Annotated in this window: 71 protein-coding genes, 1 tRNA gene and 13 pseudogenes; 45 read left to right on the forward strand and 40 right to left on the reverse strand. The window is 60.3% G+C overall.

Annotated elements, in window-relative coordinates; all coding sequences use genetic code 11:
* Window positions 1-39: 39 nt before the first annotated feature.
* The 4 genes from JWR98_RS12855 to JWR98_RS12870 form a co-directional block, all read right to left on the reverse strand.
* Window positions 40-1,080, reverse strand: coding sequence for an ABC transporter substrate-binding protein (locus JWR98_RS12855; protein WP_003176464.1), 1,041 nt, complete (start codon window positions 1,078-1,080; stop codon window positions 40-42).
* A gap of 44 nt (window positions 1,081-1,124) precedes the next feature.
* Complete coding sequence (locus tag JWR98_RS12860; RefSeq protein WP_003176465.1) at window positions 1,125-2,237, reverse strand: ABC transporter ATP-binding protein; 1,113 nt, start codon at window positions 2,235-2,237, stop codon at window positions 1,125-1,127.
* Window positions 2,238-2,462: 225 nt separating this feature from the next.
* On the reverse strand, window positions 2,463-3,092 hold the full coding sequence (locus JWR98_RS12865; protein ID WP_003176466.1) for a response regulator: 630 nt from the start codon (window positions 3,090-3,092) through the stop codon (window positions 2,463-2,465).
* A 12-nt stretch (window positions 3,093-3,104) separates the two neighbouring features.
* Window positions 3,105-5,105, reverse strand: a complete 2,001-nt coding sequence (locus JWR98_RS12870; RefSeq protein ID WP_205490212.1) for a PAS domain-containing sensor histidine kinase — start codon at window positions 5,103-5,105, stop codon at window positions 3,105-3,107.
* Window positions 5,106-5,182: 77 nt separating this feature from the next.
* On the opposite strand from JWR98_RS12870, the gene JWR98_RS12875 reads away from it, so the two are divergent.
* Window positions 5,183-6,157 carry an alpha/beta hydrolase family protein gene (locus JWR98_RS12875; protein ID WP_205490213.1) on the forward strand — a complete coding sequence of 325 codons (975 nt, stop codon included), beginning with the start codon at window positions 5,183-5,185 and terminating at the stop codon, window positions 6,155-6,157.
* Window positions 6,158-6,291: 134 nt separating this feature from the next.
* Here JWR98_RS12875 and JWR98_RS12880 read toward each other — a convergent pair whose 3' ends face one another.
* From JWR98_RS12880 to JWR98_RS12890, 3 genes are read right to left on the reverse strand one after another with little or no spacing between them, the layout of a single operon-like run.
* Complete coding sequence (locus JWR98_RS12880; RefSeq protein ID WP_078734906.1) at window positions 6,292-7,059, reverse strand: TerB family tellurite resistance protein; 768 nt, start codon at window positions 7,057-7,059, stop codon at window positions 6,292-6,294.
* A gap of 1 nt (window position 7,060) precedes the next feature.
* Window positions 7,061-7,735, reverse strand: a complete 675-nt coding sequence (murU, locus tag JWR98_RS12885; protein WP_205490214.1) for an N-acetylmuramate alpha-1-phosphate uridylyltransferase MurU — start codon at window positions 7,733-7,735, stop codon at window positions 7,061-7,063.
* Window positions 7,732-8,766, reverse strand: a complete 1,035-nt coding sequence (locus JWR98_RS12890; RefSeq protein WP_078734908.1) for an aminoglycoside phosphotransferase family protein — start codon at window positions 8,764-8,766, stop codon at window positions 7,732-7,734. The genes murU and JWR98_RS12890 overlap by 4 nt, the downstream gene beginning before the upstream one ends.
* A 130-nt stretch (window positions 8,767-8,896) precedes the next feature.
* Here JWR98_RS12890 and JWR98_RS12895 point away from each other — a divergent pair, with 130 nt between their 5' ends.
* The 11 genes from JWR98_RS12895 (at window position 8,897) to JWR98_RS12945 (ending at window position 22,933) form a co-directional block, all read left to right on the forward strand.
* Window positions 8,897-11,698, forward strand: coding sequence for an LPS-assembly protein LptD (locus JWR98_RS12895; RefSeq protein WP_205490215.1), 2,802 nt, complete (start codon window positions 8,897-8,899; stop codon window positions 11,696-11,698).
* Window positions 11,673-13,013, forward strand: a complete 1,341-nt coding sequence (locus tag JWR98_RS12900) for a peptidylprolyl isomerase (protein WP_078734910.1) — start codon at window positions 11,673-11,675, stop codon at window positions 13,011-13,013. The genes JWR98_RS12895 and JWR98_RS12900 overlap by 26 nt, the downstream gene beginning before the upstream one ends.
* Window positions 13,010-13,999, forward strand: a complete 990-nt coding sequence (gene pdxA / locus JWR98_RS12905) for a 4-hydroxythreonine-4-phosphate dehydrogenase PdxA (protein ID WP_003176474.1) — start codon at window positions 13,010-13,012, stop codon at window positions 13,997-13,999. Before JWR98_RS12900 ends, pdxA begins: the two co-directional genes overlap by 4 nt.
* A complete protein-coding gene (gene rsmA / locus JWR98_RS12910; RefSeq protein WP_078734911.1) occupies window positions 13,996-14,808 on the forward strand; it encodes a 16S rRNA (adenine(1518)-N(6)/adenine(1519)-N(6))-dimethyltransferase RsmA in 813 nt (270 codons plus the stop codon). The genes pdxA and rsmA overlap by 4 nt, the downstream gene beginning before the upstream one ends.
* A 104-nt stretch (window positions 14,809-14,912) precedes the next feature.
* On the forward strand, window positions 14,913-15,293 hold the full coding sequence (gene apaG, locus JWR98_RS12915) for a Co2+/Mg2+ efflux protein ApaG (protein WP_078734912.1): 381 nt from the start codon (window positions 14,913-14,915) through the stop codon (window positions 15,291-15,293).
* Window positions 15,293-16,144: a symmetrical bis(5'-nucleosyl)-tetraphosphatase gene (locus JWR98_RS12920; protein WP_205490216.1), complete on the forward strand. Its 852-nt coding sequence runs from the start codon at window positions 15,293-15,295 to the stop codon at window positions 16,142-16,144. The genes apaG and JWR98_RS12920 overlap by 1 nt, the downstream gene beginning before the upstream one ends.
* A 9-nt stretch (window positions 16,145-16,153) precedes the next feature.
* Window positions 16,154-16,483: a thiosulfate sulfurtransferase GlpE gene (glpE, locus tag JWR98_RS12925; RefSeq protein WP_078734914.1), complete on the forward strand. Its 330-nt coding sequence runs from the start codon at window positions 16,154-16,156 to the stop codon at window positions 16,481-16,483.
* 283 nt (window positions 16,484-16,766) lie between these two features.
* Window positions 16,767-18,689 carry a PrkA family serine protein kinase gene (locus JWR98_RS12930; protein ID WP_003176479.1) on the forward strand — a complete coding sequence of 641 codons (1,923 nt, stop codon included), beginning with the start codon at window positions 16,767-16,769 and terminating at the stop codon, window positions 18,687-18,689.
* Between the two features lie 117 nt (window positions 18,690-18,806).
* Window positions 18,807-20,078, forward strand: a complete 1,272-nt coding sequence (locus JWR98_RS12935; RefSeq protein WP_078734915.1) for a YeaH/YhbH family protein — start codon at window positions 18,807-18,809, stop codon at window positions 20,076-20,078.
* Window positions 20,075-21,640 carry a SpoVR family protein gene (locus JWR98_RS12940; RefSeq protein WP_078734916.1) on the forward strand — a complete coding sequence of 522 codons (1,566 nt, stop codon included), beginning with the start codon at window positions 20,075-20,077 and terminating at the stop codon, window positions 21,638-21,640. Before JWR98_RS12935 ends, JWR98_RS12940 begins: the two co-directional genes overlap by 4 nt.
* A gap of 63 nt (window positions 21,641-21,703) precedes the next feature.
* On the forward strand, window positions 21,704-22,933 hold the full coding sequence (locus tag JWR98_RS12945; RefSeq protein ID WP_078734917.1) for a multifunctional CCA addition/repair protein: 1,230 nt from the start codon (window positions 21,704-21,706) through the stop codon (window positions 22,931-22,933).
* Between the two features lie 53 nt (window positions 22,934-22,986).
* Here the strand turns inward: JWR98_RS12945 and folK are convergent, their stop codons facing one another.
* Window positions 22,987-23,505 carry a 2-amino-4-hydroxy-6-hydroxymethyldihydropteridine diphosphokinase gene (folK, locus tag JWR98_RS12950; protein WP_205490217.1) on the reverse strand — a complete coding sequence of 173 codons (519 nt, stop codon included), beginning with the start codon at window positions 23,503-23,505 and terminating at the stop codon, window positions 22,987-22,989.
* Window positions 23,496-23,849, reverse strand: coding sequence for a dihydroneopterin aldolase (gene folB, locus JWR98_RS12955; protein WP_078734919.1), 354 nt, complete (start codon window positions 23,847-23,849; stop codon window positions 23,496-23,498). Before folB ends, folK begins: the two co-directional genes overlap by 10 nt.
* Before the next feature lie 72 nt (window positions 23,850-23,921).
* Between folB and plsY the strand changes: the two genes are divergently transcribed.
* The gene (gene plsY / locus JWR98_RS12960) at window positions 23,922-24,491 is read left to right on the forward strand and encodes a glycerol-3-phosphate 1-O-acyltransferase PlsY (protein ID WP_003176486.1); all 570 of its coding nucleotides are present in this window, start codon (window positions 23,922-23,924) and stop codon (window positions 24,489-24,491) included.
* A gap of 33 nt (window positions 24,492-24,524) precedes the next feature.
* Here plsY and tsaD read toward each other — a convergent pair whose 3' ends face one another.
* Complete coding sequence (gene tsaD / locus JWR98_RS12965) at window positions 24,525-25,550, reverse strand: tRNA (adenosine(37)-N6)-threonylcarbamoyltransferase complex transferase subunit TsaD (protein ID WP_078734920.1); 1,026 nt, start codon at window positions 25,548-25,550, stop codon at window positions 24,525-24,527.
* 202 nt (window positions 25,551-25,752) lie between these two features.
* Here tsaD and rpsU point away from each other — a divergent pair, with 202 nt between their 5' ends.
* From rpsU to JWR98_RS12995, 6 genes and pseudogenes are all read left to right on the forward strand, one after another.
* Entirely contained in the window at window positions 25,753-25,968 is a 216-nt protein-coding gene (rpsU, locus tag JWR98_RS12970; protein ID WP_002551877.1) for a 30S ribosomal protein S21, read from the forward strand.
* A 444-nt stretch (window positions 25,969-26,412) separates the two neighbouring features.
* Window positions 26,413-28,382, forward strand: a pseudogene (gene dnaG / locus JWR98_RS12975) (DNA primase).
* Window positions 28,383-28,449: 67 nt separating this feature from the next.
* On the forward strand, window positions 28,450-30,300 hold the full coding sequence (gene rpoD / locus JWR98_RS12980; protein ID WP_205490219.1) for an RNA polymerase sigma factor RpoD: 1,851 nt from the start codon (window positions 28,450-28,452) through the stop codon (window positions 30,298-30,300).
* A gap of 123 nt (window positions 30,301-30,423) precedes the next feature.
* Window positions 30,424-34,167: an EAL domain-containing protein gene (locus tag JWR98_RS12985; protein WP_078734922.1), complete on the forward strand. Its 3,744-nt coding sequence runs from the start codon at window positions 30,424-30,426 to the stop codon at window positions 34,165-34,167.
* A gap of 15 nt (window positions 34,168-34,182) precedes the next feature.
* Window positions 34,183-34,259: transfer RNA gene (locus tag JWR98_RS12990), tRNA-Ile, on the forward strand.
* A gap of 105 nt (window positions 34,260-34,364) precedes the next feature.
* A pseudogene (locus tag JWR98_RS12995) lies at window positions 34,365-34,841 on the forward strand (site-specific integrase); the annotation flags it as partial.
* Between the two features lie 851 nt (window positions 34,842-35,692).
* Here the strand turns inward: JWR98_RS12995 and JWR98_RS13000 are convergent.
* The 4 genes from JWR98_RS13000 to JWR98_RS13015 all read right to left on the reverse strand — a co-directional run bounded on the left by JWR98_RS13000 (window position 35,693) and on the right by JWR98_RS13015 (window position 38,818).
* Window positions 35,693-36,361, reverse strand: coding sequence for a hypothetical protein (locus JWR98_RS13000; RefSeq protein ID WP_225908692.1), 669 nt, complete (start codon window positions 36,359-36,361; stop codon window positions 35,693-35,695).
* 357 nt (window positions 36,362-36,718) lie between these two features.
* On the reverse strand, window positions 36,719-37,672 hold the full coding sequence (locus JWR98_RS13005) for a tyrosine-type recombinase/integrase (protein ID WP_205490221.1): 954 nt from the start codon (window positions 37,670-37,672) through the stop codon (window positions 36,719-36,721).
* A gap of 1 nt (window position 37,673) precedes the next feature.
* Window positions 37,674-38,339, reverse strand: coding sequence for a hypothetical protein (locus JWR98_RS13010; protein WP_341869758.1), 666 nt, complete (start codon window positions 38,337-38,339; stop codon window positions 37,674-37,676).
* Between the two features lie 110 nt (window positions 38,340-38,449).
* Window positions 38,450-38,818: a hypothetical protein gene (locus JWR98_RS13015; protein ID WP_122455295.1), complete on the reverse strand. Its 369-nt coding sequence runs from the start codon at window positions 38,816-38,818 to the stop codon at window positions 38,450-38,452.
* A 355-nt stretch (window positions 38,819-39,173) separates the two neighbouring features.
* Between JWR98_RS13015 and JWR98_RS13020 the strand changes: the two genes are divergently transcribed.
* Entirely contained in the window at window positions 39,174-39,584 is a 411-nt protein-coding gene (locus tag JWR98_RS13020) for a type II toxin-antitoxin system RelE/ParE family toxin (RefSeq protein ID WP_122413347.1), read from the forward strand.
* A gap of 22 nt (window positions 39,585-39,606) precedes the next feature.
* On the opposite strand, the gene JWR98_RS13025 is transcribed toward JWR98_RS13020, so the two are convergent.
* The 6 genes from JWR98_RS13025 to JWR98_RS29415 form a co-directional block, all read right to left on the reverse strand.
* Window positions 39,607-39,918, reverse strand: coding sequence for a helix-turn-helix domain-containing protein (locus JWR98_RS13025; protein ID WP_205490223.1), 312 nt, complete (start codon window positions 39,916-39,918; stop codon window positions 39,607-39,609).
* Between the two features lie 498 nt (window positions 39,919-40,416).
* Window positions 40,417-41,427 (reverse strand): PIN domain-containing protein, encoded by a 1,011-nt coding sequence (locus tag JWR98_RS13030; protein WP_122455294.1) that lies wholly within the window; start codon window positions 41,425-41,427, stop codon window positions 40,417-40,419.
* Between the two features lie 27 nt (window positions 41,428-41,454).
* Window positions 41,455-42,573, reverse strand: a complete 1,119-nt coding sequence (locus JWR98_RS13035) for an HNH endonuclease (protein ID WP_163001777.1) — start codon at window positions 42,571-42,573, stop codon at window positions 41,455-41,457.
* Between the two features lie 97 nt (window positions 42,574-42,670).
* A complete protein-coding gene (locus JWR98_RS13040; protein ID WP_205490224.1) occupies window positions 42,671-43,300 on the reverse strand; it encodes a hypothetical protein in 630 nt (209 codons plus the stop codon).
* Between the two features lie 357 nt (window positions 43,301-43,657).
* Complete coding sequence (locus tag JWR98_RS13045) at window positions 43,658-43,894, reverse strand: hypothetical protein (RefSeq protein ID WP_205490226.1); 237 nt, start codon at window positions 43,892-43,894, stop codon at window positions 43,658-43,660.
* Window positions 43,866-44,177: a hypothetical protein gene (locus JWR98_RS29415; protein WP_122455339.1), complete on the reverse strand. Its 312-nt coding sequence runs from the start codon at window positions 44,175-44,177 to the stop codon at window positions 43,866-43,868. The genes JWR98_RS13045 and JWR98_RS29415 overlap by 29 nt, the downstream gene beginning before the upstream one ends.
* A gap of 1,118 nt (window positions 44,178-45,295) precedes the next feature.
* Between JWR98_RS29415 and JWR98_RS13050 the strand changes: the two genes are divergently transcribed.
* The 9 genes and pseudogenes from JWR98_RS13050 (at window position 45,296) to pqqE (ending at window position 54,200) form a co-directional block, all read left to right on the forward strand.
* A complete protein-coding gene (locus JWR98_RS13050) occupies window positions 45,296-45,742 on the forward strand; it encodes an Lrp/AsnC family transcriptional regulator (protein ID WP_078734923.1) in 447 nt (148 codons plus the stop codon).
* A gap of 145 nt (window positions 45,743-45,887) precedes the next feature.
* Window positions 45,888-47,591 (forward strand): flavin monoamine oxidase family protein, encoded by a 1,704-nt coding sequence (locus JWR98_RS13055; protein ID WP_078734924.1) that lies wholly within the window; start codon window positions 45,888-45,890, stop codon window positions 47,589-47,591.
* A gap of 11 nt (window positions 47,592-47,602) precedes the next feature.
* On the forward strand, window positions 47,603-48,397 hold the full coding sequence (locus JWR98_RS13060; RefSeq protein ID WP_078734925.1) for a carbon-nitrogen hydrolase family protein: 795 nt from the start codon (window positions 47,603-47,605) through the stop codon (window positions 48,395-48,397).
* Window positions 48,398-48,456: 59 nt separating this feature from the next.
* Complete coding sequence (pqqF, locus tag JWR98_RS13065) at window positions 48,457-50,826, forward strand: pyrroloquinoline quinone biosynthesis protein PqqF (protein WP_205490227.1); 2,370 nt, start codon at window positions 48,457-48,459, stop codon at window positions 50,824-50,826.
* Between the two features lie 159 nt (window positions 50,827-50,985).
* Complete coding sequence (gene pqqA, locus JWR98_RS13070) at window positions 50,986-51,060, forward strand: pyrroloquinoline quinone precursor peptide PqqA (RefSeq protein WP_003194766.1); 75 nt, start codon at window positions 50,986-50,988, stop codon at window positions 51,058-51,060.
* Between the two features lie 71 nt (window positions 51,061-51,131).
* The gene (gene pqqB / locus JWR98_RS13075) at window positions 51,132-52,043 is read left to right on the forward strand and encodes a pyrroloquinoline quinone biosynthesis protein PqqB (protein WP_078734927.1); all 912 of its coding nucleotides are present in this window, start codon (window positions 51,132-51,134) and stop codon (window positions 52,041-52,043) included.
* A gap of 11 nt (window positions 52,044-52,054) precedes the next feature.
* Window positions 52,055-52,806 (forward strand): annotated as a pseudogene (pqqC, locus tag JWR98_RS13080) (pyrroloquinoline-quinone synthase PqqC).
* Window positions 52,803-53,078: a pyrroloquinoline quinone biosynthesis peptide chaperone PqqD gene (pqqD, locus tag JWR98_RS13085; RefSeq protein ID WP_078734928.1), complete on the forward strand. Its 276-nt coding sequence runs from the start codon at window positions 52,803-52,805 to the stop codon at window positions 53,076-53,078. The pseudogene pqqC and the gene pqqD overlap by 4 nt, the downstream one beginning before the upstream one ends.
* Window positions 53,071-54,200, forward strand: a pseudogene (gene pqqE, locus JWR98_RS13090) (pyrroloquinoline quinone biosynthesis protein PqqE). The gene pqqD and the pseudogene pqqE overlap by 8 nt, the downstream one beginning before the upstream one ends.
* 5 nt (window positions 54,201-54,205) lie before the next feature.
* Here pqqE and JWR98_RS13095 read toward each other — a convergent pair.
* Both JWR98_RS13095 and JWR98_RS13100 read right to left on the reverse strand, forming a co-directional pair.
* Window positions 54,206-54,364 (reverse strand): YqaE/Pmp3 family membrane protein, encoded by a 159-nt coding sequence (locus JWR98_RS13095; RefSeq protein WP_003176503.1) that lies wholly within the window; start codon window positions 54,362-54,364, stop codon window positions 54,206-54,208.
* 182 nt (window positions 54,365-54,546) lie between these two features.
* Window positions 54,547-55,809 carry an aspartate aminotransferase family protein gene (locus tag JWR98_RS13100; protein ID WP_078734930.1) on the reverse strand — a complete coding sequence of 421 codons (1,263 nt, stop codon included), beginning with the start codon at window positions 55,807-55,809 and terminating at the stop codon, window positions 54,547-54,549.
* Between the two features lie 197 nt (window positions 55,810-56,006).
* Between JWR98_RS13100 and JWR98_RS13105 the strand changes: the two genes are divergently transcribed.
* Window positions 56,007-56,906: a LysR family transcriptional regulator gene (locus JWR98_RS13105; protein ID WP_078734931.1), complete on the forward strand. Its 900-nt coding sequence runs from the start codon at window positions 56,007-56,009 to the stop codon at window positions 56,904-56,906.
* A gap of 226 nt (window positions 56,907-57,132) precedes the next feature.
* On the opposite strand, the pseudogene JWR98_RS13110 reads toward JWR98_RS13105, so the two are convergent.
* The 10 genes and pseudogenes from JWR98_RS13110 to bioB form a co-directional block, all read right to left on the reverse strand.
* Window positions 57,133-58,910, reverse strand: a pseudogene (locus JWR98_RS13110) (acyl-CoA dehydrogenase C-terminal domain-containing protein).
* 122 nt (window positions 58,911-59,032) lie between these two features.
* Window positions 59,033-60,802: an acyl-CoA dehydrogenase C-terminal domain-containing protein gene (locus JWR98_RS13115; protein WP_078734963.1), complete on the reverse strand. Its 1,770-nt coding sequence runs from the start codon at window positions 60,800-60,802 to the stop codon at window positions 59,033-59,035.
* A 90-nt stretch (window positions 60,803-60,892) separates the two neighbouring features.
* Window positions 60,893-62,185 carry a GGDEF domain-containing protein gene (locus tag JWR98_RS13120; protein ID WP_205490229.1) on the reverse strand — a complete coding sequence of 431 codons (1,293 nt, stop codon included), beginning with the start codon at window positions 62,183-62,185 and terminating at the stop codon, window positions 60,893-60,895.
* Between the two features lie 204 nt (window positions 62,186-62,389).
* A pseudogene (locus JWR98_RS13125) lies at window positions 62,390-64,194 on the reverse strand (phenylacyl-CoA dehydrogenase).
* A gap of 340 nt (window positions 64,195-64,534) precedes the next feature.
* Window positions 64,535-64,816, reverse strand: coding sequence for a hypothetical protein (locus JWR98_RS13130; protein WP_003176510.1), 282 nt, complete (start codon window positions 64,814-64,816; stop codon window positions 64,535-64,537).
* Window positions 64,817-64,921: 105 nt separating this feature from the next.
* Window positions 64,922-65,602, reverse strand: a complete 681-nt coding sequence (bioD, locus tag JWR98_RS13135; protein WP_078734934.1) for a dethiobiotin synthase — start codon at window positions 65,600-65,602, stop codon at window positions 64,922-64,924.
* Window positions 65,599-66,411, reverse strand: a complete 813-nt coding sequence (bioC, locus tag JWR98_RS13140) for a malonyl-ACP O-methyltransferase BioC (RefSeq protein ID WP_078734935.1) — start codon at window positions 66,409-66,411, stop codon at window positions 65,599-65,601. The genes bioD and bioC overlap by 4 nt, the downstream gene beginning before the upstream one ends.
* Window positions 66,404-67,133: pseudogene (locus JWR98_RS13145) on the reverse strand (alpha/beta fold hydrolase). The gene bioC and the pseudogene JWR98_RS13145 overlap by 8 nt, the downstream one beginning before the upstream one ends.
* Window positions 67,126-68,295, reverse strand: a complete 1,170-nt coding sequence (bioF, locus tag JWR98_RS13150; protein ID WP_078734937.1) for an 8-amino-7-oxononanoate synthase — start codon at window positions 68,293-68,295, stop codon at window positions 67,126-67,128. The pseudogene JWR98_RS13145 and the gene bioF overlap by 8 nt, the downstream one beginning before the upstream one ends.
* A 56-nt stretch (window positions 68,296-68,351) precedes the next feature.
* Window positions 68,352-69,406, reverse strand: a pseudogene (gene bioB / locus JWR98_RS13155) (biotin synthase BioB).
* Window positions 69,407-69,498: 92 nt separating this feature from the next.
* Here bioB and JWR98_RS13160 point away from each other — a divergent pair.
* The 5 genes and pseudogenes from JWR98_RS13160 to rarD all read left to right on the forward strand — a co-directional run bounded on the left by JWR98_RS13160 (window position 69,499) and on the right by rarD (window position 75,189).
* Window positions 69,499-70,236 carry a ComF family protein gene (locus tag JWR98_RS13160; RefSeq protein WP_205490231.1) on the forward strand — a complete coding sequence of 246 codons (738 nt, stop codon included), beginning with the start codon at window positions 69,499-69,501 and terminating at the stop codon, window positions 70,234-70,236.
* 52 nt (window positions 70,237-70,288) lie between these two features.
* Window positions 70,289-71,053, forward strand: coding sequence for a TOBE domain-containing protein (locus tag JWR98_RS13165; protein ID WP_078734940.1), 765 nt, complete (start codon window positions 70,289-70,291; stop codon window positions 71,051-71,053).
* Window positions 71,054-71,133: 80 nt separating this feature from the next.
* Entirely contained in the window at window positions 71,134-73,032 is a 1,899-nt protein-coding gene (locus JWR98_RS13170; protein ID WP_078734941.1) for a PhoX family protein, read from the forward strand.
* Between the two features lie 179 nt (window positions 73,033-73,211).
* Window positions 73,212-74,184, forward strand: a pseudogene (locus JWR98_RS13175) (serine/threonine protein kinase).
* A 120-nt stretch (window positions 74,185-74,304) separates the two neighbouring features.
* Window positions 74,305-75,189, forward strand: a complete 885-nt coding sequence (gene rarD / locus JWR98_RS13180) for an EamA family transporter RarD (protein WP_003176520.1) — start codon at window positions 74,305-74,307, stop codon at window positions 75,187-75,189.
* Between the two features lie 111 nt (window positions 75,190-75,300).
* Here rarD and JWR98_RS13185 read toward each other — a convergent pair whose 3' ends face one another.
* A complete protein-coding gene (locus JWR98_RS13185; protein WP_078734942.1) occupies window positions 75,301-75,813 on the reverse strand; it encodes a glycine cleavage system transcriptional repressor in 513 nt (170 codons plus the stop codon).
* Window positions 75,814-76,080: 267 nt separating this feature from the next.
* Here JWR98_RS13185 and JWR98_RS13190 point away from each other — a divergent pair, with 267 nt between their 5' ends.
* Window positions 76,081-78,258, forward strand: coding sequence for a malate synthase G (locus tag JWR98_RS13190; protein ID WP_205490232.1), 2,178 nt, complete (start codon window positions 76,081-76,083; stop codon window positions 78,256-78,258).
* A 163-nt stretch (window positions 78,259-78,421) separates the two neighbouring features.
* Here JWR98_RS13190 and JWR98_RS13195 read toward each other — a convergent pair whose 3' ends face one another.
* A complete protein-coding gene (locus JWR98_RS13195; RefSeq protein WP_078734944.1) occupies window positions 78,422-78,868 on the reverse strand; it encodes a response regulator in 447 nt (148 codons plus the stop codon).
* 243 nt (window positions 78,869-79,111) lie between these two features.
* Between JWR98_RS13195 and JWR98_RS13200 the strand changes: the two genes are divergently transcribed.
* The 8 genes and pseudogenes from JWR98_RS13200 (at window position 79,112) to JWR98_RS13235 (ending at window position 88,025) form a co-directional block, all read left to right on the forward strand.
* Complete coding sequence (locus JWR98_RS13200; RefSeq protein WP_205490233.1) at window positions 79,112-81,034, forward strand: putative nucleotidyltransferase substrate binding domain-containing protein; 1,923 nt, start codon at window positions 79,112-79,114, stop codon at window positions 81,032-81,034.
* Complete coding sequence (locus JWR98_RS13205; RefSeq protein ID WP_205490234.1) at window positions 81,031-81,738, forward strand: exonuclease domain-containing protein; 708 nt, start codon at window positions 81,031-81,033, stop codon at window positions 81,736-81,738. Before JWR98_RS13200 ends, JWR98_RS13205 begins: the two co-directional genes overlap by 4 nt.
* A 100-nt stretch (window positions 81,739-81,838) precedes the next feature.
* Entirely contained in the window at window positions 81,839-82,357 is a 519-nt protein-coding gene (locus tag JWR98_RS13210; protein ID WP_205490235.1) for an RNA polymerase sigma factor, read from the forward strand.
* A pseudogene (locus tag JWR98_RS13215) lies at window positions 82,354-83,321 on the forward strand (FecR domain-containing protein). Before JWR98_RS13210 ends, JWR98_RS13215 begins: the two are co-directional and overlap by 4 nt.
* A 195-nt stretch (window positions 83,322-83,516) precedes the next feature.
* Window positions 83,517-85,946: a TonB-dependent siderophore receptor gene (locus tag JWR98_RS13220; RefSeq protein WP_205490236.1), complete on the forward strand. Its 2,430-nt coding sequence runs from the start codon at window positions 83,517-83,519 to the stop codon at window positions 85,944-85,946.
* 17 nt (window positions 85,947-85,963) lie between these two features.
* Window positions 85,964-87,066, forward strand: a pseudogene (locus tag JWR98_RS13225) (PepSY-associated TM helix domain-containing protein).
* Window positions 87,063-87,245, forward strand: a complete 183-nt coding sequence (locus JWR98_RS13230) for a hypothetical protein (protein ID WP_205490237.1) — start codon at window positions 87,063-87,065, stop codon at window positions 87,243-87,245. The pseudogene JWR98_RS13225 and the gene JWR98_RS13230 overlap by 4 nt, the downstream one beginning before the upstream one ends.
* Window positions 87,246-87,396: 151 nt before the next feature.
* Window positions 87,397-88,025: pseudogene (locus tag JWR98_RS13235) on the forward strand (glutathione S-transferase).
* A gap of 185 nt (window positions 88,026-88,210) precedes the next feature.
* On the opposite strand, the gene creD reads toward JWR98_RS13235, so the two are convergent.
* From creD to rloA2, 4 genes are read right to left on the reverse strand one after another with little or no spacing between them, the layout of a single operon-like run.
* A complete protein-coding gene (gene creD, locus JWR98_RS13240) occupies window positions 88,211-89,584 on the reverse strand; it encodes a cell envelope integrity protein CreD (RefSeq protein WP_205490238.1) in 1,374 nt (457 codons plus the stop codon).
* 51 nt (window positions 89,585-89,635) lie between these two features.
* On the reverse strand, window positions 89,636-91,075 hold the full coding sequence (gene creC / locus JWR98_RS13245; RefSeq protein WP_205490239.1) for a two-component system sensor histidine kinase CreC: 1,440 nt from the start codon (window positions 91,073-91,075) through the stop codon (window positions 89,636-89,638).
* Window positions 91,075-91,743, reverse strand: coding sequence for a two-component system response regulator CreB (creB, locus tag JWR98_RS13250; protein ID WP_078734955.1), 669 nt, complete (start codon window positions 91,741-91,743; stop codon window positions 91,075-91,077). The genes creC and creB overlap by 1 nt, the downstream gene beginning before the upstream one ends.
* Window positions 91,744-91,752: 9 nt before the next feature.
* Complete coding sequence (gene rloA2, locus JWR98_RS13255) at window positions 91,753-92,253, reverse strand: retropepsin-like aspartic peptidase RloA2 (protein WP_078734956.1); 501 nt, start codon at window positions 92,251-92,253, stop codon at window positions 91,753-91,755.
* A 140-nt stretch (window positions 92,254-92,393) separates the two neighbouring features.
* Between rloA2 and JWR98_RS13260 the strand changes: the two genes are divergently transcribed.
* Window positions 92,394-93,302 carry an acyltransferase gene (locus JWR98_RS13260; protein ID WP_205490240.1) on the forward strand — a complete coding sequence of 303 codons (909 nt, stop codon included), beginning with the start codon at window positions 92,394-92,396 and terminating at the stop codon, window positions 93,300-93,302.
* On the opposite strand, the gene JWR98_RS13265 is transcribed toward JWR98_RS13260, so the two are convergent.
* A complete protein-coding gene (locus JWR98_RS13265) occupies window positions 93,278-93,850 on the reverse strand; it encodes a DUF2780 domain-containing protein (protein ID WP_078734958.1) in 573 nt (190 codons plus the stop codon). The genes JWR98_RS13260 and JWR98_RS13265 overlap by 25 nt on opposite strands.
* Window positions 93,851-94,053: 203 nt before the next feature.
* Window positions 94,054-95,252, reverse strand: a pseudogene (fdhA, locus tag JWR98_RS13270) (formaldehyde dehydrogenase, glutathione-independent).
* Between the last annotated feature and the right edge of the window lie 168 nt (window positions 95,253-95,420).

Here is a 95,420-nt window from a genome sequence, read left to right on the forward strand (position 1 = left end):
CGCACCGCCCCTCCCACAGGGGTTCAGCGGTGCTGCTGGTTACTTGGCAGCCCAGGAGTTGAAGCGCTGCTCGAGCTGTTCGCCGTTATCCGCCCAGAAGCTCACATCGATCTGCACCTGGTTGGCGATGTTTTCCGGCGTGGTCGGCATGTCCTTGAGGATCTCCTTGGCCAGCAACGGAACGGCTTGGGTGTTGGCCGGGCCGTAGGCGATGTTTTCCGAGTAGGTCTTCTGCTGCTGCGGCGCGACCGAGAAGGCGATGAATTTCTTCGCCGCTTCCGCACGGTCCTTGGCCAGGCCTTTAGGGATGGCCCAGGCATCGAAGTCGTAGATGCCGCCGTTCCACACCACTTTCAGGTTGCTTTCTTTCTGCACAGCGGCGATACGGCCGTTGTAGGCAGAGCTCATCACCACGTCGCCCGAGGCCAGGTATTGCGGCGGTTGTGCGCCGGCTTCCCACCATTGGATCGACGGCTTGAGTTCGTCGAGCTTCTTGAACGCACGGTCCTGGCCATCCTTGCCGGCCAGTACTTTGTAGACGTCTTTCGGCGCTACGCCGTCGGCCATCAGAGCGAATTCCAGGGTGTACTTGGCGCCTTTACGCAGGCCGCGCTTGCCCGGAAATTTCTTGGTGTCCCAGAAATCCGCCCAGCTGGTGGGTGCGGAAGCCAGTTTGTCGGCGTTGTACGCCAGCACGGTCGACCACACGAAGAAGCCCACGCCACAGGGCTGGATCGCGCCCTTCACGTAGTTGGCGCTGTCGCCGAACAGTTTCGGGTCGAGCGGTTCGAACATGTCTTCGTCGCAACCACGGGACAGTTCCGGAGACTCCACTTCCACCAGGTCCCAGGACACGCTCTTGGTGTCGACCATGGCTTTGACCTTGGCCATCTCACCGTTGTACTCGCCGGCGACGATCTTGCCGTTGCCCGCGCTTTCCCACGGCGCGTAGAACGCCTTGACCTGGGCCGCCTTGTTCGCGCCACCAAAGGACACCACTGTCAGGTCCGGGCCGGCCATGGCCTGTGTCGCACCCATCAAACCGAGGGCGAGCGCTGAATACTTAAGGGATTTCAACATTGTTGTTCTCTCCACGTGCAGGGTTGGTGAAGCCATGGGGGCGATCAATTCGCCTCTAGAAGTGGGTCGAGTGCGCGAACGTGCTCGACTTGCCAGCCAATCGGTACCACGTCGCCGACCGCCAGGGCCGGGTCCAGCTCGGCAATCGGTTGTTTCACAAAAAAATCGGTCTTGCCGCAGACTTCCAGGCGCACACGCACGTGGTCGCCCAGGTAGATGAATTCCGCCACCCTCCCGGAGAAGCGGTTGACGCAGCTTTCGCTGGAGCCGTTGAGGCTGACGCGCTCCGGACGCACCGACAGCGTCACCGGGCCGCCGAGCTGGCCGACATTCACCGCCAGCGCTTCAACCTTCTCGCCACGCGCCAACTCCACCACGCAGCGCTCACCGCTGTGGCTGTGCAGGCGGCCGTTGAGGCGGTTGTTCTCGCCGATGAAGTTGGCCACGAAGGTGTTCCTGGGTTCTTCGTACAAGGTGCGCGGCGGGGCGATCTGCTGGATCTCGCCCTGGTGAAACACCGCCACGCGGTCGGACATGGTCAAGGCTTCGCCCTGGTCGTGGGTCACGTACACCACCGTCACGCCGAGGCGCTGGTGCAGGTGCTTGATCTCCATCTGCATGTGCTCGCGCAGTTGCTTGTCGAGAGCGCCGAGGGGTTCATCCATAAGCACAAGCTGCGGTTCGAACACCAGCGCACGGGCCAGGGCCACACGCTGTTGCTGGCCGCCGGACAGTTGCGCCGGGTAGCGCTGGGCGAAGGCGTCAAGCTGGACCATGCTGAGCACGCGCTTGACCCGCTCGCTGATATCGGTCTTGCTCAACCCACGCACCGACAGCGGGAACGCCAGGTTCTCGGAAACGGTCATGTGCGGGAACAACGCGTAGTTCTGGAACACCATGCCGATGTCGCGCTTGTGCGGCGGCACGTTGTTGATCGAGCGCCCCGCCAGCTGGATCTCACCAGCGGTCGGCGTTTCAAAGCCGGCGAGCATCATCAGGCTGGTGGTCTTGCCGGAACCTGAAGGCCCGAGCAAGGTGAGGAACTCGCCCTTGCGAATCTCCAGGTTGAGGTCTTTGACGATCAGGTTCTCGCCGTCGTAGCTTTTCTGCACGCCACGAAAGCTGACCAGCACATCATTTGAATCCACCTCGCTCATACCCGCACCTTTGTGTTTTGGACTGCTGTGGCACAAGCGTAGTCCACGCCAGAGCCCCCGGAAATCGGGGGCCAGGAGAGATTTGCATCAGCCGGATGGAAGGCTGGGGGTAGGGATTGCCCTACACGGATGACGGGCACGGGACAGTGCAGCCGCAAGGGCGATCTGCAAGCGCCAAGAATGGGGCCGGCGGTGTTCTGCGGGGTGTCGTTTTTGGATATGCCGCTATAAAAGCCTGTGCTCCATGGCGTACTTCACCAACTCAGCCAACGAGGTGATATTGAGCTTTTGCATCAGTCGCGCCTTGTGGGTGCTGATGGTCTTGCTGCTCAGCGCCAGTTGCTGGGCGATGTCGTTGACGTTGGCGCCCTGCGCCAGGCGCTCGAACACCGAGAACTCGCGCTCCGAAAGCAGCGAATGCAGCGGCCGGGCATCGGTGAGACCGACTTCAAATACCATGCGGTCAGCCAGGTCCGGGTCGATATAGCGCCCGCCCGCCGCGACCTTGCGAATAGCGGTGAGCAGCAATGCCGGGTCGCTGTCCTTGGTCGCGTAACCGGCGGCGCCCACCTTCAACGCGCGGGCGGCCATCTGCGCTTCATCGTGCATCGACAGCACCAGGATTGCCGGCGGGTGACTCAGCGCGCGAATCCGTGCAATCGCTTCCAGGCCGTTGACGCCAGGCATCGAGATATCCAGCAACACCACCTCGCACGGCACGTGGCGCAAGGTCTCCAGCAACTGTTCGCCATTGCTCGCCTCGCCCACCACAAGCAGGTCTTTGGCCAGGCCGATCAATTGCTTGATGCCTTCACGAACGATGGTGTGGTCTTCGGCTACCAGTACGCGGATCACAGGGCTTTCCTCTTATTGTTTGGCATCCAGCGGCACCGTGACACTCAGGGTGGTGCCCTCCCCCAACTCGCTGTGCAGGCTCAACTGTCCGCCCATGATCAGTACCCGCTCGCGCATACCGACCAGGCCAAACGAAACCGCGCGGCCTTCAGCCTGGACGAAACCCACGCCGTCGTCGCTGACGGTCAAGCGCAAATCGCTGCCCTCCAGGGCCAACGTCAGTTCCACAGTATGCGCCTGGGCATGGCGCATCACATTGGTCAGCGCCTCCTGCAGGATACGAAACAGGCCGATGGCCTTGGCGTCGCTCAGGGCCGGCAGGTTCTCCGGCACCTGCACCAGGCAAGGAATATGCGTGCGCGCTTCAAAGCGCCGGGCTTGCCATTCGATGGCCGAGGCAATGCCGGCGTCGAGAATCGGCGGGCGCAGCGCGGTGGCCACGTCACGCACCAGTTGGAACAGTTGAGCGATCAGGCGCTTCATGCTGTTCAGGCGTTCGTGCAGGCCGGGGTCCAACTGCGCATAGGCCAGTTCGCACATGGACGTTTCCAGCTTGAGCACTGTGAGCATTTGCCCGAGTTCGTCGTGCACTTCGCGGGCGATGCGGGCCTTTTCTTCTTCACGCACGGTTTCCAGGTGCGCGGAAAGCTCGCGCAGTTGCGCCTCACTTTGCAACAGGGCGGCCAGGGTGCGGCGCAGTTCAGTGACATCGTTGAGGTAGACCACCAGGTATTCGGCCTCGGCAAACCGCAGGAAGCTCAACGACACGTTGGCCGGCAGCACGCTGCCGTCGGCGCGCAGGCAATCGGTGGCGAAGTTCTGCGGCCCCTCTTCGCTCGCCCGTGCGCGCTTCCACAGGTTGAGCCAGCGGTCCATATCCAGCGTGGGGTCGAGGTCGACCAAGGGTCGCTCGATCAGCGCGCCGTGGCCGTAGCCGAGCATGCTCTCGGCGGCACGGTTGGCGTAGCGCACATGGCTGTCCCAGTTGACCCACAGGATGCCGACGGTGCTTTGATCGATGGAGAACTGCGTCAGCCGCAACGCCTCGGCACCGGCGGCACGGGCGGCACTTTCTTCGCGGGCGGCCAACAGGTCGTGTTCCAGCACGCGTTGCTGGCGACGTTGCCAGAACACCGTTGCCAGGCTGGCGAGCAACAACAGCCCCAGCAGCAGGCTGAGGTTTTGCCAAAAGCCTTTGGATTCGGATAAGCGTGAGTACTTGGGCTGCAGCCAGCGACTGTGCAGTTGGTCGAGGTCGCGGGCAGGAATGGCGCGCAGCGCGCTTTCCATAATGCCGGCCAGTTCCGGCCAATCCCGCCGCGTGGCCACCCGCAGCAATTGCGGCAGGCCGATATCCCCCACCACCGCCAAGCCGGCAAACTCCGCTTCGCCAGACAAGCGGCTCAGTTGCGCTTCATCGACGATGGCATAGCGCGCCTGCTCGCTGACCAGCAATTGCAGGGCCTGGCGCTCCATGGGCACGCCTTGCAGGTTGAGGCTGGGGTAAGTGCTGCGCAAGTAATCGGCTACCGCGCTGGGCATGCGCACGGCGACGCGGGATTGGTCGTCGAGCTTTTCCAGCTCCACGGCGGCGGCGCCTTCGCGGATGCCGACGATATGCTGGGGCACACGCATATACGGATCGCTGAACAACCACAGGCGCAGACCGGCCGGGGTTTGTTGCAGACCCGGGGCAATGTCGACTTCATCGTCGCGCACAGCGGCTTCCAACTGCTCCTGGCTGGGAAAATTACGCCAGGTCAGCTCGATATTCAGCGCCTTGGCCAGCCATTGCATCAATTCCACATTGGCCCCGGACAAGCGCTGCAGCCGGCGATCGTATTGCGCATAAGGCGCCTGCAACACCACGCCCACCCGCAGTTCCGGGTGCCGGCCCAGCCAGTCACGCTGCTGCGCATTGAGCTGCGCCTGCGGTGCCGCAGACGTGGGGGCGGCGTTGGCCATCAAGGCAACGCACAAACAGCCGATAACCAGCAGACAGCGAAAACCCATGATCCACGTCTCACATCACTGACAAATACTGAGCAACCCATTAGGCTGCTGGAATCATTTCTGGCCGGGAATTAACGATGCCCTTTTTTCACCGTTCGGCACTGCCAGCATTGTGCCTGTCGCTGCTATTTACCAGCGCCTTTTCTGTACAGGCCGCCGATACCCCTGAGCCGGTCGCCGAAAAACCCGTCGAACGCCAGCCTTTGCCGCCGCGCAGCCAGGAAGAGGCCAGCGCCCTGGAGCGCAGCATTCCACAACAGGAACAACAACAGTTGCAGGCGGGCAGTGATTCATTCCTCGCGCTGTGGAAACCGGCGAACAGCGCCGAACCCGAAGGTGTGGTGATTATCGTACCGGGCGCCGGCGAAAATGCTGACTGGCCGCAAGCAATCGGCCCTTTGCGGCACAAATTGCCGGACGCCCACTGGGGCACCCTCAGCCTGTCGCTGCCGGATGTCAGCGTCGACACCCTGCCGCCACGCGTCATGGAAGCGCCGAAAGCTGCCGTCGACACCAGCAGCAAGGACGCGAGCACCGCCGACAAGCCGATCGAACAGGCCGCCGGCGCTGAAGCCGAAGGCACCGACCCGGCCGTGGTGCCGGGCGCCGAGGAGCAAGACAAGACTGACGCCTCGCGCATTTTCGATCGTATCGATGCCGCCGTGGCGTTCGCCCAGACCCAGGGCGCACGCAGCGTGGTGCTGCTCGGCCACGGCACTGGCGCCTGGTGGGCGGCGCGCTATCTGAGCGAGAAACAACCGTCCCAGGTACAGAAATTCGTCATGGTCGCAGCGCAGACACCCACCGGCCGGCATCCGGATGTGCAACAACTGGCCCCCGGCCTGAAGCTGCCGACCGCCGACGTGTTCTACCAGGACACCGCTCAATCACGCAAAAACGCGCGCGAGCGCGCCCAGGCTGCCAAGCGCTTGAAGAATGACGGGTATAAGCAGGTGACCTTGAAAACCCTGCCCGGCGACAGCGCTGCCGAGCAAGAGCAGTTGTATCGAAGGGTGCGCGGGTGGTTGAGTCCGCAGGCCAACGCCAACTGAACAACAACACAAAACCCATGTGGGGGCTTGCTCCCGATAGCGGTGTGTCAGTCAACAGATAGGTAGCTGACCCACCATAATCGGGGGCAAGCCCCCTCCCACATGGGATTGTGGTTATCCGTGAAATAGTGGGGCTATCGAAAATCCCGCCGTTCGCGAATCAACGCATAGGCATTGTGCAACTCGCGGGTACGCTCGGTGGCTTCACGCACCTGCGCGGCGCTGGCGCCACTGCCGGCCACCTTGTCCGGGTGGTGACGACTGAGCAGGCGGCGATAGGCACGCTTGATCGCCGAAGGCTCCGTCGTGGCCGTCACGCCGAGCAGGCGCAAGGCGTCCTGATAAGTACCGGCGCGGTTGACCAGCGGCTTGCGCTCCGGCGTGTAGTCAGCGGCCAGCGCCTTGAGCTGTTGTGGCGTCCAGCCCAACCACTTGCCCCACAGGTTGATCAGGTCGCGCTCAGCGTCATCTGCCCTGCCGTCCGCCCAGACCATCCGCCAGCAGGCGCGCAATACCCCTTCGGCTGCATGGGGCTGGGCCTTGAGCACACGCAAATAACTGCGTATGCGGTCGGAGCCGGCCTTGCCACGGTTGAACGCTGCGATCGCACGACGCTGGGCCGACTCGGTCATGTCCAGCGAGCGCATCTCCTGGCGCGCCTGCTGGATATGGCCATCCACCACCCGTCCGTTGCTTTTGGCCAAGCGCCCGAGCAACACAAACAACAATTCATCATTGCGCAGCGCCGCACGCCCGCCCAGGCGCTCGCGCAACTGCGCCCAACTGTGCAATTGCAGGCGACGATCCAGCGCCTGCCCCAACAGCGCACCCAACAAAGCCCCCGGGATACTGGCAATGGCAAAGCCAGCCCCGGCGCCGATCAGCGTCCCTGGCCACAACATGCTACTGCCCCGCTGCGAGCAGGGTTTCGACTTGCGCCAGGCGCTCCAGCGTGCCGACATCGATCCAGCGTCCCGCCATGTGTTCCCCCGTTACCAAACCTTTCGCCATGGCATCGCGCAAGAGCGGCGCCAGCTTGAAGGCACCCGCGCCGCACCCCGCGAACAACTCGGGGTCCAGCACGGAAATGCCGCTGAAGGTCAGGTTATCGGCACCGGGCGCGGCATCATGAAGCAAACCCTGATCGAGGTAGAAATCCCCGCCCGAAGGGTGATGCGCCGGGTTGTCGACCATCACCAGGTGCGCCAGGCCCTGCAGCGGTTGCTGGAGTTGGGTGAAGTCGTAGTCGGTCCAGATATCGCCATTGACCACCAGGAACGGCGCATCCCCCAATAGCGGCAAGGCCTGGAAAATTCCGCCGCCGGTCTCCAGCGGTTCACCTTCCGCGGAATAACGGATGCGCACGCCAAACTGCGCGCCATCCCCCAGGTAGCTTTCGATCTGCTGGCCGAGCCAGGCGTGGTTGATCACGATATCGGTGAAGCCTGCCTTGGCCAGCGCCTCCAGGTGATACTCGATCAGGCGCTTGCCACCGGCCTGCACCAGCGGCTTGGGCGTGTGCAAGGTCAACGGACGCATCCGCTCACCTTTGCCGGCGGCCAGGATCATGGCCTTCATACAATGGCCTCAACTGCCTTGGCGGGTTGGCGCAGGCTGCTCAGCAGCTCGGCCAATTCACTCAACTCCGGGCGATCGGCCAACACCGCTTCTATATAAGCAAAGAAGCGCGGCACATCGGCCAGGTAGCGGGGCTTGCCATCGCGATGGCAAATGCGCGCGAAAATGCCGATGACCTTGAGGTGACGCTGCACGCCCATCAGGTCGCTGGCGCGCAGGAAGTCTTCGAAGTCTGGCTGCACCGGGATGCCCAGTTTCGCCGCACGCTCCCAATAACCGCGCTGCCACTCACGCACACGGGCCTGGGGCCAACTGAGGAAGGCGTCCTTGAACAGGCAGGTGATGTCATAAGTGACCGGGCCGTAGACCGCATCCTGGAAGTCCAGCACACCGGGGTTCGGTTCGCTGATCATCAGGTTGCGCGGCATGAAGTCGCGGTGCACCAACACCTTCGGTTGTGCCAGGGCACTGTCGATCAGCCGCTCGCTGGCGCGCTGCCACAGGGCCTGCTGTTGTGTATCCAACTCGATACCCAGGTGGCGACGCACGTACCACTCGGGGAACAGCTCCAGTTCGCGGCGCAGCAGCGCCACGTCGTAGCTTGGCAACGGCGCCTCCATCGCCAGTTGCTGAAAGGCGAGCAACGCATCGATGGCGTCGGCAAACAATTGATCGGCGTTTTGCTCGTCGATCACGTCCAGATAGGTTTTTTTGCCCAGGTCATTGAGCAAAAGAAAGCCGCGTGGCAGATCTTGCGCATAAATTTTTGGAACATTTATGCCCGACGTCGCCAGTAAATAGGCGATATCGACGAAAGGTTTGCAGTTTTCCTGGGGGGGTGGGGCGTCCATCACCACGAAGGTGCGGCCTCCCCCTTCCCAACGGAAGTAACGCCTGAAACTCGCGTCGCTGCTGGCCGCGGTCAATGTGGCCGGGGGTACGGGGCCCCAGTCCTGAGCGTTGAAAAGGATCGGCAACTGCTCATCCAGCCAGACTTCCAGCTGTTGTAAACGTAGATCTTGCTCGGGCATTACAAGGGTCTCCGACGGCGCTAGCCGTCAAGCGGGGCATGCTTTATTATCACGCATCTTTTTCAGACCATCGAGAGGCGTGCGGCCCAAACCGCGGGCAGATGGCACGCAGGAAGCCCGGACTAATAAGATGGCATTGAAATCCCCCGCGTTTCGTAGAAAATTTCCGTTGCTGGTAACCGGCAGTCTGCTGGCCTTGCAACCCTTCGCCACCTCATTCGTGGTCGCCGCGGAACAGTATGACTGCTCAGTCTCTGCTTCGGGTGCCTGGGATTGCGCGCCAAAAACCGCCGCAGCCCCATTGCCACCGCGCCCGGTGCATGACGGCGCTGCCGTCAGCTCGGCCAACAGCGCGGCGCAGGCCGAGGCTGGTGGCAGTGCCGCGGCCGAGCCCAAGACCGCACTGGTCACCGACGCCAAGGGCCGTGGCCTGCGTTCGCGCAGCGCCGACTACAGCCACTTGGACTGGGTGCCCCGCGAAAAGTTGACCGCGGCCCAGCTGGCCGAAACCGGTCCTTATTGCAGCGGTGCGTACATCGAGCCGACGCGTCCTGGCATGAACGACAAGACGAACAAGAGCGATGCGCCCACCTTCATCGGTGCCAAGGCCTCTCGTTACGAGCAGGAGCAGCAAGTCGCAACCCTGGCCGGTGACGTGGTCATGCGTCAGGGCAGCATGCAGCTTGAAGCCGAGGAGGCGAGCCTGTACCAGGCCGAGAGCCGCGGCGAGCTCAACGGCAACGTGCGCTTGCGCGACAACGGTGCCCTGATCGTCGGCGACCACGCCGAGGTTCAGTTGGACACCGGTGCGGCACAGATCGACAACGCCGAATACGTGCTGCACAAATCGCGTATCCGCGGTAATGCGCTGTACGCCAAGCGCGCCGAAAACGCGATCATCCGTCTCAAGGACGGTACGTACACCACCTGCGAGCCAGACAGCAATGCCTGGCAGCTCAAGGGCAACAACATCACGTTGAACCCGGCCACCGGTTTCGGTACGGCCACCAACGCGACGTTGCGGATCAAGAACATCCCGATCCTGTACACCCCTTACATCTATTTCCCGATCGACGACCGTCGTCAGTCCGGCTTCCTGCCGCCGAGCTTCAGCACCGGCAGCGAAACCGGCTTCACGCTGACCACACCGTACTACTTCAACCTGGCGCCGAACTACGACGCCACGTTGTACCCGCAATACATGACCAAGCGCGGCCTGTTGATGGAAGGCGAATTCCGCTACCTCACCAAGTCCAGCGAAGGCCAGTTCGGCGGCGCGTATCTGAACGACGACAGCGACGAGCGCAAGAAGCAGACCGATTATGAAAAGACTCGGTACATGCTCAACTGGCAGCATAAGGGTGGGTTGGATTCGCGGCTGTCGACTCAGGTCGACTACACCAAAATCAGCGATCCCTATTACTTCCAAGATCTGAAGAGCAATCAGATCGGGGTCGAATCTCGGGACTTCGTCAATCAGCAGGGTTCCGTGACTTATCGCGGCGACTCCTACCAAGCGCGCCTGAATCTCCAGTCCTACCAACTGGCGACCGTATCGCAAATCACGCCGTATGACCGTTTGCCGCAGATCACTTTCAATGGTGCCCTGCCCTATCATCCGGCTGGACTGGACTTTGCATATGAGACCGAGGCGGTAAGGTTTGACCGTGACCTCAGGACAGGTGACTACACCGATAAGGATGGCGGACAACCAACACCCCGTCTGGACACTTTCGTATTGGGCTTGAACCGTGCCACAGGCACCCGTCTGAATCTGGCCCCAAGTGTTTCCTTGCCGATGACTGCGTCCTACGGCTTTATCACGCCGAAACTCAAATACGTGTACACCAAGTACGATCTTGACTTGGACAGCACCGGCAAAAATGACTTGCTAATCAATCGCAACGGCGCCTCGCAACTGGGTGAGAGCTTTAACAGCTCCCAGGATCGTGCAGTACCGATCGCCAGCATCGACAGCGGCTTGTATTTCGACCGCAACACGCAATGGTTCGGCGAAAACTATCGCCAGACCCTTGAGCCGCGCATGTTCTATCTGTACGTGCCGGAAAAAGACCAGAGAGACATCCCTGTATTCGATACCAGCGAAAACACGTTCAACTACGCATCGTTGTTCCGTGATAACCGCTTCTCCGGCTCCGACCGTATCGGCGATGAAAACAAGCTGTCGTTCGGCCTGACCAGCCGCTGGATTCAAGAAGATGGTTTCGAACGTCAGCGGGCATCCATTGGCCAGGCGGTCTACTTCAAGGACCGTGAAGTTCAATTGCCCGGTGTCGATGCCAAGACGCGCGATGATGCTCATTCGAATGTCTCGCCCATCGCCATGGAATATGAATACCGCTTCAACCGCGACTGGCGTGCCACCGCAGACTATAACTGGGACACCGACAGCCACAGCCCACGCTCCGGCAGCGCGATGTTCCATTACCAGCCGGAAGACAATCCCAACAAGGTCGTCAACCTCGGTTACCGCTATCGCAACGATCAGGTGGTCTACAACCAGTTGACCGGCAAATGGCAGTTCGGTGGTGACTTCGGTCAACCGGGAGATCCGAACTACGTGAAGGATTATTACAAAATCCAACAACACGACTTCTCGATGATGTGGCCGATCATCCCGCAGTGGAACCTGATCACCCGCTGGCAGTATGACTACGCCCGCAACCGTACCCTGGAAGCCTTCGGTGGTTTCGAGTACGACAACTGCTGCTGGAAATTGCGCGTCATCAATCGCTACTGGGTTGCCAATGACGAATACACGCAGATCGCCCCGCTTAACGAAAAGGGTGACCACGGGCTCTTCTTCCAAATCGTCCTCAAAGGACTCGGCGGCCTGACCGGCGCCAAGGTAGAGAGCTTCCTCGACAAAGGCATTGAAGGTTATCGTGAACGTGAAAACCAAGCTTTCTGATTGTCTGCGCCCGCTCGTGCTGGGCGCGCTGTTCCTGGGGGCCGCATCGGCACACGCTGCGGTTCAACAGCTGGATAAAGTGGTGGCCATCGTCGATAACGACGTGATCATGCAGAGCCAACTGGACCAGCGGGTCAAGGAAGTTCAGCAAACCATCGCCAAGCGTGGCGGTGGTGTGCCGCCTACCAGCGTGCTGGACCAACAGGTGCTCGAACGCCTGATCGTCGAAAACCTGCAACTGCAGATCGGTGAGCGTTCCGGTATTCGTATCTCGGACGAAGAACTGAACCAGGCTGTCGGCACCATCGCCCAGCGCAACAACATGAGCATCGATCAATTCCGCGCCGCCCTGGCCCACGACGGTCTTTCCTATGAAGACGCCCGCGACCAGATCCGCCGCGAGATGATCATCAGCCGTGTGCGCCAGCGTCGTGTGGCCGAGCGGGTTCAGGTGTCCGAGCAGGAAGTGAAGAACTTCCTGGCATCGGACCTGGGCAAGATGCAGCTTTCCGAAGAACTGCACCTGGCCAATATCCTGATTCCAACCCCGGACAGCGCCAACTCCGAGCAGCTCAATGCCGCCGCCGCCAAAACCCAGGCTATCTATGAGCGCCTGAAGGCCGGTGCTGATTTCGCCCAGATGGCAATCGCCCAATCCGGCAGCGACAACGCCCTTGAAGGCGGTGACATGGGCTGGCGTAAAGCCGCTCAACTGCCTCCTCCGTTCGACCGCGAACTGAGCGCCATGGAAGTCGGTGGCATCACCCAACCGGCGCGCACCCCAGGTGGTTTCATCATCCTGAAGCTGCTCGAACGTCGTGGTGGCGAGACCTCGCTGAAAGACGAAGTGCATGTGCGCCATATCCTGGTCAAACCAAGCGAAATCCGCAGCGAAGCGCAAACCAAGGAACTGGCCCAGAAGATCTACGATCGCATTCAAAGCGGTGAAGACTTCGCCACCCTGGCCAAGAGCTTCTCGGAAGACCCAGGCTCGGCCCTCAACGGCGGCGATCTGAACTGGATCGACCCGAAAGCCCTGGTGCCGGAATTCCAGCAGGTGATGGCTGATACTCCGCAAGGCGTACTGTCCAAGCCGTTCAAGACTCAATACGGCTGGCATGTCCTGGAAGTCCTTGGCCGTCGCGCCACCGACAACACCAGTCAGGCCCGCGAGCAACAAGCACTGAGCGTACTGCGCAACCGCAAATACGACGAAGAGCTGCAGACCTGGTTGCGTCAGATCCGCGACGAAGCCTACGTCGAGAACAAGCTGCCAGGCGCCGAGCAAACAGGCACCGGCCAGGCAGCACAGTGAAACCCCAGCGTTTCGCGGTAACACCCGGCGAGCCGGCCGGCATTGGTCCAGACCTGTGCCTGCTGCTCGCCTCGCAACCCCAGCCACACCCCCTGATCGCCATTACCAGCCGCGACCTGCTCCTTGAGCGGGCCGCGCAGTTGGGCGTGGCTGTCAACCTGCTGGACGCCGCGCCAGGTAACTGGCCCGATCTGCCGGCACCGGCGGGCAGCCTGTATGTGTGGGATACCCCGCTGCAGGCCAAGGTGGTTGCCGGTCAACTGGACAAGGCCAATGCTGCGTTTGTGCTGGAAACCCTGACCCGCGCCGGGCAAGGCTGCCTCGACGGCGACTTCGCCGGCATGATCACCGCCCCGGTCCACAAGGGCGTGATCAACGAATCCGGGATCGCCTTTTCCGGCCACACCGAATTCCTTGCCGAACTGACCCACACCGCTCAAGTGGTCATGATGCTGGCCACGCGCGGCCTGCGCGTCGCCCTGGTGACAACGCACCTGCCACTGCGCGACATTGCGGATGCCATTACCGTCGAGCGCCTGGAGCGTGTGACGCGCATCCTGCATGCCGACCTGCAACACAAATTCGGCATCGCCCAACCGCGCATCCTGGTCTGTGGGCTTAACCCCCACGCCGGTGAAGGCGGCCACTTGGGTCATGAAGAAATCGACATTATCGAACCCACCCTGGAGCGTCTGCGCCAAGAAGGCATGGACCTGCGTGGCCCACTGCCTGCGGACACTCTGTTTACCCCCAAATATCTGGAGCACTGCGACGCAGTGCTGGCGATGTACCACGACCAGGGGCTGCCGGTGCTGAAATACAAAGGCTTCGGCGCCGCCGTCAACGTGACATTGGGCCTGCCGATCATCCGCACCTCCGTCGACCATGGCACCGCCCTGGACCTGGCGGGCAGCGGTAAGATCGACACCGGCAGCCTGCTCGTGGCACTGGAAACCGCCTATCAGATGGCCGAGACCCGTATATGACCGAACATTACCAACACCGGGCGCGCAAGCGTTTTGGGCAAAACTTCCTGCACGACGCTGGCGTGATCGACCGTATCCTGCGCTCTATCCATGCCAAGCCTGAAGATCGCCTGCTGGAAATCGGCCCGGGCCAGGGTGCACTGACCCAAGGCCTGCTGGCCAGCGGTGGTCAGTTGGACGTGGTTGAACTGGACAAGGACCTGATCCCGATCCTCAACCAGCAGTTCGCCGGCAAAGCCAACTTCAACCTGCACCAGGGCGACGCACTGAAGTTCGACTTCAATACCCTCAACGCCGCGCCCAACAGCCTGCGCGTGGTGGGCAACCTGCCATACAACATCTCGACGCCGCTGATTTTCCACCTGCTGAACAACGCCGGGATCATCCGCGACATGCACTTCATGCTGCAAAAGGAAGTGGTGGAACGCCTGGCCGCCGGCCCTGGCGGTGGTGATTGGGGGCGTTTGTCGATCATGGTCCAGTACCACTGCCGCGTCGAACACCTGTTCAACGTCGGCCCGGGCGCGTTCAACCCGCCGCCGAAGGTCGACTCGGCCATTGTGCGCCTGGTGCCCCACGCCGTGCTGCCGCACCCGGCCAAGGATCACAAATTGCTGGAACGTGTGGTGCGCGAGGCATTCAACCAGCGCCGCAAAACCCTGCGCAACACGCTCAAGGCCCTGCTCAGCAACGCTGAAATCGAAGCCGCCGGCGTCGACGGCAGCCTGCGCCCCGAGCAACTGGACCTGGCCGCGTTCGTGCGCCTGGCTGACCAGTTGGCCATCCAGCCTGCTCCAGTCGTCGACTGATCACCTTGTGGACAGGCCAGACACATGTCTGGCTTAGCGCCCACCTCTTGGCCTAGACTGATCCGCACCTGCTGTCCTCCGCTTTTGCTTTTAAGGCCTCTTGCATGTCCGATCCTCGCTACCAGATCGACGTCAGCGTCGTCACCCGCTTCCTGGCGGACCAATCGCAACCTGAACACGACCGCTTCGCCTTTGCCTACACCATCACGGTGAAGAACAACGGGCAGGTGCCGGCCAAGCTGCTGTCACGCCATTGGGTGATCACCGACGGTGATGGCCAGGTCGAGGAAGTGCGCGGCGCGGGTGTTGTCGGCCAGCAACCGTTGATCGACGTTGGCGCCAGCCACACCTACAGCAGCGGCACGGTCATGACCTCCAAGGTTGGCACCATGCAGGGCTCGTATCAAATGAAAGCCACCGATGGCCAACTATTCGACGCCATCATCAAGCCCTTCCGCCTTGCCGTGCCCGGAGCCCTGCACTGATGGCGACGTACGCAGTCGGCGACCTGCAAGGCTGCCTGGAGCCGCTCAAGTGTCTGCTTGAACGCGTGGCCTTCGACCCGGCGCATGATCGCCTGTGGTTGGTCGGTGACCTGGTCAATCGCGGCCCCGAGTCCCTGCAGACCCTGCGTTACCTCTATAACCTGCGTGATTCATTGGTGTGCGTGCTGGGCAACCACGACCTGCACCTGCTGGCGGCCGGTAATAACATCGAGCGCCTGAAAAAGGGCGACACCCTGCGCGAAATCCTCGAAGCACCCGATCGCGCCGACTTGCTCGACTGGCTGCGCCGACAAAAGATCATGCATTACGACGAAGCCCGCAACATGGCCCTGGTCCATGCCGGCATCCCACCGCAGTGGACGTTGAAGAAAGCCCTCAAGTGCGCCGCCGAAGTTGAACATGCGCTTGCCGAAGACAGCCTGTACACCGCCTACCTCGACGGCATGTACGGCAACGAGCCGGTCAAATGGGACAACGACCTGACTGGCGTTGCCCGCCTGCGGGTCATCACCAATTACTTCACGCGCATGCGCTTCTGCACGGCCGAAGGCAAGCTGGACCTCAAAAGCAAGGAAGGTGCCGACACCGCCCTGCCCGGCTACAAGCCCTGGTTCGCCCACAAGGAGCGCAAGACCCGTGACACGAAGATCATCTTCGGCCACTGGGCGGCCCTGGAAGGCAAATGCGACGAACCCGGCGTGTTCGCCCTCGACACCGGCTGCGTGTGGGGTGGCGCCATGACCCTGATGAACATCGACACGGGCGAGCGCCACAGCTGCCAATGCCAGTCCTCCCCTCCCACTACACAGCCGGCCGCCATAAAGCCATAGGAGCCCGCCATGAGCGAATTCAAACGTATCCCTCCCGAACAAGCCCAGGCCTTGCGCGAGCAAGGTGCGGTAGTCGTCGACATTCGTGACCAGCCGACCTACGCGGCTGCTCACATCGCCGGTGCCCGGCACCTGGACAACGTCAACATCGCCGATTTCATCCGCGCCGCCGACCTCGACGCGCCGGTGATCGTGGCCTGCTACCACGGCAACTCCAGCCAGAGCGCCGCCGCCTACCTGATCAGCCAGGGCTTCTCTGATGTCTATAGCCTGGACGGCGGTTTTGAGTTGTGGCGTACGACCTATCCCGCGGAAATTTCTTCCGGCGATTCGCAATAATTTTTTTCACACCCCGCTACCCCGCGTGACGCTTGGGCTCGCGCCGTTTCTGACGAACGGCGCAGCCAAACTAATTGCTCATCGTCCCTTGCCCTCTCCGATTCCGACTATCCTTAAGCGCAGGCCATCCAAATCAGGGGAGAGCCGGTACACCGGCGTGCGGGTCATCGGTAGCGTTTAGGGTGTTCTGGGGGGAAAACAGTCATTGGCGATCGTCAATGACTGCCAGCATCGACTGATTGATCCGGCGTCGGCTCCACGTATCGAGCGAGGTGACGACGTCATGAGTATTTTTAGCCACTTCCAGCAACGCTTCGCGTCCACACAGCAGGAGGAACTCACGCTTCAAGAGTATCTCGAACTGTGCAAACAGGACCGCAGCACCTACGCATCCGCCGCCGAACGCCTGCTGCTGGCGATAGGCGAGCCGCAGCTGATAGACACCTCGAACAATTCGCGCCTGTCGCGAATCTTTTCCAACAAGGTGATCCGCCGCTACCCGGCCTTTGAAGACTTCCACGGAATGGAAGAATGCATCGACCAGATCGTCTCCTATTTCCGCCACGCCGCCCAAGGCCTGGAAGAGAAGAAACAGATCCTCTACCTGCTCGGCCCCGTCGGCGGCGGCAAATCGTCCCTGGCCGAAAAACTCAAACAACTGATCGAGAAAGTGCCGTTCTATGCGATCAAGGGCTCGCCGGTGTTCGAGTCGCCCCTGGGCCTGTTCAACGCCACGGAAGATGGCGCGATCCTCGAAGAAGACTTCGGCATCCCACGGCGCTACCTCAACACCATCATGTCGCCTTGGGCCACAAAACGCCTGGCCGAGTTCGGCGGTGATATCAGCCAGTTCCGCGTGGTGAAACTCTATCCATCGATCCTCAACCAGATCGGCGTGGCCAAGACCGAGCCGGGGGACGAGAACAACCAGGATATTTCGGCGCTGGTGGGCAAGGTCGATATCCGCAAACTCGAAGAATTCCCACAGAACGACGCCGACGCCTACAGCTACTCGGGCGCACTGTGCCGGGCCAACCAGGGCCTGATGGAGTTCGTGGAAATGTTCAAGGCACCGATCAAGGTGCTGCACCCATTGCTCACCGCGACGCAGGAAGGCAACTACAACAGCACCGAAGGGCTGGGCGCGATTCCGTTCACCGGGATTCTGCTGGCTCACTCCAACGAATCGGAGTGGCACACCTTCCGCAACAACAAGAACAACGAAGCCTTCATCGACCGGATCTATATCGTCAAGGTACCGTACTGCCTGCGGGTCAGCGATGAGATCAAGATCTACGACAAACTGTTGTTCAACAGCTCCCTGGCCAAGGCCCATTGCGCACCCGACACCCTGAAGATGCTCGCGCAGTTCACCGTACTGTCGCGCCTCAAAGAGCCGGAAAACTCGAATATCTATTCGAAGATGCGCGTATACGACGGCGAAAACCTCAAGGACACCGACCCCAAGGCCAAGTCGATACAGGAATACCGCGACACGGCAGGCGTTGATGAAGGCATGAACGGTCTGTCGACGCGCTTTGCGTTCAAGATTCTGTCCAAAGTCTTCAACTTCGACCCCCACGAAATCGCCGCCAACCCGGTGCACCTGCTCTATGTGCTGGAACAGCAGATCGAACAGGAGCAATTCCAGGCCGAAACCCGCGAGCGCTACCTGCGCTTCCTCAAGGAATACCTGGCGCCGCGCTACATCGAGTTCATCGGCAAGGAAATCCAGACCGCATACCTGGAGTCCTACAGCGAATACGGCCAGAACATCTTCGACCGCTACGTGCTGTATGCGGACTTCTGGATCCAGGACCAGGAATACCGCGACCCGGAAACCGGCGAAATCCTCAATCGCGTGGCCCTCAACGAGGAGCTGGAAAAAATCGAAAAACCGGCCGGCATCAGCAATCCGAAGGATTTCCGCAACGAGATCGTCAACTTCGTGCTGCGCGCCCGTGCCAACAACAACGGCAAAAACCCTACCTGGCTCAGCTACGAGAAGCTGCGGGTGGTCATCGAGAAGAAAATGTTCTCCAACACCGAGGATCTGCTGCCGGTCATCAGCTTCAACGCCAAGGCCAGCAAGGAGGATCAGCAAAAACACAACGACTTCGTTACACGAATGGTCGAGCGTGGCTACACCGACAAACAGGTACGGCTTCTGTCGGAATGGTACCTACGGGTCCGGAAATCGCAGTGAGAGAAGCAGCTGCAAGCTTCCAGCGACAAGCTGCAAGAGAAAAGCCACTGATTCGAACATCAGCGGGCTCTCTCTTGCAGCTTGAAGCTTACGACTTGAAGCTCCCCGGAGGGGCCTATGAGCTATGTGATCGACCGACGCCTCAATGGCAAGAACAAGAGCACGGTAAACCGCCAGCGTTTCCTGCGGCGTTACCGTGACCACATCAAAAAGGCGGTTGAAGAGGCCGTCAGCCGTCGCTCCATCACCGATATGGAGCATGGCGAACAAATCAGTATTCCCGGAAGAGACATCGACGAACCGGTGCTGCACCACGGCCGAGGCGGGAAACAGACCGTCGTGCACCCAGGCAACAAAGAGTTCACCACCGGCGAACATATCCAGCGCCCCCAGGGCGGTGGCGGTGGCAAAGGCCCAGGCAAAGCCGGTAACTCCGGCGAAGGCATGGATGAGTTCGTGTTCCAGATCACCCAGGAAGAATTTCTCGAATTCATGTTCGAGGACCTGGAATTGCCCAATCTGGTCAAACGCAACCTGACCGGCACCGACACCTTCAAGACCGTGCGCGCCGGTATCAGCAACGAGGGCAACCCCTCGCGCATCAACATCATCCGTACCCTGCGTTCGGCCCATGCGCGACGTATCGCACTGTCGGGCAGCAGTCGCGCCAAATTGAAGGATGCCAAGGAAGAGTTGGCGCGCCTGAAACGCGAAGAACCGGACAACTTCGGCGATATCCAGGAAATAGAGGCGGAAATCGAGAAACTCAGCGCGCGCATTCACCGCGTACCGTTCCTCGACACCTTCGACCTTAAGTACAACCTGCTGGTCAAACAGCCCAATCCCAGCTCGAAGGCCGTGATGTTTTGCCTGATGGATGTGTCCGGCTCCATGACCCAGGCCACCAAGGATATTGCCAAGCGTTTCTTTATCCTGTTGTACCTGTTCCTCAAGCGCAACTACGACAAGATCGACGTGGTGTTCATTCGCCATCACACCAGCGCGCGAGAAGTGGATGAAGAGGAATTCTTCTACTCGCGAGAAACCGGTGGCACCATCGTGTCCAGCGCACTGAAGCTCATGCAAGAGATCATGGCCGAGCGCTATCCGGCCAACGAGTGGAACATCTACGCCGCCCAGGCCTCCGACGGCGACAACTGGAACGACGATTCGCCGATCTGCCGCGACATCCTGATCAACCACATCATGCCGTTTGTGCAGTACTACACTTACGTCGAAATCACCCCCCGTGAGCACCAGGCCCTGTGGTTCGAATACGAGCGCATCGGCGAAGCCTTCGCCGATACATTCGCCCAGCAGCAACTGGTCTCGGCCGGCGATATCTATCCGGTCTTCCGTGAACTCTTCCAGCGCAGGTTAGTGACATGACCGCCAAAAAAGAGACTAAGCGCCAACCCATTTCCACCGGGTCCGAGTGGACCTTTGAACTGATCCAGGCCTATGACCGGGAAATCAGCCGCATCGCGGCGGGTTATGCGCTGGATACTTACCCCAACCAGATCGAAGTGATTACCGCCGAACAGATGATGGATGCGTACGCCTCGGTGGGCATGCCCCTGGGCTACCACCACTGGTCCTACGGCAAACACTTCCTCAGCACCGAGAAGTCCTACAGTCGCGGCCAGATGGGCCTGGCCTACGAGATCGTGATCAATTCCGACCCGTGCATCGCATACCTGATGGAAGAAAACACGATCTGCATGCAGGCACTGGTGGTGGCGCACGCCTGCTATGGGCACAACAGCTTTTTCAAGGGTAACTACCTGTTCCGCACCTGGACCGATGCCAGTTCGATCATCGATTACCTGGTATTCGCCAAGCAGTACATCATGCAGTGCGAAGAGCGCCACGGCATTGATGCGGTGGAAGACCTGCTCGATTCCTGCCATGCCCTGATGAACTACGGTGTCGACCGCTACAAGCGTCCATATCCGATCTCAGCCGAGGAAGAACGCCTGCGCCAGAAGGAACGCGAAGAGCACCTGCAGAAGCAGATCAACGACCTGTGGCGCACCATTCCCAAGCGCGCCGGCAAGAACAGCGACAAGGACAATGCACGCTTCCCCGCCGAACCTCAGGAAAACATCCTGTACTTTCTGGAAAAACACGCACCGCTGCTGGAACCGTGGCAGCGGGAAATCGTGCGTATCGTGCGCAAGATCGCGCAATACTTCTATCCACAACGCCAGACCCAGGTGATGAACGAAGGCTGGGCGACGTTCTGGCACTACACCCTGATGAACGATTTGTATGACGAGGGCCTGGTCACCGACGGCTTCATGATGGAATTCCTCACCTCTCACACCAGCGTGGTGTTCCAGCCCGGCTTCGACAGCCCGTATTACAACGGCATCAACCCCTACGCCCTGGGCTTTGCCATGTACCGGGATATTCGGCGCATGTGCGAACACCCCACCGAGGAAGACCGCCGCTGGTTCCCGGAAATCGCCGGCAGCGACTGGTTGTCCACCATCAAGTTCGCCATGAGCAGTTTCAAGGATGAGAGTTTTATCCTGCAGTACCTGTCGCCCCAGGTGATACGCGACCTCAAGCTGTTCAGCATTCTGGACGATGACCTCAAGGATGACCTGGTGGTGCCGGCCATCCACGATGAGCCCGGCTACCGCACCATCCGCGAAACCCTGGCGGCGCAGTACAACCTGGGCAACCGCGAGCCCAACGTGCAGATCTACAGCATCGATGTACGCGGCGACCGTTCGCTGACCCTGCGTCACCAGCAACATGACCGCAAACCCCTGGGCGAATCCACCGAGGAAGTACTCAAGCACCTGCACCGACTGTGGGGCTTCGACATTCACCTGGAAACCCTGCAAGGCGACCAAGTGATGAAGACACACCACGTACCGCCGCGCAGCGATCATAACGACAACGACTACGGCCGCCTGGACCTGGCCGTCGTTCACCTCTGAAGCGGCAAAGCCTCCATTGACCGGAAACAGGCGTTATCCTGTGGGGCTAATGGAGGCTTTTTCATGAAAATCTACAAAGTCGGCGGCGCCGTGCGTGACCGCTTGCTGGGCATCACGGTCACCGACATCGATCGTGTGGTCGTCGGCGCCACCACCGAAGAAATGCTGGCCAAGGGTTTTAAGCCGGTCGGTGCGGACTTCCCGGTATTCCTGGACCCGAAAAACGGTGACGAATACGCCTTGGCCCGCACCGAACGCAAGAGTGGCCGGGGTTACGGCGGCTTTGTGTTTCATGCCAGCCCCGAAGTCACCCTGGAAGAAGACCTGATTCGTCGCGACCTGACCATCAACGCCATGGCGCAGGACGATGACGGCAACCTGACCGACCCCTACCACGGCCAGCGCGATCTTGAAGCGCGCATACTGCGGCACGTCTCCCCCGCGTTCGCCGAAGATCCCTTACGAGTGCTGCGTGTTGCGCGCTTTTGCGCACGCTATGCACACCTGGGTTTTACGGTAGCCCCCGAAACCCTGGAACTGATGCGTCAACTCAGCGAGTCCGGCGAACTGGAAACCCTGACGCCGGAGCGTAGCTGGAAGGAAATCTCCCGAGCATTGATGGAGAATCAACCCCAGGTATTTATTCAGGTCCTGCGCGATTGCCATGCGCTGAAAACCTTGATGCCCGAAGTGGATGCACTGTTCGGCGTGCCACAACCCGAAGCTCATCACCCCGAAATCGATACCGGCGTACACACCTTGAGCGTGCTGGAGCAGGCCGCCTTGCACAACCAGCCGCTGACCGTTCGCTGGGCCTGCCTGTTGCACGATGTGGGCAAAGGCCTGACACCTGTGGATAAGTTACCGCAGCACATTGCCCACGAGCACACGGGGTTGAAACTGATCAAAGCGATCAATGAACGCTTCAAGGTGCCGAGAGATTGTCAGGAGTTGGCCTTGCTGGTTGGCCAATATCACACCCATGGCCATCGCGCTCTGGAGCTCAGGGCCTCGACACTGCTGGAGTTGCTGCAGAGCTTTGACGTGTACCGCAGGCCGCAGCGTTTTGAAGAGTTTGTGGCCGCCTGCGAAATGGACGCCCGGGGCCGCAAGGGCTTCGAACAGCGCAGTTATCCACAGGCGGATTATTTGCGCGGCGCGGCAACGGTAGCCCGCACGGTCGCGGTGGCACCCTTGCTGGAGAAAGGCTTCAAAGGCCCGGAGTTGGGCGAGGCGCTCAAGCGCGAACGGCTCAAAGCGCTGAAAGCCTACAAGGAACACTCTTCACCGTAGGAGGCAGTTTTTGTGGCGAGGGAGCTTGCTCCCTCGCCACAACACGCTCGCCTCTACAGGAGTGAGCTTGGCGTCAGCTGTCGGCCTTGCCATTCGAACGCGACAGGCGCCAGCACTTGATCGATCTGCGCGTCACGCCACAGCTCAGCCATGGTCTTGCCTGCCTCAGGATGCACGCGATCAGGCACCATCATCGACAGCGGCCACAGCACAAAAGCGTTCTTCAGGATCTCCGCCCTGGGCAGGATCAAGCCGTCGAAATTACCCACCAGCTCGCCGTACAGCAGCACATCGATATCCAGCGGCAAGCCTTTGCGATCTGGCGCGTAGCGGCCATTGTCGGCCTCGATGAACTTGAGACGACGATCCAGCTCCATCAACGGCAGGTCAGTATAGGCCGCCACCACCAGATTGAAGAACGGCCCGCTCTTGATGCCCACCGGCTGGCTTTCGAACACCGCCGAACAGCGCATATCCGTCAAGAAGCCCGCCAACGCATCAAGGCCGGCACGCAGATGGGGCTCGCGCTCGATATTGCTACCGAGACCAAGGTAAACCTGAGTCAGCGACATCCGCGCTCGATCTCCACACCCACACCCTTGGCGGCCGGCACGGCGCCGGGCTTGGTCAGCTTGAGGTGCAGCCAGGGAATCTGGAACTCACTCATCAGGACCTCGGCCAGGCGCTCGGCGAAGGTTTCCACCAATTGGTACTGGGACTGCTCGGCAAAGGCCTGGATACGCGCAGATACGCTGGCGTAATCCAGCGCCAGGGTCAGGTCGTCACCGGCCGCGGCCGGGCGATTGTTCCAGGCGAAACTCAGGTCCAGGCGCAGGCATTGGCGGATCCCGCGCTCCCAGTCGTAGGCCCCGATCACGGTGTCGACTTCCAGGCCTTCGATAAACACTCTGTCCAAGCTCTTCTCCGCAGCACGACAAGGGCGCAATGCCCCGTTAGAATCAGGGCGTCCTCGCCCGGAATAGTTAGCATGTTTTGGTCACTGGCGATTTTCGCCTACCTGCTCGGCTCGCTGTCCTTCGCCATTTTGCTCAGCCGCCTGACGGGAAACCCCGACCCGCGAATGAGTGGCTCCGGCAATGCCGGCGCCACCAACATGTTGCGCCTGGCCGGCAAGAAGCTCGCCGTGCTGACGCTGCTGGGCGACCTGTGCAAAGGCCTGCTGCCCGTGCTGATCGCCAGCCTCGCCGGCCTCACCCTGCAACAGCAGGCCTGGGTAGGCGTATGCGCCGTCCTGGGCCATCTGTTTCCCCTGTACTTCCGCTTTCGCGGTGGCAAAGGCGTCGCCACGGCGGCCGGCATGCTGCTGGGGATCTACCCACCGGCGGCATTGCTGGCCGTGCTCGCCTGGCTGCTGACGTTCTACCTGACCCGCACCAGCTCGCTGGCGGCGCTGATCGCCACGCCGCTTACCCTGCCATTGCTGGCCTGGCAAGAACCGGCGGCGCTGTTGCCGATGAGCGTGCTGACACTGCTGATCGTCTGGCGCCACCGCGGCAATCTACGCGACCTGTTTGCCGGGCGCGAACGGCATTTTTAAATACCCCTGATGAGCCCGGCTCAGGCTAACGCCTTACAACGGCGGCAACTGCTCCATCGGCCAGCGTGCCTGCACGCTGATCGCCAGGCTTTCGTGCTGCCCGGCCTGCAAGCGCTGGCATCCGGCATAGGCGATCATCGCGCCATTGTCGGTACAGAACTCCGGGCGCGCATAGAACACATCGCCCTTCATGTCGCCGAGCATCTTTTCCAATGAAGCACGCAGTGCCTTGTTGGCGCTGACCCCGCCGGCAATCACCAGGCGCTTCATGCCCGCCTGTTTCAGCGCACGCTTGCACTTGATGGTCAAAGTCTCCACCACGGCTTGCTGGAACGCCAGTGCGATGTCGCAACGGGCTTTCTCGCTGTCGTCCCCGGCGCTGACGCAGTGCTGCCAGGTATTGAGTGCGGAGGTTTTCAGGCCGCTGAAGCTGAACATCAGGCCAGGGCGATCGCACATCGGACGCGGGAAGGTGTAACGACCGGCAACGCCTCGTTCAGCGAGACGCGCGATTTCCGGGCCACCGGGATAATTGAGGCCCATCATCTTCGCGGTCTTGTCAAAGGCTTCACCGGCAGCATCGTCCAGGGATTCGCCCAGGAGCGTGTATTGGCCGATCCCATCGACCTGAACCAGCTGCGTATGACCGCCCGAAACCAACAAAGCGACGAACGGGAACTGCGGCGGTGTTTTTTCCAGCATGGGCGCCAGTAAATGCCCCTCCATGTGGTGCACGCCGAGTGCCGGAACCCCCCAGGCAAACGCCAGCGCCTGAGCGCAAGAGGCCCCAACCAGAAGGGCTCCGACCAGTCCAGGGCCGGCAGTGTAGGCAATGGCGTCGATCTCGGTCGCAACGCAACCGGCATCGTCCAGCACCTGGCGAATCAACGGCAGCATGCGCTTGACGTGATCACGGCTGGCCAGCTCCGGCACGACGCCGCCATAGGCGCGGTGCAGGTCGATCTGACTGAACAGTGCATCGGCCAAAAGCCCGCGTTCACTGTCGTAAAGTGCGACACCGGTTTCGTCGCAGGAGGTTTCAAGTCCCAGTACTAGCATGGGTTTGCGCCTTGTAGAGGCTGAATTCGAAGGCGCGCATAATAGTCGCCACTCCCCCTCCCGACTAGCGGTTTTCGATCAGAGGCTTTGCATTCCGGGCAATGAGGGGTTAACATCCGCAACCCTTAAAAACCGACGACCTCAGCCGCGAATTTTTTGCGACGAGAACGTTGATCCCGGTAATGAAAGAAGGTAGCTCTGGATGCCAGCCGTCAAAGTAAAAGAGAACGAACCCTTCGACGTAGCTCTGCGTCGTTTCAAGCGCTCCTGCGAAAAAGCCGGTGTTCTGGCTGAAGTTCGTAGCCGCGAATTTTATGAGAAGCCAACTTCCGAGCGTAAGCGTAAAGCAGCAGCCGCTGTTAAGCGTCACGCGAAGAAAGTTCAGCGCGAACAGCGCCGCGCCGTTCGTCTGTACTAATACACAGACGTTCGTAGCAAGCTTCTGCCAAGCCCGGCCCTCAGCCGGGCTGTTGGCATTTGCGGATATCGCTTGATGCTTTATCGTCGACGCCGCACATGCGACCGAGACAACTGCTTCACACGTCAGGACTGGCTCTTCTGCCAGCGGTGCGCGTCTCTTCTGACGAGCCTAACAAGGCTACTGACGAGCACACTTATTCTGTAAGCAGGCGATCAACAGGTCGGCTGTGCCCATCGATGAGCTTCCGAGGCCGCCCATAGGCCAAGACCGGACTCCCGGGCAAATTTTCTTCGCCGAATGCTGACGAGCACTAACGTCAGCGATTATTCGGCAGATACACTTCCTGGCAGCTCAAGCGAACAATTGATGGTCAAGCCACTCGATACGTGCGCCTGAGCACTTCACGGGCCCTCATTTACACGCAGTGATGACGAGAACGCCATGGCCGGGCTAATTCCCCAGAGCTTTATTGACGACCTTCTGAACCGCACCGACATCGTCGATGTTGTCAGCTCACGCGTGCAAATGAAGAAAGCGGGCAAGAACTACACCGCCTGCTGCCCGTTCCACAAGGAAAAGACCCCGTCGTTCAGCGTCAGCCCCGACAAGCAGTTCTACTACTGTTTCGGCTGCGGCGCGGGTGGCAATGCCCTCGGCTTCATCATGGACCACGACAACCTGGACTTTCCCCAGGCGGTCGAGGAACTGGCCAAAGCCGCCGGCATGGAAATCCCTCGCGAAGAAAGTGGTCGCCCGCATAAACCCCGGCAACCCACCGACTCGCCGCTGTACCCGCTGCTGACTGCGCCGCCGACTTCTACCGCCAGGCGCTCAAAAGCCATCCACAGCGCAAAGCCGCCGTCGACTACCTCAAAGGCCGCGGCCTGACCGGTGAAATCGCCCGTGACTTCGGCCTGGGTTTCGCCCCGCCGGGCTGGGACAATCTGTACAAACACCTGAGCAGCGACACCCTCCAGCAAAAAGCCATGATCGACGCCGGCCTGCTGGTGGAAAACGCTGAAACCGGCAAGCGCTATGACCGCTTCCGCGACCGCGTGATGTTCCCGATCCGCGACAGCCGTGGCCGCATCATCGCCTTTGGCGGCAGGGTATTGGGGGACGACAAGCCCAAGTACCTGAACTCCCCGGAAACCCCGGTATTCCACAAAGGCCAGGAACTCTACGGCCTGTTCGAAGCCCGCAAAAACAACCGCAACCTCGATGAAATCATCGTGGTTGAAGGCTATATGGACGTGATCGCCCTCGCCCAGCAAGGCTTGCGCAACGCGGTCGCCACCCTCGGCACGGCGACCAGCGAAGAACACATGAAGCGCCTGTTCCGCGTAGTGCCCAGCGTGCTGTTCTGCTTCGACGGCGACCAGGCCGGCCGCAACGCCGCCTGGCGCGCCCTCGAAGCGACGCTGCCGAGCCTGCAGGACGGTCGTCGTGCACGCTTTTTGTTCCTGCCCGAAGGCGAAGACCCGGATACCCTGGTGCGCGCCGAAGGCACCGATGCATTCCGCGCGCGCATCAACCAACATGCTCAGCCGCTGGCAGACTACTTCTTCCAGCAACTGACCGAAGAGGCCGACCCGCGCTCGCTCGAAGGCAAGGCCCATATGGCCACCCTCGCCGCGCCGCTGATCGACAAGGTACCAGGGGCCAACCTGCGCACTCTGATGCGCCAGCGCCTGCTGGAAATTACCGGTTTAAGCGGCGAAGCGGTCAGCCAGCTGGTGCACAGCGCCCCCCAGGACGCGCCGCCAGCCTACGACCCCGGCATGGATTACGACGCCATGCCGGACTATGCCGATTTCCACCAACCGCACGAGGCCTATGCGCCTCAGCAGGACTGGACACCGAAGAAACCCGGCGCCGGCGGCAAGAAATGGGATAAGAAACCCTGGAGCAAGAACGGTAAGCGCGGTGATCGCGACGAGGCCTACGCCCCGCGCACCCCGGTTGCTGTAGAAGCGCCCATGCTGATTGCGCTGCGCACGCTTATTCATCACCCGCAACTGGCGGGCAAGGTCGAGAGCGCCGATCATTTTGCGAACGAAAGCAACAGTTATGCTCAAGTGCTGATCGCCCTGATCGAGGCCGTGCAGAAAAATCCTAAGCTAAACTCTATTCAGCTGATGGCTCGCTGGCACGGCACAGAGCAAGGCCGCTTGTTGAAAGCCCTCGCGGAAAAGGAGTGGCTAATTGACGGCGACAACCTTGAACAACAGTTTTTAGACACCATTACTAGGTTATCCGCGGGTCAGCATACGCAGACTCTCGATGAACTGATCAAGAGAGCGCGGCAGCCGGGATTATCGGCTGACGAGCAAATTCAGATAGCAAAACAGATGCGCGACCTCTTAAAACAGAACGTTTGCACATCAAACCCGACCTCAGCTGGCGTGTGAGGTCATAGCTCGGGTATAATCCTCGGCTTGTTTTTTGCCCGCCAAGACCTTCAGTGGATAGGGTGTTATGTCCGGAAAAGCGCAACAGCAGTCTCGTATCAAAGAGTTGATCACCCTTGGTCGTGAGCAGAAGTATCTGACTTACGCAGAGGTCAACGATCACCTGCCTGAGGATATTTCAGATCCAGAGCAGGTGGAAGACATCATCCGCATGATTAATGACATGGGGATCCCCGTACACGAGAGTGCTCCGGATGCGGACGCCCTTATGTTGGCCGACGCCGATACCGACGAGGCAGCCGCTGAAGAAGCCGCTGCAGCGCTGGCCGCGGTGGAGACCGACATCGGTCGCACGACTGACCCTGTGCGCATGTATATGCGTGAAATGGGTACCGTCGAGTTGCTGACGCGCGAAGGCGAGATCGAAATCGCCAAGCGTATTGAAGAGGGTATCCGTGAAGTGATGGGCGCCATCGCGCACTTCCCTGGCACGGTTGACCACATTCTCTCCGAGTACACTCGCGTCACCACCGAAGGTGGCCGCCTGTCCGACGTCCTGAGCGGTTATATCGACCCGGACGACGGCATCGCGCCGCCTGCTGCCGAAGTACCGCCGCCTGTCGATGCCAAAGCCGCGAAAGCGGAAGACGACTCCGACGACGACGAGGCTGAAGCCAGCACCGATGACGAAGAAGAAGCCGAAAGCGGTCCAGACCCGATCATTGCTGCCCAGCGTTTCGGTGCGGTTTCCGATCAAATGGAAATCACCCGCAAGGCACTGAAAAAGCATGGCCGCTCCAACAAGCAGGCAATCGCCGAACTGTTGGCCCTGGCTGAGCTGTTCATGCCAATCAAGCTGGTCCCGAAGCAATTCGAAGGCCTGGTTGAGCGCGTTCGCAGTGCCCTTGAGCGCCTGCGTGCACAAGAGCGGGCGATCATGCAGCTGTGTGTGCGTGATGCACGCATGCCGCGCACCGACTTCCTGCGCCAGTTCCCGGGCAACGAAGTTGACGAAAGCTGGAGCGATGCGCTGGCCAAGGGCAAGTCGAAGTACGCCGAAGCCATTGGTCGCCTGCAGCCGGACATCATCCGTTGCCAGCAGAAGCTGACCGCGCTTGAGAACGAAACCGGTCTGACGATTGCCGAGATCAAGGACATCAACCGCCGCATGTCGATCGGTGAGGCCAAGGCCCGCCGCGCGAAGAAGGAGATGGTTGAAGCGAACTTGCGTCTGGTGATCTCCATCGCCAAGAAGTACACCAACCGTGGCTTGCAGTTCCTCGACCTGATCCAGGAAGGCAACATCGGCCTGATGAAGGCGGTGGACAAGTTCGAATACCGTCGCGGCTACAAGTTCTCGACTTATGCCACCTGGTGGATCCGTCAGGCGATCACTCGCTCGATTGCCGACCAGGCCCGCACCATCCGTATTCCGGTGCACATGATCGAGACCATCAACAAGCTCAACCGTATTTCCCGGCAGATGCTGCAGGAAATGGGTCGTGAACCGACCCCGGAAGAGCTGGGCGAACGCATGGAAATGCCTGAGGATAAGATCCGCAAGGTATTGAAGATCGCTAAAGAGCCGATCTCCATGGAAACCCCGATCGGTGATGACGAAGACTCCCATCTGGGTGACTTCATCGAAGACTCGACCATGCAGTCGCCAATCGATGTCGCCACTGTTGAGAGCCTTAAGGAAGCGACTCGCGACGTACTGTCCGGCCTCACTGCCCGTGAAGCCAAGGTACTGCGCATGCGTTTCGGCATCGACATGAATACCGACCACACCCTTGAGGAAGTCGGTAAGCAGTTTGACGTGACCCGCGAGCGGATCCGTCAGATCGAAGCCAAGGCGTTGCGCAAGTTGCGCCACCCGACGCGAAGCGAGCATCTGCGCTCCTTCCTCGACGAGTGATCCCAGAACCCCCGGCCCAGGCCGGGGGTTTTGCTATCCATTAGATAAAAACTCCCCGCAATACCCCTCCCCTGAAATGCCCGTCTACACTCGAACAATTCCCCGTGCCATAACGAGACCGTTATGCCCAGATTGCCGACCGTGATACTGCTGTCGCTGCTGACCTGGACCGCAACGGCTGGCGCGTTGACTCTTACTGATGATGAGCGTAGCTGGCTGACGGACCATCAGGAGCTGAGTCTTGGGGTGGATGCCTCATGGCCCCCCTTTGAATACCGCGATGAAGATGGCCGCTACCACGGCTTGTCGGCGGACTACGTGCGCCTGATCCAGGACCGCCTGGGCGTGCGGATAAAGCTGGTCGAGTCACCGAGTTGGAGTGCGGTCCTGGAAATGGCTCGAAGCAATCAGCTCAACCTTATCCCCAGCATCATGTCGACCCCGGAACGCCAGAATTACCTGGCCTTCACCCGGCCTTATATCGACTTCCCGATGGTGATTCTTGCCCACGAAGGCGGTGCACGGCCGCGCAACCTCAAGGACCTTTACGGGCTGAAAGTTGCCGTGGTGGAAAACTACGCGCCCCACGAGTTGCTGCGCACCCATCACCCCGATCTCAATCTGGTGGCGCTGCCTAATGTCAGCTCGACGCTGCAAGCCCTGGCAACCGGTGAAGTCGACGCGGTGGTCAGCGACCTGGCGTCCAGTGTCTGGAGTCTGCGTGAACTCAAGCTAGACGGCCTGTACGTAAGTGGCGAAACGCCTTATCGCTACCAGCTGGCGATGGGTGTCCCACGGGACGACAAGATGCTGGTGGGCATCCTGGACAAAGTCCTCGCCGACCTGAGCCCAACCGAAACTGACGCCATCCAGCAACATTGGGTAGGCAGTGCCACCGATAACCGTACCTTCTGGAACGATCTGTTGATGTACGGCCTGCCCGCCGTGCTGTTGTTGAGCACCGTATTGGCCATCGTGATTCGGATCAATCGCCGGCTCAGCTCGGAAATTTCCCGCCGGGTCGCCCTTGAACAGGAACTGCGTAGCAGTGAATACCACTACCGCGGCCTGGTGGAGAGCTTGTCGGCCATTGCCTGGGAAGCCAGCATCAGCGACTTCACTTACAGCTACGTGTCGCCCCACGCCGAGGACCTTCTCGGCTATCCACGCGCTCACTGGCTGATTCCGGGCTTCTGGCGCAACATCATTCACCCCGCCGACCTGACCCGCACCGAAACCTACTGTTATCGCGAAACCCGCGCCAACCGCGATCACAGCGTCGATTACCGGGTGATCACCGCCGATGGCCGCTGCCTGTGGGTGCGTGACATTGTCAGCCTGATCGAACACGGTCATGAACCGGTACTGCGCGGCCTCATGATTGACATCAGCGAAGCCAAGCGCACCGAAGAAGCCTTGCAGCTTTCCGAGCAGAAGTTTGCTTCAGTGTTCCAGCAGTGTCCGGACATCCTGGTCATTGCTCGGCTGTCCGATGGCTGCCTGCTGGAGGTCAATAAAGCCTTTGAAGATCAAATTGGCTTAACGGCCGCCCAGGTGATTGGTCGCAAAGGCACGGAGCTGGATATATGGGGTATACCGGGCATCGGCCCTGAATTGCTGAAGCGAGTCCAGAACACCAGTATCCACAACCTGGAAATGCCCTTCCTGCGCAGCAACGGTCAAGCCTTTACCGGGCTCATTTCTGCAGCGCCGTTCCAACTCGATACGGTCGAAGCCATTGTGGTCGTGGTACGCGATATCACCCAGCTCAAGGAAACCCAGCAACAGTTGCAGACCTCCGAAGAGAAGTTTGCCAAAGCCTTCCATGCATCACCCGATGGCCTGCTGCTCAGCCGCCAGCACGATGGCCTGCTGATTGAAGTCAACGAGGGGTTCAGCCGCATTACCGGCTTTGCCGCTGCGACTTCTCTTGACCAATCGACCCTGGAATTGGGTATCTGGGTCGACCTTAACGAGCGTAAACACATGCTGGAGCTGATGCACCGTGACGGGTTTGTCCGCGACTTCATTTGCCATATACGTCGCGCCGACGGGCAGATCCGCCTCTGCGAAGTCTCCAGCCGACCGTTGCCCATCGGCGATGACGACTGCATGCTGACCATTGCCCGCGATATTACCGAACGTCAGCTGATGCAGGAAAAACTGCAACAAGCCGCCACCGTCTTCGAGAGCACCGCCGAAGGCGTATTGATCACCGACATCCGGCAAAACATCAGCGCCGTCAACCGCGCCTTCAGCGAGATCACCGGTTACAGCGAAGCCGAGGCCCTCGGCCAAACCCCGCGCCTGCTCGCCTCCGGCCTGCACGACAGCGCGTTCTACGCGGCGATGTGGCACCAATTGACAGCCCAGGGTCATTGGCAGGGCGAGATCTCCAACCGTCGCAAGAACGGCGCGCTGTACCCCAGCTGGCTGACCATCAGTGCCGTGCGCAACCCCGATCAATTGATCACCCACTTTGTCGCCGTGTTTGCCGACATCTCCAGCCTCAAGCTGGCCCAGGCGCGCCTCGACTATCAGGCACACCACGATCCGCTGACCGGCCTGCCCAACCGCACGCTGTTTGAAAACCGGCTGCAGGCCGCCCTCAACGGTCATCAGGAAACCGGTAAACAGGGCGCGGTGCTGTTTCTTGACCTGGACCGCTTCAAGCACATCAACGACAGCCTCGGCCACCCTGTCGGCGACCTGCTGCTCAAAGACATCGCCGTGCGCCTCAAGGAACAACTGCGTGACATCGACACCGTCGCCCGCCTGGGCGGCGACGAATTCATCATCCTGCTGCCCGGCCTGCAACACGCCAATGATGCCGCGTACCTGGCCAATAAACTGCTGGCCTGCTTCACCCTGCCGTTCCAGGCCGGTGAACACGAGTTCTTTATCAGCGCCAGCATCGGCACCAGCCTGTACCCGCAGGACGGCACCGACGTCGCCACGCTGGTCAAAAATGCCGATGCCGCGATGTACCGTTCCAAGGCCAAGGGCCGTAACCGGGTCGAACACTACACCCGTGATCTCACCGCCCAGGCCAAGGAGCGCGTCGCCCTGGAGCACGAACTGCGTCGCGCCATCGAGCGTGACGAGTTGAGCCTCTACTACCAACCCAAACGAAGCCTCAAGACCCAGGCACTGATTGGCGCCGAAGCCTTGATCCGCTGGCATCACCCGACTTTTGGCGACGTACCGCCTGAACACTTCATCGCCCTGGCCGAAGAGAACGGCATGATCCTGCAGATTGGCGATTGGGTCCTGGAGCAGGCCTGTCGACAACTGCACGCGTGGCAAGGCACGTACCATGACTTCGGCTCGCTGTCGGTCAACCTTGCCGGGGCGCAACTGCGCCATCCCAACCTGCTGAGTCGCATCGAACAGCTGTTGCGCGACTACCACCTGGCCCCCGGCTGCCTGCAACTGGAGATCACCGAAAACTTCATCATGAGCCAGGCCGAAGAAGCCCTGGAAGTGCTGCACCAGCTCAAACATCTGGGTGTACAACTGGCAATCGATGACTTCGGCACTGGCTACTCGTCCCTCAGCTACCTCAAACGCCTGCCGCTGGATTTCCTGAAGATCGACCAATCCTTCGTCCGCGGCCTGCCCGATGACCCCCACGACGCCGCCATCGTGCGCGCCATCATCGCCCTGGGCCACAGCATGCAATTCACCATCATCGCCGAAGGCGTGGAAAACACCGCGCAACAAGCTTTCCTGGCCGCAGAAGGGTGCGAGCAAATGCAAGGCTACATCGTCAGCCTGCCCCTGCCACCCGAGCTTTTTGCAGCTTCCTTTCTTCGTAGACGCATTGAGGATTTTTCGGATAGCACACTAGAGAAACCATCGCTATAATCCGCGACCTGTTAAGGGCCTATAGCTCAGTTGGTCAGAGCAGAGGACTCATAATCCTTTGGTCCACGGTTCAAGTCCGTGTGGGCCCACCATATAAACCAAGGGCTGCAGCAATGCTGCAGTTTCGAGAGGGTGTTTTGGAATGCCTCCGAGGTACAGTTTCGGTACAGTCCGTGCCGATGTCTTCGGAGAACAGCATGGCAACTCTCGTAAAAACCCCATCAGGAACCTGGAAAGCGGTCATCCGAAAAGTCGGATGGCCGACAGCATCCAAAACGTTTCGCACCAAACGCGATGCAGAGGATTGGTCACGTCGAACCGAAGACGAGATGGTCAGAGGTGTCTACATCCAGCGCAGCGGATCAGAGCGGATGACCCTAGAAGCGGCGCTGAAGCGTTATCTGTCTGAGGTCACTCCTACCAAAAAGCCTTCTACTCAGAATGGCGAAGCAAGCAAGGCAAAAAAGCTCACTACCGAGCTGGGTAAATACTCCCTTGCAGCCCTCTCCAGCGAAATCATCGCAGCCTACCGTGACAAGCGACTGTCTCAGCCCGCAGCCCGCAAGCGCACATTGACCAGCAACAACACCGTTCGGCTTGAGTTGGCGCTCTTGGGACATCTTTACTCAACGGCAATCAAAGAATGGGGGCTCGGCCTCACATTCAATCCAGTTGCTTTTCAAAAAAAGATCCTGAGTGAGCAAACTTGGGAAGCAAAAAGCAAAGGCGAAAAGCTTCTACTGACAGACCTTAAAGGCAAGACATTTGCTTTCAATCGATCAGTTGATGAGAAAGGGCTGGATTGCCTGAATTGTGGCTTCGGCACAGGCATGCCTGAGTCTTGGCAGCAATTCGATCCAAACAAGTAAATTCAGACTCAAGGAGAGGTAATGACGAAAAGTTTCGCTTGGCCGCTCCTATGGAAAAGCCAGGTATTCCTTCATCGGACCGACGCGATCAAGTTTTCGCATCTTAAAAAGGTGCGCAACGTAGCGGGGCTCTGATTGCCTGCCGCTGCTTTTCGCTTAGATAGAGGGGTGCTAGACTTCTTGTCGATGTCTAGCACCCCTAGCGTTGCACCACCACAGCCCTGACCAGTCAAGACTCGACCCTCAGCTGGTCTAGGGCTTTACTTTTGCGGGCATCGAGGTGGGTGGATTGGCACTCGATGCCCGTAGCTCTTCTCCTCAGTAACTGCATTTTCGGCCTCCTCTAGGTCGTATCGGTTGTCAGCTAAACGTTGCACCACCACAGCCCTGACCAGTCAAGACTCGACCCTCAGCCGGTCCAGGGCTTTATTTTTGAGGGCATCGAGGTGGTGGATTGGCACTCGATGCCCGTAGCTCTTCTCTTCAGTAACTGCATTTTCGCTCTCCTCTAGATCGTATCGGTTGTCAGCTAAACGTTGCACCACCACAGCCCTGCCCTGTCCTGCCCAGTCAAGACTCGACCCTCAGCTGGTCCAGGGCTTTATTTTTTGAGGGCATCGAGGTGCGCGGATTGGCACTCGATGCCCGTAGCTCTCTTAAGCACTTGCCTTAGCCTTCGCTGTCCGTTTGGGCTTGCTGGATGAAGCCGGTGCCGGCGGAGATGGCGATGCTTTTTTGCTTCCTTTTGCGGCCTTGGCTGCGACTGCCTTCTCTGCTTTTTGGAGTTCTGCCCAATGGGCCTGGAATGCCTCGATATCGCCATAGGCACCAATCTCCGGGAGTCGCTCGATGAAGCGGCTATACAGGCCATCCTGAACCTTGCTGTGCTTACGCATCCACTCGACCGCAGCGTTAGGATTGGTGAGCATCACATAGTGAAATTCGCCGGATGCACCTGGCTTGGTCATGATGAAGTTCAGCTCCCGGAGCTTCTTCATCCGACGACGCCAGGTGTCCACGGCACGCTCCCCGAGAAAACCCGCTTCGGCAGCAAACGTGCTTGGATTCTCGATCGTTATGACCGGATGATCGGGCATACGCGCCCATAGACAAAACAGCACGTGCCCAGCAGGTTGTCCCTTCGAATCGGCGTCAATAATCTGCATGGCAATGGGTAGGGTCCGAGGGATCGTGCTGAAGCCATCGTGGGTTTTGCGCGTCCATTTCAACGCCTCGGAAATGTCAGGGAAGTGGACTAGCATCAGTTGCTGAGCACGTTCCGCCATCGTTAAGCGGCGTTTTGCTGACTGTTTTGCGTTGGCCATTGTGTAGCCCTTATCCGTTTTCTGTTGGGTCCAGTTTCCCGGCATTCGCTGACGATGGCAAACCGTCATTACACGCGTATATCACGCATTACTATGCACGCGAATTGACGATACAGCTTACTCAATTGCATGAAATAGCCTAACTCACTCCTTCGTATTGCGCGATATCGCGCAAATTCAGCTGAAAAAACTCATTAATTTCATAATGTTATGGCGAACCTGCGGTGCTCGTTGTGCTGAATGTACTCAGCGTGCTGTATGTGCTCGGTGTGCTGATGGGTGTAGGGTGTGGGAAGAGGGGCGTGAAATCCATTAACCCCTCCTGAAATTTTCAGAGAAGACTGTGCTGGGGTGACCTCAGTAGCGGACTTTGAAGGTCGGTGAATCCTCCGCCCGCAGCTGTCGGCGATCGTAGATCCGGGTGGTGCTGATATTCGCGTGGCCCAGCCAAGCCTGAACCTTGGCAATATCCGCCTCGTTTTCCAGGGCATTGGTCGCTGCGGTTGCCCGCAGACCATGCACTCCCAAGCCGGCCACCTCAATGCCGACTGCTTTCGCATAGCCTCCGACCATCACGTAAATACCATTCGCGGTAACGCCGGCGCCGGTCTGGCGGCCACGTAGGGGTTTGAAGAGCGGCACTTTGCTTTCTTCCTGGTGATACCCAGAAACCTGCAGATAGGCATGAATACGCTCGGCCGCGACAGGGTGCAGCGGCAGATAGCGCATCTTGCCGCCTTTACCGTGGATCTGCAGGTACTTGATGCCGCGTCGCTCCTGGATATCAGCCACCATCAATTGGGCCGCTTCCTCGCGCCGCAGGCCGTGATAGAGGAGTACCGCAAGAATTGCCCGGTCACGCAGTCCCTTGAGCGTTTCAGTATCTGGAGCATCGAGCAGCTGCTTGGCCTGGTGATCACCGAGGGCCGGTGTCTTGCCCTCGTTGCTTTCAACTCGGGGCCGTTTCACGCCATGCACGGGATTGCCTCCAGTGACCGCATTGTTCTCCAGGAGGTGATCGAACAGGCTGGCAAGCGCCGCCAGTTTGCGGCGTATGGTGGCCCCAGCCAGGCCTCGGCCTTCCAGCTGCGCGCGCCAAGCTAAAACATGGGAGCGCGTCACGGCGCGAAACTCCTCGGTGCCGACCAGACCGACAAAGCTGCAGAAGTCCTGCAGGTCATTCTGGTAAGCACGACGCGTGCGGTGGTTATCGATATTGGCGAACCACTCGACTGCGGCCGGCACGCTGGCCAACTGCTGGAACTCGACGGCTGTCAGTCGGCGTTCGCTGGAAAGGATGAGATCTGACACCTCAAACTCCCTTCAGATGTTTTTTATGGATCTCTTGGCAACGGTCAATGACTTTCTTTACGCGAGCATTAAGCAAGTAGTCGTTACGGAAACCCGGTGGGCAGATGCTTCTATCGCGCCAAAGAAAGCCGCCAAAAATGCCGCAGGGCGACGCTTCCAGTTCGAGTGAGAGTAGCACCAGGGTCATGTAGGCGTTGGGCACCTGATCTTCTTCAAATTGAACCCATTCGGTCCTCATGGTCTCCCTGACCGTTCCCGTAACGTTTTCCGGCACTGACTTGTAATGCACTAGTTTATTTCGCGCTTGCACGAGCTTAGCGAGGTGTTGGATTGCCAGACCTTTGTTGTCGAGCGATTGGCCACAAATCTGGCGGGTCAGCTTCTTCCATTTAGGTACCAAGCTCACCCTGTCCAGAGAAGGCTTGCTGGCTTCCAGATCACCCAGGGCTGTGGCCGCAAACTCAAATGCCGCCGCCTCGATGGCCATCGCAGCAAATACGATGGTCTTGATGCCGCTGACACGTGGTCCCTCATACCGGCCCAACCCACCCGTTGCGGCCTCATTCAGAAAATCCCCGAATGCTTGCTCGGCGATGTCGACATAGGTCTGCACCATCGAGCCTGCGCGGACCGGATGGATGTACCTGTGCGGTTCTAAAACATCCACCGACAGCTCCTTTTTAAAAGTGGTGATAACGTATTTTATCACCACTTATAGGCAGGCTATTTCGTGTAGCTGAGTGAGCCGGGATTAGCCCCCGACCCTTTGGTGGGACGTCACACTAATAGACCGTCTTGGGCGTCTGCGCCATCTGCGTCTGCAGCACGCTGATTTTTGATCAGTTGAGTGTTTTGAGCTTTGGTCAGCGATGCTCTGCGCTTGTTCGCACGATGAAATTTGGCGATGACAGGCATATCGCTGCCTACAAACGTCACAGGGTCTGACGGGTTGTTACGCAGATCGTTCTTGGTCATCTGCAGAGCCAGTACATCCGGATCGACGCCTTCTGCCAGAGACTGGCTGATGCGAGCCGCCACAACACCAGTACGCTCCTCCTGGTCGTGCGTTACCACCTCGAATGCATCGACGGCCTTGTCCGCGACCTTCCTGGCTTTGTTTTTAATTTCTTCAATCAAATCGGTCATGTGCTGGCTTCTCTTAGCGAGTAGTGGGTAACCAAGCCCTTAGGCTTGGAGCTTAAGACTATCTGCCGAGCGAGCTGCCGACCAGCAACGGCTGCCGACCTTAAAACCTTGAGATTTGCTTGAGAACGGCAGCGCATGCAACCCGCCCCAGGTATGCGCAAGGTATCGCCAACTGTAATATTACCTTGACATTACTTATAAATTCTTGTAATAATAGAACTACCAGACAAACGTCTGTTTTTTAGAGCGCCGCCATAAGGCGGCAATTAGGCTGTGCTTGTAAAGGCAGTCACTAAATGAGGCAATAAAATGAATAGCTTACTAAATCCATCTATGCCAGGAGCATATAAAAACCATGAAAAAGAAAAACGATACAACCGCCATCGAACGTAAACCTGATCTGCTAATAGAGTTCTACCCACACAAGGCTGTACTCAAGGAGATGGGTAAACTCCCAGATCAGGTGCGGGAAAGCTTCATCGTCAGCTTGCATCTGATGGCTAAACATCAACTGCCTGCTTGCGAGACCGATCAGTTGATCAGCATCCATAAGGATGTCTATGAACTGATAGAAAATGGATCCCCAGCTTACCGCTGTGTCTATACGATAGAAGTAACAGGTAAAATCATCGTACTGCACGCGTGCAAGAAAACCACGAATGGACCCGATCCACAAATCAAGTCCACCGTGACGCTACGCCGGAAAGCCCTGATTTCAGAGCTCAAGGCGGACGCAAAAGCGTCGAAGAAAGAGAAAAAGAAGTAAGGCTATAAATCAAGCGACGCTATCACAGCGTCGCTTTTTTTACGCTCATCACGAAAGGTTTCGCTTTGTTTTCTGGATTGAAGTCTGCGTCTACTTTGTAACCTATTCGGATTAGCATCTCCAAGAGAGTATCGATAGAAAATTTCTCTAGATAGCCTTTGAATAGATTGCTCATTCGAGGTGCGCTGACGTTCAATTTTTTTGCAGCTACAGCTTGTGACCATTCATTATCGCGAATCAATGTGATCAGAGTCATGAATAGCTGTGTTTTTAAATGCTTCATGTTGTACTCAACGGGATCCGTTGTGAACAGCTCGAATAGGTTCTGACTCATAATAAGTCCTCCCTAGGTGGAGGTCGCCTCTAGAATGAAAAGTAACAGGATTGCTCGACCTCTGAGCATGAGCGTTACCAGCCCACTGACGACAATATTATTATCTTTTCTTGTAACATTGCAAGCGTTTTCTTCTGCTTTCTTCATTTGCCACGACCTTCATGCAGACGAGAAGGTCATGTCCATCGAGCTGATTCTCGGTAGACTCCGGTCAGTGCTTACCTAGGGCGGGAAAATACGGCCTTTCTGGAGCCGAATACTGGCCAGCAAAAAATGCTACCCAGCCCTCATCGGCTATAGCTGTGAGCACACGTCCCTATCCTACTGTCAATCCGCGGCGTGAGGCTGCCGGCGCTCGCTTGAGCGTTTCACCTAACCGTTGGTCGATATCGTTAGTATGCGATACAGCTCACCTTACGAGTTCACGATGTCGGACAACGGTGATCGACTTTCAACCGAGCTGGCATGATGGATGGACAGGAACCCCACCTATTCGACTCAGGTGTCGAGCATGTCCCACTCATCACCAAGAATCCATCGAAGGGCTGATAGCTTCCCATTAATCATGCCCCACTCGAAATCGCTCCAAGGGCCGGTATCCTCGTACTTTTGACGAACCTTTTCAGCGGCGGCAAGTGCTCCTTGCAAAATCGAAGGGTGGATTTGAAATGCCGATGTCTCGTTCTCGGCACCGTTTTCACCAACGGTAATCTCACCCAACTCAATACGATGCATCATGTTCATGTGCCGGTTGTACCAAACCTTGTCGACTAACTCGTCCATGGCTCCCAGAATTTCCTGAAGGCCACGCGTCTGGTCTTCCCAGGTCCACTCGTTTTCATAGTGGAATTCCTCAAGATCTAACAGATCTTCGATAGCTGGTTTCGTGGTATTGAAATAAAGGGAGGTTTTGCCGTCGAAGATCTCTGAAAAATCATCATGGGGCTGCCTGTGATCTTTACCTGAGAAGTCGGTAACGTTGTGAGTCACGAACCTGAAACTTTCGAAATTAGCTGCCTGATCGATTCGGAACTCTTGGAAGGCCTCGGCCAGCACCGCGTCGGCAACGCTATTCTTTTGTTTGTGGAATGGAGCTCTCTTATCGATTGCTCGTTCGGCAGCCTTGATCTTGGCTGCATCTGTGATGGGTGTCTGGAAAGCCAGGTCAAACAGTTTAATCACGCGGTTGACGCTGCCTTGGGTCGCCTCCGAAAGGATTGGCAGCCGATGGTTCACATCATCAATGGTCTCCAGTGCGGCGTTTTTTCCTTCACCGCCGAATGACTGGATGATCCCTTTGACGACACGGATCTCGCTGGCAATTCGCTTGCGCGTGGACTCAATGACCTTGTCCTTGTTTCGCTCGAATTCTATACGCACAAGCTCGGGCACCAGGAGCTTAATGACTCCTTCTTCGACCAGATGCTCTATGGCAGTCAGCATTGGCAGCTCTGCTTTCTGTGTAGAAATATCCAACCAAACGCAGGTATCGAGCATTATTAAATGCATTGAAGCTCCATTTCACTTTGCTGATCGCTAGACTTTGGCGCAGCCATCCCCAGATAACGGCTCATTACCATACCTGCCACTCAGTTCACGATGTACAACCCGGTGGCAACTCGCGCAGAGACATTCCAAATCCTCCAGGCTTGTCAGATGCCCTACCGCCATTTGCGCAACCTGCACGGTTCGATGGTGTACCTCGATGCAGGCCTCTCCGTTTTCTGCGCCGTAAGTTTCAACCGGATCCATTTTGCAGCGCTCGCAATAGAGTCGCCCGTGCTTCCTCTTGAATTCAGCTTTCTTGGCAATCGACAACCCTGGGGCGCGCTCCTTCCGTAAATGAGCCACGAGCCTGGGCTGCCCCTCAGTCCACACACGATCTTCATGCAGCGGAGGCAGTGCGGGATCAGCCACCAAGGCACCTTTGGGCACTATATGAAAGCCGGCATCCTCAAGTAGTTGGAAACAGACGCTGTTAACGCCGGCGGTGAAGTGTTTTGGCAGTATCTGAAATCCCAGAGCGCGTGTAGCAGCTAAGCCAAATACTGCCTTCGGTGGCAGTCGGAGGTGTTCATCAACGATCATGTCGTAATCGGTTGACTCAGCAAAGCCAGGTGAATCAATCCCGCTGATCAGATCCTGAACAGCACGCCATATATGCTCGGCGGTGACTCCCCGAAGCACCTCAGCGGGAAGCCGATCGAGGCTCCGTAGATTTTTATCTATTGGGGTACCGCCAAGCGCAAGACTCAACGCCTGCGCATCGCCCCCAGATATCTTCATCCGAATGCGTCGAGTGGAGTTGCCTCCCGAGGACTCAGAGGACGATCGGCCGACGGTCTTCATTCGAGTGGAAAGGACTTTCACAATCTGATCAACAGGCGCCTGACTCTCCTCCGAGGTCAGTATCGTTCGCTGAGAAATGGGAATGCCCTGAACGCGGCTGCTATCAACCCAGACGCCTTCTACTGCAAACGAGACCCGCTTCAGCCTGGCCAGCAAAACAGAAAGCCCCAGAGTATATTCGGAGTTGATCGCGCCCTTACCTTTGGTACCGCCACGGCTGTGGAATACAACCTCGTCCGACTCGATTCCGAAGTGAGCATCAATTGGACTGCCATCGTCGGAAATGACCTGAAAAAACCGCGCCATGTCTGCGGCTGCTCCTTATAGTTTCAAGCGACTGGTGGTACTGCACGCGCAAGGCACATACCCTGACAAGAGGGGGCCCGTGCTCTCTGCAATCAGCTTATTCGTCTTCGCTGGTAGCCGTTTTACGCATGAGGCTTTTTCTTTCCAGCTCATCCAAATGAGCTATCACCTCCCCCATACTCTTATCTCTGCTCCACTCACCTATCACCGGTTCCTCAGGAGGCAAACCTGCATGTGAACGGAGCTTTCGGACTAACCCAGATACCTGAAGCCCTAATACGGCATAGCTCCGCCTTCTAACCCAAAAATACTCAGGATGATCCGGCGGGTCGTAATTAAATTCCTGGATTCCTTGAAGCTTGCCATGGATTTTATCTTGTTGGTCAGGAATCCGAAGAATTGAATACATCAACTCCCTGGGTAAAAGCTTCCAATCAACGTCAAGTTCCAACGGTCTAAATACGGGAACGATGGTGGTAGTTTCCCACTGACCGTCATGACCAGCTGGCCGACCGCGCGACGTACCATCGTCCATGCAAACGTCATAGCATTGGCTTGCGAACCGGTCCAAGTGCGAAACGACAATAATGCCAAGGTACGTCGTGTTCTGGCTAACCGTACTACGCTTGACCCACCACTCCTTAATCAGAACGAAAAGGTTGCCGAGCAAGACGCCGCTGATACCTGCCGCTGCTGAGATGATCGCTGAAACGTTCCCTGAGTCCATAAATGCCCCTGCGTGACCCGCATGACTGTAGCGACGTAACTGCTGATTGTAGGCGCAGAAGCCACCGACGCGTGGGAAAGAGATCGAGCCAAAAATTGACGTTCCGCTCCGATTCTAAGCATCACCTGCGGCGGGTTCCTGCCAGTCACCTGAGGGCTCTTCGAGTGATGTTTCTATTAAACCTAATGCCGCTATGTCGAGGCTTTCAGGGCAATTATAGTCAGCGAGATAATTTAGGATATTTGGGAGCTGCTAAGCGCCCACTTATAGTCGAAAGCAACCGCTTCGGGAATGGATGGCGGGGACGAGAGACAGATCACTGCCGGATACCTTTCCTTGGACTCAGTTCCGATTCACTTATGAATCCGACGGTGTGTCCGCTTGCGCACCGCGGCTCCCTGCCAACATTCCAACAGGCTCTTCAAGCGTGCTCTGAGCTGCAATATTTAAAAAACGTCCGCCTGTCACAGATCGGGTGGCAAGGATTGCCCCCGCTTCCTTGATGACCTGTTCCATAATCTGCCACTTGTTCGTTCTGACCTTCCGACGCCCTTTCATTTCGACCTCATCCGCCCGAATCACCAAAGTAATCATTTCTCGCTACGAGCCCTAGATCCTCCGATAAATCAGCGCCGTCGTCCGCACTGAATATATTCTGAATTCGCCGCTCTTGACGAAGATATGCCAGTGCTTGAAAAAAGCAGCCCTCACAGAGATGTACTTCGTAACGCTCACCGTCGTGGGAAGAGCCGAAGCCCCATTTCGCCTGAAGAGAGCCAAACTGGAACCCACCCATATCTACGCGAGTGGATGCGTCGCACACATCGCATCTGACATCAATGACTGTCTCGACTTCGACTCGTCCGATAGTTTTCATTGCCGACACCTCAATTCGCCCCATGCCCAGCTTTCATAGTCACGACGACATCGCCAAAAAGCGCCAGATACCGACGTGACTAAATAAAATCTAGCCTAGGGCGGGTCCTACGATTTTGTCACGAACGGCCATTGAGTCAGCCTATCTCGAGCTTCATCAAGAGTCTGCGAGTCGCATCGCGGTTGATGACGCCGCGTTCCATGCCTCACAGCGTATAGAAATACTAACGCCCATCCTTTAACCTGGTTTATTGCTGCATTTGAGCCGTTTTTTGTGCAAAAAAACGTAGTTTTAGCTAGGCCATTTATTAGTGGTGCGGTTGAGGTGTGTTAAAGGGAAAAAGCCGGACCCTTGGGGGAAGTGAGCGGTGGTTGGTGGGCATCAAGGCGTGGATGAGTGTTTTTTTGGACAGCTGTCCTAGGGTGCGCAATGGGGTACTGGATGGGTGTCTTCGGGGCATTCAAGGGAATCCATAAGGCATTAGCGGTGCTTTGGTGGTGCTAAGCGGGAATTGGAAGGGGCCTCGTCACCCCCGCTTTGGTCCAAAACAGCGAAAAAGCGCTTTAAGCGCTAAGGTCCGCACAAAAAAAGGCTCCATTGCCCTTCGGGTCCGTCGTTTGATACAAGCGCCTAGTTTAATCAGCAGAGGAACCAGCACCTGGGAACCAGGCTTAGGCATCCGCAGCAGCGGAGGCGTCCTATAAGTACATTGGCGGTACAGTCCCCAGTCGTAACCACTTTTACAAGACTGGCAAAAACTCAGCGTTAACAGAAGGTTAGCCCTGTTGTACCTTTGCCTACCCTCGCCTAGACTTACATGGCCTCGGAGTGTCATTCGGTGACTCATAATCCTTTGGTCCACGGTTCAAGTCCGTGTGGGCCCACCAACTCCAAAGCCGCGCATTGCGCGGCTTTCGCGTTTCTGGCGTTTGGTTTTCCACCGAACTTTCGTCACACAGACAACTCGTGCAACGCTGCCGTCGCCAGGGGGGATTCGTTTAACCAGCAAACTTCTATCAGTTTTTATGCATACCCGTTAACCGTTCTTTAGCCATTACCTGCTAACCGATACAAGCCTGTAACATGCCCGCCCATTGCCGCCCGTCACGGAGCCTCCCTTGCCTGTCCTGGATGAAATCGATCGTCAGTTGATCGCCGCGCTGCAGATCAACGCCCGCGAAAGCGTCGCCATGCTTGCCCGACAGTTGGGCATTGCGCGCACCACGGTGACGTCGCGTCTGGCGCGCCTGGAGAAAACCCAGGTGATCACCGGTTATGGCGTGCGCCTCGGGCAACGTGTGGTGGATGGCGGGCTGCAGGCGTATGTCGGGATTACCGTCCAGGCGCGTTCGGGTAAGGAAGTGCTGCGCAGGCTCAGCGCCATGGCCCAGGTGCAGCAGTTATGCGCGGTCAGCGGCGAATTCGACTATGTGGCCTGGCTGCGCACCGATTCGCCGGAGCAGCTTGATCAGTTGCTGGACCAGATCGGCAGCGTCGACGGCGTGGAGAAAACCACCACCTCGATCATCCTCAGCAATAAATTGGATCGCGGCCAACCCATCTGACCGCCAATCTCGTCACTTTGACTAAAAATAGTTCATTACGACGACACTTTGCGTCTTATTAACGGACGCAACGCTCCCTAAACTGGCTGCCATCTTTTCCTATACTCAACGGGTCGCCCCCGTCGAGTCGCCAGTAAGGTCAGCCATGAGCATTCCGTCCAGTACACTCAGCAAGCCCCATCGCCACCCTGCAGACGGTAAAAAACCCATCACCATCTTCGGCCCGGATTTTCCGTTCGCCTTCGATGACTGGATCGAGCACCCCGCCGGCCTCGGCAGCATTCCCGCCGAGCACCATGGCGCGGAAGTGGCGATTGTCGGCGCGGGGATCGCCGGGCTGGTCGCCGCCTATGAGCTGATGAAACTGGGTCTCAAACCTGTGGTGTACGAAGCTTCGAAAATGGGCGGCCGTCTGCGTTCCCAGGCCTTCGAAGGCGCCGAAGGCATCATCGCCGAGTTGGGCGGCATGCGTTTCCCGGTGTCGTCCACCGCGTTTTACCACTACGTCGACAAGCTCGGCCTGGAAACCAAACCGTTTCCCAACCCGCTCACTCCGGCCTCCGGCAGCACCGTGATCGACCTCGAAGGCGAAACCCATTACGCACAAAAGCTCTCCGACTTGCCTGCACTGTTCCAGGAAGTGGCTGACGCCTGGGCCGATGCCCTGGAAGCCGGCTCGCAGTTCGGCGATATCCAGCAAGCCATCCGCGACCGCGATGTGCCGCGTCTGAAAGCACTGTGGAACAAGCTGGTGCCGCTGTGGGACGACCGCACCTTCTACGACTTCGTCGCCACCTCCAAGGCCTTTGCAAAGTTGTCGTTCCATCACCGTGAAGTGTTCGGCCAGGTCGGTTTCGGCACAGGTGGCTGGGACTCCGACTTTCCCAACTCAATGCTGGAAATTTTTCGCGTGGTGATGACCAACTGCGATGATCACCAACACCTGGTGGTCGGCGGCGTGGCGCAAGTACCCATGGGCATCTGGCGCCATGTACCGGAGCGCTGCGCCCACTGGCCGGCCGGCACCAGCCTCAGTTCGCTGCACAGCGGCGCGCCTCGCGCGGGGGTCAAGCGTATTGCCCACGCGGCGGATGGCCGTTTCGCGGTGACCGACAACTACGGCGACACCCGCGAATACGCCGCGGTGCTGACCACCTGCCAGAGCTGGCTGCTGACCACCCAGATCGAGTGCGACGAAACCTTGTTCTCGCAAAAGATGTGGATGGCCCTGGACCGCACACGCTACATGCAATCGTCGAAAACCTTCGTGATGGTCGACCGCCCGTTCTGGAAAGACAAAGATCCGGAAACCGGCCGCGACCTGATGAGCATGACGCTCACCGACCGCCTGACCCGCGGCACTTACCTGTTCGACAACGGTGACGACAAGCCGGGGGTGATCTGCCTGTCGTATTCGTGGATGAGCGACGCACTGAAAATGCTGCCGCAGCCTATCGATAAACGCGTGAAACTGGCGCTCGACGCCTTGAAGAAGATCTATCCGAAAGTCGATATCAAGGCGCGCATCATCGGTGACCCGATCACCGTGTCCTGGGAGGCCGACCCGCACTTCCTCGGCGCGTTCAAAGGTGCCCTGCCCGGCCACTATCGCTACAACCAGCGGATGTATGCGCACTTCATGCAGAAGGACATGCCCGCCGAACAACGTGGGATTTTTATCGCAGGGGACGATGTTTCATGGACGCCCGCCTGGGTCGAAGGCGCAGTACAGACTTCGCTGAACGCGGTATGGGGCATCATGACTCACTTCGGCGGCAGCACTCACGCCGAGAACCCAGGCCCAGGTGACGTGTTCGATGAAATCGGGCCGATCAGCCTGCCCGAGTAAGGAGCCAAGCCATGCGTGTCGCCCTGTATCAATGCCCGCCGCTACCGCTGGATGTGGCCGCTAACCTCAAGCGCCTGCACCAATTGGCGCATGAGGCCACCGACGCCGATGTCCTGGTGCTGCCAGAAATGTTCCTCACCGGCTACAACATCGGTGCCGAGGCGGTCGGCGCCTTGGCCGAGGCGCAGGACGGGGAGTCTGCGCAAGCCATTGCCGAAATCGCGCAAAACGCCGGGTTGGCCATTCTCTACGGCTACCCGGAGCGCGCCGGCGATGGGCAGATCTACAACGCCATACAGTTGATCGACGCCCACGGCCAGCGCCTGTGCAATTACCGCAAGACCCATCTGTTCGGCGACTTGGACCATACGATGTTCAGCGCCGGCGACGATGACGCCCCACTGGTGGCACTCAATGGCTGGACGCTGGGGTTCCTGATCTGCTACGACCTGGAGTTCCCGGAAAACACCCGGCGCCTCGCCGTGGCCGGCGCCGAACTGATCCTGGTGCCCACCGCCAATATGGTGCCGTTCGACTTTGTCGCCGACGTCACCGTGCGGGCGCGGGCCTTTGAAAACCAGTGCTATGTGGCCTACGCCAATTATTGCGGGCACGAAGGTGAGATTCAGTACTGTGGGCAAAGCAGTATCGCCGCGCCGAATGGCCAGCAAATCGCCCTGGCCGGCCTGGACGAAGCCTTGATTGTCGGCACGCTGGAGCGCCAAGCGATCCTCGACGCCCGCGCCGCCAACGACTACCTGCAAGACCGCCGTCCCGAGCTGTACGGCGCGCTGAACAAGCCCTGATCCAGCGGGTTTGCCAGCGGTTTGTTAGCATAGCCACTTCCTACGTTTTGGAAGTGCCCATGTCTGCGCCGGTCTACCCTCACCCCTTGCATCTGACCCTGCCCAATGGTCTGCGGGTTTCCCTGCGTCACGCGCCGCGCTTGAAGCGTTGCGCGGCAGCGTTAAGGGTGGCTGCCGGTAGCCACGACGTGCCATTGGCCTGGCCTGGGCTGGCGCATTTTCTTGAGCATCTATTGTTTCTCGGCACAAAGCGTTTTCCTGCGGCCGAAGGGTTGATGGCTTATGTGCAGCGCCACGGCGGCCAGGTGAACGCCAGCACCCGCGAGCGCACTACGGACTTCTTTTTTGAACTGCCCGTGCCGACTTTCGCCGATGGCTTGGATCGATTGGCGGACATGCTGACTCATCCGCGTTTGGCGATGGACGATCAACTGCGCGAGCGCGAGGTGCTGCACGCGGAATTTGTCGCCTGGTCCCAGGATGCCAAGGCGCAGCAGCAGGTGGCGCTGCTGGAAGGCTTGGCGGCGGATCATCCGCTGCGCGGCTTTCATGCGGGCAACCGCGACAGTCTGCCGGTGGAGCGTGAGGCCTTTCAGCAAGCGCTGCAGGAGTTCCACGCGCACTTCTATCAGAGCGGGCAGATGACCTTGAGCCTTGCCGGCCCGCAATCACGGGTAGAGCTCGAAGCGCTGGCGCGGCGGTTCAGCGAGCAACTGACCTCAGGACCTTTGCATCCTCAGGCTGCTCCACCTGCATTGATGCAGGGCCAGGCGCACCGCTATCAACACAGCGCCGATCAGCATCTGCATCACGTCATCGCCTGCGACGCGCCGCGTGACGCATTGGATTTTCTGTGTACCTGGCTCAATGCCCCGGCATCCGGCGGCCTGCTCGCCGAGCTGAGAACACGCGGGCTGGCCACCGCCGTGCAGGCGTCGGTGCTGTACCACTTCGCCGGGCAAGCGCTGCTGGATATCGACGTTACGCTCAACACCCACGACGCGTCGGCGACACAGATCGAGGCGCTGCTGCACGACTGGCTGAGCTTTTTCGCACACAGCGACTGGGCGCCACTGCGCGAAGAATTCGCCCTGCTCAACGCTCGTCAACAACAGGTCCAGGGCGCCCTGGCATTGGCCCGAAACGACAGCGAAGACCTTTCGGAAGCGGGCGTGACCGCGCTCAAGGCCGTGCTCGATTCGCTGCACCTGCCGCCCGCCGAACACCTATGGCAATTGCCGCCGAACAACCCGTTCCTGCGCCCACCGATAGAGGAGGCGCGCGCCGGCCTGATACGCGGCCAAACCAGCGCCCACCGTGGCTTACGTACCTTCGCTCAGGACCGCACGCGAGGACGGCGTGAAGCATCGGCGCTGACCTTCAGCCAGGCCCTGGCGGACGACAGCGACGAAGGCGCGCTGTACGTGCACTGGCGATTTGATGCGCTGGCGCCAGTCGGGCTGGAAAATGCCCATCAGACCCTGCGTGAAAACGCTCGCCAGGCAGGCGTCGAATTGTCATTCGATACCGCCGGTAATGAAGGGTGGGTCAAGATGGTCGGCCTGCACGCCCCCATGCCTGCCGTGCTCGACGCATTGGCGCACAGCCTCGCTCAGCCCTGCGAGACACCTGCGCGCCCAACCCCGATGATCGCCATCCGCGAGTTGCTCAAGGCGCTACCGGCATGCTGCACCGGCGCCCCTTGCGAACCCCGTGCAACGCCCGCGTCATGGAGCACTGCACGCTGGCACGGGCTCGGCCTGGGTCTACCCGCCGCCTGTGAAGCGCTGATAAAAACCGCTGCCGCCCGGCTGCCGGGGCAACCCACACGCCTTCAAACCGCGCCCCCAGCCGCCAGCGCCCAACGCGTGTGGCATGAAGTCAAAACCGACACCACCGAAGCGGCCCTGCTGCTGTTTTGCCCGACACCAAGCCAGACCCTGGCCGATGAAGCCTCATGGCGCCTGCTCGCTCATCGGCTGCAGGGGCCGTTCTACCAGCGTCTGCGGGTAGAACTGCAAATCGGCTATGCCGTGTTCAGCGGCATCCGGCAGATCAACGGACAAACCGGCCTGCTGTTGGGCGTGCAATCGCCTACCGTGTCGCTGGCGGGGATCGTTGATCAACTGCGGGCGTTCCTCGCCGACTTGCCGACGCTGATCGAAGACAGCGACGACATGGGCAACCTGGCCCTGGCGCAGCAGTTTTCAGCCCAGTCGCTGCCCACCTCCCAAGCCGCCGAACTGTTGTGGCACGCGCACCTGGCCGGCCATCCGTCGGGTTACCTGGAGCAGCTCCAACACCTTGTCCAGAACCGTACACACGACGATCTGCACCACGCGGCGCGGCAATTGAACGACGCGGCAGGCGGCTGGCACTGCGTCGCCAATGGCCCCGCCATCGGCGAGGCCTGGAAGGCGGTGGGCTGATCATTGCCAACCCTGCAACAGGCTTTTTCCATCAAGACAGCGCTAACTTGATCAGAATTGCGTAACATTCCCACGCACACATCTGAACATCTCCGTCTGGAGGTGGACTATATGTATTACTTGGTAGTAAACGTCCCATCCCTTCGTAGGAGTAAGAATATGACTTGGTCCAAACCTGCTTACACTGATCTGCGCATCGGCTTCGAAGTCACCATGTACTTCGCCAGCCGTTAATCCGCTGGGTAATACAACGCCTCGGTTCGCCCGGGGCGTTTTTGTTTTGAGCTTTGCGTGATGGAGCAATCATGTTTGTCCAGATTCTAGGTTCTGCCGCCGGCGGTGGTTTCCCACAGTGGAATTGCAACTGCGTGAACTGCGCAGGTTTTCGTGACGGCAGCCTGCGGGCGCAGGCGCGGACCCAGTCGTCCATCGCGATCTCCGACGATGGTGTCAATTGGGTGCTGTGCAACGCCTCCCCGGATATTCGCGCGCAACTGCAAGGGTTTGCGCCGATGCAACCCGGCCGCGCCCTGCGTGATACCGGTATCGGCGCGATCATCCTGATGGACAGCCAGATCGACCACACCACCGGCCTGTTGAGCCTGCGCGAAGGCTGCCCGCACCAGGTGTGGTGCACCGACATGGTCCATGAAGACCTGAGCACCGGCTTCCCGCTGTTTACCATGCTCACCCACTGGAACGGCGGCCTGGCCTGGAACCGTATCGAGCTGGATGCCAGCTTCAGCATCCCGGCCTGCCCGAACCTGCGCTTTACCCCGCTGCCGCTGCGCAGCGCCGCACCGCCCTACTCGCCGCATCGCTTCGATCCGCACCCGGGCGACAACATCGGCCTGATCGTCGAAGACTCGCGCACCGGCGGCAAACTCTTCTATGCCCCGGGGTTGGGCAAGGTCGACGCGCCGTTGCTGGAGATCATGGCCGGCAGCGATTGCCTGCTGGTGGACGGTACAATGTGGGACGACGATGAAATGCAGCGCCGTGGCGTCGGCACCCGCACCGGGCGCGAAATGGGCCACCTGGCGCAGAACGGCCCCGGCGGCATGCTTGAAGTGCTTGAGCAGCTACCCAAGCAGCGCAAGGTGCTTATCCACATCAACAACACCAACCCTATCCTCGATGAAGACTCCCCCGAGCGCGCGGAGCTGGTACGGCGCAATGTCGAAGTGGCTTACGACGGCATGAGCATCCAATTGTAGGAGCAACGCAAATGACTGACACACCGCTGACGCCCGCCGAGTTTGAAGCGGCCTTGCGGGCCAAGGGCGCCTTCTACCATATCCATCACCCCTATCATGTGGCGATGTATGAAGGCCGCGCCAGCCGCGAACAGATCCAGGGCTGGGTCGCCAACCGCTTCTACTACCAAGCGAACATTCCCCTGAAGGACGCCGCGATCCTGGCCAACTGCCCGGACCGCGAGATTCGTCGCGAGTGGATTCAACGCCTGCTCGACCATGACGGCGCACCCGGTGAAGACGGCGGCATTGAAGCCTGGCTGCGCCTGGGCCAGGCGTCGGCCTCGACCCCGACCAACTGCGTTCCCAGGAATTGGTGCTGCCCGGCGTGCGGTTTGCGGTGGATGCTTACGTCAACTTCGCCCGTCGCGCCAGTTGGCAGGAGGCTGCCAGCAGCTCATTGACCGAACTGTTCGCGCCGCAGATCCATCAATCGCGCCTCGACAGCTGGCCGCAGCACTATCCGTGGATCGACCCGACCGGCTACGAATATTTCCGTACCCGCCTGGGCCAGGCACGTCGCGATGTCGAGCACGGCTTGGCGATCACTCTGCAGCACTACACCACCCGCGAAGGCCAGGAGCGCATGCTGGAGATTCTCCAGTTCAAGCTGGACATCCTGTGGAGCATGCTCGACGCCATGAGCATGGCCTATGAACTCAAACGCCCGCCCTATCACAGCGTGACCGAGCAGCGGGTCTGGCATAAAGGGATCGCCCTATGACCTTTGATCGCAGCAAAATACCGACCTGGCGCCCGGGCTACCGCTATCAATACGAGCCGGCGCAAAAAGGCCATGTGCTGCTCTATCCCGAAGGCATGATCAAGCTCAACGACAGCGCGGCGTTGATCGGCGGTTTGATCGATGGCGAGCGCGACGTGGCCGCGATCATCGCCGAGCTGGATAAACAATTTCCTGGTGTGCCTGAGCTCGGTAACGACATCGAGCAATTCATGGAGGTCGCCCGTGCTGAGCACTGGATCACCCTTGCCTGAGAAACCAGCCATTGGTCTGCCGCTGTGGCTGTTGGCCGAGCTGACCTACCGCTGCCCGTTGCAGTGCCCGTACTGCTCCAACCCGCTGGATTTCGCCGAGCAGGGTAAGGAACTGAGCACCGAGCAGTGGATCAGGGTCTTTCGCGAAGCCCGCGAGATGGGCGCCGCGCAGCTGGGTTTTTCCGGCGGTGAGCCGCTGGTACGCCAGGACCTCGCGGAATTGATCGCCGAGGCGCGCAAACTGGGGTTCTACACCAACCTGATCACCTCCGGCATCGGCCTGACCGAGCAGAAAATCAGCGATTTCAAGAAGGCCGGTCTGGACCATATCCAGATCAGCTTCCAGGCTAGCGATGAACAGGTGAACAACCTGCTCGCCGGCTCGAAAAAAGCCTTCGCGCAAAAGCTGGCAATGGCCCGTGCGGTGAAAGCCCACGGCTATCCGATGGTGCTGAACTTCGTCACCCATCGGCACAATATCGACAAGATCGACCGCATCATCGAGCTGTGCATCGCGTTGGAAGCGGACTTCGTCGAACTTGCCACCTGCCAGTTCTACGGCTGGGCGCAGCTCAACCGTGTGGGTTTATTGCCCACTCAGGAGCAACTGGTACGCGCCGAACGCATCACCAACGAATACCGCACCAAGCTCGAGGCTCAAGGCCACCCGTGCAAGCTGATCTTCGTGACGCCGGATTATTACGAGGAGCGCCCGAAGGCCTGTATGAACGGCTGGGGCAGCATTTTTCTGACGGTCACACCGGACGGCACCGCCCTGCCCTGCCACGGCGCCCGACAGATGCCGGTGCAATTTCCCAACGTGCGCGACCACAGCATGCAACACATCTGGTACGACTCGTTTGGCTTCAACCGCTTTCGCGGCTACGACTGGATGCCCGAGCCGTGCCGTTCATGCGATGAAAAGGAAAAGGACTTCGGCGGCTGCCGATGCCAGGCTTTCATGCTCACCGGCGACGCCAGCAATGCCGACCCGGTGTGCAGCAAGTCGGAGCATCACGCATCATCCTTAACGCGCGGGAAGAAGCCGAACACGCCACCCAGACCATCGAGCAACTGGCCTTTCGCAATGAGCGCAACTCACGGCTCATCGCAAAAGGCTAAGGGCCTCAACGCTTGGCGATGATGTACACCGCGTGGATGATGCCTGGGAAGTAACCGCACAAGGTCAGCAGAATATTCAGCCAGAACGCGCCGCCGAAGCCTACTTGCAGGAACACACCCAGTGGCGGCAGCAGAATGGCGATGATGATACGAATGAAATCCATGGGTCAGCTCCAGAAAATCGGCTCGTGTGAGCCGTGTAGCTAATCGACCCTGGGGGTTCGTGAGGGTTCAGTGAATTCTGGCATTACGCCATCCTGTAATAAGCAGACAAAAAAACGCCCCCGGCCAAAATAATCCGGCTGGAGGCGCCGCGTATGCCGCGAGACGGTTCAGGAATAAGAGATTAAACGGCGATGCCCTTGCGGCATTGCAGTTGCGCGGTGCGCACGCGGGAAAACGCGCGGGCCAGGCGCAGGAGCATTTCGTCGATGTTGCTTTTGCTCACGGTGAGCGCCGGGGTGAAGCGCAGGCAGTCGGGTTGCGACGCAGTGAGGATCAGCCCTTCGTGCAGCGCGGCTTTTACCACGGCATCTGCGCAATCATCCGACAAGGTCAGGCCCCACATCAGGCCCTGACCACGCAGTTGGCCGTGATCGTAGCGATGAGCCAGGCGCGCCAGTCCTTCGCCCAGATACAGACCGGACTCGCGCACATGCTCAAGAAAGCCGTGCTCCAGCACCGCGTCGAGTACCGCCGCGCCGGCCGACGCCATCAGCGCGTTGCCATGATGGGTGCCGTCCAACTCACCCACTTCAAAACAGCATGCGTTGCCGCGTGCCAACAGTGCCGCCAGGGGCACGCCGCCGCCCAGGCCTTTACCGAGGGTGATGATGTCGGCGCGCACGCCGTATTGCTGTTCGGCAAGCAACGTACCGCAACGGCCAAGACCGGTTTGCACTTCGTCAAGGATCAGCAGGATGCCCAGTTCACGGCACAGCCGCTCGACGCCCTTCAAGTAATGCTCGGTGGCGGGCATTACGCCGACGCCCTGAAGCGGTTCGAGCAGGATGGCCACCGTTTGCGCATCCACGGCTGCGTGCAGCGCCGGCAGGTCATTGAACGGCACGTGGCTGAAACCGGGCAATTGCGGCTCGAAGCGGTTTTCCAAGGCTTGCGCCGACGCCGCCAGCGTCGCAAAGCTGCGGCCATGGCAACCGTTGCTGGCGCTGATAATGCGGTATGCGCCACCACGATGCAGTTGGCCCCATTTGCGCGCCAGCTTGATAGCCGCTTCACAGGCTTCCGCGCCGCTGTTAAGCAGATAGGCTTGGTCACTGCCGGTACGGTGGCACAACCGCTCGACGAGATTGAGTTGGGTGCGGTTATGCAGGCCCATGCCGGGGTTGATCAGCGCTTGTGTCTGCTGGTTCAGGGCGCTGATCAGCACCTGTGGGCTATGACCGAGGCTGTTCGCGCCATTACCCTGACTGAAGTCCAGATAAGCGCGGTCGTCACTGTCCCACAGCCAGGAACCCTGGCCACGCGAAAAGACTTGAGGCGGCCTGGCCACGGTGGGCATCAGCGGTTCACTGGACGCATCATCCGTTGCGTCCATCACCAGATCATCCAGGCTTGGCGTGGGGCGACGCCGGCTGAACAGGTTCACAGATCACCCCCGATAGCAACCAAGCCTGGTGCAAACACCACCTGTGGATTGTTTGCCTTGCCTATGTAAACGCTATCAACCCAAACACTCTTCATTGCCCGATCCGGCCCTGTAAGCCCTGCGAATAGGCGCTAGACTAGGCGTCTGGTGGGCCGACGGCCATTTCGATTTTGCAGCTTTTTCGATAAGAAAGACTTATGGATTTCAAGCAACTGCGTTATTTCGTCGCGGTGTATGAAGAAGGCCATGTGGGCCGTGCCGCTGAACGTCTGTCGATCTCCCAACCGGCCTTGTCGCAACAGATCCGCCAGTTGGAGCAGAACCTGGATGTGAGCCTGTTCGAACGCAGCAGCAAGCGACTATTGCCGACCCTTGCGGCCCATACCTTGTACAACCACGCGTTGCCCTTGATTGATGGCATGCAACAGGCCGTCGAGGCGCTGCGTAACTTCAAGGGCCAGGCGTTGCGCACCCTGGCCATCGGCGTGCTGCAAACCGTGCACACCAGCCTGGTGCCGCAAATGCTTGAACGCGTGCGCAAGGCCCAGCCGCACCTGGTGGTGCAGATCTACGAATTGACCGGTATTGAGATTGAACGGCGCTTGCTCAACGGTTCGCTGGACATCGGCATCAGCTATCTACCGCCACGTCAGCCAGGGCTGCATGGGGTGTTGTTGTATGAGGATGAGTTGAAGGTGGTCATCCCCGAAGACCATCCCCTGCGCGAGTTCAAGAAAGTCTCGCTGAAACAGGCTGCCGAGTTGCCGATGTTATTGCTGGGGGAAGAGTTTCAGGTCAGGCAGATCTGGCAGGGGCAACTCGCCAACCTCGGGCGACGGCCGCAGGTGCAAGCGGAGCTCAATACCATGGTGGGAATCCTAGACAGCCTGCCCAACACCCGCTTGGCCACCGTGCTGCCGGGGCGCTCCCAGGACGAACACAACAGCCAGTCGTTGCTGTGGAAACCATTGAGTGAGCCGAGGGTGCCGTTGAAAGTCGGCCTGGTATGCCGCGATGTGCAACGCCAGCAAGCCACGATGGCGCTGCTGCGCACCTTGCTCGAAGACGTGATGAATGCCCCGCCGGCGCCCGCCTGACTTTTTCGCGGGCAAAAGAAAACCCCGCCGAAGCGGGGCTTTGCAGACTGTTTCCCTGACATCCATTTCACTCCGCCGTCCTGGCAGAATCCTACGTGTCCGTGTTGTTGCTTTGCGCTTCCTGCGCGACGTCCATGTGAAGTAGATTATCGATGGATCCAATGTGGCGATAGAGGACGAATAGCAGTACGTCATGTAAGAGAATGCTTACACGCCCTCCAAGCCTTTAAAACAGTGCCTCATCCAGCAAAAACAGCGATTCGCTGCCGGCTTTTACCGACGCATTCAATGAGTGAATACGCGGTAACAGACGGGCGAAGTAGAATCGCGCCGTGCCCAGCTTGCTGGCGTAGAAGTCGTCTTCGGCTTCTTTGCCCAAAGCAGCCTTGGCCATGCGCGCCCACATGTAGGCATAGGCCATGTAACCAAACGCATGCAAATACTCGACCGAAGCCGCGCCGATTTCATTCGGATTGGCCTTGGCGCGGTCCAGCACCCAGGCGGTCAGTTCGTCGAGGTTGTCCACCGCTGCGCTCAGCGGCTTGGTGAACTCGACCAATTCGGCGCCCGCGTCGGCGATGAACTGGCGGATCTCGTCGGCAAACAAGCGATAGAACGCACCGCCGCTGCCGACGATCTTGCGTCCCATCAAGTCCAGGGCCTGAATGCCGTTGGTGCCTTCGTAGATCTGGGTGATGCGCACATCACGCACCAGTTGCTCCTGGCCCCACTCACGGATGTAGCCATGACCGCCCAACACTTGCTGGCCGAGCACAGTGGTTTCCAGGCCCAGGTCGGTCAGGAACGCCTTGGCCACCGGGGTCAGTAACGCCACCAGGTTGTCCGCACGCTCGCGGGCGGCGGCGTCGTCGCTGAACTTGGCGATGTCCAGTTGCGTCGCCACGTAGGTGGAGAATGCCCGGCCGCCTTCGTTCGAGGCTTTCATGGTCAACAGCATACGACGCACGTCCGGATGCACAATGATCGGGTCGGCAGCTTTGTCTTTCGCCTGAGCGCCCGTTGGCGAGCGGCTTTGCAGACGATCACGCGCATATTCGATAGCGTTCTGGTAAGAACGCTCGCCGGACGCCAAGCCCTGGATACCCACCCCCAGGCGCTCGTAGTTCATCATGGTGAACATCGCCGCCAACCCACGGTTCGGCTCGCCCACCAGGTAGCCCACGGCTTCGTCGAAGTTCATCACGCAGGTGGCGGATGCCTGGATGCCCATCTTGTGTTCGATCGAACCACAGCTCACCGGGTTACGCGCACCGAGGCTGCCGTCGGCGTTGACCATGAATTTTGGCACCAGGAACAACGAGATGCCCTTGGGACCGGCCGGTGCGTCCGGCAGTTTGGCCAACACTAAGTGGATGATGTTTTCGGTGAGGTCGTGTTCGCCACCGGTGATAAAAATCTTGGTCCCGCTGACGGTGTAGGAACCGTCCGCCTGCGGCTCGGCCTTGGTACGGATCATCCCCAGGTCGGTGCCGGCATGGGCTTCGGTCAGGCACATGGAGCCGGCCCACTCGCCGGAGTACATCTTCGGCAGATAGGCGGCCTTGAGTTCCTCGCTGGCGTGCGTTGCGATCGACACACAGCGCCGGACGTCAGCATCGGGTACAGGCCGAACGCCAGGCTCGACGAGTTGATCATCTCTTCAACCTGGGCCGACACAGCCTTGGGCATGCCCATGCCGCCGAAGGCCGGGTCACCGCCCACACCGACCCAGCCGCCTTCAGCGTAGGTTTTGTAGGCCTGTGGAAAACCGTCCGGAGTAAACACGACTGTGTCTTCCCAACGGCAACCTTGCTCATCGCCGCCGCGGCTGAGCGGGGCGATGGATTTGGCGGTGACCTTGCCGGCTTCTTCGAGGATCGCCTCGACGGTTTCGGCGTCAACGGTGTCTGCCAACGCCGGCAATTGGGCCCAAGTATTGGCAACCTCAAACACTTCGTTGAGGACGAAGCGCATATCACGCAGCGGCGCTTTGTAATCAGCCATGGCAAACCTCGTGAGAACGTGAAAAGTGATTCGATAGGATCTGTTTTACAGGCTCCGAGTGTACCCGAACAACTTTTCAGACACATAGGGTCCACTTGTGACTGGCTGGTATTTTTAAGTCACTACAACGCAAACGCCTCCGCAGGCAGACTCATCAGGCACTCACTGCCCGCTTCGACAGCGGCGCGGTGGGTGGCGGTACGTGGCAGCAGGCGCTTGAAATAGAACTCACAAGTGGCCAGCTTGGCCCTGGCAAACTCGGCATCGTCGTGTGCCTGCGCGGCAATCGCCATGCGCAACCACAGGTAGGCGAGGATGATGTACCCGCTGTACATCAAGTAATCCACCGCGGCGGCGCCGACTTCATCCGGATTCTTCAGCGCAGCCATGCCGACCTGGGTGGTCAGTTCGCCCCACTGCTGGTTCAGTTGATTGAGCTGCGCCACATAGGAATTGAGCTGCGCATGTTCGGCATTCGCGGCGCAAAACTTATGCACGATTTTGGTAAACCCGCGCAGCAACTTGCCCTGACTGCCCAGCACCTTGCGCCCCAGCAGGTCGAGGGCCTGGATGCCATTGGTGCCTTCATAGATCGGCGCGATACGCGCATCACGCGCCAGTTGCTCCATGCCCCACTCGCGGATGTAACCGTGGCCGCCGAAGACCTGCATGCCGTGGTTGGTCACCTCCAGCCCGGTATCGGTCATAAAGGCTTTGCAGATCGGCGTGAGGAACGCCAACAGGTCTTCGGCCTCCTGGCGCTGGCCGGCGTCGCTGCTCAGGTGCGCGGTATCAAGCAACTGCGCGGTGAAATAGGTGAGTGCGCGATTGCCTTCGTTGAAGGCCTTCATGGTCAGCAGCATGCGGCGCACGTCCGCATGGACGATGATCGGGTCGGCAGCCTTGTCCGGGGCCTTGGCGCCGGTCAGCGAGCGCATTTGCAGGCGGTCGTTGGCGTATTTGATCGCGCCCTGAAAGCTCGCCTCGCCGTTGCACAGGCCTTGCATGCCGGTGCCCAGGCGGGCGTGGTTCATCATGGTGAACATGCAGTTGAGGCCCTTGTTGGCCTCGCCAATCAAAAAGCCCTTGGCGCCGTCGAAGTTCAGCACACAGGTGGCCGAGGCCTTGATGCCCATCTTGTGCTCGATGGCGCCACAGTGCACCGCGTTGCGCTCACCCGAGTCGGCGTGGAACTTGGGCACGATAAACAGGGAAATGCCCTTGGTGCCCGCCGGTGCGTCCGGCAATTTGGCCAGCACCAGGTGGATGATGTTGGCGCTCATGTCGTGTTCGCCGGCCGAGATGAAGATCTTGCTGCCGGTCACCGCATAGCTGCCATCGGCCTGGGGCACGGCGCGGGTCTTGATCAGGCCCAGGTCGGTACCGCAATGGGCTTCGGTAAGGCACATGGTGCCGGTCCATTCGCCGGCGGTGAGCTTGTTCAGGTAGGTGTCTTTCTGCTCGACGGTGCCGTGGGCGTGGATCGCCGACATTGCGCCATGGGTAAGGCCCGGATACATGCCCCAGGAGGTATTGCTGGAGCCGATCATCTCGCTGAGCACCAGCCCCAGGGACTGCGGCAAGCCCTGGCCACCGTAGGCCGGGTCTGCCGCCACACCATGCCAGCCGCCTTCCACGTACTGGGCGAAGGCTTCCTTGAAGCCCTTGGGCGTGGTGACCACGCCGTTATCGAAATGGCAGCCTTCTTCATCGCCGCTGCGGTTGAGCGGCGATAGCACGTTCTCGCAGAACTTCGCGCCTTCTTCGAGGATCGCGCTGACCATGTCCGGGCTGGCGTCGGTTGCGCCCAACGCGGCGTAGTGGCCGTGGAAATCAAACACGTTGTCGATCAGAAAGCGCATGTCGCGCAGGGGAGCTTTGTACTCAGGCATGGTCATGTCTCCGGCAGCAGATCCTTGCAACCTACTGCCGGCCCGCGCCTCAGACAATCATTGTAGAACCGCTGAATACAGCGCCATCACTCAACCGGCGGCGCTCTGCATGCGCACCGCGCCACGCCGTGTCTGCCCGGCCGCTACCACGCAGTTACGCCCCGCGCCCTTGGCGGCGTAAAGCGCCTCGTCGGCGGACTTGAGCACTTCTTCGGGCGTGCGTTGCTCCACCTGGCGTTCGGCCACGCCGATGCTGATCGTCACCGACACACTCGATGCACCGCCGGCCGCGCGACGCTGCCGGCCCTGGAAATCGTCCTGGGGGCGATTGTCCGGGTTACGCAGTTTGATAGCGTAATCGGCGATGATCTGGCGCAGTTCCTCAAGGTGCGGCATGCACTCATCCAGGGTCTTGCCGGCATACACCACGGCGAACTCCTCGCCGCCGTAGCGATAGGCACGCCCGCCACCGCTGACCTTGGACAGTTTGCTCGCCACCAGGCGCAGCACCTGATCGCCCACGTCGTGACCATGGGTGTCGTTGAAGCGCTTGAAATGATCGACGTCGGTCATCGCCAGCACGTAATTGCGCCCCAGCCGTTGCATGCGTTCGTTGAGCGCGCGACGCCCCGGCAACCCGGTCAGTTCGTCGCGAAACGCCATTTGATAAGCCTCGTGGGCCACGCCCGCGGCGATCATCAACATCACCTGGCTGCACATGATATTGAGGGTGAACGGCAGGATGAAGGTTTTCGGCAGCATCCAGAACAGCCCCAGCAAGCCCACCAATTGCGCCGCATGCAGCGGACGCGGTTGGTACCAGTACTGTGCCGCGAGGGTCAAAAAGCCGATCAGGAACATCGGGTACGACAGTTGGATCAGGTTCATCCAGCTGCCATGCAGCGCCGGCCAGCGAATCTCCGCCAGCCAGCCCAGCACCGCTTCGGGGTAACTCTGTTCAAGGGCCAGCGCCACGCTGCCTATCGCCAGCAACACCGCGCCGCGTGCAACAAAGTCGCGAAACAGATGAGTCTTCTCCTGCCACAGCGCGTAGATGCTGAACAGCACCGGCAACAACAGGCAACACAGATGGAACACCACCGCCGCGTCTGCGCGTACACGGCCGTTGTCGCGGTAGAAATCAGTCTGGGTATCGAGCAGGAAGTAAGCGACGTACACCGTCATCATCAAGAACAGCTCACGCTGGCGTCGATAGACCGCGCAATACGAACCGCCGAGCAACAGCACCAACGTCGGCAACACGTTGAACAAGGAGGTGAAGAAAACGTTGAGATCCTTGACGTACGCAGCCGAGAGCCCTGCCAGCAAGAGCAGCAGCGAGGGGAAAAAATGACTGAACCGTACGGCGGACACGCGTGACAAGGGTAAAGCTCCGAAGCGCAAAGATGATGGCACTGTGCCTTGACCCGGACAGTTAAGCACACCTTGTCCGCCATGTATCACATTGCCACTACTGTAACGGCAGCGGCCGACAATCCCTGAGCGCTTCACTGCGGTTTTTTATCGCCCATAAAAAACGCCGCTCCCCAAGGGAAGCGGCGGTTTTCGAGGGTTACCCGGTAAGGCTTAGTAAGCCAGGCCGAAGTCTTCTTCTTTCATGTCCATCAGATTGCCGGCGCCCGACAGCATGGTGGCCACGTGGGTACGGGTACGTGGCAGGATACGCTGGAAGTAGAAGCGCGCGGTCTGCAGCTTGGCGGTGTAGAACGCTTCTTCGCTGGTGCCGGCAGCCAGTTTTTCGGCCGCCAGGCGTGCCATGTCGGCCCAGAAGTAAGCCAGGCAGGCGTAACCGGAATACATCAGGTAATCCACCGAAGCGGCACCGACTTCTTCACGGTCTTTCATGGCCGCCATGCCGACCTTCATGGTCAACTCGCCCCATTCTTTGTTCAGTGCAGCCAGCGGTGCGACGAACTCTTTGACAGCGTCGTTGCCTTCGTTGGCCTGGCAGAACTTGTGCACGATCTTGGTGAAGCCCTTGAGCGCTTCGCCCTGGGTCATCAGCACTTTACGGCCGAGCAGGTCGAGCGCCTGGATGCCGGTGGTGCCTTCGTACAACATTGAGATGCGGCTGTCGCGAACGTTCTGCTCCATGCCCCACTCGGCGATGAAACCGTGGCCGCCGTAGATCTGCACACCATGGTTGGCCGACTCAAAACCGACTTCGGTCATGAACGCTTGGCAATCGGGGTCATGAACGCCAGCAGGCCATCGGCCTGTTTCTTGGCTTCGTCGTCGGTGCCGTATTTGACGATGTCCACTTGCTTGGCGGTGAAGTACACCATTGCACGGTTGCCTTCGGCGAAGGCTTTCATGGTCAACAGCATGCGGCGCACGTCAGGGTGCACGATGATCGGGTCAGCGGCCTTGTCCGGCGCTTTCGGGCCGGTCAGCGAGCGCATTTGCAGGCGGTCGCGAGCGTATTTCAGGCCGCCCTGGAAGCCGATCTCGGCGTGAGCCAGGCCTTGCAGCGCGGTGCCCAGGCGAGCGGTGTTCATAAAGGTGAACATGCAGTTCAGGCCTTTGTTCGCCGGGCCGATCAGGTAACCGGTGGCCGCGTCGAAGTTCATCACGCAAGTGGCGTTGCCGTGGATGCCCATCTTGTGTTCAAGAGAGCCACAGCTCACCGCGTTGCGCTCGCCGATCGAACCGTCTGCATTCGGCAGAAACTTGGGCACGATAAACAGCGAGATGCCTTTGGTACCGGCCGGTGCGTCGGGCAGGCGGGCCAGTACGATGTGGACGATGTTGTCGGCCATGTCGTGTTCGCCGGCCGAGATGAAGATCTTGGTGCCGGAGACTTTGTAGGAACCATCGGCCTGAGGTTCAGCCTTGGTGCGCAACATGCCCAGGTCGGTGCCGCAGTGCGGCTCGGTCAGGCACATGGTGCCGGTCCATTCGCCCGACACCAGTTTGGTCAGGTAGGCCTCTTGCTGCTCGGGAGTGCCGTGCTCGGAGATGGTGTTCATCGCACCGTGGGACAGGCCTGGGTACATACCCCACGACCAGTTGGCTTCGCCGACCATTTCGCTCACGGCCAGGCCCAGGGATTCCGGCAGGCCTTGACCACCGTGCTCCACGTCGTGGGCCAGGCTCGGCCAGCCGCCTTCGACGAATTGTTTGTAGGCTTCTTTGAAGCCTGCAGGGGTTTTAACGCCTGACTCACTCCAGGTGCACCCTTCGATGTCACCCACGCGGTTCAACGGTGCCAGCACTTGCTCACAGAACTTGGCGCCTTCTTCAAGGATGGCGTCGACCATGTCCGGGGTAGCGTCCTGGCAAGCCGGCAGGCTCTGATAGTGCGCTTCATAACCGAGCAGTTCGTCACGAACGAAGCGAATATCACGCAAGGGGGCCTTGTAGTCAGGCATAGCGATAAACCTCTGCTGATGTAGCTGGAATGAACAACCGCGTGGAATTTATTGTGGCGGTCAAACAGGTGTTTGAAACATACGTTTACGACCTTGGGATGTCAAGCGTCGCCCAGATGCCGTTTGTCATGACACACGTCAACCCAGGCGCAACAAGGCCTGAGGCTGGATGCCACATCAGAGAGATGGATAGAAAGGGATCAGAATAAAACCGGGCACATGTGGGAGGGGGCTTGCTTCCGATCGCGGCGGATCAGTCAGATGTCGACTGACACGATGCTATCGGGAGCAAGCTGGACCAGATCAAGCCCCCTCCTACATCTTAATTAGCGCCAGCAGATCAGGCGTAGGTGTCGATCAGCGTACCGAGCATTTCATCCGAAGCCTTGGCGACTTTGACGCCCAGCTCGACCTGAAACTTGCCTTCGGCCAGTTCCACCATGTTGCTGGCGGAATTGGTCGGCTGCCCGCGATTGACCGCCTGCAAGCGGTCATTCTGCGCATCCGAAGGTTGGCTGGTAGCGGCACTGGCGATCTTGCCGGCGGCCTGGTCGACACGGTTCTGCCCGGACTGAATGGTATTCAGGCCCGAATAAAACGCGCTGCTTCCAGAGATGTCCATGGCTAAGCCTGCCTTTAGAGAACCGTGAACGGTGATTGAAGCAGAGATCGTGGCCAAATGCCCGTCAAAAACACTAATGGCACTATGCCTTAGCGATAGCCAAAATCAGTCAAGCAGGTCCAGGTGCAGGTAGTGCGCCACGGCTTCAGCCCCGGCGTGCTTGAGTTTGGGCACGCGTCCCAGGCATGGCGCGGGCAAGCGCTCAGCGAGGGTGGCGAGGTTTTCTTCCAGACGGGAGGTCTTGGGGTCGATGATATTGGCCACCCACCCGGCCAACGGCAAACCGTCCCGCGCAATGGCTTCGGCGGTGAGCAAGGCATGGCTGATGCAGCCCAGGCGCACCCCCACCACCAGGATCACCGGCAGTTTGAGCGTCATGGCCAGGTCCGAGAGGTTGGCCTGGTCCGCCAAAGGCACGCGCCAGCCGCCGGCGCCTTCAATCAAGGTGAAATCCGCCTGGTGCGCCAGAATTTGCTGCATGGGTTTGAGCAACGCTTGCACCGTCAGCGCAACGCCCGCCTCGCGCGCCGCCAAATGCGGTGCGATGGCCGGCTCGAACGCCATTGGATTGACCTCGGCATAACTCAACGGCAACGAACACTGCGCCAGCAGCGCCAGCGCATCGGCGTTGCGCAGTCCCTTGGGTGTGAGCGTGCAGCCGGACGCCACCGGTTTGCCGGCCGCCGTGCTTTTGCCGGCTTGACGCGCCGCATGCAAGAGGCCGGCGGCGATGGTGGTCTTGCCCACATCGGTGTCGGTGCCGGTGATGAAATAAGCGGCGCTCATAAAGGTTTCTCCAATACGGCATACACCACTTGGTAAGTCGCCGGCAGGCCCTGGCCCTGGCGGAACTGCTCATAGGCCTGCACCAGTGCGGCAATCCGCGCACGGCCCGTCAAGCCGCCGGGGCGGCCCGGGTTCAGGTTATGCGCGCCGAGGGCCTTCAATTCGTGGGTCAGGCTGCGCACGTCCGGGAAATGCAACACATGGGCCTGACGTTCCAGACTGACCACGCGCAAGCCACTGGCGGCGCATAAGTGCTGGTAGGCCTCGAAGGTACGAAAGCGGTTGACGTGCACCAGGCCATCGACGGCGCGCCAGCTCTCGCGCAGTTCATCCAGGGTGCCCACGCACAAACTGGCAAAGGCCAGTACCCCGCCCGGTTGCAACACGCGAAAGGCCTCGCTGAGCACGGCGTCGAAGTTCGCACACCATTGCACCGCCAGGCTGGAGAAGAGCAGCTCGAAGCTGTCAGCCTTCAGCGGCAAGCGTTCCGCATCGCCGGCGATAAAGTGTTCGGCACCACCCAGCGGCCGTGCGTGCTCAAGCATGCCCTCGGCAATGTCCAGCGCAACGCCTTGGCCGACAGGAAAAAAACCGCCCAGTACACGGCTGAAATAACCCGTGCCGCACCCCAGATCCAGCCAGCGATGTGGCGAAATGGCTTCTGGCAGGCGATTGAGCAATTCATGCCCCACTCCCCGCTGCAACTGGGCCACGCTGTCATAACTGGCCGCCGCACGGGAAAACGACGCAGCCACCCGGCGCTTGTCCGGCAAGGCCCCGGGCAATGGGGGGAGGGATAAATCAGTCATCGGCATACTCATGCAAAAAAGCCTGGATGGCACCCGCCACACCGTGAGGGTCCTCCAGAAGAAAAGCGTGACCGGCCTGTTCAATCAGGCCGATTTCTACATCGGGCAGCAAAGCCAACAGCGCACCGGCCGCTTCGGCGGGCACCAACTCGTCCATTCCGGCAAACAGGTGCAGTTGGGGCCCCATACGCCTGCAAGGCCTCGCGGGTATCCAATTGCGCAAGCAGTCCAAGGCCGGCCATCAACTGGTTGGGCGATGTGTCTGGCGCACCACTGACCAACAATCGCCCGAGCCCGCGCGGGTCTTCGGCGCCTTTGGCACACAACAGTCCGAAGCGCTTGAGGGTGCCCTGAAGATCGGCTTGGCAACCGGCGAGGAACGCCTCGAAGGTTTCGCCGGGCATTGCACTCGGCCAACCGTCACGGGCGACAAAACACGGGTTGCTCGCCAGGGTCAGCAGGCCCCGGCAACGCTCGCCGCGCCGTGCCGCCAGCTCGCTAGCCAGCATGCCGCCAAGGGACCAGCCGCCCAGCCAGGCATTATCCGGCAACGTGGCATCGAGCTCGTCGAGCCATGCCTCCAGGTCGCTGGTATCCAGTGTGGGCAACGGCTCCACGCACACCCGCAGGTGTTCATCCAGGCCTTGCAAGGCGGCGACCAACGGTTCCAGCGGCGAAATGCCAAGGCCCCAGCCGGGCAGCAGTATCAGTTGATCACGCATGGGCGGGCTCCAACTGCAAACACCCTTCCAATGCGTTCAACAATAACTGCACTTGCGCTGCGCTATGGGCCGCGGTCAAGGTCACGCGCAGGCGCGCACTGCCGGCGGGCACGGTCGGTGGGCGGATCGCGGTGACCATCAGGCCGCGCTCGCGCAGCCGCTGGGACAAACGCACGGCCCTGGCGCTTTCGCCGACCAGGATCGGTTGGATCGGTGTGAAGCTGTCCATCAGTTCCAGGCCAAGCTGCTCGGCGCCCTGGCGGAATTGGCGGATCAGCCCATTGAGGTGCTCGCGCCGCCAATGTTCGGTGCGCAACAGCGTCAGGCTTTTCAGCGTGGCGCAAGCCAGCGCCGGCGGTTGGCTGGTGGTGTAAATGTAGGGACGGGCGAACTGGATCAGGCTTTCGATCAGCTCTTCACTGCCGGCCACGAACGCGCCGGCGGTACCGAAGCCCTTGCCAAGCGTGCCGACTAATACCGGCACATCCTCCTGGCTCAAGCCGAAATGCTCGACGATCCCGCCGCCGTTGGCCCCCAGCGGGCCGAAACCATGGGCGTCGTCGACCATCAACCAGGCGCCTTTGGCCTTGGCTTCTCGGGCCAACGCGGGCAGGTCGGCCAGATCGCCGTCCATGCTGAACACGCCATCGGTGACCACCAGGGTGTTGCCGGTGGCTTTCTCCAGGCGCTTGGCCAGGCTTGCCGCGTCGTTATGCAGGTAGCGATTGAACCGCGCGCCCGACAGCAAGCCGGCATCCAGCAGCGAGGCATGGTTGAGGCGGTCTTCGAGCACCGTATCGCCCTGGCCCACCAACGCCGTGACCGCGCCCAAATTGGCCATGTAGCCCGTGGTAAACAGCAACGCACGCGGTCGACCGGTCAGGTCGGCCAGGGCTTCTTCAAGTTCATGGTGCGGCGTGGCGTGCCCGACCACCAAGTGCGAAGCCCCACCGCCCACGCCCCAACGGGATGCACCGGCGCGCCAGGCTTCGATCACCTGCGGGTGATTGGCCAGGCCCAGGTAGTCATTGCTGCAGAATGCCAACAGCGGCTGGCCGTCCACCACCACTTCAGGGCCCTGGGGGCTCTGGAGCAGGGGACGATGACGGTAAAGGTGTTCGGCACGGCGGGCAGCGAGGCGCGCGGCGAGATCGAAAGACATGCAGGCCTCGGACTAACAGGATTAACTCGGTCAACAATGTGGGAGGCGCATTTCAATCAAACGGCGGCGTTGTAGAACTGCTCGCTGCTCTTCTGCTCCACCAACGCCTGCTCGATCGCCGCCTGGTGCACTTCATCGGCGTGCTCTTCACGGGCTTCCGGCAGGATGCCCAGGCGCGCGAACAGCTGCATGTCCTTGTCGGCCTGCGGGTTGGCCGTGGTCAGCAGTTTGTCGCCGTAGAAGATCGAATTCGCGCCGGCAAAAAACGCCAGGGCCTGCATCTGCTCGTTCATCGCTTCACGCCGGCCGACAGCCGCACATGGGATTGCGGCATCAGGATACGCGCCACCGCCAGCATGCGGATGAAGTCGAACGGGTCAATGTCCTCGGCGTTTTCCAACGGCGTACCCGCAACCTTCACCAGCATGTTGATCGGCACCGATTCCGGGTGCTCCGGCAGGTTGGCCAGTTGGATCAGCAGGTTGGCGCGGTCGTCGAGGGACTCGCCCATGCCGAGGATGCCGCCCGAGCAGATCTTCATCCCCGACTCACGCACGTAGGCCAGGGTCTGCAGGCGCTCGCCGTAGGTGCGGGTAGTGATGATGCTGGCGTAGAACTCCGGCGAGGTGTCGAGGTTGTGGTTGTAGTAGTCGAGGCCGGCCTGGGCCAGCGCTTCGGTCTGGTCCTGATCGAGTCGACCGAGGGTCATGCAGGTTTCCAGGCCCATGGCCTTAACCCCTTTGACCATCTGCAGCACGTAGGGCATGTCCTTGGCCGACGGGTGCTTCCAGGCCGCGCCCATGCAAAAACGCGTCGAGCCGATGGCCTTGGCGCGGGCGGCCTCTTCGAGGACCTTCTGCACCTCCATCAACTTTTCTTTTTCCAGGCCGGTGTTGTAGTGGCCCGACTGCGGACAATATTTGCAATCTTCCGGGCAGGCGCCGGTCTTGATCGACAGCAGGGTCGACACCTGCACCCGGTTGGCGTCGAAATGCGCGCGGTGCACAGTCTGCGCCTGGAACAACAGGTCATTGAACGGTTGCACGAACAGTGCTTTGACTTCGGCCAGGGACCAATCGTGACGCAGGGTGGCAGTGGTGCTGGCGCTCATGGGCGATTCCTTGGTTATGCTTTGGCTGGCGCTGCGGGAAGGGCAATACCCACAGGCACGACACGGATGCTCGGCATATTTAAGGAAGATTCATGCACTGTCAACCAAAGTACAAACATGAAGTTTACATCTGGTTAAAAAACACACAACCCTGTTTAATCTGCGATGAACCCACCGAAACGGCCGATTCGGTGTGCAACGCCTGCGAAACCGAGCTGCCCTGGCTGATGGAGCACTGCGAGGTCTGTGCGTTGCCCTTGCCGATGGACGGTCTGGTCTGCGGCCAATGCCAGCAACAACCACCGGCCTTTAAACAGGTGGTCGCCCCCTGGACCTACAGCTTTCCCGTCGACAGCCTCATCAGCCGCTTCAAGCATCAGGCGCGCTGGCCTCTCGGGCATCTGCTGGGACGTTTATTGGGACAACACCTGCAACACCGCTTCGACAACACGTCATTGCCCCGCCCGCACGCATTACTGCCGGTGCCCATGGCGCGCAGACGCCTGCGCGAACGCGGCTATAACCAGGCATTGATGCTGGCGCGCTGGCTCAGCGCCGACCTGAACATCGCCTGCGATGAACACCTGTTATTACGTCCCCATGAGACCGTGGCGCAGCAAGCGCTCGACGCCAAGACGCGCAAACGCAACCTGCTCGGCGCGTTTGCCCTGGCGGCCGACGCCCAGGTGCAAGACCGTCATTTTGCGTTGGTGGACGACGTGCTCACCACCGGCGCCACCGCCCACAGCCTGGCGCGCCTGTTGATAAATGCCGGTGCCAGGCAAGTCGACGTGTACTGCCTGGCCCGCACGCCCAAGCCAGGCACTTGACTCTCATGCCCGGCAGCCGCAACGTCCACTTATTCCACAGCAGTGTGCGCCCATGTCTCTACCCCCCTCTCTCAGCCAACATATCGTTCGCCGCCCCCAGCGCATCGCCCTGCTCGCGCATATCGCCGAACAGGGCTCCATTACCCGTGCCGCCAAGAGTGCCGGGTTGAGCTACAAGGCGGCCTGGGATGCCATCGACGAGTTGAACAATCTGGCGCAAAAACCCCTGGTGGAACGCAGCGTCGGCGGCAAAGGCGGCGGCGGTGCCAGGCTCACGGCCGAAGGTGAACGGGTACTGCGTCTCTACCAACGCCTGCAAGTGCTGCAGGCCCAGGTGCTGGGCTCGGACGAAGCGGCCAGCGACTTCAACCTGCTCGGGCGCCTGATGCTGCGCACCAGCGCGCGCAACCAGTTACACGGCCAGGTCATTGCGATTGAACGCCATGGCCGCAACGACCTGATCCGCCTGCAACTGGCGGGCGGGCTGACGCTGGATGCCCACATCACCCACGACAGCACCCAGCGGCTGGAGCTGGAGTCGGGCGTTGAAGTGGTCGCGTTGATCAAGGCTGGCTGGCTGGAGTTGCTCGCGCCCCATGACACTGCAACACCTGGACACAATTGCATGACTGGCACCGTCGACACGATTCTCGATGCCGAGGACGGCCCCAGCGAAGTGCGCATCGCCCTGCCCACTGGCCAGGTTTTGTGCGCATTGGCCCAGCCTGACGCACTCAAGGCCATGGGCGTCGCCGATGGCCGGGCGGTCCGCGTGCAATTCGCTCCCGGCCATGTGCTGCTCGGCACACCGGTTTAAACCTCGCCCGTCTTCAAACCGCAACAATTTCGTCACAGCGGCTGCTTAAGGTGTTCGCAAAAAGCACGCAAGGAGCCGTGATGAGCCTGTTAGAAGAAAACCAAGCCACCGACCTCGAACAGATGGTCGGCCTCACCCGCCGCCGCTTTATCGGCGCCGGCGCCCTGTGCGGTGCCGCAATGTTCCTGGGCGGCAACCTGCTCAGCCGCAGCGCCCTGGCCGTGAACGCCGCGTCCGCCAGCCCGCTGCTGGGTTTCACCAGCATCGCCGCCGCCACCAGCGACACCATTACCCTGCCTCCGGGCTACAGCGCTTCGGTGCTGATCAGTTGGGGCCAGCCGCTGCACAAGAACGCCCCGGCGTTCGACCCCTCCGGCAACGGCACGGCCAAGGCCCAGGAGCAGCAGTTCGGCGACAACAACGATGGCATGAGCCTGTTCGCCTTCCCCGGCGACGACAATCGCGCACTGATGGCGATCAACAACGAATACACCAACTACCGCTACCTCTACGCCCACGGCGGCGCGCCGCAATCGGCCGAAGACGTGCACAAGGCCCAGGCCAGCGAAGGCGTGTCGGTGATCGAAGTACGGCGCAAGGGCGACACCTGGCAGTTCGTCCAGGACTCGCGCTACAACCGGCGCATTCACGGCAACTCGCCGATCCGCCTCGGCGGCCCCGCCGCCGGCCACGACTGGCTGAAAACCAGCGCCGACAAATCCGGTAAAAGCGTGCTCGGCACCTTCCAGAACTGCGCCAACGGCAAGACGCCGTGGGGCACTTACCTGACCTGTGAAGAGAACTTCACCGACTGCTTCGGCAGCAGCAACCCACAACAAGCGTTCGATGCCGGGCAGAAACGCTACGGCGTGGTTGCCGCCAGCAAAGATATCAACTGGCACCTGCACGACCCGCGCTTCGACATGGCCAAGAACCCCAACGAACTCAATCGCCATGGCTGGGTGGTGGAGATCGACCCGTTCGACCCGCAATCCACCCCGGTCAAGCGCACCGCCCTGGGCCGCTTCAAGCACGAAAACGCGGCGCTGGCCGAAACCCGCGATGGCCGCGCCGTGGTGTACATGGGCGACGATGAACGCGGTGAGTTCATCTACAAGTTCGTCAGCCGCGACACGATCAACCACAAGAACCCCAAGGCCAACAAAGACCTGCTCGACCACGGCACGTTGTATGTGGCGATCTTCGACGCGGGCGACGGCGATGCCGATCATCCAAAGGGCAAAGGCCAGTGGGTCGAGCTGACCCATGGCAAAAACGGCATCGACGCAAGCACAGGCTTCGCCAGCCAGGCCGAAGTGTTGATCCACGCGCGCCTGGCAGCCAGCGTGGTCAAAGCCACGCGCATGGACCGCCCGGAATGGATCGTGGTCAGCCCCACGGACGGCCAGGTCTATTGCACCCTGACCAACAATGCCAAGCGCGGCGAGGACGGCCAGCCGGTGGGCGGCCCCAACCCACGGGAGAAGAACGTCTACGGCCAGATCCTGCGCTGGAAAGCCAATGCCGATGACCACGGTGCAGCGGACTTCAGCTGGGACCTGTTTGTGGTGGCCGGCAACCCAGGCGTGCACGCGGGCAAGCCCAAGGGCGGTTCGTCCAACATCAACCCGCAGAACATGTTCAACAGCCCCGACGGCCTGGGTTTCGACAAGGCCGGGCGCCTGTGGATCCTCACCGATGGCGACTACAGCAACGCGGGTGACTTTGCGGGGATGGGTAACAACCAGATGCTTTGCGCTGACCCGAGCACCGGTGAAATCCGCCGCTTCATGGTCGGGCCGGTGGCGTGTGAGGTGACGGGAATCAGCTTCTCGCCGGATCAGAAGACGCTGTTCGTGGGGATTCAGCATCCGGGCGAAACCGGTGGTTCGACCTGGCCGGAGCATTTGCCGAACGGCAAGCCGCGGTCGTCGGTGATGGCGATTCGGCGGGATGATGGTGGGGTCGTCGGCGCCTGACAGGACCTCATCGGGGGCAAGCCCCCTCCCACAATTGACCGCATTCCTACAGGATAAACGCGGTTACCTGTGGGAGGGGGCTTGCTCCCGATGGCAATAGCACAGCCACCACCTATCTCTGGCCCGGTGCGTTACCATACCGGGCCGGACGCGGCGACCTGCTGCGCGCAGGAGTTCGCATGGCCCACCCGTTTGAAACACTCACCCCCGACCTGGTCCTCGACGCCGTCGAAAGTATCGGTTTCCTCAGCGATGCTCGCATCCTGGCGCTCAACAGCTATGAAAACCGCGTCTACCAAGTGGGTATCGAAGACTCCGAACCGCTGATCGCCAAGTTCTATCGTCCCAGCGCTGGACCAACGAGGCGATCCTCGAAGAACACCGCTTCACCTTCGAACTGGCCGAATGCGACGTGCCGGTGGTGGCGCCCCTTATCCACAACGGCGCAAGCCTGTTCGAACACCAGGGTTTCCGCTTCACCCTGTTCCCCCGCCGGGGCGGCCGTGCGCCGGAGCCGGGCAATCTCGATCAGCTCTATCGCCTCGGGCAATTGCTCGGGCGCCTGCACGCGGTGGGCTCCACCCGCCCGTTCGAGCACCGCGAAGCGTTGGGCGTAAAGAACTTCGGCCACGATTCCCTCGCCACCCTGCTCGAAGGCAATTTCATTCCCAAGAGCCTGCTGCCAGCCTACGAGTCCGTGGCCCGCGACCTGCTCAAGCGCGTGGAAGAGGTGTACAAGGCCACGCCGCACAAGAACATCCGCATGCACGGCGATTGCCACCCCGGCAACATGATGTGCCGTGATGAGATGTTTCATATCGTCGACCTGGACGACTGCCGCATGGGCCCGGCGGTGCAGGACTTGTGGATGATGCTCGCCGCGATCGCCAGGAATGCCTGGGGCAATTGTCGGAACTGATGGACGGCTACCAGGAATTCCATGACTTCGACCCGCGCGAACTGGCACTGATCGAACCGCTGCGCGCGTTGCGCCTGATGCACTACAGCGCCTGGCTGGCGCGGCGTTGGGACGACCCGGCGTTTCCGCACAGCTTTCCGTGGTTCGGCAGCGAGCGGTATTGGGGGGATCAGGTGCTGGCGTTGCGCGAGCAGCTGTCGGCGCTCAACGAAGAACCCCTGAAACTCTTCTGACCGCTTTGGCTTTTCGTGGGAGGGGCTTGCCCCCTCCCACATGAAGCAAAGCAGGTCCCACGGACTGACAAATATCCTTACAATCACGCCTTTGTCAGCTGCCTGAGCAAGGATTCTGCAATGCACGCCGCCAACCCCCGCAAGGGTTACATCCTGGGCCTGAGTGCCTATGTCATCTGGGGCTTGTTCCCGCTCTACTTCAAAGCCATCGCCAGCGTACCCGCCGCCGAGATCATCGTGCACCGCGTGCTGTGGTCGGCGCTGTTCGGCGGTTTGCTGTTGATGGTGTGGAAGCACCCCGGCTGGTTCCGCGAGCTGCGCGACAACCCCAGGCGCCTGGCGATTCTGGCCTTGAGCGGATCGTTGATTGCGGCCAACTGGCTGACCTACGTGTGGTCGGTGAACACCGGGCGCATGCTTGAAGCGAGCCTGGGTTATTACATCAACCCGCTGGTGAATGTGCTGCTCGGCATGCTGCTCCTCGGCGAACGCCTGCGTCGTTTGCAATGGGTAGCGGTGGGGCTGGCCGCTGTGGGTGTGGCGCAGCAGGTGTGGCAGGTCGGCAGTTTGCCGTGGGTGTCGCTGGCGCTGGCGCTGACCTTTGGCTTCTATGGCCTGATCCGCAAACAGGCCCCGGTCAAGGCCCTGCCGGGCCTGGTGGTGGAAACCTGGATGCTGGTGCCGATTGCCGTTGCGTGGTTGCTGTTCAATCCGACGGCCCACAGTGCGCAGCTTGAGTTCTGGAGTACGTCCGAAGCCTGGTGGTTGGTGGCTGCTGGCCCGGTGACGCTGATCCCGCTGGTGTGCTTCAACGCCGCCGCGCGGCATTTGCCATACACGGCCCTGGGCTTCTTGCAGTACGTGGCGCCGACCCTGGTGTTGCTGGAGGCCGTCTTGTTGTTCGGGGAACACCTGGCCCCAAGCACGCTGCTCGCCTTCGCCTTTATCTGGGCCGGCCTGGTGGTCTATAGCGTGGATGCCTGGCTGACCGTGCGCAAACGCTGATCAAATAACGTACAGACCTCTGCAAACCACAGCAGGCTTGGCTTGCAGAGATCAACCCCAAGGTTATCCACAGGCCCATGCAAGTTTTCCATGCATAACCTTGCGGGCCGACTATTCCTCGTTGTGCAGCTCTACCATCAAGTCATCGGCCAAGGTTTCCAGGCATTCCTGCAACTTATCCAGAGACAAGGTCGACGGTACCTGCAGCAGCGCCTCGGCGGTGAACAGCGGATCACCGCTCATCGGCGCCGGCCGCACATCGGTGCTCAAACGCTCCAGGTTCACCCCCTGCTTGCTCAACAACGCCGTGATTTCACGCACGATGCCCGAGCGGTCATTGCCCACCAGGGTCATCACAATCGGCTTGGACGCCAGGGCTTGACCGGTACTCCCCTCACCCACCAACACTCGAATGCCGTGTGTGGATAAGTCCTCCAACGCCCCCACCAACGCCTGGCGGTGCTCCGCAGGTACGCTGACCCGCAGGATCCCGGCGAACTGCCCGGCCATATGGGCCATGCGGCTTTCCAGCCAGTTGCCACCGTGGGCGGCAATGTTCTGCGCGATACGTTCAACCAGGCCGGGTTTGTCGGCGGCGATAATTGTGAGTACAAGATGGTCCATGGCGAAGCCCTCTGGAATTCAATCTACAAGGTGGACCCGAGGGCCACCGAACACAAATCGTGTACCATTTTTATATTTATCTGGAACAATCGAATAGTTTTTTGAGAACATCCGGTTCTCCGCTGTGACCGTACGACCAAAGTGGGTCGCTAAACGACGTATTTAGTCTAATTTTCACAACCGCAAGCCATCATGTAGTATGCCCAACCGAGCACTACATAATGAAAATCTGAAACAGCGCATAAGCTCCGCAGAGTGAGGCAAGAGATGACTGAACACGTTCAAGTCGGTGGCCTGCAGGTCGCCAAAGTCCTGTTCGACTTCGTGAACAACGAAGCCATTCCCGGTAGCGGCATCACTGCCGACCAATTCTGGGCCGGCGCCGACAAGGTCATCCATGACCTGGCCCCAAAGAACAAAGCCCTGCTCGCCAAACGCGACGATTTCCAGGCGCGGATCGATGCCTGGCACCAGACCCACGCGGGCCAGGCCCATGACCCGGCGGCCTACAAGGCCTTCCTGCAAGACATCGGATACCTGCTGCCAGAAGCTGCGGATTTCCAGGCCTCGACCCAAAACGTCGACGACGAAATCGCGCGCATGGCCGGCCCGCAACTGGTGGTACCGGTGATGAACGCCCGCTTCGCCCTCAACGCCTCCAATGCGCGGTGGGGCTCGCTGTATGACGCGCTGTATGGCACCGACGCCATCAGCGAAGCCGACGGCGCCGAGAAGGGCAAAGGTTATAACAAGGTGCGTGGCGACAAGGTTATCGCCTTCGCACGCGCCTTCCTCGACGAAGCCGCACCGCTCAGCGCCGGCAGCCATGTCGACTCCACCGGCTACAAGATCGTCGACGGCATGCTGATCGTCAGCCTCAAGGGCGGCAGCAACAGCGGCCTGCGTGACGACGCCCAATTGATCGGCTTCCAGGGCCCTGCTGCCGAGCCGATTGCGATCCTGTTCAAACACAACGGCCTGCACTTCGAACTCCAGATCGACGCCAGCACTCCGGTCGGCCAGACCGACGCCGCCGGGGTCAAAGACATCCTGATGGAAGCCGCGCTCACCACCATCATGGACTGCGAAGACTCCGTGGCCGCCGTGGACGCCGACGACAAAGTGGTGATCTACCGCAACTGGCTCGGCCTGATGAAGGGCGACCTGGCCGAAGAAGTGGCCAAGGGCGGCAAAACGTTCACCCGCACCATGAACCCCGACCGCGTCTACACCGGCCTGGATGGCCAGGACGTGACGCTGCACGGCCGCTCGCTGTTGTTCGTGCGTAACGTCGGCCATTTGATGACCATCGACGCGATCCTCGATAAAGACGGCAACGAAGTCCCGGAAGGTATTCTCGACGGTCTGCTCACCAGCCTTGCGGCGATCCACAGCCTCAATGGCAACAGCAGCCGCAAGAACAGCCGCACCGGTTCGGTGTACATCGTCAAGCCGAAGATGCACGGCCCCGAAGAAGCCGCGTTCACCAACGAGCTGTTCGGGCGCATCGAAGACGTGCTTAACCTGCCGCGCAACACGCTCAAGGTCGGGATCATGGACGAGGAGCGCCGCACCACGGTCAACCTCAAAGCCTGCATCAAGGCGGCCAGCGAGCGCGTGGTGTTCATCAACACCGGTTTCCTCGACCGCACCGGTGACGAAATCCACACTTCCATGGAAGCCGGCGCGATGGTGCGCAAAGCCGCCATGAAGTCTGAGAAGTGGATCGGCGCCTACGAAAACTGGAACGTCGATATCGGTTTGAGCACCGGCCTGCAAGGCCGTGCACAGATTGGTAAAGGCATGTGGGCGATGCCCGACCTGATGGCGGCGATGCTCGAACAGAAAATCGCCCACCCGCTGGCCGGCGCCAACACCGCCTGGGTACCGTCGCCGACTGCCGCCGCGCTGCACGCGCTGCACTACCACAAGGTCGACGTGTTCGCGCGCCAGGCCGAACTGGCCACGCGCGAGCGCGCCTCGGTGGACGACATCCTGACTATTCCCCTGGCCAGCAACACCGATTGGTCCGAGGAAGAGATCCGCAACGAGCTGGACAACAACGCCCAGGGCATCCTCGGCTATGTGGTGCGCTGGATCGACCAGGGCGTCGGCTGCTCCAAAGTGCCGGATATCAATGATGTGGGCCTGATGGAAGACCGCGCCACCCTGCGCATTTCCAGCCAGCACATCGCCAACTGGTTGCGCCACGGCATCGTCAACCAAGCCCAGGTGATGGAAAGCCTCAAGCGCATGGCGCCGGTGGTGGACCGTCAGAACGCTGGCGACGCGTTGTACCGCCCATTGGCCCCGGACTTCGACAGCAACATCGCCTTCCAGGCCGCAGTGGAGCTGGTGATTGAGGGGACCAAACAGCCCAATGGCTATACCGAGCCGGTGTTGCACCGCAGGCGTCGGGAGTTCAAGGCTAAAAACGGCCTGTAAATGAAAAAAGCCCTGATCGTGAGATCAGGGCTTTTTCTTTGAAAATTGTGCTGACCGTAATGGCGCCATCGGGAGCAAGCCCCCTCCCACACTTGGACTGTGCCGCGGTCAAAATGTGGGAGGGGGCTTGCCCCCGATGAGGCCCGCACATTCAGCGCAAAAATCAGGAAGCCATCCCCAATTCCCGCTTCACCAGCTTCGCCAACTTCACGCTATCAATCGGCTTGAGCAAAAAATCCACCACGCTTAGGTGCATCGCGTCGATCACATCCGGCGCTTCCGCGTCCCCGGACATAATGATGATCGGCAGCGCTGCGCGGGTGGATTCGCGGACCTGGCGGATCAACTCAAGGCCATTGCTCGGCCGCATGCGCAAGTCGGTGATCAGCAAACCGATGGAGCTGCTGGACTGCAACAGTTCCCACGCCTTCTCCCCACTGTCAGCGGTCATGCAGCGAATACCGTCCAGCCCCAGGATCTCCGCCAGCAGCTCACGTGCGTCCTTGTCGTCGTCGACAATCAACACACGTTGGGGCGGTAGATCAGGCTCCAGCATCACGGCGCTCAGCGCCTCGCGCTCGGCATCACTCAAAATATCGTGGTCGGACATACGGCTCTCAACAGTTCTTATCACTCTCCAGCACTCGTCAGACATCTGCGGAAGGGCGTTCAATGTGCACTTCGTCGGAAAGTTTGCATAGTGGGCGTTCTACGGGGTTTGGACGATAGTGATGTAAGGCTTTTCCCTAGTTTTAGCGTTTTTTCATCGACCTAGACTTACGTCCAATGGGCACCCAGCGCCCAGGAGTCGACCATGCAGGACGATAACGACAAAAAAACTGCGGTCACTGTTATGAGTAAAGCTGATGCTTTCACGCAGGCGGGTAAAACCGCCGTGTTGCAGAACATCCACGGCACCCTGCAATTCCTGCAACGCTTCCCACCGTTCAACCAGATGGAACAGGCACACTTGGCGTTTCTGGTGGAGCAATGCCAGTTGCGCTTCTATGGACCCGGAGAGAGCATTCTCAAACCGTCGGGCGGACCAGTGGAGCACTTCTACGTGGTCAAACAGGGCCGGGTGGTGGGCGAGCGACCGGACTCGGAACACGCCACCTTCGAGATCACCACGGGCGAGTGCTTTCCCCTCGCGGCGCTGCTCGGCGAGCGGGCCACGCGCACCGAGCACAAGGCCGCCGAAGACACCTTTTGCCTGCAACTGAACAAACCGGCTTTCATCAAGCTGTTTGCCCTCTCCAGCCCATTTCGCGACTTTGCCCTGCGGGGCGTCAGCAGCCTGCTGGATCAGGTCAACCAGCAGGTGCAGCAAAAAGCCGTGGAAACCCTCGGCACGCAGTATTCCTTGAACACCCGCCTGGGCGAATTGGCCATGCGCCATCCGGTCACGTGCAACCCGGACACACCGCTGCGTGAAGCGGTGACGCTGATGCACGAACAACAGGTGGGCAGCATCGTGATCGTCGATGAGCACAAGGCGCCCCTGGGGATTTTCACCTTGCGCGACCTGCGCCAGGTGGTGGCCGACGGCACCAGCGATTTCAGCCAGCCCATCGACGCGCATATGACCCAGGCACCGTTCTTTTTGACCCCCGATCACAGCGCGTTCGATGCCGCCATCGCCATGACCGAGCGGCATATCGCCCATGTGTGCCTGGTCAGGGACCAGCGCCTGTGTGGCGTGGTGTCCGAGCGCGACTTGTTTTCCCTGCAACGCGTCGACCTGGTGCACCTGGCCCGCACCATCCGCAACGCGCCGCGGGTGGACAACCTGGTGGCGCTGCGTGGCGAGATCGGCCAGTTGGTGGAGCGCATGCTGGCCCACGGAGCATCGTCCACCCAGATTACCCACATCATTACCCTGCTCAACGACCACACCGTGTGCCGAGTGATCGAACTGAGCATCGCCGAAAAAGGCGACCCAGGGGTGCCGTTCAGTTGGTTGTGTTTCGGCAGCGAAGGCCGTCGCGAGCAAACGCTGTACACCGACCAGGACAACGGCATTCTGTTCGAAGCCAAGGACGCGGTGGAAGCCGCCGAGATTCGCGGGCGCCTGCTGCCCCTGGCGCAGCAGATCAACCAGAGCCTGGCGCTGTGCGGGTTCAGCCTGTGCAAGGGCAACATCATGGCCAGCAACCCGGAACTGTGCCTGTCGCGGGCTGAATGGGCGCGGCGCTTCGCGGCGTTTATCCGCGAAGCGACGCCGGAGAACCTGCTCGGCTCGAGCATTTATTTCGACCTGCGCGTGGTGTGGGGCGACGAGCAGGGTTGCGAGCAATTGCGCCAAGGTATCTTGGACCAGGTCGCGGACAACCGGTTGTTCCAGCGCATGCTCGCCGAGAATGCCTTGCGCCAACGCCCACCAGTGGGGCGTTTTCGCGAATTCGTGCTGACGCGTAAAGGCAGCAAAAAGGCCACGCTGGACCTCAAGGTTCAGGGCCTCACCCCATTCGTGGATGGTGCGCGCCTGCTGGCCCTGGCCAATGGCATCCATGCCAACAACACCCTGGAGCGCCTGCGCCAGTTGGTGGTCAAGGAAGTCATCGAACCGCTGGACGGCGCCGCCTATGAAGAGGCGTATCACTTTATCCAGCAAACCCGCATGCAGCAGCACCAGTTGCAAACCCGCGAGAACCAGCCGTATTCCAACCGCGTCGACCCCGACAGCCTTAACCATCTGGACCGGCGGATCCTGCGCGAATCCCTGCGCCAGGCCCAGCGCCTGCAAAGCAGCCTGACCCTGCGGTATCAACTGTGAGCCTGTTCGGTTGGTGGCGCGCCGCCAAACCGCGCCTGGACGCGGACCAACAACGGCGCCTGGAACAACTGCCCAACCCTGCGGCACTGGGCGACAGCTCGCTGCGCACCCAGCGCTGGGTGGTGGTGGACCTGGAAACCAGCGGTCTGAACCTCAACCGCGACCAGGTGCTGTCCATCGGCGCGGTGGTGATCGAGGACGGTGCTGTGGATTTTTCCCAGTTGTTCGAGCGCACCTTGCAACGCACCGACACCAAACTCAGCCCCAGCGTGCTGATCCACGGCCTGGGCCCCAGCGCCATCGCCGCCGGCAGTGATCCGGTCGAAGCCTTGCTGGACTTTATGGAGTTCGTCGGCGACAGCCCACTGCTGGCCTTCCATGCACCGTTCGATAAGCACATGCTCGGCCGCGCACTCAAGGACAGCCTGGGTTATCGCCTGGCTCATCCGTTCCTGGATGTGGCCGACATCGCCCCGCTGCTGTGCCCCGAGGCGCATATTCGCGAAGCCGGGCTGGACGACTGGATCAATCACTTCAAGCTGCAGGTGGGCGAACGCCATCACGCCAGCGCCGACGCCCTGGCCACCGCCGAGCTGATGCTCATTCTGTTCAGCCGCGCGCGCCAGCAGCACATCGACACACCGCACGCGCTGCAAACGCGTTTGAGCCAATGGAAACGGCGTAAACAAGCGCCATCGTTTTAATCTCATCTCCCGACAGACACCAATTGCGCCCACCCCACGCCTCTGACACAATCGCGAATAATTCTCGTTAGTTTAAACCTCTTGTTTATTCGGTGATGCCTTGTCGTCGGTCCAGACCCCACACAGTGAGCTTGTTGGCGCGTTGTATCGCGACCATCGTGGCTGGCTGCTGGCCTGGCTGCGGCGCAATGTGGCCTGCCCAAGCCGCGCCGAGGACCTGAGCCAGGACACGTTCATGCGCCTGCTCGGCCGTGACGAGTTGCGCGCACCCCGCGAGCCCAGGGCGTTCCTGGTAGCAATCGCCAAAGGCTTGCTGTTCGACTACTTTCGTCGCGCGGCGCTGGAGCAGGCCTATCTCACCGAACTGATGCTGATCCCGGCAAGCGAACACCCCTCGCCGGAAGCGCAGCAACTGATCCTCGAAGACCTCAAGGCCATCGACCGCCTGCTCGGCAAGCTGTCGAGCAAGGCCCGCGCGGCCTTCCTGTATAGCCGTCTCGACGGCCTGGGCCACGCCGAAATTGCTCAACGCCTGGGCGTATCGGTGCCTCGTGTGCGCCAGTACCTGGCCCAGGGCATTCGCCAGTGCTATATCGCGCTGTATGGCGAACCGGCGTGAGCGCCATCAGCGCCAAACCGGTGTCGGCCCGCGTGCTGGACGCCGCGATTGCCTGGCAGCTGTGCCTCGACTCGGGGGACGGCAGCGCGGTGGAGCGCGAAGCGTTCAGCAAATGGCTGGCCAGCGACGAAGAACACGCCCGTGCCTGGCGCCAGCTGGGCATGCTCGACCAGCGTTTCAGCGCCGCCTCGGGCCCGGCGCGGGCGGCGTTGTTGCAATCGAGTGAAGGCCTTCGCCAACGCGTGCGCAAGCTCGGCAGCGGGCTGGCGAGTATCGCATTGGTGTGCGGTCTGGCCTTGTTTGCCGGCGAACGCTACGTGCCGATCCACTATTGGCTGGCCGATCAGCGCACCGCCACCGGCGAGCAGCGCACGCTGAAACTGGCTGATGGCACGCAGATCAACCTCAATACCCACAGCGCCATCGACGTGCGTTTCGATGAGAAACGCCGGCTGATCGTGTTGCAGGAAGGCGAGATCCTCGTCCAAACCGGCCACAACGATGCGCGCCCGTTTTACGTGCAGACCCGCGATGGCAGCCTGCGGCCGCTGGGCACGCGGTTTATCGTCAAGCGCGAAGACGACGCCACGCGCTTGAGCGTGCTGCAATCGGCGGTGGCGGCGCAGCCGCAAACACTGCATCAGGAACAGGTGTTCAAGGAAGGCCAACAGGTGCTGATGCGCAGCGACGGCCTCGGCCCTGCGCTTGCCGTCCCCCCCGCCACCGATGCCTGGACCCGTGGCATGCTGGTGGTCGACAACGCCCGCCTGGGCGATGTGGTCGAGGAACTCAGCCGTTACCGCAGCGGTTACCTGGGGGTGGATAAACGCGTGGCCGACCTGCGCATCACCGGCAGCTTCCCGCTGCACGACACCACCCTGCGCTCAACGCCCTGCTGCCGACCCTGCCGGTGCGGATCGAGCAGCACACGCCGTGGTGGGTGACGGTGACCGCCAAGCCCTAATGAAGTGTCTGGGCTATCGCTATCGGGCAACCCCTCCACATTTGATTTGTGAATACCTTCAACTGTGGGAGGGGGCTTGCCCCCGATGACGCCCTCAAACACGCCACAAAAAAATAGTTTCCCCCCGCCCTATCACTTTCCAATTCTCGTTCGGCACCTAAGCAATTGAGAAATATTTCCATTCAGGAGCCGCCCATGTCCCGCACGCTAGATACCTTGTTGCGCCCCAGCCTGTTAGCCGTGGCCATTGCCCTCAGCGCCCCGCTGGCCAGCCCCGCGCTGTTCGCCGCTGAACAAGCCTCGACCGTGCGCGCCTACAACCTGCCGGCGGCGCCCCTGGCGTCAACGCTGAACCAGATCGCCAGCCAGGCCGGCCTGGCACTGACCCTCAACCCGGCGCTGGCGTCGGGCAAGACGTCGGCACCGGTCCAGGGCCAGTTCGATGCACAGGGCGCGCTGCGCGAGGCACTGCGTGGCACCGGGTTGCAGCTGGAACAGAGCAGCGCCGGGACGTTTACCCTGGTGGCGGTGCCGGAAGGTGCGCTGGCGTTGCCCACCACCAACATCACCAGCCAGGGCAGCGATGAAAGTGCCTGGGGCCCGGTCGAGGGCTACCTGGCCAAACGCACCGCCGCCGGCACCAAGACCGACACCGCGCTGGTCGAAGCGCCGCGCTCGATTTCCATCGCCACCCGCGAGCAGATGCAGGACCGCAACGTGCAGAACCTGGATGACGCGGTGAAATACATGCCCGGCATCGTCTCCGCCAGCTACGGCAGCGATACCCGTTATGACTGGATGCGCGTACGCGGCTTCGAACCCACCCAGTTCCTCGACGGCCTGCCACTGCCGCGCGGTGTGTACGCCAACCCGAAAGCCGAAACCTGGAACCTTGACCGCCTCGCCCTGTTGCGTGGCCCGGCCTCGTCGGTGTACGGCCAGACCCCGCCGGGCGGCCTGCTGGACATGGTCAGCCGCCGTCCCAGCGCCGAGCAGAGCAGTGCCATCCAGGTGCAATACGGCAGCGACAACTATCGCCAGATCAACTTTGCCAGTACCGGCAAGCTCGACGAGGAAGGCCGGTTCCTCTATGGCCTCAGCGGCGTGATGCGTGATGCCGGCACCCAGGTCGATCACATCGACAACAAGCGCTACAACATCGCGCCTAGCCTGACCTGGAATATCGACCCTGATACTCAGCTGACCTTCCTGTCGCAGTTCACCCGCGACGATACCGGCACCACCAGCCAGTTCCTGCCGATCCAGGGCACCAAAATCAAATCGCCATTGGGCGAGGTGTCCCACCACAAGAACCTGGGCGACCCGGACTACGAATACTACGACCGCACCTACTATGCGCTGGGCTATGCCTTCGAGCATCGCTTCAACGAGACGTGGCAGTTCAAGCAGAACCTGCGCTATACCAAGTCTGAGTTGTCGTTCCAGACGCTGACCGTGGGTGCCTATCCGTTCACCCAGGTGGAGGCCAATGGTGACGTGGGCCGCACCTCGACCAATGTGGACGAGAACATCGGCCAGTTAGCCCTCGACAATAACTTCCAGGCCGACTTCACCACCGGCGACATCACCCATACCTTGCTGCTGGGCCTGGATCATCAACGCACCGACACCTCGTACCTGTCGATTTTCGGTGATGGGCTGAAGACCAACGTCAACAATCCAATATACGGTCAGCCTATTGTTCGTCCCGCACGCTCCGGTGCGTTCTACGACTACAACCAGAAGACCGTGCAGACGGGTCTCTATATCCAGGATCAATTGGCACTGGATAAATGGCGTCTGACCGTGGGCGGCCGTGAAGACTGGGTGCACCAAGGCACCACCTATTTCAACCAGAACGACGCGACCAATACCGACCGCATCAAGCATTTCAGTGGCAATGCGGCACTAAGCTATGTGTTTGACTCCGGCTTTGTACCCTATATCTCCTACGCCGAATCCTTTCAACCAGCGAGCAACGCCAGCGTCTCAGCCACTGAGTCGTACAAACCCACCGAAGGCAAACAGTGGGAACTGGGTATCAAATATCAGCCTGAGGGTTCAAACACGCTGCTGAGTGCGGCCGTTTACGACCTGACCCAGAAAAACGTTCTGGTGACCACGACTACCGCAGGCAGTATCCCGGTTACTAACCAGACCGGTGAAGTGAAAGTCAAAGGCCTGGAATTGGAAGCTGTGTCAGATGTGACTGAAAACCTCAAAGTCATCGCTTCCTACACCCTGGCAAAATCCGAGGTGCAAAAAGGTGACTACAAAGGCAATCGTCTGCAACTGATGCCAAACCAGCAAGCCGCCCTATGGACGGACTACACCTGGCATACCGGGGTACTCGACGGTTTCGGCGTGGGCTTCGGTGCGCGCTACACCGGCAACACCTACGGAGACCAAGGCAATACCTGGCTGGGCAAGGCCGACGCCTACACAGTGTTCGATGCCGCAGTGCACTACGACCTGGGTCGCCTGGACAACAGCCTCAAAGGTGCATCGGTGAAATTGAACGCCACCAACCTGTTCGACAAAGACTACATTTCGACCTGCGATGGCTTCTACTGCTACTACGGCGACCAACGCAGCGTCGTCGCCAGCGCCACCTACCAGTGGTAATTGGCCAAGGCTAGAACATGAAAAGCAAAACCATCCGCCGCTGGTCCTTTGTCCATACCTGGACCAGCCTGGTCTGCACGGTGTTCCTGCTGCTGCTTGCCCTCACCGGCCTGCCATTGGTGTTTCACCATGAGATCGATCACCTGCTGGGCAACGAGCCGAAACTGGCGCAGATGCCCAACGACACGCAGACGCTCAACCTTGAGCAACTGGTTGACAAGGCCCAAGCCCATCGTCCCGGCGAAGCCTTGCAGTACCTGGCCTGGGATGAGGACGACAAAAACGGCGTGATCGCAATCATGGCCGCCACCGCCGGTACCGAGCCGAATGCGTCCCACACCTTCATGCTCGATGCGCGCACCGGTGAAGCGGTGCAAATGCCGTCGGCCAACGGCGGCTTCACCCTGTTCCTGCTGCGCCTGCACGTGGACATGTTTGCCGGGCTGCCGGGCAAGTTGCTGTTGGCGTTCATGGGCATTCTGTTTGTGGTCGCGATCATCTCCGGCACCGTGCTGTACCTGCCGTTCATGCGCAGGTTGAAGTTCGCCACTGTGCGCCAGGACAAGTCCACCCGCCTGCGCTGGCTCGACCTGCATAACCTGATCGGCGTGGTCACGCTGACCTGGGCGTTGGTGGTCGGCGTGACGGCGTGATCAGCGCCTGCGCCGACTTGATCATCGCCGCCTGGCGCCAGGACAGCCTCAGCGCGATGATCGAGCCCTACGCACACGCCCCGCCGCTGACCCAACGCGCACCGGCCAGCGACTTGCTGAGCATCGCCGCCAAGGCGGCACCCGGCATGCAACCGGACTTCATTGCCTTCCCCGGCACGCGCTTTTCCAGCGAGCATCACTATGCGGTGTTCATGAAAGGCAGCACCCACCTGACGTCGCACTTGCTCACCCCGGTGCTGATCGACGCCAGCACCCTGGCCGTCACCGCCATCGCCGAACGGCCGTGGTACATGGACGCCATGGGCCTGTCCCAGCCGCTGCACTTTGGCGATTATGGCGGCATGCCGATGAAGATCCTCTGGGCGGTGCTGGATGTGTTGACCATCATCGTGCTCGGCAGTGGCGTTTACCTGTGGATCGTGCGGCGCAAGGCGGGCAAGGCATGAAGCCGCGCCAGTCGAACTTCTGGAAGGTGTTTGGCCTGCCGCTGGGGATTGGCGCGCTCAGCGCCGCCGGGTTGTTTGCCGCGTTACTGGGGGATGGGCTGTGGGATTCGCTCAGTTGGGTGGGGCTGGGCGTGCCTGCCGTGATTGGCGTTTGGGGGTTATTCAAGCGGCGCGGCTGAGGGCGCTATCGGGGGCAAGCCCCCTCCCACAGTTGACCGCATTCACAAATCAAAATGTGGTGCCCCCGATGAGGCCCTCAAAAACGCCACCACCCTCGCCAGCCACCGCGCAACCCTCTAGGCTAGCCGCAGCCCATTGAGAGGAATGCCCATGTCCGCCCCCAGCATGACCTTGTTCCATAACCCCGCCTCACCGTTCGTGCGCAAAGTCCGCGTGCTGCTGCTCGAGACCGGCCAGCAGGACCGTGTGGCCCTGCATGCGTGCACGCCGACCCCGGTGAATCCGGACGCCCAGGTGGTGCAAGGCAACCCCGTGGGCAAGATCCCCGCCCTGCGCCTGGCCGACGGCACGGTGCTGCACGACAGCCGGGTGATCCTCGATTACTTCGACCACCAGCACGTCGGTAACCCGCTGATCCCCCGTGACGGCTCGCCGCGCTGGCGCCGTCTGACCCTGGCCTCGATGGCCGACGGCATCATGGACGCGCCGTGCTGGTGCGTTACGAAACCGCCCTGCGCCCGGCGGAGAAACACTGGGATCATTGGCTCGACGAGCAGCGCAACAAGATCAACCGCACCCTCGCCGAGCTGGAGCAGGACGCCCTCGCCGAACTGACCAGCCACTTCGACATCGCCGCCATCAGCGTCGCGTGTGCCCTGGGTTATCTGGATTTCCGCCATCCGGACATGCACTGGCGGTCGGCCAACCCACAGCTTGCCGCCTGGTACGCCGAGGTCAGCCAGCGGCCTTCGATGCAGCAGACCCAGCCGCCGATCTGATATTCACTCCGGGCCAAAGTGGGAGGGGCTTGCCCGCGATTGCGGTATGTCATTCAGCACATCTGTTTGTGAACCATCGCTATCGCGGGCAAGCCCCCTCCCACATTGGGCGATGGTGGTATTGAGGAAGGTGGCGATCCTTGCGGCTAACTGCGCCCCCACTTGCTGATCCTCGCGCAACCCAATCATTGCACCGCCTCCAGATCGAACACCAACGGCTCAGTCCCCTTGCGCTTGCCCACGCCATACCAGTCCAGTTTGCGCGTCAGCACCATCACCGTGCCCAGCAGGCCGAACAGCAGCAGCGAGCCCATCAGCAACGCGTAGTCCTCGGCGCTCAATAGCCCGTACAACAAGCCATACAACGCCGCCAAGCCCGCCGAAAACCCCAGGCCGTGGGCCACACTGCGCAGCACATGGCACACGTAGAAACCAATCAGCAACACACAGGCACTCGCCGAGATCAGGTACGCCAAGGCAAACCCCAGGTGCTCGGACAACGACAACAGCAGCAGGTAGAAAAACGCCAGGGCCACCCCCACCAGTGCATATTGAATCGGGTGCACCGCCAGGCTCTTGAGCACTTCGAACAGGAAGAAGCCGGCAAAAGTCAGCGCGATAAACAGCAGCGCGTATTTGATTGCGCGGTCGCTCTTGAGGTACTGGTCCACCGGGTCGATGAAGTTCACGCCGAAGCTGCGGTTGTTGAAGTCATCACAGCCTTGCGTGTCCAGGCAGGTTTGCAGGGCTTGTTCGAGGTTGGTGGAGAAGAACGAGGTCTGCCAGCTGGCCGTAAAGCCCTTGTCGGTGATCTCACGTTGCGTCGGCAGGAAGTTGCCGATAAAGCTGGGGTGCGGCCAGTTGGAGGTCAGTGACACCTGGCTGGTCTTGCCCACCGGCACCACTTGCAGTTGCTCGGTCCCTTGCAGACGCAAGTCGAAGGCGAAGTCCACCACGGCCGGTTTTTTGCTGTCCTGCTCGGGCAGCGCCACGTGCACGCCCTCGCCCAGCCAATCCACTTGGGAGCCCGGCGAGAACTCCAGCCGCTGGCTGCCCAGCTCGAGTTTCAGTGAGTTTTCAATGCCGCGAATATCGCTGATGCCCACCGCCAGAAAGGCCGGTTCAAACCGGTAGTCGGCAAAGTCTTCGGTGATCCCCAACTGCGCCGGCAGTTCGAAACGCCCGGTGATGCGATTATCGGCATGAAACAACCGCGCCTGGTAAATGCCCCGTGCACGCAGTTCGGTCTGCACCTTGCCGTCGAGTTCAAAACGGTCCGGCAGGAAGTACAGGCGACCGCGTTCTTCACGCGTGACCTCGTAGCGCTTGTTGAGCTTTTCATTGAGCTTCCACTCACGCACGGTCTTGCGATACGGCACTACCATCACCGGCCCGGTAAGACGCTGGGCGTAACTGGAGCTGCGCGCGATGTCCATCAGTACGCCGTCGCGCAGTTGCTGGCGGTCGCTGATGATGCCGTTGATCATCAGCAACGGAATCAGCAACAGCAAAATCAGCAGCGCAATTGCGCCAAGTTTGAAAAGCAGGCTGCGGTTCATGGGTCTCTCCCTGTTTTGATGGACAGAGAGTGAGGCGCGCATGTGGGCGTTTTATGTGGGCAATGTGGAGACTGTGTGGAGATGCAGCACCACCTGCACGCCGCCCGGCACGTTGCCGATCTGCAACGCGCCACCGTGCAGCTTCATCACTTCCTCGACAAAGTTGAGGCCCAGGCCCGTGCTTTTGCGCCCGCTGGCCGGGCGTGGCAGCGAATAAAAGCGTTCGCTCAGACGCGGTAAGGCGTAGTCGGGAATCGGCGCCGCCTGGTTGAACAGGCTCACCTGCACATCGTTGTGCAGCGTCTGTGCGCTGAACTTCAACAGCCCGCCGGAGGGTGTGAAATCCAAGGCATTGTCCAGCAGATTGCCCAAGGCCTGACGCAGCAGGAAGGGCTCGCCGAACACCTTCACATCCGCAGCAATCGCCTGCTCCACACGCAGGCCGGCGCCTTCGATGCGTGCACATTGGGCGCTGAGCACTTCATCGACCAATGCGCCCAGCGCGAGACTCGTCTGTTCTTCCAGCCCCTGGCGTTGTTCCACCTGCGCCAGGTTCAACAGGCGCTCGATCAACTGCTGCAGGCGCGCACTCTCACTGTCGATATTGCCGACAAAGCGTTGCTGCTGTTCGCGGGTCATATCGCCCTGCAACAGCTCCGCCGCGCCGCGAATCGCCGCCAATGGGCTTTTCAATTCGTGGGTCAGGGTGTGCACGTAATGTTCGACGTAGGCCTTGCCCTCGAGCTGCGTGCGCATGTGCTCCACCGCTGTAGATAACTGCTTCAACTCACCGCCACGGTAATACGGCAACTCGGCACGCCGGCCTTCGCTGACCGCTTCGGCGTAGGCCGTCAGGCGTCTCAAGGCCACGCTCAACCACCACGACAACAACGCGCCCAGCAGCAAGCCGAGGATCACCAACCCGGCGCCGTACCACAGCAGGCGCCGCTCGGTGCGGTCGACGTAAGGCTGCAACGAGCTGTTGGGCTTGGCCACGGTGACCACGCCGATGATCTGGCCGTTGTCGCGAATCGGCGCGCCCACGTGCATCACCGACGAGGTGGCGTCATCCGCTTTGCTGCGGGTCGAGCGCGCACCGTATTCGCCACGCAGGGTCAGGTACACGTCGTTCCATTTGGAGTAGTCCTGGCCCACTGCTTCGCCGCTGGAATCGAGCAGCACCGTGCCCTTGGCGTCGGTCACGTAGATACGGTGGTTGACCTGGTTTTTCGGCAGGCCCCAGATGGTCGCGCCCGGCTGGCGATTGCCGTAGGCCTTGAGCAACTGCGGCCAGTGGCTTTGGCCGAGGGTGCGGTTTTTCACATCCTCGCGCAGGATTTCGGCCAACAGGTTGGCGGTGTCCACCAGGGTTTCTTCGGTGGACTGGCGCACGCCGGGGCGGATTTCCTTCATCACCGTGCTGAGCACAAAGTAACCGGTCAGGCCGATGAATAACGCGTACACCAGGAAAATCCGCAGCCCCAGGCGCATCAGCTGTTGCTCGGGCTGTAGCTGTAGCCCAGGCCGCGATGGGTCTGGATCGGTTCGGCCTGCGCGGCCACGGCGCGCAGTTTGCCGCGCAGGCTTTTGATATGACTGTCGATATTGCGCTCATAGCCGGCATCGGCCGGCACGCCCACCGCGTCCAGCAGTTGTTCGCGGCTGAACACACGCTCGGGTTGTTCCAGCAGGCTTTGCAGCAGGCGGAATTCATGGCGCGTGAGGCTCAAGGGCTGGCCGCGATAGCTGATCTGCATGCGTTCCAGGTCCACCTGGAACAGCGCCGGCGCCACACCAGGGCCAACCCGCTTGAGGATCGCCCGCACCCGCGCCGCCACTTCCCGCGGGCTGAACGGCTTGACCACATAGTCGTCGGCGCCGATCTCCAGCCCCACCACGCGGTCGATCTCACCGTCCCGCGCGCTGAGGAACATCACCGGCACATCACTGAAGCGGCGCAATTGCTTGCAGGTTTCAAAACCGCTGATGTCCGGCAGGCCGATGTCGAGGATGATCAGGTCGGCCGGGGTCTGGCGCTGATGCTCCAGCGCCGCCTGGCCAAGGCTCAGCCAGGTGGTGGTGAAACCCTCGCCTTGCAGGGCGAACAGCAGCGTGTCGGCTATCGCCGCTTCGTCTTCGACAATCAGGATGTGGGGCATGGGGGTCCGTCAGCAGTCCGGTTTGTCGGCAGTGTAGCGACGCGCCGGGTTCACCGCTGCGCCAAATTCACGCAGGGCCTTGGCGCCGATCAGCAGCGGGTAGTTGAAGCTGCTGCGGTCGGTGAGGTTGACCTCGACGGTGCGCTTGACGTCGCCCAGGCACATTTCCAGGTCGATCACCGGGCGCTTGGCCACGCTGGCTTCGTCTTTTTCGTCGTCTTCGTCGGCGCGGCTCTTGATCTTGCTGATGCGCGACACCTTGTGTTCGTAGACCTTGTTGGAAGCGTCCTTGCCGCCGAGGCGGAAGCGCACCCAGTCGTCGCCGTCACGGGTGAAGGTCTCGATGTCGCGGGCCGACAGCGAAGCGGTCAGCGCGCCGGTGTCCATCTTGGCCTTGAAGGTTTCGCCGATTTCCGGCAGTTGGATGTATTCGTAGCGACCGTAGAGGGTCGGTTCGGCGGCCATGACGGGCAAGGCGGCAAGGGCGAACGCGGCAAATAGCAGTTTCACGAAGTGATTTCCTCGGAAAGAAGTAGGCGGATTCTAGACCGCAAAGGCAGCACTTAGTTAGATCGTTCGGCGTTTTGCGATTTGGCCTCTGGACTCCGCTCTCTTATCATGGCCCGCCCACACCCTTCCAAGAGTTGCTTATGCGCCGCCTGCTCACCGGCTGTCTGGTTACCCTGCTGCTGTTGCTCAACACGCTGGTCCTGATCGGCCCGCTGATGGTGTTCGCCCTGCTCAAGCTGGTGGCGCCGGGTCGCTCGCGCGACTACATGTCATGGGCGGTGATGTGGATCGCCGAAACCTGGGCCGAGATCGACAAACTGATTTTCGCCCTGTGCATCCCCACCCAGTGGGATATTCGCGGCGGCGAAGACCTGCGCGGCGACACGAGTTACCTGGTGATCAGCAACCACCAGTCGTGGGTGGATATCCCGGCGCTGATCCAGGCGCTGAACCGACGCACGCCCTTCTTCAAATTCTTCCTGAAAAAAGAGCTGATCTGGGTGCCCTTCCTGGGCCTGGCCTGGTGGGCGCTGGATTACCCGTTCATGAAGCGCTACACCAAGGCGTTCCTGGCCAAGCACCCGGAGCTGGCGGGCCAGGATTTGAAGATCACCAAACAAGCCTGCGAGCTGTTCAAGCGCCAGCCGGTGACCGTGGTCAATTACCTGGAAGGCACACGGTTCAGCGAGGCCAAGCGCAAACAGCAGGATTCACCGTTCACTCGATTGCTCAAGCCCAAGGCTGGCGGCGTAGCGTTCGTGCTGGCGGCGATGGGTGAACAGCTGGACGCGATCCTCGACGTCACCGTGGTTTATCCGCAGCAGAAGATTCCGGGATTCTGGGACTTGATCAGCGGCGCGGTGCCGAAGGTGATCATCGATATCCGCACCCGCGAGCTGGACCCGGGGTTGTGGCAAGGGGATTACGAGAATGATCCGGCGTTTCGCCAGACCGTCCAGAACTGGGTGAACCAGCTCTGGAAGGAGAAAGATGCGCGCATCGAGCAACTGCGCGCGGAGAATATTCAGCTGCCGGTGCCCCAGGCTTGAGCCAGCTTGCCCAGCACGGAACTGCTGGCACCCTGGCCGCCCAGGTATTCCAGGATCACCGGGGCAAACTGGCCGATCATGCCGCTGTCCATGCCTAGAGCGCTGAACGCGGTGTTCAGGTCGTTAGTGTCTTTTACGTTACCCAGCAGGCCGCCCAGGCCGCTGGTCTTGCTGCCGCCGGTCTGTCCGAGCAAGCCACTCAAGGCGCCGAGGCTGCCCAGGGCATTGTCGCCGGACAGCTTGTCCAGCCCCGGCACGCTCTTGGCCAGTTGCGAATAGTCGTTGCCGCCCAGTTGGTTCTTGGCCAGCCCCAGCATGGCACCGGTACCGCCGATGGCTTGTTCGGGCGTGACATTCAGTTGCGAGGTCAGTGCGGTCAACAAGCCGGCCGTCTCGGACGACGGTGCGGCGGCAGCGGCCTTGTTGTTACCCCCCTGCATGCCGGAAATGGCATTGGCCGCATCGCCAAGGCTGAAGCCTGCGGCGAACACGGGAGTGGCCGCGAGGGTCATCAGGCAGGAAAGGGCAAAGCCACGTGAAATCTTCATGGGGACAACCTCTGGGTATAGGGCGAAAGCAGGCGTTGGACTGGATAGCCGGCACATTGTTCCGGGCCGCTCCAAACACTACAAAACCTATGTGGGAGGGGTTTGCTCAGGGCGGACAGATGCAGCTATCGTGCTTGCAGGCTTAAACACCCGATGCAAAAAGGGCGACCCGCAGGCCGCCCCTTTCATTGACACCCAGCGCGTTACGCCGCGCTGAACAGTTTGTGCGGATCAATCACAAACTTCTTCGGCACGCCCGCATCAAACTCGCCATACCCACGTGGCGCATCATCCAGGCTGATGACCTGCACGCCAACGATTTCGGCAATGTTGATGCGGTCCCACATGATCGCCTGCATCAACTGGCGGTTGTACTTCATCACAGGCGTCTGCCCAGTGTGGAAGCTGTGGGATTTAGCCCAGCCCAAGCCAAAGCGGATGCTCAGGCTGCCCATTTTTGCGGCGGCGTCGACGGCACCTGGATCTTCGGTGACGTACAGGCCAGGGATACCGATCTTGCCGGCCACGCGCACTACGCCCATCAGCGAGTTGAGCACCGTGGCCGGGGCTTCGGCCTTGACGCCGTCGTGGCCGTGGCCGCGTGCTTCAAAGCCTACGCAGTCGACGGCGCAGTCCACTTCCGGCTCGCCGAGCAGGGCGGCGATCTGCTCGTGCAGCGGGGTGTCGGTGGACAGGTCGGCAATTTCGAAACCCTGGGCCTTGGCGTGGGCCAGGCGGATCGGGTTGACGTCGCCGATGATCACCACCGCCGCGCCCAGCAGGCGTGCAGAGGCGGCAGCGGCCAGGCCGACCGGGCCGGCGCCCGCAATGTACACCGTGCTGCCTGGGCCTACGCCGCAGTCACAGCGCCGTGGTAGCCGGTGGGCAGAATGTCGGAGAGGCAGGTCAGGTCACGGATTTTTTCCATGGCCTTGTCGCGGTCAGGCAGTTTGAGCAGGTTGAAGTCGGCATACGGCACCAGCACGTATTCGGCCTGGCCGCCGGTCCAGTCGCCCATGTCGACATAGCCGTAGGCACCACCGGCACGCGCCGGGTTAACGGTGAGGCACACGCCGGTGTGTTGCTCTTTGCACGAACGGCAGCGGCCGCACGCCACGTTGAACGGTACCGAAACCAGGTCGCCGAGTTTCAGGTTTTCGACGTCGCTGCCCTTCTCGATCACTTCACCGGTGATCTCGTGACCGAGCACCAGGCCGGTCTGGGCAGTAGTGCGGCCGCGCACCATGTGTTGGTCGGAGCCGCAGATGTTGGTGGAGACCACGCGCAGGATGACGCCGTGCTCAATCTTCCTGCCACGGGGATCCTGCATTTTGGGATAGTCGATTTTCTGTACTTCGACCTTGCCGTTGCCGAGATACACGACACCACGATTACCAGACATGCTTTCACCTCGCTGTTGTTTTTATGGAACTGCGTTGCCCGTTGGGGCAGCGCGTTAAGTGCTCGGGTACAGATGCTGTTGCTTGTGTTGTTTGTAAGGGCCTCATCGGGGGCAAGCCCCCTCCCACATTGGATTTGTGAACACAGTCAAATGTGGAGGGGCGGTGCG

The organism is Pseudomonas lactucae, assembly GCF_016937615.1.
Lineage (GTDB): Bacteria > Pseudomonadota > Gammaproteobacteria > Pseudomonadales > Pseudomonadaceae > Aquipseudomonas > Aquipseudomonas lactucae.

What these genes read in the sequence shown, in the direction of transcription:
- JWR98_RS13260 (WP_205490240.1), top strand. Translation starts at nt 92,394, where the DNA reads ATGCGCCGCCTGCTCACCGGCTGTCTGGTTACCCTGCTGCTGTTGCTC.
- JWR98_RS13060 (WP_078734925.1), top strand. Translation starts at nt 47,603, where the DNA reads ATGCGTGTCGCCCTGTATCAATGCCCGCCGCTACCGCTGGATGTGGCC.
- pqqB (WP_078734927.1), top strand. Translation starts at nt 51,132, where the DNA reads ATGTTTGTCCAGATTCTAGGTTCTGCCGCCGGCGGTGGTTTCCCACAG.
- JWR98_RS12880 (WP_078734906.1), bottom strand. Translation starts at nt 7,059, where the DNA reads ATGTTGTGGCCAGGGACGCTGATCGGCGCCGGGGCTGGCTTTGCCATT.
- JWR98_RS13160 (WP_205490231.1), top strand. Translation starts at nt 69,499, where the DNA reads ATGCACTGTCAACCAAAGTACAAACATGAAGTTTACATCTGGTTAAAA.
- JWR98_RS13035 (WP_163001777.1), bottom strand. Translation starts at nt 42,573, where the DNA reads ATGGCGCGGTTTTTTCAGGTCATTTCCGACGATGGCAGTCCAATTGAT.
- JWR98_RS13055 (WP_078734924.1), top strand. Translation starts at nt 45,888, where the DNA reads ATGAGCATTCCGTCCAGTACACTCAGCAAGCCCCATCGCCACCCTGCA.
- creC (WP_205490239.1), bottom strand. Translation starts at nt 91,075, where the DNA reads ATGCGCCTGGGGCTGCGGATTTTCCTGGTGTACGCGTTATTCATCGGC.
- JWR98_RS13095 (WP_003176503.1), bottom strand. Translation starts at nt 54,364, where the DNA reads ATGGATTTCATTCGTATCATCATCGCCATTCTGCTGCCGCCACTGGGT.
- JWR98_RS12945 (WP_078734917.1), top strand. Translation starts at nt 21,704, where the DNA reads ATGAAAATCTACAAAGTCGGCGGCGCCGTGCGTGACCGCTTGCTGGGC.
- JWR98_RS12870 (WP_205490212.1), bottom strand. Translation starts at nt 5,105, where the DNA reads ATGGGTTTTCGCTGTCTGCTGGTTATCGGCTGTTTGTGCGTTGCCTTG.
- JWR98_RS13115 (WP_078734963.1), bottom strand. Translation starts at nt 60,802, where the DNA reads ATGCCTGAGTACAAAGCTCCCCTGCGCGACATGCGCTTTCTGATCGAC.
- rpoD (WP_205490219.1), top strand. Translation starts at nt 28,450, where the DNA reads ATGTCCGGAAAAGCGCAACAGCAGTCTCGTATCAAAGAGTTGATCACC.
- creB (WP_078734955.1), bottom strand. Translation starts at nt 91,743, where the DNA reads ATGCCCCACATCCTGATTGTCGAAGACGAAGCGGCGATAGCCGACACG.
- JWR98_RS13040 (WP_205490224.1), bottom strand. Translation starts at nt 43,300, where the DNA reads ATGGACTCAGGGAACGTTTCAGCGATCATCTCAGCAGCGGCAGGTATC.
- JWR98_RS13045 (WP_205490226.1), bottom strand. Translation starts at nt 43,894, where the DNA reads ATGATTACTTTGGTGATTCGGGCGGATGAGGTCGAAATGAAAGGGCGT.
- bioF (WP_078734937.1), bottom strand. Translation starts at nt 68,295, where the DNA reads ATGTCTTTCGATCTCGCCGCGCGCCTCGCTGCCCGCCGTGCCGAACAC.
- pqqF (WP_205490227.1), top strand. Translation starts at nt 48,457, where the DNA reads ATGTCTGCGCCGGTCTACCCTCACCCCTTGCATCTGACCCTGCCCAAT.
- JWR98_RS12940 (WP_078734916.1), top strand. Translation starts at nt 20,075, where the DNA reads ATGACCGCCAAAAAAGAGACTAAGCGCCAACCCATTTCCACCGGGTCC.
- JWR98_RS13170 (WP_078734941.1), top strand. Translation starts at nt 71,134, where the DNA reads ATGAGCCTGTTAGAAGAAAACCAAGCCACCGACCTCGAACAGATGGTC.
- JWR98_RS12875 (WP_205490213.1), top strand. Translation starts at nt 5,183, where the DNA reads ATGCCCTTTTTTCACCGTTCGGCACTGCCAGCATTGTGCCTGTCGCTG.
- JWR98_RS12930 (WP_003176479.1), top strand. Translation starts at nt 16,767, where the DNA reads ATGAGTATTTTTAGCCACTTCCAGCAACGCTTCGCGTCCACACAGCAG.
- JWR98_RS13265 (WP_078734958.1), bottom strand. Translation starts at nt 93,850, where the DNA reads ATGAAGATTTCACGTGGCTTTGCCCTTTCCTGCCTGATGACCCTCGCG.
- JWR98_RS13220 (WP_205490236.1), top strand. Translation starts at nt 83,517, where the DNA reads ATGTCCCGCACGCTAGATACCTTGTTGCGCCCCAGCCTGTTAGCCGTG.
- JWR98_RS13020 (WP_122413347.1), top strand. Translation starts at nt 39,174, where the DNA reads ATGAAAAAGAAAAACGATACAACCGCCATCGAACGTAAACCTGATCTG.
- murU (WP_205490214.1), bottom strand. Translation starts at nt 7,735, where the DNA reads ATGAAGGCCATGATCCTGGCCGCCGGCAAAGGTGAGCGGATGCGTCCG.
- JWR98_RS12890 (WP_078734908.1), bottom strand. Translation starts at nt 8,766, where the DNA reads ATGCCCGAGCAAGATCTACGTTTACAACAGCTGGAAGTCTGGCTGGAT.
- JWR98_RS13000 (WP_225908692.1), bottom strand. Translation starts at nt 36,361, where the DNA reads ATGGCCAACGCAAAACAGTCAGCAAAACGCCGCTTAACGATGGCGGAA.
- plsY (WP_003176486.1), top strand. Translation starts at nt 23,922, where the DNA reads ATGTTTTGGTCACTGGCGATTTTCGCCTACCTGCTCGGCTCGCTGTCC.
- JWR98_RS13130 (WP_003176510.1), bottom strand. Translation starts at nt 64,816, where the DNA reads ATGGACATCTCTGGAAGCAGCGCGTTTTATTCGGGCCTGAATACCATT.
- folK (WP_205490217.1), bottom strand. Translation starts at nt 23,505, where the DNA reads ATGTCGCTGACTCAGGTTTACCTTGGTCTCGGTAGCAATATCGAGCGC.
- apaG (WP_078734912.1), top strand. Translation starts at nt 14,913, where the DNA reads ATGTCCGATCCTCGCTACCAGATCGACGTCAGCGTCGTCACCCGCTTC.
- creD (WP_205490238.1), bottom strand. Translation starts at nt 89,584, where the DNA reads ATGAACCGCAGCCTGCTTTTCAAACTTGGCGCAATTGCGCTGCTGATT.
- JWR98_RS12920 (WP_205490216.1), top strand. Translation starts at nt 15,293, where the DNA reads ATGGCGACGTACGCAGTCGGCGACCTGCAAGGCTGCCTGGAGCCGCTC.
- pqqD (WP_078734928.1), top strand. Translation starts at nt 52,803, where the DNA reads ATGACCTTTGATCGCAGCAAAATACCGACCTGGCGCCCGGGCTACCGC.
- JWR98_RS13015 (WP_122455295.1), bottom strand. Translation starts at nt 38,818, where the DNA reads ATGACCGATTTGATTGAAGAAATTAAAAACAAAGCCAGGAAGGTCGCG.
- JWR98_RS12935 (WP_078734915.1), top strand. Translation starts at nt 18,807, where the DNA reads ATGAGCTATGTGATCGACCGACGCCTCAATGGCAAGAACAAGAGCACG.
- JWR98_RS12855 (WP_003176464.1), bottom strand. Translation starts at nt 1,080, where the DNA reads ATGTTGAAATCCCTTAAGTATTCAGCGCTCGCCCTCGGTTTGATGGGT.
- JWR98_RS13105 (WP_078734931.1), top strand. Translation starts at nt 56,007, where the DNA reads ATGGATTTCAAGCAACTGCGTTATTTCGTCGCGGTGTATGAAGAAGGC.
- JWR98_RS29415 (WP_122455339.1), bottom strand. Translation starts at nt 44,177, where the DNA reads ATGAAAACTATCGGACGAGTCGAAGTCGAGACAGTCATTGATGTCAGA.
- rarD (WP_003176520.1), top strand. Translation starts at nt 74,305, where the DNA reads ATGCACGCCGCCAACCCCCGCAAGGGTTACATCCTGGGCCTGAGTGCC.
- rsmA (WP_078734911.1), top strand. Translation starts at nt 13,996, where the DNA reads ATGACCGAACATTACCAACACCGGGCGCGCAAGCGTTTTGGGCAAAAC.
- JWR98_RS13185 (WP_078734942.1), bottom strand. Translation starts at nt 75,813, where the DNA reads ATGGACCATCTTGTACTCACAATTATCGCCGCCGACAAACCCGGCCTG.
- JWR98_RS13195 (WP_078734944.1), bottom strand. Translation starts at nt 78,868, where the DNA reads ATGTCCGACCACGATATTTTGAGTGATGCCGAGCGCGAGGCGCTGAGC.
- JWR98_RS12860 (WP_003176465.1), bottom strand. Translation starts at nt 2,237, where the DNA reads ATGAGCGAGGTGGATTCAAATGATGTGCTGGTCAGCTTTCGTGGCGTG.
- JWR98_RS13230 (WP_205490237.1), top strand. Translation starts at nt 87,063, where the DNA reads ATGAAGCCGCGCCAGTCGAACTTCTGGAAGGTGTTTGGCCTGCCGCTG.
- JWR98_RS13200 (WP_205490233.1), top strand. Translation starts at nt 79,112, where the DNA reads ATGAGTAAAGCTGATGCTTTCACGCAGGCGGGTAAAACCGCCGTGTTG.
- bioD (WP_078734934.1), bottom strand. Translation starts at nt 65,602, where the DNA reads ATGAGCGCCGCTTATTTCATCACCGGCACCGACACCGATGTGGGCAAG.
- JWR98_RS13190 (WP_205490232.1), top strand. Translation starts at nt 76,081, where the DNA reads ATGACTGAACACGTTCAAGTCGGTGGCCTGCAGGTCGCCAAAGTCCTG.
- JWR98_RS13030 (WP_122455294.1), bottom strand. Translation starts at nt 41,427, where the DNA reads ATGCATTTAATAATGCTCGATACCTGCGTTTGGTTGGATATTTCTACA.
- rpsU (WP_002551877.1), top strand. Translation starts at nt 25,753, where the DNA reads ATGCCAGCCGTCAAAGTAAAAGAGAACGAACCCTTCGACGTAGCTCTG.
- JWR98_RS12895 (WP_205490215.1), top strand. Translation starts at nt 8,897, where the DNA reads ATGGCATTGAAATCCCCCGCGTTTCGTAGAAAATTTCCGTTGCTGGTA.
- tsaD (WP_078734920.1), bottom strand. Translation starts at nt 25,550, where the DNA reads ATGCTAGTACTGGGACTTGAAACCTCCTGCGACGAAACCGGTGTCGCA.
- glpE (WP_078734914.1), top strand. Translation starts at nt 16,154, where the DNA reads ATGAGCGAATTCAAACGTATCCCTCCCGAACAAGCCCAGGCCTTGCGC.
- JWR98_RS12985 (WP_078734922.1), top strand. Translation starts at nt 30,424, where the DNA reads ATGCCCAGATTGCCGACCGTGATACTGCTGTCGCTGCTGACCTGGACC.
- JWR98_RS13025 (WP_205490223.1), bottom strand. Translation starts at nt 39,918, where the DNA reads ATGAGTCAGAACCTATTCGAGCTGTTCACAACGGATCCCGTTGAGTAC.
- bioC (WP_078734935.1), bottom strand. Translation starts at nt 66,411, where the DNA reads ATGACTGATTTATCCCTCCCCCCATTGCCCGGGGCCTTGCCGGACAAG.
- JWR98_RS13165 (WP_078734940.1), top strand. Translation starts at nt 70,289, where the DNA reads ATGTCTCTACCCCCCTCTCTCAGCCAACATATCGTTCGCCGCCCCCAG.